Source organism: Microbispora sp. NPDC004025, assembly GCF_053604425.1.
Map to the genome: position 1 here is coordinate 166,695 of NZ_JBSGHN010000004.1, position 110,708 is coordinate 277,402.

General features: G+C 71.4%; 118 protein-coding genes, 2 pseudogenes and 1 riboswitch (2 of these 121 cut by a window edge). Of the genes and pseudogenes, 51 read left to right on the top strand and 69 right to left on the bottom strand.

Features of this window, described 5'->3' with window-relative positions:
• Both ACWEQG_RS12640 and ACWEQG_RS12645 read right to left on the bottom strand, forming a co-directional pair.
• A protein-coding gene (locus ACWEQG_RS12640; protein ID WP_428833953.1) for an NADH-quinone oxidoreductase subunit B crosses the window boundary here: on the bottom strand, positions 1–136 show its 5' portion. It extends 383 nt beyond the left edge of the window; only the first 136 of its 519 coding nucleotides appear in the window; it begins with the start codon at positions 134–136; its stop codon lies beyond the left edge, outside the window.
• 46 nt (positions 137–182) lie between these two features.
• Positions 183–554: an NADH-quinone oxidoreductase subunit A gene (locus ACWEQG_RS12645; RefSeq protein ID WP_169981257.1), complete on the bottom strand. Its 372-nt coding sequence runs from the start codon at positions 552–554 to the stop codon at positions 183–185.
• Between the two features lie 367 nt (positions 555–921).
• Here ACWEQG_RS12645 and ACWEQG_RS12650 point away from each other — a divergent pair, with 367 nt between their 5' ends.
• The 5 genes from ACWEQG_RS12650 (at position 922) to ACWEQG_RS12670 (ending at position 6,587) form a co-directional block, all read left to right on the top strand.
• Positions 922–2,769, top strand: coding sequence for a 2-oxoacid:acceptor oxidoreductase subunit alpha (locus ACWEQG_RS12650; protein WP_452284215.1), 1,848 nt, complete (start codon positions 922–924; stop codon positions 2,767–2,769).
• The gene (locus tag ACWEQG_RS12655; RefSeq protein WP_363464118.1) at positions 2,762–3,832 is read left to right on the top strand and encodes a 2-oxoacid:ferredoxin oxidoreductase subunit beta; all 1,071 of its coding nucleotides are present in this window, start codon (positions 2,762–2,764) and stop codon (positions 3,830–3,832) included. The genes ACWEQG_RS12650 and ACWEQG_RS12655 overlap by 8 nt, the downstream gene beginning before the upstream one ends.
• A gap of 146 nt (positions 3,833–3,978) precedes the next feature.
• Positions 3,979–4,947: an NAD-dependent epimerase/dehydratase family protein gene (locus tag ACWEQG_RS12660; RefSeq protein ID WP_452284217.1), complete on the top strand. Its 969-nt coding sequence runs from the start codon at positions 3,979–3,981 to the stop codon at positions 4,945–4,947.
• 31 nt (positions 4,948–4,978) lie between these two features.
• Positions 4,979–5,860: a phytanoyl-CoA dioxygenase family protein gene (locus ACWEQG_RS12665; RefSeq protein WP_452284219.1), complete on the top strand. Its 882-nt coding sequence runs from the start codon at positions 4,979–4,981 to the stop codon at positions 5,858–5,860.
• Between the two features lie 67 nt (positions 5,861–5,927).
• Positions 5,928–6,587, top strand: coding sequence for a hypothetical protein (locus ACWEQG_RS12670; RefSeq protein WP_452284221.1), 660 nt, complete (start codon positions 5,928–5,930; stop codon positions 6,585–6,587).
• A gap of 49 nt (positions 6,588–6,636) precedes the next feature.
• On the opposite strand, the gene ACWEQG_RS12675 is transcribed toward ACWEQG_RS12670, so the two are convergent.
• The 3 genes from ACWEQG_RS12675 to ACWEQG_RS12685 form a co-directional block, all read right to left on the bottom strand.
• Positions 6,637–7,305 carry a hypothetical protein gene (locus ACWEQG_RS12675; protein ID WP_452284223.1) on the bottom strand — a complete coding sequence of 223 codons (669 nt, stop codon included), beginning with the start codon at positions 7,303–7,305 and terminating at the stop codon, positions 6,637–6,639.
• 97 nt (positions 7,306–7,402) lie between these two features.
• The gene (locus ACWEQG_RS12680) at positions 7,403–7,960 is read right to left on the bottom strand and encodes a hypothetical protein (protein WP_452284225.1); all 558 of its coding nucleotides are present in this window, start codon (positions 7,958–7,960) and stop codon (positions 7,403–7,405) included.
• 481 nt (positions 7,961–8,441) lie between these two features.
• A complete protein-coding gene (locus ACWEQG_RS12685) occupies positions 8,442–9,098 on the bottom strand; it encodes a hypothetical protein (RefSeq protein WP_452284227.1) in 657 nt (218 codons plus the stop codon).
• Between the two features lie 13 nt (positions 9,099–9,111).
• Between ACWEQG_RS12685 and ACWEQG_RS12690 the strand changes: the two genes are divergently transcribed.
• Positions 9,112–9,423 (top strand): hypothetical protein, encoded by a 312-nt coding sequence (locus ACWEQG_RS12690; protein ID WP_452284229.1) that lies wholly within the window; start codon positions 9,112–9,114, stop codon positions 9,421–9,423.
• A 148-nt stretch (positions 9,424–9,571) separates the two neighbouring features.
• Here the strand turns inward: ACWEQG_RS12690 and ACWEQG_RS12695 are convergent, their stop codons facing one another.
• Positions 9,572–10,381, bottom strand: a complete 810-nt coding sequence (locus ACWEQG_RS12695) for a 2OG-Fe(II) oxygenase (protein WP_363464106.1) — start codon at positions 10,379–10,381, stop codon at positions 9,572–9,574.
• A gap of 188 nt (positions 10,382–10,569) precedes the next feature.
• Here ACWEQG_RS12695 and ACWEQG_RS12700 point away from each other — a divergent pair, with 188 nt between their 5' ends.
• The 4 genes from ACWEQG_RS12700 to ACWEQG_RS12715 all read left to right on the top strand — a co-directional run bounded on the left by ACWEQG_RS12700 (position 10,570) and on the right by ACWEQG_RS12715 (position 13,708).
• Entirely contained in the window at positions 10,570–11,451 is an 882-nt protein-coding gene (locus tag ACWEQG_RS12700) for a metalloregulator ArsR/SmtB family transcription factor (protein WP_452284231.1), read from the top strand.
• Entirely contained in the window at positions 11,448–12,047 is a 600-nt protein-coding gene (locus tag ACWEQG_RS12705; protein ID WP_452284233.1) for a dihydrofolate reductase family protein, read from the top strand. Before ACWEQG_RS12700 ends, ACWEQG_RS12705 begins: the two co-directional genes overlap by 4 nt.
• A gap of 128 nt (positions 12,048–12,175) precedes the next feature.
• Positions 12,176–13,099, top strand: a complete 924-nt coding sequence (locus ACWEQG_RS12710) for a glycosyltransferase family 2 protein (RefSeq protein ID WP_452284235.1) — start codon at positions 12,176–12,178, stop codon at positions 13,097–13,099.
• Between the two features lie 69 nt (positions 13,100–13,168).
• A complete protein-coding gene (locus ACWEQG_RS12715; RefSeq protein WP_452284237.1) occupies positions 13,169–13,708 on the top strand; it encodes a dTDP-4-dehydrorhamnose 3,5-epimerase family protein in 540 nt (179 codons plus the stop codon).
• On the opposite strand, the gene ACWEQG_RS12720 is transcribed toward ACWEQG_RS12715, so the two are convergent.
• The 3 genes from ACWEQG_RS12720 to ACWEQG_RS12730 are packed head-to-tail and all read right to left on the bottom strand — an operon-like array spanning position 13,664 to position 16,728.
• Positions 13,664–15,058 (bottom strand): O-antigen ligase family protein, encoded by a 1,395-nt coding sequence (locus tag ACWEQG_RS12720; RefSeq protein WP_452284239.1) that lies wholly within the window; start codon positions 15,056–15,058, stop codon positions 13,664–13,666. The genes ACWEQG_RS12715 and ACWEQG_RS12720 overlap by 45 nt on opposite strands.
• Before the next feature lie 23 nt (positions 15,059–15,081).
• Complete coding sequence (locus ACWEQG_RS12725; RefSeq protein WP_452284241.1) at positions 15,082–15,825, bottom strand: hypothetical protein; 744 nt, start codon at positions 15,823–15,825, stop codon at positions 15,082–15,084.
• A gap of 3 nt (positions 15,826–15,828) precedes the next feature.
• Entirely contained in the window at positions 15,829–16,728 is a 900-nt protein-coding gene (locus ACWEQG_RS12730; RefSeq protein WP_452284243.1) for a hypothetical protein, read from the bottom strand.
• 186 nt (positions 16,729–16,914) lie between these two features.
• On the opposite strand from ACWEQG_RS12730, the gene ACWEQG_RS12735 reads away from it, so the two are divergent.
• Entirely contained in the window at positions 16,915–18,123 is a 1,209-nt protein-coding gene (locus ACWEQG_RS12735) for an acyltransferase family protein (protein WP_452284244.1), read from the top strand.
• 21 nt (positions 18,124–18,144) lie between these two features.
• Here ACWEQG_RS12735 and ACWEQG_RS12740 read toward each other — a convergent pair whose 3' ends face one another.
• From ACWEQG_RS12740 to ACWEQG_RS12780, 9 genes are all read right to left on the bottom strand, one after another.
• The gene (locus ACWEQG_RS12740; protein WP_452284246.1) at positions 18,145–18,963 is read right to left on the bottom strand and encodes a hypothetical protein; all 819 of its coding nucleotides are present in this window, start codon (positions 18,961–18,963) and stop codon (positions 18,145–18,147) included.
• Between the two features lie 93 nt (positions 18,964–19,056).
• On the bottom strand, positions 19,057–19,944 hold the full coding sequence (locus ACWEQG_RS12745) for a glycosyltransferase family 2 protein (RefSeq protein ID WP_452284248.1): 888 nt from the start codon (positions 19,942–19,944) through the stop codon (positions 19,057–19,059).
• A gap of 1 nt (position 19,945) precedes the next feature.
• A complete protein-coding gene (locus tag ACWEQG_RS12750; RefSeq protein WP_452284250.1) occupies positions 19,946–21,526 on the bottom strand; it encodes an oligosaccharide flippase family protein in 1,581 nt (526 codons plus the stop codon).
• Between the two features lie 16 nt (positions 21,527–21,542).
• Positions 21,543–22,550, bottom strand: a complete 1,008-nt coding sequence (locus ACWEQG_RS12755) for a hypothetical protein (RefSeq protein ID WP_452284252.1) — start codon at positions 22,548–22,550, stop codon at positions 21,543–21,545.
• A gap of 4 nt (positions 22,551–22,554) precedes the next feature.
• Positions 22,555–23,811, bottom strand: a complete 1,257-nt coding sequence (locus ACWEQG_RS12760; RefSeq protein WP_452284254.1) for a DUF4910 domain-containing protein — start codon at positions 23,809–23,811, stop codon at positions 22,555–22,557.
• Positions 23,808–24,827: an NAD-dependent epimerase/dehydratase family protein gene (locus tag ACWEQG_RS12765; RefSeq protein WP_452284256.1), complete on the bottom strand. Its 1,020-nt coding sequence runs from the start codon at positions 24,825–24,827 to the stop codon at positions 23,808–23,810. Before ACWEQG_RS12765 ends, ACWEQG_RS12760 begins: the two co-directional genes overlap by 4 nt.
• The gene (locus tag ACWEQG_RS12770; RefSeq protein ID WP_452284258.1) at positions 24,827–25,474 is read right to left on the bottom strand and encodes a PIG-L deacetylase family protein; all 648 of its coding nucleotides are present in this window, start codon (positions 25,472–25,474) and stop codon (positions 24,827–24,829) included. Before ACWEQG_RS12770 ends, ACWEQG_RS12765 begins: the two co-directional genes overlap by 1 nt.
• A complete protein-coding gene (locus tag ACWEQG_RS12775; protein WP_452284260.1) occupies positions 25,471–26,250 on the bottom strand; it encodes a glucose-1-phosphate cytidylyltransferase in 780 nt (259 codons plus the stop codon). Before ACWEQG_RS12775 ends, ACWEQG_RS12770 begins: the two co-directional genes overlap by 4 nt.
• Positions 26,247–27,461, bottom strand: a complete 1,215-nt coding sequence (locus ACWEQG_RS12780) for a class I SAM-dependent methyltransferase (RefSeq protein ID WP_452284262.1) — start codon at positions 27,459–27,461, stop codon at positions 26,247–26,249. The genes ACWEQG_RS12775 and ACWEQG_RS12780 overlap by 4 nt, the downstream gene beginning before the upstream one ends.
• 177 nt (positions 27,462–27,638) lie before the next feature.
• On the opposite strand from ACWEQG_RS12780, the gene rfbC reads away from it, so the two are divergent.
• The gene (gene rfbC / locus ACWEQG_RS12785; RefSeq protein ID WP_452284264.1) at positions 27,639–28,205 is read left to right on the top strand and encodes a dTDP-4-dehydrorhamnose 3,5-epimerase; all 567 of its coding nucleotides are present in this window, start codon (positions 27,639–27,641) and stop codon (positions 28,203–28,205) included.
• A 25-nt stretch (positions 28,206–28,230) separates the two neighbouring features.
• Complete coding sequence (locus ACWEQG_RS12790) at positions 28,231–29,076, top strand: glycosyltransferase (RefSeq protein WP_363464081.1); 846 nt, start codon at positions 28,231–28,233, stop codon at positions 29,074–29,076.
• An 11-nt stretch (positions 29,077–29,087) separates the two neighbouring features.
• Here the strand turns inward: ACWEQG_RS12790 and ACWEQG_RS12795 are convergent, their stop codons facing one another.
• The 9 genes from ACWEQG_RS12795 to ACWEQG_RS12835 form a co-directional block, all read right to left on the bottom strand.
• Entirely contained in the window at positions 29,088–30,257 is a 1,170-nt protein-coding gene (locus ACWEQG_RS12795) for a hypothetical protein (protein ID WP_452284265.1), read from the bottom strand.
• Between the two features lie 4 nt (positions 30,258–30,261).
• Positions 30,262–31,050 carry a WecB/TagA/CpsF family glycosyltransferase gene (locus tag ACWEQG_RS12800; RefSeq protein WP_452284267.1) on the bottom strand — a complete coding sequence of 263 codons (789 nt, stop codon included), beginning with the start codon at positions 31,048–31,050 and terminating at the stop codon, positions 30,262–30,264.
• A 114-nt stretch (positions 31,051–31,164) separates the two neighbouring features.
• Positions 31,165–32,022 carry a dTDP-4-dehydrorhamnose reductase gene (gene rfbD, locus ACWEQG_RS12805; RefSeq protein ID WP_452284269.1) on the bottom strand — a complete coding sequence of 286 codons (858 nt, stop codon included), beginning with the start codon at positions 32,020–32,022 and terminating at the stop codon, positions 31,165–31,167.
• A 10-nt stretch (positions 32,023–32,032) separates the two neighbouring features.
• Positions 32,033–33,004 (bottom strand): dTDP-glucose 4,6-dehydratase, encoded by a 972-nt coding sequence (rfbB, locus tag ACWEQG_RS12810; protein WP_452284270.1) that lies wholly within the window; start codon positions 33,002–33,004, stop codon positions 32,033–32,035.
• A gap of 70 nt (positions 33,005–33,074) precedes the next feature.
• Complete coding sequence (locus ACWEQG_RS12815; RefSeq protein WP_452284272.1) at positions 33,075–34,139, bottom strand: glucose-1-phosphate thymidylyltransferase; 1,065 nt, start codon at positions 34,137–34,139, stop codon at positions 33,075–33,077.
• A gap of 1 nt (position 34,140) precedes the next feature.
• Complete coding sequence (locus tag ACWEQG_RS12820; protein ID WP_452284274.1) at positions 34,141–35,610, bottom strand: sugar transferase; 1,470 nt, start codon at positions 35,608–35,610, stop codon at positions 34,141–34,143.
• 526 nt (positions 35,611–36,136) lie between these two features.
• Positions 36,137–36,508 (bottom strand): hypothetical protein, encoded by a 372-nt coding sequence (locus ACWEQG_RS12825; RefSeq protein WP_363464070.1) that lies wholly within the window; start codon positions 36,506–36,508, stop codon positions 36,137–36,139.
• Between the two features lie 75 nt (positions 36,509–36,583).
• On the bottom strand, positions 36,584–37,198 hold the full coding sequence (locus ACWEQG_RS12830; protein WP_452284276.1) for a GntR family transcriptional regulator: 615 nt from the start codon (positions 37,196–37,198) through the stop codon (positions 36,584–36,586).
• A 13-nt stretch (positions 37,199–37,211) separates the two neighbouring features.
• Complete coding sequence (locus ACWEQG_RS12835) at positions 37,212–38,147, bottom strand: EamA family transporter (RefSeq protein ID WP_452284278.1); 936 nt, start codon at positions 38,145–38,147, stop codon at positions 37,212–37,214.
• Positions 38,148–38,373: 226 nt separating this feature from the next.
• Between ACWEQG_RS12835 and ACWEQG_RS12840 the strand changes: the two genes are divergently transcribed.
• Together ACWEQG_RS12840 and ACWEQG_RS12845 are read left to right on the top strand one after the other, a co-directional pair.
• On the top strand, positions 38,374–40,422 hold the full coding sequence (locus ACWEQG_RS12840) for a sensor histidine kinase (protein WP_452284280.1): 2,049 nt from the start codon (positions 38,374–38,376) through the stop codon (positions 40,420–40,422).
• Complete coding sequence (locus ACWEQG_RS12845) at positions 40,419–40,772, top strand: DUF742 domain-containing protein (RefSeq protein WP_452284282.1); 354 nt, start codon at positions 40,419–40,421, stop codon at positions 40,770–40,772. Before ACWEQG_RS12840 ends, ACWEQG_RS12845 begins: the two co-directional genes overlap by 4 nt.
• A gap of 34 nt (positions 40,773–40,806) precedes the next feature.
• On the opposite strand, the gene ACWEQG_RS12850 is transcribed toward ACWEQG_RS12845, so the two are convergent.
• The 6 genes and pseudogenes from ACWEQG_RS12850 to ACWEQG_RS12875 form a co-directional block, all read right to left on the bottom strand.
• Positions 40,807–41,211, bottom strand: a complete 405-nt coding sequence (locus ACWEQG_RS12850) for a hypothetical protein (RefSeq protein ID WP_452284284.1) — start codon at positions 41,209–41,211, stop codon at positions 40,807–40,809.
• 80 nt (positions 41,212–41,291) lie between these two features.
• Positions 41,292–41,723: a hypothetical protein gene (locus ACWEQG_RS12855; protein ID WP_363463298.1), complete on the bottom strand. Its 432-nt coding sequence runs from the start codon at positions 41,721–41,723 to the stop codon at positions 41,292–41,294.
• A 279-nt stretch (positions 41,724–42,002) separates the two neighbouring features.
• Positions 42,003–43,541 (bottom strand): hypothetical protein, encoded by a 1,539-nt coding sequence (locus tag ACWEQG_RS12860; RefSeq protein WP_452284286.1) that lies wholly within the window; start codon positions 43,539–43,541, stop codon positions 42,003–42,005.
• A gap of 102 nt (positions 43,542–43,643) precedes the next feature.
• Positions 43,644–44,249, bottom strand: coding sequence for a hypothetical protein (locus tag ACWEQG_RS12865; protein ID WP_452285123.1), 606 nt, complete (start codon positions 44,247–44,249; stop codon positions 43,644–43,646).
• An 87-nt stretch (positions 44,250–44,336) separates the two neighbouring features.
• Positions 44,337–44,459: pseudogene (locus ACWEQG_RS12870) on the bottom strand (hypothetical protein); the annotation flags it as partial.
• A gap of 205 nt (positions 44,460–44,664) precedes the next feature.
• On the bottom strand, positions 44,665–45,219 hold the full coding sequence (locus tag ACWEQG_RS12875; protein ID WP_452284288.1) for a TetR/AcrR family transcriptional regulator: 555 nt from the start codon (positions 45,217–45,219) through the stop codon (positions 44,665–44,667).
• Positions 45,220–45,304: 85 nt separating this feature from the next.
• Between ACWEQG_RS12875 and ACWEQG_RS12880 the strand changes: the two genes are divergently transcribed.
• Positions 45,305–45,748, top strand: coding sequence for a nuclear transport factor 2 family protein (locus ACWEQG_RS12880; protein ID WP_452284290.1), 444 nt, complete (start codon positions 45,305–45,307; stop codon positions 45,746–45,748).
• A gap of 23 nt (positions 45,749–45,771) precedes the next feature.
• Positions 45,772–46,287: a GNAT family N-acetyltransferase gene (locus ACWEQG_RS12885; protein ID WP_452284292.1), complete on the top strand. Its 516-nt coding sequence runs from the start codon at positions 45,772–45,774 to the stop codon at positions 46,285–46,287.
• A 31-nt stretch (positions 46,288–46,318) separates the two neighbouring features.
• On the opposite strand, the gene ACWEQG_RS12890 is transcribed toward ACWEQG_RS12885, so the two are convergent.
• The 5 genes from ACWEQG_RS12890 to ACWEQG_RS12910 form a co-directional block, all read right to left on the bottom strand.
• A complete protein-coding gene (locus ACWEQG_RS12890; RefSeq protein ID WP_452284294.1) occupies positions 46,319–47,506 on the bottom strand; it encodes an acyl-CoA dehydrogenase family protein in 1,188 nt (395 codons plus the stop codon).
• A 29-nt stretch (positions 47,507–47,535) separates the two neighbouring features.
• Complete coding sequence (locus ACWEQG_RS12895) at positions 47,536–48,795, bottom strand: acetyl-CoA hydrolase/transferase family protein (RefSeq protein ID WP_452284296.1); 1,260 nt, start codon at positions 48,793–48,795, stop codon at positions 47,536–47,538.
• Positions 48,796–48,884: 89 nt separating this feature from the next.
• The gene (locus ACWEQG_RS12900; RefSeq protein ID WP_452284298.1) at positions 48,885–49,430 is read right to left on the bottom strand and encodes a MaoC family dehydratase; all 546 of its coding nucleotides are present in this window, start codon (positions 49,428–49,430) and stop codon (positions 48,885–48,887) included.
• Positions 49,431–49,486: 56 nt separating this feature from the next.
• On the bottom strand, positions 49,487–50,368 hold the full coding sequence (locus ACWEQG_RS12905; RefSeq protein ID WP_452284300.1) for a GNAT family N-acetyltransferase: 882 nt from the start codon (positions 50,366–50,368) through the stop codon (positions 49,487–49,489).
• A 27-nt stretch (positions 50,369–50,395) separates the two neighbouring features.
• On the bottom strand, positions 50,396–50,836 hold the full coding sequence (locus ACWEQG_RS12910; RefSeq protein WP_452284302.1) for a MarR family winged helix-turn-helix transcriptional regulator: 441 nt from the start codon (positions 50,834–50,836) through the stop codon (positions 50,396–50,398).
• Positions 50,837–50,910: 74 nt separating this feature from the next.
• On the opposite strand from ACWEQG_RS12910, the gene ACWEQG_RS12915 reads away from it, so the two are divergent.
• Complete coding sequence (locus ACWEQG_RS12915) at positions 50,911–51,510, top strand: TIGR03086 family metal-binding protein (protein ID WP_452284304.1); 600 nt, start codon at positions 50,911–50,913, stop codon at positions 51,508–51,510.
• Here the strand turns inward: ACWEQG_RS12915 and ACWEQG_RS12920 are convergent.
• Positions 51,486–52,910: an alpha/beta hydrolase gene (locus tag ACWEQG_RS12920; protein WP_452284306.1), complete on the bottom strand. Its 1,425-nt coding sequence runs from the start codon at positions 52,908–52,910 to the stop codon at positions 51,486–51,488. The genes ACWEQG_RS12915 and ACWEQG_RS12920 overlap by 25 nt on opposite strands.
• Before the next feature lie 79 nt (positions 52,911–52,989).
• Here ACWEQG_RS12920 and ACWEQG_RS12925 point away from each other — a divergent pair, with 79 nt between their 5' ends.
• From ACWEQG_RS12925 to ACWEQG_RS12945, 5 genes are all read left to right on the top strand, one after another.
• Entirely contained in the window at positions 52,990–53,553 is a 564-nt protein-coding gene (locus ACWEQG_RS12925) for an ArsR/SmtB family transcription factor (protein ID WP_363463312.1), read from the top strand.
• Between the two features lie 142 nt (positions 53,554–53,695).
• Positions 53,696–54,130 (top strand): nuclear transport factor 2 family protein, encoded by a 435-nt coding sequence (locus ACWEQG_RS12930; protein WP_363463314.1) that lies wholly within the window; start codon positions 53,696–53,698, stop codon positions 54,128–54,130.
• Positions 54,131–54,221: 91 nt separating this feature from the next.
• The gene (locus ACWEQG_RS12935; protein WP_452284308.1) at positions 54,222–54,821 is read left to right on the top strand and encodes an RNA polymerase sigma factor; all 600 of its coding nucleotides are present in this window, start codon (positions 54,222–54,224) and stop codon (positions 54,819–54,821) included.
• A complete protein-coding gene (locus tag ACWEQG_RS12940) occupies positions 54,814–55,779 on the top strand; it encodes a CU044_5270 family protein (RefSeq protein ID WP_452284310.1) in 966 nt (321 codons plus the stop codon). Before ACWEQG_RS12935 ends, ACWEQG_RS12940 begins: the two co-directional genes overlap by 8 nt.
• 222 nt (positions 55,780–56,001) lie before the next feature.
• Entirely contained in the window at positions 56,002–58,146 is a 2,145-nt protein-coding gene (locus ACWEQG_RS12945) for a glycoside hydrolase family 6 protein (RefSeq protein ID WP_452284312.1), read from the top strand.
• A 41-nt stretch (positions 58,147–58,187) separates the two neighbouring features.
• Here the strand turns inward: ACWEQG_RS12945 and ACWEQG_RS12950 are convergent, their stop codons facing one another.
• The 5 genes from ACWEQG_RS12950 to ACWEQG_RS12970 all read right to left on the bottom strand — a co-directional run bounded on the left by ACWEQG_RS12950 (position 58,188) and on the right by ACWEQG_RS12970 (position 63,843).
• Positions 58,188–58,292, bottom strand: a complete 105-nt coding sequence (locus ACWEQG_RS12950; protein WP_452284314.1) for an Atu4866 domain-containing protein — start codon at positions 58,290–58,292, stop codon at positions 58,188–58,190.
• 61 nt (positions 58,293–58,353) lie between these two features.
• On the bottom strand, positions 58,354–60,864 hold the full coding sequence (locus ACWEQG_RS12955; protein WP_452284316.1) for a DUF6185 family protein: 2,511 nt from the start codon (positions 60,862–60,864) through the stop codon (positions 58,354–58,356).
• Positions 60,865–61,023: 159 nt separating this feature from the next.
• Positions 61,024–61,980 (bottom strand): lytic murein transglycosylase, encoded by a 957-nt coding sequence (locus ACWEQG_RS12960; protein WP_452284318.1) that lies wholly within the window; start codon positions 61,978–61,980, stop codon positions 61,024–61,026.
• A 112-nt stretch (positions 61,981–62,092) separates the two neighbouring features.
• A complete protein-coding gene (locus tag ACWEQG_RS12965) occupies positions 62,093–62,839 on the bottom strand; it encodes a DUF6069 family protein (RefSeq protein ID WP_452284320.1) in 747 nt (248 codons plus the stop codon).
• A gap of 5 nt (positions 62,840–62,844) precedes the next feature.
• A complete protein-coding gene (locus ACWEQG_RS12970; RefSeq protein ID WP_452284322.1) occupies positions 62,845–63,843 on the bottom strand; it encodes an RNA polymerase subunit sigma-70 in 999 nt (332 codons plus the stop codon).
• Between the two features lie 240 nt (positions 63,844–64,083).
• Here ACWEQG_RS12970 and ACWEQG_RS12975 point away from each other — a divergent pair, with 240 nt between their 5' ends.
• The 4 genes from ACWEQG_RS12975 (at position 64,084) to ACWEQG_RS12990 (ending at position 67,415) form a co-directional block, all read left to right on the top strand.
• Entirely contained in the window at positions 64,084–65,214 is a 1,131-nt protein-coding gene (locus ACWEQG_RS12975; protein ID WP_452284324.1) for a HesA/MoeB/ThiF family protein, read from the top strand.
• Positions 65,215–65,316: 102 nt separating this feature from the next.
• Positions 65,317–65,442 carry a hypothetical protein gene (locus ACWEQG_RS12980; RefSeq protein WP_346224982.1) on the top strand — a complete coding sequence of 42 codons (126 nt, stop codon included), beginning with the start codon at positions 65,317–65,319 and terminating at the stop codon, positions 65,440–65,442.
• 95 nt (positions 65,443–65,537) lie between these two features.
• Positions 65,538–66,209, top strand: coding sequence for a DUF6879 family protein (locus tag ACWEQG_RS12985; RefSeq protein ID WP_452284326.1), 672 nt, complete (start codon positions 65,538–65,540; stop codon positions 66,207–66,209).
• Between the two features lie 21 nt (positions 66,210–66,230).
• Positions 66,231–67,415, top strand: coding sequence for a hypothetical protein (locus ACWEQG_RS12990; RefSeq protein ID WP_452284328.1), 1,185 nt, complete (start codon positions 66,231–66,233; stop codon positions 67,413–67,415).
• On the opposite strand, the gene ACWEQG_RS12995 is transcribed toward ACWEQG_RS12990, so the two are convergent.
• Complete coding sequence (locus ACWEQG_RS12995) at positions 67,416–68,336, bottom strand: NAD-dependent epimerase/dehydratase family protein (RefSeq protein WP_452284330.1); 921 nt, start codon at positions 68,334–68,336, stop codon at positions 67,416–67,418.
• 155 nt (positions 68,337–68,491) lie between these two features.
• On the opposite strand from ACWEQG_RS12995, the gene ACWEQG_RS13000 reads away from it, so the two are divergent.
• The 4 genes from ACWEQG_RS13000 (at position 68,492) to ACWEQG_RS13015 (ending at position 71,120) form a co-directional block, all read left to right on the top strand.
• Positions 68,492–69,343 carry a helix-turn-helix transcriptional regulator gene (locus ACWEQG_RS13000; protein ID WP_452284332.1) on the top strand — a complete coding sequence of 284 codons (852 nt, stop codon included), beginning with the start codon at positions 68,492–68,494 and terminating at the stop codon, positions 69,341–69,343.
• Positions 69,344–69,466: 123 nt separating this feature from the next.
• Positions 69,467–69,895 (top strand): hypothetical protein, encoded by a 429-nt coding sequence (locus tag ACWEQG_RS13005; protein ID WP_452284333.1) that lies wholly within the window; start codon positions 69,467–69,469, stop codon positions 69,893–69,895.
• Entirely contained in the window at positions 69,889–70,122 is a 234-nt protein-coding gene (locus ACWEQG_RS13010) for a helix-turn-helix transcriptional regulator (RefSeq protein WP_030510150.1), read from the top strand. The genes ACWEQG_RS13005 and ACWEQG_RS13010 overlap by 7 nt, the downstream gene beginning before the upstream one ends.
• Complete coding sequence (locus ACWEQG_RS13015; RefSeq protein WP_452284335.1) at positions 70,119–71,120, top strand: NAD(P)-dependent alcohol dehydrogenase; 1,002 nt, start codon at positions 70,119–70,121, stop codon at positions 71,118–71,120. Before ACWEQG_RS13010 ends, ACWEQG_RS13015 begins: the two co-directional genes overlap by 4 nt.
• Positions 71,121–71,154: 34 nt before the next feature.
• On the opposite strand, the gene ACWEQG_RS13020 is transcribed toward ACWEQG_RS13015, so the two are convergent.
• Positions 71,155–72,072 (bottom strand): DUF6891 domain-containing protein, encoded by a 918-nt coding sequence (locus ACWEQG_RS13020; protein WP_452284337.1) that lies wholly within the window; start codon positions 72,070–72,072, stop codon positions 71,155–71,157.
• A 191-nt stretch (positions 72,073–72,263) separates the two neighbouring features.
• Between ACWEQG_RS13020 and ACWEQG_RS13025 the strand changes: the two genes are divergently transcribed.
• Genes ACWEQG_RS13025 through ACWEQG_RS13035 form a run of 3 tightly spaced genes read left to right on the top strand, consistent with a single transcriptional unit; the run spans position 72,264 to position 74,078 of the window.
• Positions 72,264–73,190, top strand: coding sequence for an SPFH domain-containing protein (locus ACWEQG_RS13025; protein WP_452284339.1), 927 nt, complete (start codon positions 72,264–72,266; stop codon positions 73,188–73,190).
• A 3-nt stretch (positions 73,191–73,193) separates the two neighbouring features.
• Positions 73,194–73,436 carry a hypothetical protein gene (locus ACWEQG_RS13030; RefSeq protein WP_363463342.1) on the top strand — a complete coding sequence of 81 codons (243 nt, stop codon included), beginning with the start codon at positions 73,194–73,196 and terminating at the stop codon, positions 73,434–73,436.
• A 15-nt stretch (positions 73,437–73,451) separates the two neighbouring features.
• Positions 73,452–74,078: a GOLPH3/VPS74 family protein gene (locus ACWEQG_RS13035; RefSeq protein ID WP_452284341.1), complete on the top strand. Its 627-nt coding sequence runs from the start codon at positions 73,452–73,454 to the stop codon at positions 74,076–74,078.
• A 26-nt stretch (positions 74,079–74,104) separates the two neighbouring features.
• Here ACWEQG_RS13035 and ACWEQG_RS13040 read toward each other — a convergent pair whose 3' ends face one another.
• The 3 genes from ACWEQG_RS13040 to ACWEQG_RS13050 form a co-directional block, all read right to left on the bottom strand.
• Positions 74,105–74,731: an HNH endonuclease family protein gene (locus ACWEQG_RS13040; protein WP_452284343.1), complete on the bottom strand. Its 627-nt coding sequence runs from the start codon at positions 74,729–74,731 to the stop codon at positions 74,105–74,107.
• Between the two features lie 65 nt (positions 74,732–74,796).
• Complete coding sequence (locus ACWEQG_RS13045) at positions 74,797–76,923, bottom strand: sensor histidine kinase (RefSeq protein WP_452284345.1); 2,127 nt, start codon at positions 76,921–76,923, stop codon at positions 74,797–74,799.
• A 162-nt stretch (positions 76,924–77,085) separates the two neighbouring features.
• On the bottom strand, positions 77,086–77,667 hold the full coding sequence (locus ACWEQG_RS13050) for a TetR/AcrR family transcriptional regulator (protein ID WP_452284347.1): 582 nt from the start codon (positions 77,665–77,667) through the stop codon (positions 77,086–77,088).
• Between the two features lie 84 nt (positions 77,668–77,751).
• Here ACWEQG_RS13050 and ACWEQG_RS13055 point away from each other — a divergent pair, with 84 nt between their 5' ends.
• The 4 genes from ACWEQG_RS13055 to ACWEQG_RS13070 all read left to right on the top strand — a co-directional run bounded on the left by ACWEQG_RS13055 (position 77,752) and on the right by ACWEQG_RS13070 (position 82,190).
• The gene (locus tag ACWEQG_RS13055) at positions 77,752–78,963 is read left to right on the top strand and encodes an FAD-dependent monooxygenase (protein ID WP_452284349.1); all 1,212 of its coding nucleotides are present in this window, start codon (positions 77,752–77,754) and stop codon (positions 78,961–78,963) included.
• A 51-nt stretch (positions 78,964–79,014) separates the two neighbouring features.
• Positions 79,015–79,932, top strand: coding sequence for a hypothetical protein (locus ACWEQG_RS13060; RefSeq protein WP_452284351.1), 918 nt, complete (start codon positions 79,015–79,017; stop codon positions 79,930–79,932).
• A 57-nt stretch (positions 79,933–79,989) separates the two neighbouring features.
• On the top strand, positions 79,990–81,078 hold the full coding sequence (locus tag ACWEQG_RS13065; RefSeq protein ID WP_452284353.1) for a hypothetical protein: 1,089 nt from the start codon (positions 79,990–79,992) through the stop codon (positions 81,076–81,078).
• A gap of 280 nt (positions 81,079–81,358) precedes the next feature.
• A riboswitch (cyclic di-AMP (ydaO/yuaA leader) is annotated at positions 81,359–81,518 on the top strand.
• 336 nt (positions 81,519–81,854) lie between these two features.
• On the top strand, positions 81,855–82,190 hold the full coding sequence (locus ACWEQG_RS13070; RefSeq protein WP_363463352.1) for a C40 family peptidase: 336 nt from the start codon (positions 81,855–81,857) through the stop codon (positions 82,188–82,190).
• A gap of 133 nt (positions 82,191–82,323) precedes the next feature.
• Here the strand turns inward: ACWEQG_RS13070 and ACWEQG_RS13075 are convergent, their stop codons facing one another.
• The 3 genes from ACWEQG_RS13075 to ACWEQG_RS13085 all read right to left on the bottom strand — a co-directional run bounded on the left by ACWEQG_RS13075 (position 82,324) and on the right by ACWEQG_RS13085 (position 86,411).
• Positions 82,324–83,802, bottom strand: coding sequence for a non-reducing end alpha-L-arabinofuranosidase family hydrolase (locus ACWEQG_RS13075; RefSeq protein ID WP_452284355.1), 1,479 nt, complete (start codon positions 83,800–83,802; stop codon positions 82,324–82,326).
• Between the two features lie 619 nt (positions 83,803–84,421).
• Positions 84,422–85,036, bottom strand: coding sequence for a histidine phosphatase family protein (locus ACWEQG_RS13080; RefSeq protein ID WP_452284357.1), 615 nt, complete (start codon positions 85,034–85,036; stop codon positions 84,422–84,424).
• A gap of 106 nt (positions 85,037–85,142) precedes the next feature.
• The gene (locus ACWEQG_RS13085) at positions 85,143–86,411 is read right to left on the bottom strand and encodes a PEP/pyruvate-binding domain-containing protein (RefSeq protein ID WP_452284359.1); all 1,269 of its coding nucleotides are present in this window, start codon (positions 86,409–86,411) and stop codon (positions 85,143–85,145) included.
• Between the two features lie 58 nt (positions 86,412–86,469).
• Here ACWEQG_RS13085 and ACWEQG_RS13090 point away from each other — a divergent pair, with 58 nt between their 5' ends.
• The 3 genes from ACWEQG_RS13090 to ACWEQG_RS13100 all read left to right on the top strand — a co-directional run bounded on the left by ACWEQG_RS13090 (position 86,470) and on the right by ACWEQG_RS13100 (position 89,422).
• The gene (locus tag ACWEQG_RS13090) at positions 86,470–86,865 is read left to right on the top strand and encodes a DNA-binding protein (protein ID WP_452284361.1); all 396 of its coding nucleotides are present in this window, start codon (positions 86,470–86,472) and stop codon (positions 86,863–86,865) included.
• Positions 86,862–87,497 carry a transcriptional regulator gene (locus tag ACWEQG_RS13095; RefSeq protein ID WP_452284363.1) on the top strand — a complete coding sequence of 212 codons (636 nt, stop codon included), beginning with the start codon at positions 86,862–86,864 and terminating at the stop codon, positions 87,495–87,497. Before ACWEQG_RS13090 ends, ACWEQG_RS13095 begins: the two co-directional genes overlap by 4 nt.
• Before the next feature lie 659 nt (positions 87,498–88,156).
• Complete coding sequence (locus ACWEQG_RS13100) at positions 88,157–89,422, top strand: cellulose binding domain-containing protein (RefSeq protein ID WP_452284365.1); 1,266 nt, start codon at positions 88,157–88,159, stop codon at positions 89,420–89,422.
• A gap of 118 nt (positions 89,423–89,540) precedes the next feature.
• Here ACWEQG_RS13100 and ACWEQG_RS13105 read toward each other — a convergent pair whose 3' ends face one another.
• The 6 genes from ACWEQG_RS13105 to ACWEQG_RS13130 form a co-directional block, all read right to left on the bottom strand.
• Complete coding sequence (locus tag ACWEQG_RS13105; protein ID WP_452284367.1) at positions 89,541–90,569, bottom strand: alpha/beta hydrolase; 1,029 nt, start codon at positions 90,567–90,569, stop codon at positions 89,541–89,543.
• Positions 90,566–91,723 (bottom strand): glycoside hydrolase family 68 protein, encoded by a 1,158-nt coding sequence (locus tag ACWEQG_RS13110; RefSeq protein WP_452284369.1) that lies wholly within the window; start codon positions 91,721–91,723, stop codon positions 90,566–90,568. Before ACWEQG_RS13110 ends, ACWEQG_RS13105 begins: the two co-directional genes overlap by 4 nt.
• A gap of 176 nt (positions 91,724–91,899) precedes the next feature.
• Positions 91,900–92,799: an ROK family protein gene (locus ACWEQG_RS13115; RefSeq protein ID WP_452284370.1), complete on the bottom strand. Its 900-nt coding sequence runs from the start codon at positions 92,797–92,799 to the stop codon at positions 91,900–91,902.
• Positions 92,800–92,804: 5 nt separating this feature from the next.
• A complete protein-coding gene (locus ACWEQG_RS13120) occupies positions 92,805–93,629 on the bottom strand; it encodes a carbohydrate ABC transporter permease (protein ID WP_452284372.1) in 825 nt (274 codons plus the stop codon).
• Positions 93,626–94,594, bottom strand: a complete 969-nt coding sequence (locus ACWEQG_RS13125; protein ID WP_452284373.1) for a carbohydrate ABC transporter permease — start codon at positions 94,592–94,594, stop codon at positions 93,626–93,628. The genes ACWEQG_RS13120 and ACWEQG_RS13125 overlap by 4 nt, the downstream gene beginning before the upstream one ends.
• Before the next feature lie 6 nt (positions 94,595–94,600).
• The gene (locus ACWEQG_RS13130) at positions 94,601–95,956 is read right to left on the bottom strand and encodes an ABC transporter substrate-binding protein (RefSeq protein ID WP_452284375.1); all 1,356 of its coding nucleotides are present in this window, start codon (positions 95,954–95,956) and stop codon (positions 94,601–94,603) included.
• 142 nt (positions 95,957–96,098) lie between these two features.
• On the opposite strand from ACWEQG_RS13130, the gene ACWEQG_RS13135 reads away from it, so the two are divergent.
• The gene (locus ACWEQG_RS13135; protein WP_452284377.1) at positions 96,099–97,160 is read left to right on the top strand and encodes a LacI family DNA-binding transcriptional regulator; all 1,062 of its coding nucleotides are present in this window, start codon (positions 96,099–96,101) and stop codon (positions 97,158–97,160) included.
• Positions 97,161–97,243: 83 nt separating this feature from the next.
• On the opposite strand, the gene ACWEQG_RS13140 is transcribed toward ACWEQG_RS13135, so the two are convergent.
• From ACWEQG_RS13140 to ACWEQG_RS13155, 4 genes and pseudogenes are all read right to left on the bottom strand, one after another.
• On the bottom strand, positions 97,244–97,600 hold the full coding sequence (locus ACWEQG_RS13140) for a hypothetical protein (protein ID WP_452285125.1): 357 nt from the start codon (positions 97,598–97,600) through the stop codon (positions 97,244–97,246).
• Between the two features lie 25 nt (positions 97,601–97,625).
• Positions 97,626–97,880: pseudogene (locus tag ACWEQG_RS13145) on the bottom strand (sigma factor); the annotation flags it as partial.
• Between the two features lie 54 nt (positions 97,881–97,934).
• The gene (locus tag ACWEQG_RS13150; protein ID WP_452284379.1) at positions 97,935–98,792 is read right to left on the bottom strand and encodes a GNAT family N-acetyltransferase; all 858 of its coding nucleotides are present in this window, start codon (positions 98,790–98,792) and stop codon (positions 97,935–97,937) included.
• 75 nt (positions 98,793–98,867) lie between these two features.
• Positions 98,868–99,431 carry a TetR/AcrR family transcriptional regulator gene (locus ACWEQG_RS13155; RefSeq protein ID WP_452284381.1) on the bottom strand — a complete coding sequence of 188 codons (564 nt, stop codon included), beginning with the start codon at positions 99,429–99,431 and terminating at the stop codon, positions 98,868–98,870.
• Positions 99,432–99,511: 80 nt separating this feature from the next.
• On the opposite strand from ACWEQG_RS13155, the gene ACWEQG_RS13160 reads away from it, so the two are divergent.
• A complete protein-coding gene (locus tag ACWEQG_RS13160; RefSeq protein ID WP_452284383.1) occupies positions 99,512–100,405 on the top strand; it encodes an NAD(P)H-binding protein in 894 nt (297 codons plus the stop codon).
• 163 nt (positions 100,406–100,568) lie between these two features.
• Here the strand turns inward: ACWEQG_RS13160 and ACWEQG_RS13165 are convergent, their stop codons facing one another.
• Entirely contained in the window at positions 100,569–101,297 is a 729-nt protein-coding gene (locus tag ACWEQG_RS13165; protein WP_452284385.1) for a LysR family substrate-binding domain-containing protein, read from the bottom strand.
• 56 nt (positions 101,298–101,353) lie between these two features.
• Between ACWEQG_RS13165 and ACWEQG_RS13170 the strand changes: the two genes are divergently transcribed.
• On the top strand, positions 101,354–101,725 hold the full coding sequence (locus ACWEQG_RS13170) for a DUF5997 family protein (RefSeq protein WP_363464608.1): 372 nt from the start codon (positions 101,354–101,356) through the stop codon (positions 101,723–101,725).
• A gap of 36 nt (positions 101,726–101,761) precedes the next feature.
• Here the strand turns inward: ACWEQG_RS13170 and ACWEQG_RS13175 are convergent, their stop codons facing one another.
• Both ACWEQG_RS13175 and ACWEQG_RS13180 read right to left on the bottom strand, forming a co-directional pair.
• Positions 101,762–101,920: a hypothetical protein gene (locus ACWEQG_RS13175; RefSeq protein WP_452284387.1), complete on the bottom strand. Its 159-nt coding sequence runs from the start codon at positions 101,918–101,920 to the stop codon at positions 101,762–101,764.
• A 144-nt stretch (positions 101,921–102,064) separates the two neighbouring features.
• Positions 102,065–102,490: a MerR family transcriptional regulator gene (locus ACWEQG_RS13180; RefSeq protein ID WP_452284389.1), complete on the bottom strand. Its 426-nt coding sequence runs from the start codon at positions 102,488–102,490 to the stop codon at positions 102,065–102,067.
• Positions 102,491–102,518: 28 nt separating this feature from the next.
• On the opposite strand from ACWEQG_RS13180, the gene ACWEQG_RS13185 reads away from it, so the two are divergent.
• Both ACWEQG_RS13185 and ACWEQG_RS13190 read left to right on the top strand, forming a co-directional pair.
• Complete coding sequence (locus ACWEQG_RS13185; RefSeq protein WP_452284391.1) at positions 102,519–102,872, top strand: hypothetical protein; 354 nt, start codon at positions 102,519–102,521, stop codon at positions 102,870–102,872.
• On the top strand, positions 102,869–103,555 hold the full coding sequence (locus ACWEQG_RS13190) for a siderophore-interacting protein (protein ID WP_452284393.1): 687 nt from the start codon (positions 102,869–102,871) through the stop codon (positions 103,553–103,555). The genes ACWEQG_RS13185 and ACWEQG_RS13190 overlap by 4 nt, the downstream gene beginning before the upstream one ends.
• Positions 103,556–103,640: 85 nt before the next feature.
• Here the strand turns inward: ACWEQG_RS13190 and ACWEQG_RS13195 are convergent, their stop codons facing one another.
• Positions 103,641–104,303, bottom strand: a complete 663-nt coding sequence (locus ACWEQG_RS13195) for a hypothetical protein (RefSeq protein ID WP_452284395.1) — start codon at positions 104,301–104,303, stop codon at positions 103,641–103,643.
• Between the two features lie 62 nt (positions 104,304–104,365).
• Here ACWEQG_RS13195 and ACWEQG_RS13200 point away from each other — a divergent pair, with 62 nt between their 5' ends.
• Positions 104,366–105,091, top strand: a complete 726-nt coding sequence (locus ACWEQG_RS13200) for a MerR family transcriptional regulator (protein ID WP_452284397.1) — start codon at positions 104,366–104,368, stop codon at positions 105,089–105,091.
• Positions 105,092–105,228: 137 nt separating this feature from the next.
• Here ACWEQG_RS13200 and ACWEQG_RS13205 read toward each other — a convergent pair whose 3' ends face one another.
• A complete protein-coding gene (locus tag ACWEQG_RS13205) occupies positions 105,229–106,242 on the bottom strand; it encodes a helix-turn-helix transcriptional regulator (RefSeq protein ID WP_452284399.1) in 1,014 nt (337 codons plus the stop codon).
• 92 nt (positions 106,243–106,334) lie between these two features.
• Between ACWEQG_RS13205 and ACWEQG_RS13210 the strand changes: the two genes are divergently transcribed.
• Positions 106,335–106,802, top strand: coding sequence for a VOC family protein (locus tag ACWEQG_RS13210; RefSeq protein ID WP_452284401.1), 468 nt, complete (start codon positions 106,335–106,337; stop codon positions 106,800–106,802).
• Between the two features lie 134 nt (positions 106,803–106,936).
• Here ACWEQG_RS13210 and ACWEQG_RS13215 read toward each other — a convergent pair whose 3' ends face one another.
• Complete coding sequence (locus ACWEQG_RS13215) at positions 106,937–107,323, bottom strand: winged helix-turn-helix transcriptional regulator (protein WP_452284403.1); 387 nt, start codon at positions 107,321–107,323, stop codon at positions 106,937–106,939.
• Between the two features lie 102 nt (positions 107,324–107,425).
• On the opposite strand from ACWEQG_RS13215, the gene ACWEQG_RS13220 reads away from it, so the two are divergent.
• Positions 107,426–108,049 (top strand): NAD(P)-dependent oxidoreductase, encoded by a 624-nt coding sequence (locus ACWEQG_RS13220; RefSeq protein WP_452284405.1) that lies wholly within the window; start codon positions 107,426–107,428, stop codon positions 108,047–108,049.
• Positions 108,050–108,534: 485 nt separating this feature from the next.
• A complete protein-coding gene (locus ACWEQG_RS13225; RefSeq protein ID WP_452284407.1) occupies positions 108,535–108,840 on the top strand; it encodes a hypothetical protein in 306 nt (101 codons plus the stop codon).
• Positions 108,841–109,274: 434 nt separating this feature from the next.
• On the opposite strand, the gene ACWEQG_RS13230 is transcribed toward ACWEQG_RS13225, so the two are convergent.
• Positions 109,275–109,994, bottom strand: a complete 720-nt coding sequence (locus ACWEQG_RS13230; RefSeq protein WP_452284409.1) for a DUF2306 domain-containing protein — start codon at positions 109,992–109,994, stop codon at positions 109,275–109,277.
• 101 nt (positions 109,995–110,095) lie between these two features.
• Between ACWEQG_RS13230 and ACWEQG_RS13235 the strand changes: the two genes are divergently transcribed.
• Positions 110,096–110,708, top strand: the 5' portion of a protein-coding gene (locus ACWEQG_RS13235; protein WP_452284411.1) for a TetR/AcrR family transcriptional regulator. The gene runs 128 nt beyond the window's last position; 613 of the gene's 741 nt are visible here — the first part of the coding sequence; the start codon lies at positions 110,096–110,098; its stop codon lies off the right edge, out of view.

Genomic DNA, 110,708 nt, shown 5'->3' on the forward strand with positions numbered 1-110,708 from the left:
TGGCACAACAGGCCAGCCCGAAGTTGAAAACCCACAGGGAGTAGCGACGGCCCCAGTTCAGCACGAACTTCATCGGTTTGGGCGCCAGCCGGGACACCGGCCCCACCGTGGGCATCGGGAGATCGTTCACGGGCATGCGGTCACCGCCATGCCGTCCATTGTCCTCCCCGTGGCCGGTCGGGTCACGTCCAGCCCAGCACCCTCTTGCGCCAGGCGTACAGAATGCCGAGCGCGATGAACGCGAGGAAGACGAACATCTCCACCAGCGTCGTCATGCCGTACCCGGGCGCGGCGAAGACGGTGGCCCAGGGGAAGAGGAACACGGCGTCGACGGCGAAGACCACGTAGAGATAGGTGAAGACGTAGTAGCGGATCTGCGACTGCGCCCAGCCCTCGCCGACGGGGTCGACACCGCACTCGTACGTCGTGAGCTTCTCGGGGGTCGGCCGGCTGGGTCGTAACATGCGGTTCACGAACAGACCGCCGGCGAAGATCGCCACGCCGACGAGGAAGAGGGCGACGACCACGGCATATGAGCCGAAATAACCACTCATACCGCCTCCAGACTTCGAGGATAACCCCGGCACGATCTCAAGGGCTGAACACTTGGCGGTCACATGTGAGTCCCGCGCATATAGTTGAGGATCGTGACCCGAATCAAGCTCGTCGCCCGCTTGCACCTGGACCTGTGCCGGCTCGCGTCGGGCCTGTGTCGCCCGGAAGGTTCGCGAGGCTGACGGTGCGCCGCCTCCGGCGGCCAGGCACCAAACGGGAACGCGCCACAGGCGTGGAAAGTCCCGGTAGACCGCACCTCAAGTGCGCATCTACGAAAAACCAGCGTGACCCCGATGGATCTAGCATGGATATGACAACGTGCCACAAGCAGGCTGGCCTGGGCGCGTCAAGGAGGACTGAGGAGCTGTGACCAAGCAGGTTCAGCAACTCGACCGCGTGATCATCCGGTTCGCGGGTGACTCGGGCGACGGAATGCAGCTCACCGGTGATCGGTTCACGGCGGAGACGGCCCAGTTCGGCAACGACCTGTCGACGCTCCCCAACTTCCCGGCCGAGATCCGCGCCCCCGCGGGCACCCTGCCCGGGGTGTCGAGTTTCCAGTTGCACTTCGCCGACCACGACATCCTGACCCCCGGCGACGCCCCCAACGTGCTGGTGGCGATGAACCCCGCCGCGTTGAAGGCGAACCTCGGCGACCTGCCCAAGGGTGCCGACATCATCGCCAACACCGACGAGTTCACCAAGCGCAACCTGTCCAAGGTGGGCTACGACGGCAATCCGCTCGAAGACGACTCCCTGGCCGAGTGGCGGCTGCACGCGGTGCCGCTGACCTCGCTGACGGTCAAGGCGCTCGAAGGCTACGACATCTCCAAGAAGGACGCCGAGCGGGCCAAGAACATGTTCGCGCTCGGGTTGCTGTCGTGGCTTTACCACCGGCCGACCGAGGGCACGGTCGCGTTCCTGGAGGCCAAGTTCGCCCGCAAGCCCGAGATTGCCAAGGCGAACATCGCGGCGTTCCAGGCCGGCTGGAACTACGGCGAGACGACCGAGTCGTTCTCGGTCTCCTACGAGATCAAGCCGGCCACCCTGCGCCCGGGGACCTACCGCAACATCTCCGGCAACCAGGCGCTGGCCTACGGGCTGATCGCGGCGTCGGTGCAGGCCAAGCTGCCGCTGTTCCTCGGTTCCTATCCGATCACGCCGGCCTCCGACATCCTGCACGAGCTGTCCAAGCACAAGCACTTCGGCATCCGCACCTTCCAGGCCGAAGACGAGATCGCCGGTGTCGGCGCCGCCCTCGGAGCCTCCTTCGGCGGGTCGCTGGGCGTGACCACCACCTCCGGTCCCGGTGTCGCGCTGAAGGCCGAGACCGTCGGCCTGGCGGTGACCACGGAACTTCCGCTGATCATCGTCGACGTGCAGCGGGCGGGCCCGTCCACCGGAATGCCGACCAAGACCGAGCAGACCGACCTGCTGATGGCGATGTTCGGCCGCAACGGCGAGTCGCCGGTGCCGGTGCTGGCCCCGGCCACCCCCTCGGACTGCTTCACCATGGCGGTCGAGGCCGCCCGGATCGCGCTCGCGTACCGCACGCCGGTCATGCTGCTGTCGGACGGCTACCTGGCCAACGGGTCCGAGCCGTGGCGCATCCCCGAGATCGACGAGCTGCCCGACATCTCGGTGCAGTTCACCACCGCTCCCAACGGTGAGGACGGCACGACCTACCTTCCGTTCAAGCGGGACCCCGAGACGCTGGCCCGGCCGTGGGCGGTGCCCGGCACCGCCGGGCTGGAGCACCGGATCGGCGGCATCGAGAAGGCCGACGGCACCGGCAACATCTCCTACGACCCCGACAACCACGACCGGATGGTCCGGCTGCGCCAGGCCAAGATCGACGGCATCGACGTGCCCGACCTGACCGTGGACGACCCCGACGGGGACGCCCGGGTGCTGGTGCTCGGCTGGGGCTCGACCTACGGGCCGATCGCGGCCGCGGCCCGCCGGGTCCGCGCGGCCGGGCACAAGGTGGCCCAGGCGCACCTGCGGCACCTGAACCCGCTGCCGGCCAACACGGGCGAGGTCCTGCGCTCCTACGACAAGGTGCTGCTGCCCGAGATCAACCTCGGCCAGCTGGCCATGCTGCTTCGGGCCCGTTTCCTGGTCGACGTGATCAGCTACAACCGGGTGCGCGGGCTCCCGTTCAAGGCCGCCGAGCTCGCCGCCGTCATTGAGGACGTGATCGAAAGTGACTGACACCCTCAACGGGAGCCTCAACGGCAAGGGCCTGGCCCTGATCCCCCGCACCGACGCCAAGCAGACCATGAAGGACTTCAAGTCCGACCAGGAGGTGCGCTGGTGCCCCGGCTGCGGTGACTACGCGATCCTGGCCGCGGTGCAGTCCTTCCTGCCCGACCTGGGCCTGCGCCGGGAGAACATCGTGTTCGTCTCCGGCATCGGCTGCTCCTCGCGCTTCCCGTACTACCTCGACACCTACGGCTTCCACTCCATCCACGGGCGGGCCCCGGCCATCGCGACCGGGCTGGCCGCCTCCCGGCCGGATCTGTCGGTGTGGGTCATCACCGGCGACGGCGACGCGCTGTCGATCGGCGGCAACCACCTGATCCACGCGCTGCGCCGCAACGTCAACCTGAACATCCTGCTGTTCAACAACAGGATCTACGGCCTGACCAAGGGGCAGTACTCCCCGACCAGTGAGATCGGGAAGATCACCAAGTCGACGCCGATGGGGTCGCTGGACAAGCCGTTCAACCCGATCTCCCTGGCGATCGGCGCCGAGGCCGGGTTCGTCGCCCGCACCATCGACTCCGACCGCAAGCACCTGCAGAGCGTGCTGCGCCAGGCCGCCGAGCACCGCGGCGCCTCGCTGGTGGAGATCTACCAGAACTGCAACATCTTCAACGACGGCGCCTTCGACACGCTGAAGGACCCGGCCACCCGCGACGAGATCACCGTCAAGCTGGAGCACGGCCAGCCGATCGTCTTCGGCACCGGCGACAACGAGCAGGCCGTACGGCTGTCGCGTACGGGCGGCGTCGAGGTCGTCCGGCGCTCGGAGGTGGCCGACAGCGAGATCCTCGTGCACGACGCCCACAACCCCGACCCGTCGCTGGCGTTCGCGCTGTCCAGGTTGGACGAGCCGGCCTTCCAGCACGTGCCGATCGGCGTCTTCCGCTCGGTCGACCGGCCGTCCTACGACCACCTGCTGAACGAGCAGGTGCAGGCGGCCACGACCGACAAGGGCACCGGCAGCCTCGCCGACCTCCTCCACGGTGGCGACACCTGGACCATCGGCTGAGCGAACCATCAGAGAAGGGACCCGTCTTCGGACGGGTCCCTTTTCGCATTAGCGGCCCCGAACATTGTTCTCGCCGTCAACCCGGCTCTCGACCGGACCGTCTCCCTTGCCGAGACACAGCATGATCGAGCAGCAAGGGAGAGTGCATGGCCCGGCCCCCTTCCTCCGGCCCGCCGTCGCCCGTACGGCCGGAAGAACCACCGTGGGTGGGGAGGAAGGTCCTGGTCACGGGAGCGTCGGGATTCATCGGGAGCCGTCTCGCCCTCCGGCTCGCCGGCAGGGGTGCCGAGGTCCACGCCGTCAGCCGAAGTCCGGCACAGCGCCAGGACTCAGGCCTGGGTGAACGAGCGATCTGGCACGCGGCCGACCTCCGCGACCGGGAGACGACCGGGGCGCTGCTCCACGAGATCCGCCCGGACGTCGTCTTCCACCTGGCCGGCGAGGTCGACGGAGCGAGGGACGTGGGCCTCGTGCAGCCCACGCTGGAGAGCAATCTCCTGGCCACGGTGAACCTGCTGAGTCACGCCGCGGCCCTCCCCGGGCTCCGGGTGATCCTCTGTGGTTCCAGCGAGGAGCCCCGGCCCGCGAACGAGCAGTCGCCGCCCCCGTCGCCGTACGCGATGGCCAAATGGGCGGCCACCGGCTACGCACAGCTGTTCCACCGGTTGTGGGGCGTCCCGGTCACCGTGCTGCGGCCGACCATGGTCTACGGTCCCGGCCAGCGGGACGCCCGGAAGCTGGTGCCATACCTGGCGCTGTCTCTGCTGCGCGATGAGGAGCCGCGTCTCACCAGCGGAAGCAAGCGGGCCGACTGGGTGTACGTGGACGACGTGGTCGACGCGTTCGTCCTGGCCGGGGAGAGCGACCGGGCCGCCGGACAGGCGCTCGACGTCGGCACGGGGGTTCTCACCTCCGTCAGGCAGACCGTGGAGATGCTCTTCCGGATCTCCGGCACCCCACTCCGGCCGCGGTTCGGCGCGGTCGCCGACCGCCCCCTCGACGTGGCCCAGACCGCCGACACCGGGCCGGCCGCCGAGATCCTCGGCTGGAAGGCGGTCGTCGGCCTGGAAGAAGGGCTGCGACGGACGCTGGCCTGGTACGCCGAGCACAGGTAACAGAAGACTCCAGAAAGGCGATAGCCGTACCGTGACCGTTATCTTCTCAGGTCCCCATCTGACGGACGAAGAGCGCCGCACACGCCTCTACGAGGGGCAGGTCTTCCTGTATCCGGCCCGTCCCGAGTCCCTGGCGCTGATCGAGTTCGCGCGGGAGTTGATCGGCGACGCGTTCGGCGCGTTGGACCCGGAAACGGCCCAGTACGAACTGCCCGTGGAGAAGTTCGCCGCGATCCTCGCCGAGCTCAAGCCGACGTTCATCCACCACCCGCGCGCGAAGGAACTGCTGCGGGCGCTGCTGCTCTCCTTCGGCTGCGACGCCGACCGGACGTACTTCGACGTGCCGAGGATGCGGTCGTCCACCTCCGACGACTACCTCACCACAGGGATCGCCTACGCGTTCCACCCCCACCGGGACACCTGGTATTCGGCGCCTCTGAGCCAGGTCAACTGGTGGATCCCGATCTACGAGGTCGTGCCCGAGAACGTGATGACGTTCCACCCGCGTTACTGGAGCACCCCGGTGAAGAACGGGTCCGCCCGCTATGACTATGACGAGTGGAACCGGACCAGCCGGTTCAACGCCGCGCAGCACATCGGCACCGACACCCGGGAGCAGCCCAAGCCGGAGGAGCCGATCGAGCTGGAACCCCGGGTGACGCTCGTGCCCGAGCCGGGCGGCGTCATGATCTTCTCCGGCAACCAGCTGCACTCGTCGGTGCCGAACACGTCGGGCAGGACCCGCTTCAGCATCGACTTCCGTACGGTCAACGTGGACGACGTCATCGCGCGGCGCGAGGCGCCCAACGTCGACTGCGCGTGCACCGGCACCACACTCCGCGACTTCCTGCGCGTCTCCGATCTGGAGCGGCTGCCGGAGGACGTCGCGCTCGCCTACGAGGGCAAGGGCTGATGATCGGTCCGGCATCGGACAGTCTCCGCACGCCCCGAGGAGCCCCCGCATCAGAGAGGCCCCGCCCATGAGCCGTCTGAACGCCCTGCGCAACCGCTTCGTCGACGCTCCCGGCTCGCTGGGCGCGAAGGCCCGGGCGCGGCGGTGGAGCTGGTTCGCCGAGTGCTTTCCGGACCTCGACCGGATGAACGTGATCGACCTCGGCGGGACGGCCGGAGCCTGGCTGCGCGCCCCGGTCAGACCGGCCCACGTGCACATCGTCAACCTGGAGAAGCCGCCGGCGGACCTGCCGTCCTGGCTGCGCGCCGACGTCGCGGACGCCTGCGACCTGCCGGCCGCGATCCGGGGCGGCAGCTACGATCTGGTCTTCTCCAACGCGGTGATCGAGCACGTGGGTGGTCACCAGCGCCGGCAGATCTTCGCCGACACCGTGCACGCCCTGGCCGACCGGCACTGGGTGCAGACCCCCTACCGCTACTTCCCGGTCGAGCCGCACTTCCTGTTCCCCGGCTTCCAGTTCCTCCCGCTGACGGCCCGGACGGAGATCCTCCGCCGCTGGCCGCTCATCCACACGCCGACCTCCGATCGGGAGGCCGCGCGGCGCATCGTGATGGACGTCGAGCTGCTCAGCGTGACGGAGATGCGGCACTACTTCCCCGGCTCGCGGATCCGGTTCGAACGGCTGGCCGGCCTGGTGAAGTCCGTGATCGCCTACAGGCGCGCCTGACGCCGGACGAGCGGCCGGGCCCCGTCGAGGGCCCGGCCGCTCGTCGCCGTCACGACTTGCCGGGGTTCACGGCCCCGCCGTCCTCCCAGGTGTTGCCCTGCCAGACGTTGCCGGAGCCCTCGTGGTCCCAGTAGGCCACCGGGCCGGCGTGCCCGCCCTTGGGCCACACCTGGCGGCTGAAGACGTTGCCGATGACCTTGACGTTCGACGAGGTGCCCTTGGTGCCCGCCCCGGCGTACAACGCCCAGCCGCCGCCCGCCAGCAGGTTGCCCTCCACCGTCACGTCGCGGATCACCCCGAAGTCCTGGAACAACGCGATGGCGCCGGTCTGGTCGAGCGTGTTGATGACCGTGTTGCGCCGGATGATCAGCTGCGTGCCCTTGGCCGGCGCGCTGGTGCTCATGATCATGTCCGTGTGGTCGCCCGCGTAGTACTTGGGGTCGTGGAGGTAGGAGTCCTCCACCACGCCCTGCTCGGTGCAGATGCCGTTCGAGATCGTGTGGATGTCCACGCGCCGGATCGTGATCATTCTGCCCTGGTTGAGGATGCCGAACTGGGTGCGCACCTTGCCGTTGCCGAAGACCTCGACGTCCTCGACCGTCAGCCCGGAGTGGCCCTCACGCTGGAGGATCCCCCAGTAGTCCCGCTGCCCGCGGACCCGCGTGTTGCGGATGGTCACGTTGTCCGCGTCCACCGTGATGTCGCCGTAGACGTCCAAGCCGTCGATGACGGTGCCGTCCTTCGTGATGACGAGCGAGTCGGACCTCTTGAGCGTGACGCCCGCGGGGACGCCTGTGTTGCCCGGGCCCGGCCAGTCACCCGTACGCGGCGGCGTCGGCCCGTTCGAGGGAGTCGGGGAAGGACGGGCGGACGCGGACCTCGACGGCGTCGGCGAGGGCCGGTCCGGGGAGGGGGTGCGCGACGGGCTCTGCGCCGGACTCTGCGCGGGGCTGTGCGCCGGGCTGTGCGCCGGACTGTGCGCCGGACTGTGCGCCGGGCTGTGCGTCGCGCTGTGCGTGGGCGTCACGTCGGGCGAGGGACTCGCGCTGCGCGAGGGGGTGGCACTCCGCGAAGGGGTCGCGCTGCGCGAAGGGACGGCGCTGGGAGAGGAACTGCGCGTGGGACGCACCGTCGGCCGGATGGTCGGCCAGGAGGTCGGGCGAGTCGTCGGGCGTCTCGTCGGCCAGAAGGTCGGGCGAGTCGTCGGGCGAGTCGTCGGGCGAGTCGTCGGAAGGAGGGTCGGCGACGCGTCCGGCGGGGGGCCGGCCGGGATGCCCGGACGTGGGGAGGCCGACGGTCTCGCCGTCCAGGACACCCTCGGAGTGGGCCGCACAGTGGGCCGGTGTCCCCTCCGGGGCGGCAGGGTGGTCCACCAGGTGACCGCCGGATACGGGTTCCGCCGGCTTGTGGGAGCCGGCGTCGCCCCCTTGCGGCCGCGGCGGGAGGAGGGCGAGGCCCTGACCGCCTCGGCGCCGGCCGCCCGCGCTTCCGCCCCTGCGTCCTGCTCAGTGCCGTCCCGCGTGCCGTCCCGCGTGCCGGCGCCCGTCAGCGCGACCGTCCCGTCGGACGCGTCCTGGCCGCTGACGCCGCATCCGCCGCCGGCGAGGACGGCGAGGGCGGACAGACCCGCCACGACCAGCAGCCCGCTTTTCCGGGCGTCCTTATATATCCGCACAGTCGACTCCTTCCGGTCCACGGTTATGCCGACTGTCCGCCTCTATAGGGGGAGGCTCCTTCGGGAGGGTAGCCACACCTGACACGCAATGTGGGCTGTTTTCGCAAAAGGAACCATTTTCAGCGCAATCTACATGCGTCCCAATCCGCGTATAAATCGCATTCCGGCGACAATGGGTGTTATTCGGGCGTTACCTTCCCGCCGCTCTCCCAGACGTTGTCCCGCCAGACGTTCCCGCGGCCGTGGGCGTCCCAGTACGCCACCGGACCGGCGAATCCCCCCTTGGGCCACACCCTGCGGCTGAAGACGTTGCCGATGACCTTGACGTTCGACGAGGTGCCCTTGACGCCCGCCCCCGCGTACAACGCCCAGCCGCCGCCGGCCAGCAGGTTGCCCTCCACCGTCACGTTCCGGATCACGCCGAAATCCTGGAACAACGCGATGGCACTGGTCTGGTCGAGCGTATTGACCGCCGTATTGTGGCGAATGATCAATTCGGTTCCCCGGGCGGGCGGCCCGGACGACATGATCATATCAACGTGATCGTCTTTGTAGAGCTTCGGATCATGGACGTAGTTGTCCTCGATGAGGCCCTGCTCGGTGCTGATGCCGTTGGAAATCGTGTGGATATTCGCCCGCCGCACGGTGATCATCACACCCTGGTTGAGAACGCCGAACTGCGTGCGCTCCCTGCCGTTGCCGAAGATCTCGACGTCCTCGACCGTCAGCCCGGAGTGCCCCTGCCGCTGGAGGATTCCCCACCACCCCGGCGTACCGCGGACCCTGGTGTTGCGGATGATCACGTCGTCGGCCTCGACCGTGATCGCGCCGTGCACCTCCAGGCCGTCGATGACCGTGCCGTCCCTGGTCACGGTGATCGATCCGGACGGGCGCAGCTTCGTCCCCTTCGGCACCCCGGTGTTGTCCGGTCCCGGCCAGGCCGCCGGCCGCGACGGTGAGGGCGCGGGGCTCGGCGTGGTGGGCGCGGACGGCGTCGCCGGAGGGGTGGGGCGGCCCGGGCCGCCGTCCGTGGTCGCCTGGCACGCGGTCTGCGAGGTCACCAGTACGGCTCCCGCGAGCAGGACCGCCGTACGCCTCGTCACCGCCCGGCGCACGCCGGGCCGATTCCACGGGCGATTCGGACGCACCGGCATGACGTGATGCGACTCACCGCGCTCTCCCCCCTGCGCCCATCGTGCGGGCATGTCCGCGCCGCGCATCCGGGCGGATCTCCGGCCGCCATCACCGTACCGGGCGAGTCCGTCCCACGCCGGGAATACCGGCGGCGAGCCTGCCGCGCCCCGCCCGGCTACGCCTTGCCGTCGCGGTTGAGCAGGTCCACCAGCGCCGGGGGCGTCCAGCGCTTGACCGTCTGACGCAGGTTGCTCTTCCACTGCTCGCCGGGCCGCTGCTTGAAGAGGGTCGTGTGGTCCGCGCCCGTCTCCTCCTCCGGCCGGCCGTTCGTGTAGTAGTACAGCGCCATCGAACGGCGGGCACGGTCGTCCGGGCACGTCAGCGGGTCGGGATGCCCGTGGTTCGCGTCGTCGGTCGTGGCGAAGACGACGAAGCGGTTGAAGACCGGCAGGATCTTGTGCTCGCACCGGGTCATGTCCTTGTCCCAGAGCTGCAGGTGGCCGCCGTAGTCCTCTTTCCAGTCCTTGTTGAGGTAGAGCAGCCCGTTGAGCCGGCGATCGAGGTTGAGCCTGCGGTGCCGGTTGAAGTCGGCGTGCACCTTCAGGAACCCGCCGGGCTTGATCTGGTGCAGGCCGCCGCCCTCCAGGTGCGGATCGGAGACGAGCTGCGTGATCCCCGTCAGCCGTTCGAGGAACTCGACGAACACCTGACCGTTGAACTCGGCGAGCAGGTGGCGGGTGGCGGGTCCCATCCGCTCGGTGTCCGACAGCGCGAGCTTGATCTCGCGCGAGCTGTCGAACTGCTGCCAGCTCGCGTCCCGCGGCTCCGGGAACTCCTCCAGGATCGGCTCCAGCACGCCGGGCGGCAGGAAGTCGTCGATCACCACGTGCCGGAACGGCGCGGCGTCGAGGAAGTCCTGGCGCCGGCGGTCGGCCAGCGGGAACAGGTCCTCCCGACGGAAGGTGAACGCCTGGGTCTCCTGCATCGATCTCTCCCTCGCCGCCGGCTGAAAGGTGTCCGTCTCGATCCGTCGCCCCCGCGCTCGCCACCGCACACGGAACGGCGAGGCCCCGACTTGGATATCGTGCGGCGAATCCGCCCGTGTTACAGCGCCACGTCCGGCCACAGCTTATTCCTTGACACGAATATTCTCTGAGGGGAATACTCATCCTCATGGAGGCACTCCTCACCGCACTGGCCGACCCGGCCCGCTGGCGGCTCGTGAGCCTGCTGGCCGAGCGGCCCCGCCCGGTCGGCGTCCTGGCCCAGCTCTCCGGGGCGCGCCAGCCGCAGACCACCAAGCACCTGCAGACTCTCGAACGTGCCGGCGTCGTCACCTCGCAGCGCACCGGCCAGCGCCGCATCTACGCGCTGCGGCCCGAACCCCTGCGGGAGCTGGCGGCCGCGCTCGGCCGGCTCGCCGACACCGCCGACCAGGCCGGCGGCGGGCGCGAGACCTACGACCGCTACGGGCTCAGCCTCCACGCGGAGCGACTCGCCGCGGAGGAGCCGGGATGGGCCGACGGCCGCACGTTCAGGTTCCACCGGTCGCTGAAGGGGCATCCGGAGCTGGTCTGGCGCCACCTGACCGACGCCGCCCTGCTCGCCCGCTGGTGGACGCCCGACGACCTACGCGTCTCCGAGCTCGTATTCGAGGCACGGCCGGGTGGGCGGATCGTCCAGCAGTATCGTGACGCGGACGACGCCGACGGCTCCGACCTGGTCGCCGGGCACGCGGAGGGGACCGTCGAGGAGGTGCGCCTCCACGAACACCTCGCGTACCGGCTCTCCCCGCTGCTTCCCGGCGGCGGCCTCGCCTTAACCGCCCACGTCGACCTCGGCCTCCGGCCCACCGGCACCGGCACCGACCTCGACGTCCTCTTCCGCGTCGGCGACAGCACCGTCGAATCCGCGGACTTCATCGCGGGCATCGAGATCGGCTTCGGCCAGAGCCTCGACAGACTCGCGGCGATTCTCGCCGCCGACGCACACGAAACCGAGCACGACACCGAGCACGACACCGAGCACGACACGGACACGAGGAGCACGAGATGACCCACTCGACCGGCCGCAGGGTGACCGCGAACCTGAGCCTCACCCTCGACGGGCGTTACCACGGTCCCGGCGGGCCCGGCGATTTCGCCGCGTTCGTTCCCTACGTGACCACCGAGGTCGCGCGGGACCACATGAACCGCATCTGGGCGGACGCGACGACGGCGCTGCTCGGCCGGATCAACGCCGAGGGGTTCATGGGCTACTGGCCGCCGGTCGCCGAGGACGACAACGCCGACCCGCGTGATCGCGGATACGCCAAGTGGCTGGTCGGCACGGAGAAGGTGGTCCTCTCGACCACCTTGACCGAAGCGCCGTGGGAACGCACCCGCGTGGTGAACGCTCCCGCCGCCGAGGTCGTCGCCGGCCTCAAAGCCACCGGCGATGGCGACATCCTCGTCAACAGCAGCGCCAGTGTCATCAAGCCGCTCCTGTCGGCGGACCTGCTCGACCGGCTGTACCTCATGATCCTCCCCGAGATCGCCGGAGGCGGGCGGCGGCTGTTCGACGACGGCCTGCCGTCGACGAAGTGGACGCTCGCACATCAGCGGACCGGCGAGCTGGGCGAGATCGCCATGGTCTACGACCGCGTCCGCTGAGCGGCGACGCCCGCCCGGCCACGTCCCGGCGGGCACCACCAGGGTGAAGATCGAGGAATGCGTTGCCTCCCGGGTGCGCCGCCTCTAGCATGCGCCTGGCGGGCAGTTCCCGACCCCCGGAGGGCCGCATGTCCGAGACCCCGCGGATCGCGGTCGTCGTCGTGACCTACAACAGCGCGCGCGTGCTGGCAGACTGCCTGGAGTCGCTCGCCGCGGGCGCGCGAGGCGCCGACCTCGTGCGGGTGGTCGTCGCCGACAACGCGTCACGGGACGAGTCCGTGCCGCTGGCCGAGCGGGCCGGGGCGACGGTGGTGCCGCTGGGCCGCAACGCCGGCTACGCGGCGGCCATCAACGCGGGCATCGCCGCCCTCGACCGCGAGGGACACCTCGACCGCGTCGACGCGGTCGCCATCCTCAACCCGGACTGCCGCACCCGCGAAGGGGCGCTCACCCGTCTCGCGGCCGCGCTGCGCGCCCCCGGTCACGGCATCGCCGTACCCCGGCTGGTCAGCCCGGACGGCCACACGCATCCCTCCCTGCGCCGCGCCCCCACCGTACGCGGCGCGCTGGCCGAGGCGGTGATCGGCGGACGGCTCGCTGGCCGCGTCGGGCGGCTCGGCGAGGTGATCACCGATCCCCGTCGCTACCGGACGCCCGGCGCCGCCGAGTGGGCCACCGGGGCCGCCCTGCTCGTCTCCGTGGCGGCCGTACGCGACCTCGGGCCGTGGGACGAGTCCTTCCTGCTCTACAGCGAGGAGACCGAGTTCGCGCTGCGGGCGGCCGACCGGGGCTGGACGCTCTGGTACGAACCCGAGGCCGTCGTCGAGCACATCGGCGGCGAGGCGAACGTCAACCCCGTGCTGGCCGCGCTGCTCACGACGAACCGGGTGCGGCTGTTCCGGCGGCGGCGCGGGCCCGTCTCCTCCCTCGCCTTCTATCTCGCCGTGGTTCTCGGCGAGGCGCTGCGCGCGCTCGCCGGCCGGCGTACGGCACGGGCCTCGCTGGTGGCCCTGCTGCGGCCCTCCAGGCGCATGCGGGTGCTGCCGCAGTGAGCGGGCGGGGCGGCCCGGCGGAGGCGGCGTAACGGCCGGCCCGTCCGCCGCGACTACAGACATGTGAAAGTGACGCGACTCGCCCTGGAGGGCGTGCTGCTGTTCGTCCCCACGCCCCACCACGACGAGCGCGGCTTCTTCACCCGGACCTTCGACGCGGCCGTCGCCGCCGAGCACGGGCTCGACCCCGCCGCCTTCATCCAGGACAGCCAGTCTCGCTCCCGTAAGGGCACCGTCCGCGGCATGCACGGCCGTTCGGGGCGTGGCGAGGCCAAGCTCGTCCGGTGCGCCCGAGGCGCCGTCCTGGACGTGCTGGTGGACGCCAGGCCCGGCTCGCCGACCTTCGGCCGCCACCTGACGGTGCTGCTCGACGACGAGACGTTCGCCCATCTGTACGTGCCCCCGGGCCTCCTGCACGGCTACCAGGCGCTGACCGAGGCCGACGTGTGCTACCGCATCGACCGGGAGCACGACCCGTCGGAGGATCTCGCCGTGCGGTACGACGATCCGGATCTCGCGCTTCCGTGGCCGCTGCCGGTCGGCGCGATCAGCGGCCGGGACCTGTCAGCCGGGTCCTGGGCCGAGCTGCGCGACCGCCTCGGGGCGTAGCCCGGCACGCGCCGCCTCCGCCGCGGGCGGGGCGGGGGCCGCGGCGGCGTTCTCGGCCCTCAGCGCGCGCAGCAGCGCGCCGGCGGCCCCGATCAGCAGGAACATCAGGCTGGTGACGCCGGGATAGGACAGCAGGTCGAAGGTGGCCGCGCCGACGAGCGGGACCAGCAGGCAGGCGGCGATGGTCAGGGCCAGGTTGCGGACGTTGGGATCATGGCTGAGCCGCCGCGCGCGCAGCGCGACGACCACCCCGCAGACGATGACGCCGACGAAGGCCACCACGCCGACCACGCCGGTCTCCACCAGCGAGAGCAGGTACTGGTTGTCGAACACCTGGTGCTTGTAGGGATACCAGGTCCCGATGCCCCGGCCGAAGAGCGGATGCTTGGTGACCTCGGTGAGCGCGAACGGGTAGTCGTGCGTGCGGTAGAGGATGCTGTCGTCGGAGCCGGCGTTCGCGAACAGGTTGTAGAAGGTGCCGAGCAGCCCGGGGGCCGCCACCTTCATCACGCCCAGGAACACGGCGAGCGCCCCCAGGCTCACCAGGCAGCGCCTGAGCGGCCAGCCGGTGAACAGCACCGCGCCGACCACGACCATCCCGAGCACGGCCGACCTGGAGACCGAGAACATCAGCCCGGCCGCGATCAGGGCCGCGCACAGCCACCAGCGACGCCACGGCTCGCCCCGGTCCCGCGCCTGCAGGGCGAAGTGCGCCGCGAACGGCAGGACCATCGAGCAGAAGACGCCGAACTCGATCGGGTGGCCCAGCGTCGCGGCCACCCGGCGCAGGTCCGCCCGCGACATCACGGTCTCGGTGCCCTCGACGGAGGTGTGCCGGAATCCGGGAAGGGACATGTAGGTCGTGGGGTCGAACTCCAGCAGGTACTGGCACGTGGCGACGACCGACACGATCGCCCCGGCCACCACGACCGTCTTGAGCACGAAGTCGAGCCGGTCCCGTCCCCTGACGCCGTCGCACATCACGAGCACGAGCCCGATGTACCCGGCGAACAGCACCAGGGAGTGGTCCGCCAGGTTGAGCTCGTCCGAGGGCAGGTATCCGAGGCTGGCGAAGCCGTAGCAGGTCAGGAACGCCATCCCGTACGCGAAGATCGCGGTGCGGACGGGGTTGGCGCCCTTGGCGGCGCCGAGGGTGGTCGTGAACTGCGCCAGGAGCCACACGAGGAGGAGCAGGAGGGCGACGACGTCGGCGAGCGTCAGCGACATCGGCAGCCCGCGCAGGACCAGCCGGGCCGGGATGAGCAGCAGGGAGAGCACGAACAGGCAGACGAGCGTCGCGCCGTCGGCGCGCCGGCGCGATCCGGGCGGCAGCGGGCTGTCGATCCTCACGGGACTCCCGATGGTCACGGCTGTCAGTGCCGGAGCAGCGGCGCCGACTTCGTCCGCGCGCCGGCCGGATAGGCGGATCCGTTGAGGGACGCCTGCGGCTTCGAGGCGCCGGAGCGGCGGGCGCGGCGCGACCGCGCCCAGCTCTCGACCGCGAAGGCGGCGGCCATGCTCAGGAACAGGCCCATCGCCAGCGCGACGCACGCCGCCCGCAGCCTGCTCCCCGTCTTCTCCTCGGGAGTGGTCGGCGGCACGACCTCGAACGCCTTGAGATAGGTGGCCCGCGGCGCGCCCAGCGCCCGCTGCTGCTCGACCAGCTTGTCCTGCGCGATCCGGCCGAGCCGCGCCACCACGTCATGGGCCTCCTGCGCCGTCGGGGCCTCCGCGGAGATGACGACGAACGGCAGCGTGATCATCAGCTCCGGGTTGGTCGTGCCGTTGCTGACCTTGAACGTGGTCCGTCCGCCGGGCGTCACCCCCACCCGCTGCGCGACCTCGGCCGAGCTGAGGCCCTGGATGAGGATCGAGGCGGAAAGGCCCAGCCCGCTGTCGACGTTGACCAGCGGATTCGTCACCGGGTTGGGGAACTTGGGGTCCGCCGGCAGGCTTCCCCCGTCGCGGGGCACGGTCAGCACGAAGCTCGAGGAGCACACGAAGGTCTTCGGGAACTTGACGTAGACGCCGGCCGCCCCCGCGAGCACGAGCACGAAGACGGGGAAGGTGACGTACCACCGCCGGAACAGGACGAGGACCGTCGCCCAGAAGTCCATGCGTCAGTCCTTGTCGTCGTCCGTGCGCGCGTCTCTGGCCACGCTCGCGAAGCGACGGTCGTCGTCGGCGCGCAGCGCCTCGGCCGCGTCCTGCCCCTTCACCGGCTCCGTCACGACGACGATCTCCTGGGTGTCCCACAGGACCACGTCCACGTCGTCGTCCTCGTACGCGGAGACGACGGGAGCGACGGGAACCGCCTGGAGCGCGGCGGCCTGCGGCACGGGGGCACGCGGGGGCGGCGGGGCCTTGCGGAGCAGCGGGCGCTCGCCCCTGCGCGTCAGGGCGTAGACCAGGCCGAGACCCGCGCAGGCGACCAGGAGGCCGGCGCCGGCCGCCACCTGCCACCGCGTGGACAGCATGGCCTCCGGCTTGGAGGGCGGCACGATGTTGGCGACCGTGAGGTAGGTCGAGGGCGGGGCGCCGAGCGTCCGCTGCCACCCGGTCAGCTCGTCGCGGACACGCCGCTGCGCCTTCGTCAGCACGTCGGAGGCGATGGCCGGGGACGGCGCCACGACGCGGATGTAGATGTACGGCCCGCTGATGTCCAGAACCCGGGGGTTGCTGCGCCCGTCGTCGATCGTGATCGTCGTGGGCCCGTCCTTGGGCGCGCCGAGCTGCGTCCACACGTCCTGCGTGTTCATGGACTGGATGACGATGCTCGCGGCCGTCTTCAGCGCGTCGTTGAACTGCAGGAGCGGGTTGCCCCGGGGCAGCGGGCGGTTCGGGTCCCTGGAGTAGACGCCGCCGTTGACGGGCGTGGCCAGCACCAGCGAGGTGTCCGCCTCGTAACGGGTCGGGGCGACGAAGAAGGTGACCGTGCCGGCCAGGATCGAGATCGCCAGCAGGGGGAGTCCGACCGACCATTTCCGTAGGAGACCGGCGATCGTCGTCCAGAACTCCACGTATCCCCCCGGCCTGTCCAGTGCCGTCGGCCTGCCAGCAGGCGTCCGGACCCTGCTTGGATACATCGTCACGCGCGGCTGTCACGTTACAACGATCCGATGTCCCGCGCCGGGTGGTTACGTTCGGCGAACTTCCTCCGATATACGTTGCGGCGACCGGTCCGGGCGACGACGGGAGTGCGGCGGATGGAGTCCTCTGCGGACCAGGCGACGGCCCCGTCCACCTCCGCGGCCACCTCCGCGTCCACCCGGGCGGCACGCGCGCCCGCGCGTCTGCCGGGCCTCGACGGGATCCGCGGGGTCGCGGCCCTGTTCGTGGTCCTGCACCACTGCTGGCTGCTGTCCTTCCCGGGGTTCCCCGCCGACACGGGCCCCGCGTGGGCCGGCTGGCTCGTCTACGGGCACCTCGCGGTGGTGATGTTCATCGTCCTGTCGGGGTTCTCGCTGGCGGTCTCGCCCGCCAGGTCGGGCTGGCGGCTGAACGGCCTCCGCCGGTTCGCCTACCGGCGGGCCTGGCGCATCCTCCCGCCCTACTGGGCGGCCCTGCTGTTCAGCCTCGTGGTCGCGTGGACGCTGATCCCGCAGCCCGGCCAGGCCAGCCCGACCGTGAAGTCCGTCGTCGTCTACGGCCTGCTGGTCCAGGACCTGTTCGGCTCGCCGAGCCCCAACGGCGCCTTCTGGTCCATCGCGGTGGAGGCGCAGCTCTACGTCGTGTTCCCGCTGATGCTCCTCGTGCTGCGGCGGGCCGGCGCGGCCGTCCTGCTCGCCGTCCTGACCGTCGTCGTGGCCCTCATCGGGCTGCTCGCGCCGAGCGTCCCCGCGGTGGACCTGTTCATGCGGCTGACCCCGCAGTTCGCGGTGCTCTTCGCGATCGGCGCGGTCGCCGCGGGAGTGGCGGCGGGCATGAGGGCGGGCATGACGGCGCACGGGGAGGCGCACGAGGGCGCGTCGCCGTGGCCGTCGCGTCTTCCCTGGCTGACCCTGGCCGCCGCGGCACCCGTCGTCCTGCTGATCGTCGTGCGTGGTCCCGAGTGGACGGTCGACCACTACTTCTGGGTCGACCTGGCCGTCGGGCCGGCGGCCGGGCTGCTGCTCGCCTCCGTGGCGGCCGGCCGGCCCCGGCCCCTCGTGCGCCTGCTGGACACGCGGGCGCTGCGCCGGCTCGGCTCGTTCTCCTACAGCCTCTACCTCATCCACGCGCCGATCGTGGTGGTGGTGAACCGCATGGTCCTGGCCCCCCGTCTCGCCCCGGGCGTGACGATGTTCCTGGCCACCCTCGTGCTGACCGTGCCGCTCACGCTGCTCGCGGCGTGGCTGTTCGCGTCGGTCTTCGAGCTGCCGTTCCAGCGTCACCGCGGCTGGGGCGCGCTGCGGGCGGCGGTCCTGCGGCGATAGCCGCCGCCCGATCACTTCCGTCTAGAGCGGCAGCTCCGTCTGGCTGTCGGGGCGGCCGACGTACCGGCCGTAGTCGGGGTGGTCGAAGCGGTGCAGCGCGACGATGTTGTCGTTCCACGGCGCGGGCACGGCGCGCTTGTGGCGCAGGCCGTTGATCGGGGCGATCTTCAGGGTCTCGTGCGCCTCGTTGAACTCGCCGATGGCCCGCAGCTCGCCGACGTAGTCGTTGTGCAGGATCTGGTCGTCGTCGCCGACGGTGTCGTCCAGGTAGCAGAAGACGCGGGGCAGGAAGTACTTGTGGTCGCCCGCGAAGATCCGCAGCGCGGCGGCCGTGGAGGAGTAGAAGTCCACGTCGACGGAGACGAAGCCGATCGGCGCGGGCCGCCTGTCGTCCAGGAACTCCGCCACGGTGTCGGTGATGTTCCCCAGGACCAGGTGGGCCTCGGGCAGGCGCGCGCGCAGGGCCGCGACGTCCATGCTGAAGTCGCCCTCGCGCCAGATGTAGGGCAGGTCGCGGTAGTCGGTCGGCTTCGGCAGGCCCTCCCCCGTGTCGAAGCCGTACACGTCGATGCGCACGCCGGTGGCGGCGGTGGCCAGCCGTGCCTGGCGGCACATCTCGACCAGGCCCGCGCCGCCCGCGACGCCGAACTCGACCACGCTGATGCGGTCGACGCCGAGCCGCCTGGCCAGTTCGGCCGCCTGCTGGACGCCGTAGGCGTAGTGCGGCCGGGGGAACAGGTCGAGAGCGCAGCGCAGCTCGTACGAGCCGAAGGGCAGGCGGCGCATGACGGCGAGAACCGACCGTCCGGGCTGCATCAGCACCCGGACGAGGCGTATCACGTTCCGGTCGAACCCTCTTCGCGGCGAGGACGTCATGGTGGGTCGGCCTTTCTTCTGGTCGCGTGGGTGGATTGCGGCCGCCGTGCCCGCGGGTCAGCCTCCCAGGAGGCGAACGGCGAGACCGGTGAGCTTGCGGCCGCGGTGGGCCAGCACCTGGCGCTGGCGGCGCCCGTATGTGCGGGCCAGCACGGCCCGGCCCCGGCGGCGCTGCTCGGGGGTGAGGTCCACGGCGCGCAGCGCCCGGTACATCGCGCGGAACTGGAGCGTGTTGGCGAAGTGCGCGGTCCACACCGGCACGCCGAGGGCCCGGGCGATGTTCGGCAGCCGTTTCCAGCGCAGGTCGCGCTGGGCCAGCACCTCGGGGACGTGGCCCCACGGCCCGGTCAGGGCGAGCATGGTGGCGTACACCTCGTCCTCGCGGATCATCACGGGTCTGCGGATGCCCGCCACCGCCGCGCGCCGCATCACGCCGTACAGCGGGTCGAGGCGCATGTGCTCGGTGGTGACCGCGTCCCACAGCTCCGCCAGCCGGTCGACGGGGTCGTCGGAGAGCATCCCCGTGCCCTGGTAGGACGGCCGGTGCACCGAGCCGTCCGGGCTGGTGTACGCCGTGTCCGAGGTCACCAGGATGAGCCGCTCGTCGGTCAGCATCGGCTCGATCGAACGGGACACGCAGTGGGGCTCGAGATGGTCGTCGTCGCCCATCCAGCGGAAGAACTCGCCCCGCGCCAGGCGCAGCACCTCGGTGAAGTTGCCGACGATGCCGATGTTGCGGGGCTGGCGGTGGTAGACGACCCGGGAGTCCTCCCGGGCGAGCCGCCGGCACAGCTCCTCCGTTCCGTCCGTGGACGCGTTGTCCGAGATGACGACCTCGAGCCGTTCGTGGTCCTGGGCGAGGACGGACCGCACGGCCTCCTCCAGCCGGTCCGCGCCGTTGCGGACCGGTATGCCGATGGAGACGAGTCTCCGTGAATCCGCCAACTCAGTGCTCCTTCGCCGTCGCCTCGACCGGCACCGGATGCCGGTGGCCGGCGGGCAGCCGCTCCATCACGTGGCCGCCCACCGTTCTCATCTGGTGCAGCGGCACCACGATCAGCACGTAGACCAGCAGTCCTCCGGCGCCTCCCACGACGAGCTGGAGGAACTGGCTGCCCGCGGTCAGCGCGGCCAGGCCCACGGTGACCGCGAACGACACCGCGGCCCCGGCGAACGGCCGTACCAGCTGGGGCAGGATCGGCCGCAGCCGCACCCCCGTGCGCTGCACGGCGAGCATCGCGAGCGGGAGGGCCACCAGCAGCGCGGCCGCCGCCTGGCCGACCGCCGCGCCCCGGATGCCGTCGAGGTGCGTGCCCACGATCACCGCGGGGATCAGGGCCACGCCGTACCCCAGGTTCATCCAGACGGTCGAGCGGGTGGCCCCCTGCCCGTTGAGGATGTCCAGGGCGAAGGAGGTGAGCATGCGCACCACCATCAGCACCGCGAGGAACCGCAGGACGCCGGCCGCCTGGCCCCACTTGTCGCCGTACAGGAAGTGGATGAGCGGGTGGGCGAGCACCGCCATGGCCACGGCCAGCGGCAGGATCGCGGTGACCAGGATCGGCACCGACTTCTGCACGCCGAGCGACAGCGACTCCTCGTCACGCTCGGCGAGGCGCGAGAAGCCGGCGATGGACACCGAACGGATCGCGGTGCCGATCAGTCCGGGCACCCAGCTCGACACGTTGAAGGCCATCAGGTAGAAGCCGAGCCAGTCGGGCCCCATGATGGCGCCGACGATGATGTAGCCGACGTTGAGCAGCACGATTTCCAGGGCGATGCCCGCCGCGGAGGGGATGCCGAACCCCAGCAGCCTCTTCGCGACGCCCCGGTCGAATCCCAGCCGCCAGGGCAGCCGGGCGTAGGCGAGCATGAACACGCCGGTGACGACGGCGCCGGCCACCTGTCCCCAGGCGAAGCTGTACGGCCCGGCGCCCCCGGCGGCGAGCGCGATCGCCACCGGGGCGTTCACCAGGAAGCCCGCCAGGATCGCCTTGGAGCTCTTGCCCACGTGGAACCTGCGCAGCAGTGTCGCGCTGCGCACCGCGGTCACGGCCTCGATGAGGATGACCGCGGTGAGGAGCCGGACGACCGGGGTGGCCTCCTCGCTGCCCGCGAGGCTGGAGAAGTACGGCGCGCCCACGTAGAACGCGCCGTACAGGGTGACGGCGGAGATCATCGAGAGGGTGGTGGCGGTCGGCGCGACGTCCTCTAATCTGCCCCGCCACTGCACCACCGCGGCCATGACGCCGATGTCCTTGACGACCATGACGAACTGGGTCGCGGCCAGCGCGACCGCGTAGATGCCGAAGTCCTCCGGGCTCAGCAGACGGGCCAGGACGAGGCCCATGAGGAACGACCCGGCCCGGGTCGCCAGGGTGCCCAGCAAACTCCAGCCGAGCCCGCGTCCGGCCTTGCGGCCGATATCCCGGAGGTGGCCGGCCTCGCCGTCCGGCGGCTCGGCCGGCTCCGGCGGTTGCGCTGACTCCGCTGACTCCGCCGGCTCCGCGTCCTGGCTCTCTCGCATCGGCACTCCCCGATCCCTAGCTCTCCTCGGTGACCCGCTCCAGCCAAATCTCCCGCCAGAACGGCACGAACGCCCGTGGGCAGTTGGCCTTGTACACACCCGCGCAGACGACGCCGTCGAGGATGATGCAGGGGTTCTTCATCTGCAGCATGCGCCCGGTCTTCTCGTCGATGCACCGTTCCACGCGCGCGGCGACCCGGGCCTCGCGCCCGCAGTACCGCGCCATCTCCTCCTCGAACCCCATCCCGCGGTTGAGCCGCTTCGTGTCGAGCGTGGCGACGATCGCCTCCCGCGACTTGACCCGCACGAGCTCGCCCGGTTGCAGGTCGCTCAGCTCGGTCGGGGTCGTGGTGTTCGGGCCGGCCGGTACGAAGCCCCACGCCATGCCGTCCCTGAACCGCAGCCGGCGGGGCAGCCTGCGGCTCGCCCGCTGTAATCGGTTGAACAGCCCGAAGAAGACCGTGCGGAGGGTGGCCAGGACGCCGGCGTTGCCCACCCGGACGTCCGTGACGTACTGGCCGAGGTCCCTGAAGGGCAGGGGCTCGGGAGCGGCGCGCAGCAACTCGGTCGCCTGGCAGCGGTACCGCACCTCGCCGTCCGCCGCCGGCTCCCCGCGGGAGTTGATCTCAAGCAGGGGAAGGCTGCGTACGGGCTCGGGTGCGGCATCGGGCACGGGCGCACCCGGGTCCACCCGTTTGAGCCAGGCCTCCTTCCAGTACAGCGAGCACGAGGTCTGGCAGCCGCCGTGGGCCGAGCCGTCGCAGCGCGCCCCGGTCAGGTGCACGGCGTCCCGCATCCGCCGCATGCCCGTGCCGGTCAGTGTGTCGCACAGCTTGTGGGCCACCTTGTGCACCGTCATCCGCCGCCCGCAGAACGACAGCATCTCCGGCATGAAGGGCAGGCCGTCGAGCTCGCCCTTCTCGTCGAGTGTGGTCATGATCTCCTCGACGCTGCGGACCTCCACCACCTCGCCGACCGTGAGGCCGAGGGCCTCCGGTCGTGCGGAGGTCTCGAACTGCGTCATCCGGCTACTCCTTCACGAGTCCCGCGCCCAGCAGAGCCTGGGCCGCGTCCGCCACCACGTCGAACGGCAGTCCAGAACGTTCCGAGATGTCGAGCAGGCTGTGCGGGCCGTCGGACTGGTTCAGCACCCACAACATCGCCATCTGCGCCTGTTTCGTGTCGCTGCGCCCGCCGAGCGACTCGTACAGGCCGCGCCTGCCGAGCTGGGGCTCGCCGTAGGGGCTGAGGTTTACGTAGGCGCGGTTGCGCTCCAGCACCCGCACGGCCCGCAGGCAGGCGTCCAGCGTGTCCTCCATCGCCTCCTCGGTGACGAAGTCCGGGTCGTCCGCGGAGGTGTGGTACTCCGGATAGCCGGCGTACGGGGTCCTGGTCAGGCAGCCGACCGGCAGGTCGAACCCGGGCGAGCAGTACTGCCGCTCGTCGTAGCCGTAGGGGGAGAAGTCCACCAGCGTGTGCGGGCGGTCCCGCAGGACGTGGGCGAAGACCCGGTCGATCTCGGCGTCCCCCCGCCGGCTGCGCTTGTAGGTGATCGGCCCCCGGTCGCCCGCGCAGGCGAGCACGATCCCGTGCCTGATCCGGCCGGCCCGGTCCCGGTTGCGCGCCAGCCAGGCGATCGAGCCGATGGTGCCGGGCGCGAACAGGAAGCGGTAGGTGTAGCGCCGCTCCTCCCGCGCCAGCAGCCGTGCCAGCCGGGTCGCCACCGCGACGCCCGCCAAATTGTCGTTGGCCAGCGATGGGTGGCAGACATGGCACGAGATCAGGACCTCCTCCGCGCTGCGGCCCGGGATCACGTGCTCGCCGTACGTCAGGTGCCCGTCGGCGAGCGTCGAGTCGATCCGCACCTCGTACGGCCCCGGTCCCATCCCCGCCAGCGTGTCCTCACTGAGGCAGAACCCCCACGTCTCGGCGTAGTAGCTGGTGCGGTACGGCACCAGGCCGGGCCGGCCGGGAAGCGTGTGCAGGTGGGGGCGCAGCTCCTCCAGGGTCATGGTCGCCGACACCGGCACGCTGTAGCCGACCACGTGCAGGTTGGACGCCGCGAAGTCGACGATCCGGGTCCCGGCGGAGTCCTTGATGTAGGCGTCGCGGATGTTCCATTCCTTGGGAATGGTCCAGTCGAGGACCTGGGTGCCCGTGGGCACCTCGCTGATCTCCAGCGGGATCGACTCGCCGATGATCTCCAGGGTGCGCCGCAGGCCGGATCCGGTGATGCTGCGGCACAGCGGGTAGAGCCGCCTGACCAGCGCGTGCATCTCGCTCATGGGCGCAGCGAGGAGTCGACGGCGCCGGCCTCCCGCCGGTCGGACAGGCGGGCGAGCCGGGTGAAGCGGCGCTCGAAGTCCTCCCTGGTCAGCCCGTACTCGCGGTAGGCGTCGACCAGTTCCACCGCGCCGTCCTTGACCGACCAGCGGGCCTCGTACCCGGGGAGGGCGGCCCTGATCCGGGAGAAGTCGACCCGGTAGGAGCGCGGGTCGGCGCCCGCCTCGCCGGTGATCACGAGCGTGGCGCCGGGCACGGCCTCGACGACCTCGGCCGCGATCTCCGCCACGGTCAGGTTGTTGAGCTCGGTGCCCACGTTGAACGCCTTGGCGTGCACCGCCTCCCTGGGCGCGGTCAGCGCGGCGGCGAACGCCTCCGCGATGTCGCGGGCGTGGACCAGCGGGCGCCAGGGCGTGCCGTCCGACAGCACGCGCACCTCCCCCGACAGGCACGCGTGGCCCGTCAGGTTGTTGAGCACGATGTCGGCCCGCAGCCGCGGCGAGAAGCCGAAGGCCGTCGCGTTGCGCATGAAGACGGGGGTGAAGTCGTCGTCCGCCAGCGCGGCCAGGTCGTCCTCCACCCGGACCTTCGACTCCGCGTAGGGGGTCACCGGCCGGAGCGGCGCGTCCTCGTCCAGCAGGTCGTCGCCGCCCGACGCGCCGTACACCGAGCAGGTCGACGCGTACAGGAACCGGCGCACGCCGGCATCCCTGGCGAGCCGGGCCAGCCGCGAGGAGGCGTGGTGGTTGATGTCGTAGGTCAGCTCGGGGGCCAGCGAGCCGAGCGGGTCGTTGGACAGCGCGGCGAGGTGCACGACGGCGTCGAACCCCGCCAGGTGCTCGGGCCGGACGTCCCGCAGGTCCACCGCGTACGTCTCGGGGTCGGCGGGCGGGGGGCCGAGCACGCAGTCGGCGAACAACCCCGAGTCGAGGCCGACCACCTCGTGGCCGGCCTCGGCGAGCACCGGGGCCATGACCGTGCCGAGATAGCCCTGGTGTCCGGTGAGCAGTAGCCGCATCAGTTCTCCAGGTCGAGGGTGAGCTTGTCCACGTGGAACGCCTCGGCGTACCGCGCGTGGCACTCGATGCCGCGGATGCGGGCGAGGCCGAGGAAGGCTTCCGGGTCGTACCAGGGGCGGTGCCGCTGTGAGGGGTAGTGGCTCTGCAGCAGGGCGACCTTCTCCTTCGCCACATCCGGGGGGAGCGGCTGGTAGACCGACGGCCGGCCGAGGTCGCCGTCCCACTTGACGATCTCGTAGCCCAGGACCAGGTGGTCGCGGAACGCGGTCGGCACCAGCTCGGCGAGGCCCCGGTGATCCTGGTGCAGGTCGCCCCGGTGGGGGGCGACGACCAGGTCGGGGTCGCCCGCCGCGCGCAGCTCCTCGACGGCGTTCTTGGCCTCGTCCCAGTGGGCGGGCAGCCGCCCGTCGGGCAGTTTCAGCACGGTCAGCCGCAGGTCGGCGCCGGGGCAGAAGGCGGCGAGCGCGGCCCGTTCCTCGTCCTCCCGCTCGGTGCCGCCGCCGGACAGCACCAGGGCGTCCACTCGGACGCCGGGGTTGGCCGCGCAGACGGTCAGCAGCGTGCCGCCCGCCCCGATCGCGATGTCGTCGCAGTGCGCCGCGAGTGCCGCGATCCCGCGCACGCGGCCGGGCCGAAGGCCGATCACACGTGCTCCCACAGCGCCCACGGCCGGTCGCCGCGCGCCCACGCGTGATCCAGCTCCAGCCGCTGGTTGACGGTGTCGCTCGGCCGCCAGTAGCCGCGGTGGGGGTAGGCGAGCAGCCGGCCGCGCTTGGCCAGCTCGGCGCAGCCGTCGGCCACGAGGTCGCCGTTCACGGGGATGTGGTCGAAGACCTCCTGGCGGAGCACGAAGAAGCCGCCGTTGACCCACAGCGGCATCTCGCTGACCGGCGTGATCGAGCCGACCCTGCCGTCCTCGCCCACGTCGACGCAGTGGAAGGTGTTGGACGGCGGGACCACCATCATCGACGCCCCGGCGTCCGCGGCACGGAACCGCTCGACGATGTCGGACAGCGGCGCGTCGGTGAGCACGTCCGCGTAGTTCGCCAGAAAGATCTCATCGCCCTCAAGATAGGGGCGCACCCGGCGAAGCCGCTCCCCGATGGGCGAATCCACCCCGGTGTCCACCAGGGAGATCGACCAGTCGGAGATGTCGGTGGACAGCAGGTCCACCCGGCCGTTGCGCAGGACGAAATCGTTGGACGCCGTTTCCTGATAGTTCAGGAAAAAGCTTTTGATGTGTTGCGCGCCGTATCCGAGACAGAGGACGAAATCCCGATGTCCGAAATGCGCGTAATACCGCATCACATGCCAGAGCAGCGGACGGGGGCCGACGAGCTGCATCGGCTTGGGAATGTCCCCGCCGGGAAGGTCGCTGCGCATCCTGGTGCCCCGGCCCCCGCAGAAGAGGACGACTTTCACACGATCTCCAGTCTGGGGATCGGGAAGACCAGCCGGCCTCCCCACTCGCGTACGTACGAGAGCTGGGCGGTCAACTCCTCCCTCAGGTTCCAGGGGAGCACCAGCACGTAGTCGGGGCGGTCGGCGGCGATCTGCTCCGGCGGGAGGACGGGGATCCGGGCGCCGGGGGTGAACCGCCCGTGCTTGTAGGGGTTCCGGTCGACCGTGTAACGGAGCAGGTCGGGGCGGATGCCGCAGTGGTTGAGCAGGGTGTTGCCCTTGCCGGGGGCGCCGTAGCCCACGACCGTCCTGCCCTGCGCGGCGGCGTCGAGGAGGAAGGTCAGCAGCTCCCGCCGGACCCGCGCCACCCGCTCGGCGAACTGCGCGTAGCCGGACAGCTCGTGCAGTCCGGCGGCCTTCTCCGCCGCCAGCACCTCGGCCACGCGCGGGCTCGGCTCGGCGCCGAGTTCCTGCGGGCGGGCCCACAGCCGGATCGATCCGCCGTGGGTCGGCAGCAGCTCGACGTCCACCAGGGCGAGCCCGCCGCTCGCCAGCGCCCGTTCGGCCGAGGCGACCGTGTAGTACTGGAAGTGCTCGTGGTAGATCGTGTCGTACTGGTTGAGCTCCATGAGGGTGAGCAGGTGCTGCACCTCGATGGAGACCCAGCCCCGGTCGTCCAGGAGCGCGCGCAGCCCCCGGGTGAAGCCGATGACGTCGGGGATGTGCGCGTAGACGTTGTTGGCCACGACGAGGTCGGCGGGCCCGTGCTCGGCCCGTACGGCGGCGGCCGTCTCCGGCCCGAGGAACGCGGTGAGCGTCGGGACCCCGTTGTCCCTGGCCGCCTGGCCGACGTTGACCGACGGTTCGATGCCGAGGCAGCGGATGTCGCGTTCCACGACGTGCCGCAGCAGGTAGCCGTCGTTGCTCGCCACCTCCACCACGAACCGGGGGCGCAGCCGCTCGGCCGCGTCCGCCACGAACCGCCGCGCGTGCTCCACCCACGAGGTGGAGTACGACGAGTAGTAGGCGTACTCGGTGAAGGTGTCCTGCGGCGTGATGAGCGCGGGGATCTGGGCGAGCCAGCAGTCCGTGCACACCCGCAGGTGCAGCGGGTAGGTCGTCTCCGGCTCGTCGAGCTGCTCCGCGCCGAGGAACCGCTCGCACGGCGGCGTCGCGCCGAGGTCGACCACGCCGACGAGGCTCGCGGACCCGCACAGCCGGCACGTCGTCATCAGGACCTCCTCCGGCCGCGCGGACAACTTCGCGCAGGCCGTTTTCCGGATGAATTCCGGGCAGGCGTAACCGACAGAAACTGAGCTGGCATTTCCCCCCCAGCACCGGAGTCCGACAGTCATAAGTCGGGCGATGGACTGCGAGCGTTACAAGACGCCTGTGTCATGCTTCCGCCCATGGAGCGGATGAGTATCGAGGGAGCGTGGAGCTTCACCCCGCGAATCCACAGCGACATCCGGGGCGACTTCCTCGAATGTTTCAGGGCGCAGGAGTTACACGAGGCGATCGGGCACGGCATGGAGCTGGCCCAGGCCAACTGCTCGATTTCCCGGCGCGGCGTGCTGCGCGGCGTCCACTTCGCGGACGTACCGCCCGGCCAGGCCAAATACGTGACCTGCGTCTCCGGGGCCGTGCTCGACGTCGTGGTGGACCTGCGGGTGGGCTCGCCCACCTTCGGCAAGTGGGAGGGGCTCGTCCTCGACGACGTGTCGCGGCGCGCGGTCTACGTGTCGGAGGGCCTCGGCCACGCGTTCGCCGTCCTCAGCGAGCAGGCCACGGTGCTCTACCTGTGCTCCCAGCCGTACGCGCCGGGGCGCGAGCACGGCGTGCACCCGCTCGACCCGGAGATCGGCGTCGACTGGCGGCTCGACGGCGAGCCGGTCCTGTCGGACAAGGACGCCGCGGCGCCCACGCTGAGCGAGGCGCTGGATTCCGGGATCCTCCCGAGATATCGGGCCTCCTGACGTGGAGGAGACCCATACTGCTCGTGTGACGAGCGTCGTGATCCCCGCGCACAACGAGGCTCCGGTCCTCGGCCGTCTGCTCTCCGGGCTGCTGGGCGACGCCCGGCCGGGCGAGTTCGACGTCGTGGTCGTCGCGAACGGGTGTACCGACGAGACCGACTCGGTCGCACGGGCGCACGGCGTGCGCGTGCTGAGCACGCCGGTGGCGTCCAAACGCGAGGCGCTGCGTCTCGGCGACCGGGCGGCCCGCGGCTTTCCCCGGCTCTACGTGGACGCCGACGTCACCGTGAGCACCGCGGGCGTACGCGCGCTCGTGGCCCGTCTCGGCGGGCCGGGCACGCCGCTCGCGGCGGCGCCCGAGCGCGATCTGGCGCTCGCCGGCCGGCCCTGGACCGTCCGCGCGTACTACGCGATCTGGACCCGGCTTCCGCACGTGCGCACGGGGCTGTTCGGCCGCGGGGTCATCGCGGTCACCGAGGCGGGCAACGACCGGATCCGCGCGCTCCCGCCGGTCATGGCCGACGACCTGGCCGCCTCCCTGGCGTTCGGCGAGGACGAGCGGGTGGTCGTGGCGGAGGCACGGGCCGGGATCCAGACCCCCCGCACGTTCGCCGACCTGCTGCGCCGGCGCGTCCGCGCGGCGACCAGCGTGAGCGAGCTGGAACGCGAGACCGGTCCGGGCGGGCCGTCCGCGCGCACGAGCCTGGGCGACCTGGTCCGGATCGCCGCACGGGAGCCGTGGCTGCTCCCGGCGGCGGCCGTCTTCGCCTGCGTCACCGTGCTGGCGCGGCGCAGGGCGCGCCGCGCCGTACGGGCGGGCGACTACACGACCTGGCTGCGCGACGAGAGCAGCCGGGCGCCGGGGTCCTGACTGACGCGAGGTCATGACGGACGCGGGAGCTCGAACAGCCAGGCGTACAGGAGCCAGCCCAGCTCGTAGGGCCGGCATTCGCGGTCGACGGCGACCGGCGGGTAGAACCGGTCGAGGGTGGCGAGGCGGGCCGCCGGACGGGTGCGGGTGGCCACCGCGCGCAGGCCGCGCACCAGCTTCTTCGGGTCCGCCCTGGCCGCCTTCCGCCAGGTCAGGTTCAGCCGCTCGTCGATGAGGGACTCGTCGGACTCGGGCCGCTCGCTCATCCAGCGCACGCCCTCGCCGATCTCGTCGAAGTAGGCCGTGCCCCCGGCGTCGGCGAGGTCGAGCAGGGCCATCGGGGCCATCGCGAGCTGGTGGACGCTGTAGACGGGGTATCCCTCGACCACGGCGCCGGTGCGGGCGTCGTAGTGCCACCACCACTGGCCCTCGGCGCCCTGGGCCGCGCAGATCCCCGCGGCCACCTGTTCCGCGGCGGCCAGCGCGTCGGCGTCTCCGACCGCGGCGTGCAGCCGCGCCAGCGCCTGCAGCGGGTACACCTGGTCGGCGAAGCAGCCGACGTGCGCCCGGTACCAGGGCACGAGCGGCCCGGACGACGGGCCGAGCACGTGCCGGTAGAGCCGGTCGGACGCCAGCCCGCCGAGCAGCCGGGCCCGGGCGGCTTCCAGCCTGCCGTCCAGCTCGGAGCTCGCTCCCAGCGTCGTCCTGGCGGCGACGAGCGCGGCGAGCTCCCAGGCGGCCTCGACCGTGTACACCTGGCCCGAGGACGCGAGCCGGTCGATCCCGGCCAGGTGCCGCAGCGCCTCGCCGAGCCGCGGATGCCCCGTCTCCGCCGCCGCCCAGCAGATCAGGGCCGCGTCGCCGAGCCCGCGCACGCCGGGCAGCCGCTCGACGAGGCGCCCGGCCAGGTCGGCGGCGGTGTCGCCGGCGAGCGCGGCGCGCTGCCGCTCCTGCGGGAGCGTGGCCACGCCGAGCGCGACGATCGCCGAATACCGCACGCTGCGGCCCTCCGCGACGGCGTCCCACGTGCCGTCGGGCCGCCGCACGCCCCTGCGGGTGAACACGAACTCCCCGTCCACGTAGCCCGGCGGCAGTCCGCGCACCGCCAGGTCCACCATGGCCGGCAGCAGGACGGCCGGCGCGCCCGGGCCCAGCAGGGCGATTCTGCGGTGCTGCGTCACGTTGTCACTCCAGGGAATCGGCGGAACTCGCGAGACGGCCGCGGTCACGAATCAGTCCCGCGGCCACGAGGAGGAGGAACCTCCCGTTGGTCTTCAGATATCGGGGGCCGAGGCGCGCCGGCTCCTGCAGCAGGCGGTACAACCACTCGAACCCGAGGCGCTGCCAGGCCCGGGGCGCCCGGCGGGTGCGTCCGGACAGCACGTCGAAGGCGCCGCCCACCCCGTGCACGACCTTCGCCCCGGTGGCCTCGCCCCAGTCGCGGACGAAGATCTCCTTCTTCGGTGAGGTCATGCCGAGGAACAGCAGGTCGGCTCCCGACAGCGCGATCTCCTCCGCCACCCGCGCGGACTCCTCGGCCGGGAAGTAGCCGTCGCGGTACCCGGCGATCCGCAGGCCCGGGAAGTCGCGCCGCACCCGCTCGATCAGCAGGGCGAGCACCTCCGGCGTCGCGCCCAGGAAGTACGGCCGGTATCCGCGCCGCTCCCCCTCGGCCAGCAGCTCCGTGAACAGGTCGATCCCGGCCACGCGTTCCGGCAGCCGGTGGCCCAGCAGGCGCGCGGCCCACACGACGGACTGCCCGTCGGCGAGGACGAGGTCGCAGTCGAGCACCGACCGCCGCAGCTCGGGGTCCCTGCGCATGGTGACGATCTTCGCGGCGTTCACCACGCCGATGTCGAGGCGTCCGCCGCCGTCCACCGCCTCCACGCAGGCGGCCACGACCTGCCGCATGGTCAGCGCGTCCAGCGTCGTGCCCAGCACCGATCGCCTGTGTGCCCGTCCCGGCGCCGTCATCGGGGGACAGTCCTGTCCACGGCGTGCGCCACCGATCCGTCCACGAATCCCCACCGTCCATGAATGCCGCCACGGGATGCCGTCCATGGGTTATCGCGCGGACGCCCGCGAACGTCACAACCCGCCGGAGCCGGCGAGCCGGGGCCAGGCGTCGCGCAGTGCCTCGCGCCAGTCCCGCATCGGGGCCAGCCCCGCCCTCCCCCACGCCTCGTGCCCGAGGACGCCGTACGCGGGGCGCCGGGCCGGGCGGGGGTAGTCCCGGCTGCTCGTGGGCGTGACGAGGTCCGGGTCGGCGCCGAGCAGGCGGAAGATCTCCCGGGCGTAGCCGTACCACGTCGTCTGGCCCGCGTTCGTTCCGTGGTAGACGCCGGGGGGCGGGCTCGCGCGCACCAGCCGCACGATCTGGGCCGCCAGGTCGGCCGCCCAGGTGGGCTGGCCGTGCTGGTCGTCCACCACGCGCACCGGGTCGCCCCCGGCGGCGAGCCTGATCATCGTCCTGGCGAAGTTCGGCCCGTGCGCGCCGTACAACCAGGCGGTGCGGACGACGTAGCCGCCGTGCCGCAGGGCGGCCCGCTCCCCCGCCGCCTTGGTCCGCCCGTACGCGCTGACCGGGTTGACCGGCTCGTCCTCGGCGTACGGCGTCCGCGCCGTGCCGTCGAACACGTAGTCGGTCGACAGGTGGACGAGCGTCACACCGTGACCGGCGCACGCGGCGGCGAGCGGGCGCACGGCGTGGCCGTTGACCGCCAGCGCCTCCCGCTCGCGGGTCTCCGCCTCGTCCACCGCCGTCCAGGCCGCGCAGTTCACCACGACGTCCGGTTTCTCCGTACGGACCGCCGCCCGGACGGCGTCCGGGTCGCACAGGTCGAGGTCGCGCCGGGACAGCGCGGCGACGTCCTCGCCCTCGCCTGCCAGCAGCGCGGTGAGATCGGCGCCGAGCATGCCCGCGGCGCCCGTGACCAGCCACCTCATGGCGACGCCGTCACCGGGCCTCCGCCCGCAGCGGTTTCCACCACGACGGGTTGTCGGCATACCACCGCACAGTCGCCTCCAGGCCGTCGTCGAAGGACACCTGGGGCGCGTAGCCGAGGGCGCGCAGCTTCCGGTCGTCGAGGGAGTAGCGGCGGTCGTGCCCCTTGCGGTCCTCCACCCGTCTGACGAGGTCGGGTGAGGCGCCGAGCAGGTCGAGCAGGCGCCGCGTGAGCTCCAGGTTGGTCAGCTCGGCCGTGCCGGCCACGTGGTAGATCTCCCCCGGCCCGCCCACCTCGGCGACGAGCTGGATGGCCCGGCAGTGGTCGGCCACGTGGATCCAGTCGCGGACGTTGCCGCCGTCGCCGTACAGGGGGACGGGCCTGCCCTCGATCAGGTTGGTGATGAACAGCGGGACGACCTTCTCCGGGTACTGGTACGGCCCGTAGTTGTTCCCGCACCGCGTGACGGAGACCGGCAGCCCGTGGGTCACCGCGTACGCCCGGGCGATCATGTCGCCGCCCGCCTTCGAGGCGGCGTAGGGCGAGCGCGGCGCGAGCGGCGCGCTCTCGTCCCACGACCCCGTCTCGATCGACCCGTACACCTCGTCGGTGGAGACATGGACGACGCGCCTCACCCCGGCGGCCAGGCACGCGTCCATGACCGTCTGCGTGCCCAGCACGTTGGTCCGCACGAAGTCGGCCGCGCCGTCGATCGACCGGTCGACGTGGGACTCGGCCGCGAAGTGGATCACCACGTCGTGGCCCGGCACCACCTTTCCGAGCAGGTCCGCGTCGCACACGTCGCCATGGACGAAGTCGTACCGCCCCTCCACCGGGACGAGGTTGGCGAGGCTGCCCGCGTACGTGAGCCGGTCGAGCACCGTGACGGACGCCCCGGCGAAGGCCGGGTATCCGCCCGTGAGAACCGTACGGACGTAGTGGGAGCCGATGAACCCGGCACCGCCGGTGACCAGTAACTTCACAGAAGAACCACACCTGTCTTCGAGCTCGAAACGGGAAAGGGATTGTGCCGGACGGGCCGGGAGGCGGCGGTCAGGAACTGATCTGGACCCTGCTGTGGTCCCCCAGCACCAGCCGGTGCGCCTTCGGCGTGTCCGGCGCCGGCGTGATCTCCACGTCGTGGCCGATCAGCGACGCCTCGATCCGCCGGACCCCCTCGATGGACGAACGGGCGAGCACGATCGAGTACTCGATCTCGCTGCCGCTCACGACGCAGTCGGCGCCGATCGACGTGAACGGGCCGACGTACGAACGGTCGACGACGGTCCCCGCGCCGACGACCACCGGGCCGACGACGCGGGAGCGGCGCACCGAGGCGCCGGCCTCCACCACGACGCGCCCGATGAGCTCGCAGTCCTCGACGTCGCCGTCGACGCGGCGCTCCAGGGATTCCAGCACCAGCCGGTTCACCTCGAGCATGTCGGCGACGTTCCCGGTGTCCTTCCAGTATCCCGAGATGACCGCGGGCTCGACCTCGTGGCCGGCGTCGATGAGCCACTGGATGGCGTCGGTGATCTCCAGCTCCCCCCGCCAGGACGGTTTGAGCTCCGCCACGGCGTCGTGGATCGCCGGGGTGAACAGATAGACGCCGACCAGGGCGAGGTCGCTCTTCGGCTCGCGCGGCTTCTCCTCGAGGCCGACGACCCGGCCGTCGCCGGCCAGCTCCGCGACGCCGAACTGGCGGGGATCGGACACCCGGGTCAGCATGATCTGCGCGCTCGGCCGCCGCTCCCGGAAGCGCCCGACCAGGCTCTCGATGCCGCCCACGATGAAGTTGTCGCCCAGATACATGACGAAGTCGTCGTCGCCGAGGTAGTCGCGGGCGATCAGGACGGCGTGCGCCAGCCCCAGCGGCGCCTCCTGCCTGAGGTAGCTCGCCTGCAGGCCGAACCGGGACCCGTCGCCCACCGCCGCCTCGATCTCGTCCTGGGTGTCGCCCACGACGATGCCGACCTCGTCGATGCCGGCCGCCGCGATGGACTCGAGGCCGTAGAACAGGACGGGCTTGTTGGCCACCGGGACCAGTTGCTTCGCGCGGGTGTGGGTGATGGGCCGCAGCCGGGTCCCGGACCCGCCCGCGAGCACGAGGGCCTTCATGTCAGTAGGCCCCCCTGCCGCCGGTGACCGCGGACCACGTCTTCCACAGGATCTGCAGGTCCAGCAGGAGCGACCAGTTCTCCACGTACCGCAGGTCCAGCCGGACCGACTCCTCCCAGGACAGGTCCGACCTGCCGCTGACCTGCCACAACCCGGTCATGCCCGGCCGTACGACCAGGCGCCGGTGCACGTCCGTGCCGTACCGCTCGACCTCGGCGGGCAGCGGCGGGCGCGGCCCGACGAGCGACATCTCACCGCGCAGCACGTTGAGGAGCTGAGGCAACTCGTCCAGCGAGTAGCGGCGCAGCAGCAGGCCCACGCGGGTGATCCGTGGATCGTTCCGAATTTTGAACAACAGGCCGTCCGATTCGTTGGATGCGGCCAGGACCGGCTTGAGCCGCTCGGCGTCCACGACCATGGTCCGGAACTTCAGCATGTGGAACTCGCGGCCGTACCGGCCGATCCTCGTCTGCCGGAACAGGGCGGGACCGGGGCTGGTGGCGCGCACGACCGCCGCGATGGCCAGCATCGGGAAGAGCAGGGCGAGCAGGAACGCGGCCGCCACGATCCGGTCGAAGCCGTTCTTGACGAGCCGCCGGGAGCCCTGGAGGTCGGGGTGCTCGACGTGCAGCAGCGGCATCCCCGCGACCGGGCGGACGCTGATGCGCGGCCCCGCGACGTCCATCAGCGCGGGGGCGACGAACAGGTCGGTCCCCCGCGACTCGATCCCCCAGGCGAGGCGGCGCAGCGCGGCGCCGTGGAGTTCGGGACACGCGAGGACCGCGACCGCCTCGGCGTCGACCTTGTCGACCACGGCGGGCACGTCCCTGAAGTCGCCGAGCACGGGCACGCCGTCGACGTCGGAGCGCTGCCTGCGGTACTGCCCGCTCGGCAGGCACGCGGCCACCACCCGCATGCCGTGGTACGGCTGCCGCCGCAGCTGCAGCACCAGTTCGTGGATGGACTGCCGGTGCCCCACCGCCACGACCGGCCGCATGTACCGGCCCTTCATGCGCAGCCGGTGCAGCCGCTTGCGCATGCGGTGCCGGATCAGCAGCGTCAGCACCGTGGCGAGCGGCAGCATCGCCATGACGTAGCTGCGGGCGACGTTCGTCTGGGTGAGGTACGCCCCGATCGCGACGGCCGCGATGAGGCCCAGGCCCGCCTGGGCGACCGAGCGGAACTCCTCCGTCCCCTCGCCGTGGGTGCGGCCGCGGTAGCCGCCGGCGACGCCCACGACCAGCGGCCAGGAGAGCGTCAGGGTCGCCCCGAACGCGAAGTCGTACACCGGGATGAAGGCGCCGAACCAGAGCCGCGTGAGCTCGACGCCCGCGAGGGCGACGACAGCGCAGAGCAGGTCTCCCGCCAGGAGAATCTTCGAATAGGAACCCGACGACACGCTCACCGGCAGCCGCACATGGACTTCGCGGGGAAACACCCCCGATTCCGCCAACTCCGTTTGCGATTCCATCTCACCGCGCCTAGGTAGCCGGACCGTCCAGGTGATTGACGCCCCTCGCGTCGCAAAGGTTGACTCACGACTCACCCAATTGAGGGGGTGCCCGCACGAGGATGATGTTAGACAGCGACGGCCCTAGAGGGAACGCAAGCCCCCTGTCCACAATTGGTCGCAATGACCCCAGCTGGAGGACTTGACGGGAACGGTCCACGATGGCACCACCGGTCCCGACCACGGCATATACCGCCAATATCTGCCGGTACATAACACGCCCATACGGTCGCCCCATACGCCCGCGAAGAGGAGCCACAGACTCGCGAATCCAGCGAAGACGTGCCCCTTGCACCTCGAAAATACTATTTGGCCGAATCAACTCCATAATCGAACTCGGCCTTACCCGCCGATTCAAATTCGCCGTAATGCGCCGCCGAATGGACGGCCGATGCCGGCCCGGAACTCTCCGAACCGCATTCGGAGCAGCGCGGGAGGCCGCCGCGCCGGCGTGAAACGCTCACGGCCGGCGTGGAGCGGCCCGCCTTCAGTCGTATTCGAGGTCGGGCAACGGGGACGGCGGCTCCGGACTGCGCCACACGACGACGTAGTCCGCACGCGCGCTCGCGACCGCGGTGCTCAGCCGGTCGAGGTCGAAGTCCGGCAGGTAGCGCAGCCGGGCCAGGAAGCTCGCGTCGGTCGCCGAGTGGGGGACCACGCAGCCCTCGCCCTCACGGTCCAGCAGGACGATGAAGACCTCCTCCGGCTGGCCGGGCGGCTCCCGGTGGCCGTGGCCGCCGACGCGGACCTCTACCACGTCCTCCCATGCGAGGGCCTCGACGCTGCCGTCGGCGTAGTGACGCGTCACGCCTTCTTCGGTGACGTACACATAGGTGTCCGGCACAGGGTTGCCGTGCATGGGCGCGATTGTGACGACTTGAAGCGGCGCCGTGCAAGGGAATCCGGATCACCGGCCTCGCGGAGCCCGCACAGCTCAGGGATGCCGCCACCGCAGGTGCTCGCGCACCGCGCGGACCGCCGCGTCCGCAGGCCCCTCGGCGATGACGCGCAGCAGCCCGGCGTGCTCGGCCGCGAGCTCGTGGGGGTCCTCGTACGCGTGCCTGAGCCGGACCAGCCCGAGCCGCGTCTCGGCGGCGAGCGTGGCGTACAGCCGCTCCAGGCGGGGGCTGCCAGCGGCGGCGACGAGCGCCTCGTGCAGGGCCATGTGCTCGGCCACGACGGCCGCCCAGGGCGCGCCGGGCTCCAGCCCGGACAGGCGGTCCAGCGCCTCCTCCGCCGCCGTCACCCGGCGCCCCGCGACGGCCTGCGCCATCAGTTCCTCCAGCGGCCCGCGCACGTACATGAGGTCGTCCAGGTCCGCGGGGGTGATCACCGGGACGTACGCGCTGCGGTTGCGCTCGCGCCGCAGCAGTCCCTCGTGGACGAGCAGCGCCAGCGCCTCCCGCACCGTGGGGCGGGCCACGCCGTAGCGTGCGGACAGCTCCTGCTCGGGCAGCGCGGCGCCCGGCTCGATGTCCCCGGACAACACCCGCTCGCGCAGCGCGGCGGCGAGCGCCTCGACGGTGGAGACGGGTCTGAGGGTGGTCACGTGGCCGAGCCTACTAACGGGTCGCGGCCGCCGCCGTGGGCGTGTCCGCCGCGGGGGCGGCCGGCGCGCTCGCCCTGGCGGGCAGCGCCACCACGACCAGTCCCAGGGCGAGCAGCACCAGACCGGCCCACGAGACGAGGGACAAGTGCTCGCGCAGCGCCACGACGCCCAGCAGGGCCGCGACGGCCGGCTCGGCCAGCGCGAGCGTGGCCGCCGTGGCGACGGGGGTCGTGCGCAGCCCACGGCCGTACAGGAGATAGGCCAGCCCGGTCGTCGCGCAGCCGAGATAGAGCGCGGTCAGCAGACCGGCCGGCCGCGTGAGCCAGGCCGGTCCGGTCAGCACGAGGACCGGCAGCATGAGCACGGCCGCGCCGCCGAACAGGACGCCCATCACCGTCCCCGACTCCATGCCCCCGCCGATGGCCCGGGCCGCCACGACCGCGTAGAAGGCGTACAGGAGCCCGCCGAGGAGGGCGAGCGCGATGCCCGCGGCGTCCGCGCCGCCGGCCGCTCCGCCGGTGACGAGCACCGCGCATCCGGCGACGGCGGCGGCCGTGGCGAGCGCCCAGCGCCCGCTCGGCCGTTCCCGCCCGGCCAGCCAGGACAGGAGCCCGGTGAAGACCGGGCCGCTGCCGATGGCCACCACCGTGCCGATCGCCACGCCCGTCCTGCCGACCGCCGCGAAGTAGCACAACTGGTAGGCCGCGACGGCGACGGCTCCCAGGACCAGCGCCCAGCGCATCGCGTTCCCCGGAACGTTCCCGTGCGCCGTGCGCCGCGCCCGGCGGGACGCGATCAGCGCCAAGGCGCCCAGCAGGGCCCCGCCGAGCACGAGACGGGCCGCCGCGAGCGAGACGGAGCCGGCGGAGGCGAGGGTTCCCGCGGTGCCCGCGGTTCCCCACAGGACGGCCGCCGCGACCACCGCGAGCGGACCCGATCTGGAGTTCATGAGGAGGATTGTCTGACAACTAGACATCTGGAAGCAAGAGCTTTCCCCCGGAACGTCGAGACTGTCCCGATATGGGGTGTGGCCCAAGTCGTTAGGAACGATCCCTGGTGGCCCAGCTCACGGATTGCTATGGTTTCGCCACTGTTAACACATGTGTAACCGACGGGCAGGTCTGATGGCTGGTCGGAAACGATCCATCCGATTCAAGATTTTCGCGATCCTGCTGGTGCCTTTGACCGCCCTGGTGGTGATCTGGGGGTTCGCCGCCAAGCTGACCATCGAGCAGGGGCAGCAGCTCCTGCGTATCCAGAAGGTCTACGACAACATCGTCTATCCCGTCAGCGAGGCCATCAACCAGCTGCAGAGCGAGCGGTTCGTGTCGGTGAGCTACCTCGCCTGGCGCACCTCCTCGCTGCGCACCGACCTCCAGGTGCAGCGCCGCAAGACCGACGCCACCGCGGTCCTGCTGACCCGCCTGTCCGCCGAGGCCGAGGACGAGACGCCCCCCGCGATGTGGGACCGGGTCCAGGACCTGCTCCGGCAGATGGACCGGCTCGACGTCCTGCGCGGCCAGATCGACGACCAGCGGCTCACCCGCCTCGACGCGATCGAGGAGTACAGCGCCACCGTCGAGGCCGCCCACCAGGTCTACGACCGGTTGATGATCTCCCCGGACATCGACATCATCGAGCAGACCAAGGCGCTCATCCTCATCACCCGCAGCCGTGAGCTGGTGAGCCAGCAGTCCGCGCTCGTGCTGGGCGCGCAGGCGTCCGGGCGGATGACGCAGGACGAGCGGGACGCCTTCTCCGGCATGGTCGGCAAGCGCCGCCTGCTCTACCAGCTCGGCACGAGCCAGCTCGACGCCGGTCTGATCAAGCAGTACGGCACGCTGAACTCCACCCCCCTTTACACGTCGTTCATCTCCCTGGAGAACGACGTCATCGCCAGGGTGCGGCCGGGCCAGCCGCTCCCGCCCGAGGCGATCGCCTGGCCGACGACGGCCCAGGCCCTGACCCGCCAGCTCACCGAGACCACCGACGCGGCCGCCGACGCCACCGCCGCCCGCGCCGTGCCGCTGGCCGAGGACGTGCTCTGGGACATCGGCGTCGTCGGCGCGCTCGGCCTCGCGGCCGTGCTCGCGACCGCGTTCATCTCCTTCCGGTTCGCCCGTACGGTGACCGGCGAGCTGAGCACCCTGCACCGGGCCGCGGCCGACCTGGCCGGCCGGCGACTGCCCGACCTCGTGCGACGGCTGCGGCGCGGCGAGGACGTCGACGTGGCGGCCGAGACCTCGCCGATGACCCAGGCCAGCGGCACCGTCGAGATCGAGAACCTCGGCCGCGCGTTCACCTCGGTGCAGCACACCGCGATCGAGGCGGCCGTCGGCCAGGCCGAGCTGCGCAAGGGCGTCAACAAGGTCTTCCTGAACCTCGCCCGGCGCAGCCAGTCGCTGCTGCAGCGCCAGCTCGGCATGCTGGACGGCCTGGAGAAGGAGATCAGCGACCCCGACCTGCTCGAACGGCTCTTCGGCGTCGACCACCTCACCACCCGCATGCGCCGCCACGCGGAGGGCCTGATCATCCTGTCCGGCGCCGTGCCCGGCCGCGGCTGGCGCAACCCGGTCCAGCTGTACGACGTGGCCCGCGCCGCCACCGAGGAGGTGGAGGACTACCTGCGGGTGGACGTGAACGTGCCCCACGGGTTCTCCCTCGTGGGCACCAGCGTCACCGACGTCATCCACCTGCTCGCCGAGCTGATCGAGAACGCCACGGTCTTCTCCCCGCCGCACACCCGCGTACAGGTCCGAGGGGAGATGGTGGCCCGCGGCTTCGCCATCGAGGTCGAGGATCGCGGTCTGGGCGTCCCCCCGGACGAGCTGGCGCATCTCAACGCCCGGCTCGCCGACCCGCCGGAGTTCGACCTGGCCGACAGCGACCGGCTCGGGCTGTTCGTGGTCGGGCTGCTGGCCAGGCGGCACAACATCCGCGTCTCCCTGCGCACCTCGCCGTACGGCGGGACGAGCGCCGTGCTCCTGCTCCCGAAGGAGATCGTGGTGGAGAACGAGATCAGGGAACCGGTGGTCGAGCGCCTCGCACAGCCGGAGGCCGCGCCCCCGGCCCTGGCCCTCACACCGCCGATCGGCGGCGGCGCCGAGGACTCCCTGCCCCGCCGGGTGCGGCAGGCCAACCTCGCGCCGCAGCTCAAAGAGGAACGGGGCGACCTGTTCTCCTCCTTCCAGGCAGGCTGGCAACGCGCTCAGGAGGACTCGTGACCGAGCACGAGGACGGGCCGCTGCTGCGCCCCTACACGATCACCCGTGGCCGTACCCGCCCGACCGGGCCGGACTTCGACCTCATGACCATCATCAGGACGGCTCCCTCGGCGTACAGCGGGGTGACCGGGCTGGCCCCCGAGCACTGGCGGATCCTGCAACTGTGCCGGGTTCCCTCGTCCGTGGCCGATCTGGCCTCGGAGCTCGGCCTGTCGCTCAACGTCGTCCGCATTCTGCTGGGCGACCTGCGCGACCAGGGGCTGATCACGGCGCGGCCGCAGGCCACGGTCGCCCAGCTGCCCGAGGAGCGCATCCTCCGCGAGGTGATCCAGGGACTCCAGGCGCTCTGAGCGTCAGGAGTCCGCTTCGCAGGACGCCCTCTCGCTAGGAGTCCGCTTCGCAGGACTCCAGGAGCCGCTGCACGTGCCAGCGGGCCGGGGTCAGCAGTTCGTCGGCGTACCGGTCCAGCAGGTCCGCGCACGCCACCGGATCGGCGGTCTCGACGGACGGCAGGACCAGGATCTCCTCCTCGCCGTCGAGCACGAGATCGCCGCGCACGCCGAAGGTCCCGTCGCCGACCCGGACCGCGGCCTCGAACACGAGGTCGTGCCCCGGCAGCGCCAGCGCGGCGCCGAGCCGTACGGCGGGCCCGGCCAGGTCGGTGACGGGCTCGGCGCGGACGTGGGGGAAGAAGTCACGGGAGACGGAGCGCCCCATCTCGCTGAACCGCGCCGCCGTACGCATCAGCGCCTTCAGGAGTTCGGCGGCACCCTGACTGTTGGCGTCCACCCCCGCAGGGTAGATCACGGAAAGATGCGGTTTGGCCAAATAATTGGGTTCGGCCGGAAATTCCGCCGAAAAGGGCGGCCTCAGCGGAAGGCGTAGCACTCCACCTCGGCCCGTCGGCGGGTCAGCCCGCCGTTCACGGACTCCTCGACGCAGGAGCGCTGCGCGGCGGTGAGTTCGAGCGCGCCGCAGACGCTGACCCCGGAGTACGTGCGGCAGTCGAGGTTCGGGTTGAAGGCGCCGACCTTGTACCGTTCGCGCACCTCCGCACGGCAGGCCTTCCGCGCCTCGGACGTCTTCCGGTAGCGGCACTGGCCGACGAGGACGTCGTACTGGTCCCGGCTCACCTCCTGCCGCTCCACGCCCCCTCTGGGAGCGGGCGCCTGCGGCGCGATCCCCGCCCTCGGACCGGTCCTCGGGTGGCCGCCGGCCCCGGCGTCCACCGAGGCGACCGCGGCGACCGTCCCGAGCATGGTCATCGCAGCGAGCACGGCGACAGCGACGATCTTTCTCATGGCGATCCTCCCGAGCAGGAACGTACCCACGAGGGAACCACCGCCCCCGGCGCCCCGCCACGCCCGCATGGACGGCCGTGACCTCGCGTCATGGCGACGCCGATGCTTCCGCCGCATGGAGTAAGCGCGACATTGCCAAGTGTGCCCGCGGGCCGTCGAGGGTAGATGCGGCCCCGGAAACGGCGGGGACGGCGTTCGTGCGCGTCGCCCTCGGCCCCCAAGCCGGATTCCGGTCATTCCCGCGACGACGGAGCTTTTACGAGGTCTTTGGCCGCGTCCTCATGAGGTGACCGTCGGCCCTTCCCTCCGGCCGCGGCGCGTCCGCGCCCGTACGGCGGCGCGTACGGCGACGACCAGGACCACCGAGCAGAGCAGGACCGCGAGCAGCACCGCGACGCCGTAGTCGTCGGGCAGGCCCGCGCTCCAGCCCAGGAACGGCAGGAAGACGGCGGCGAACGCGGCGGGCGCCGCGAGCAGGAGACGGGTCCCCCTCGGCGGCCACCGCAGCCAGACCGTGAGCACACCGGTCACGCCGGCGACGAACATGGGCGCGGCGAGCAGCAGGGACAGGTAGTCCTCCATGCCGTCCACCGTCATGATCAGCAGGACGCTCGTCCACAGGGCCGCGGCGCAGACTCCGAACCAGATTGGCCACCTGCGTGCGCCCGCCGTCGTGCCGAGGGCCGCCAGCAGCGCCGCGAGAGCCACGAGGACGGCGGCTCCCAGCTCGGGTCCGATCCGCTGCCCGGGGGAGGTGAGGGGAGCCGGGGCGCTCTCCGGCAGCAGGGCCCCTTCGCGGTCGTGCTCCGGGAAGCCCAGCCGCCGCCACCGTCCGGACACCTCACGCAGGGCGACCCCGTCGGTCCCGTTCGCCACGGCGACGACGTGGCCGCCCGGCACCTCCTGGACGACGACGGCCAGGGAGACGGCCGGGCCGCTGGGCACGCCCAGGGAATCGGGATTCTCGTAGACCCGGTCGAGCCAGCCCTGCCTGCCTCTGGAGATCTCCCAGGCGACCGTCCAGGTCGCTCCCCCGTCCGTGGTCTGCTCGACCCTGAGCCGGCCCGGCGTGACCCGGTAACACCGCCCCGGGTCGGCGGGCACGCACGCCCGGGTCGCCGGCGACCAGGACGGAGCCGGGGACGCGGAAGGAGACGGTGAGCCCTTCCACTGGTGCCATGACCTCCCGCCGTCCCCGCTGGCGATCGCGAACCAGTCCGGCACCACGACCACGATCTCCCCGTCACGCACCTCGACGGCCCGGGCGGACGGCGCGGGGGGCGCCGCGCTGGTCGCCGTGACGGCGAAGACCGCGGCGGGCAGCACCACCAGCAGGCGGGCCCGGGCGGCATCCCCGCGCCCGGCACGGGCCGCGCGCCGCCACACCAGCCAGGCGACCGCGAGGACGGGAAGGGCGAGCAGGTCCGTGGGGTCGGCCACCACCCGCGAGGACGGCACGAGCATCGCCCACGCCCGGGTCGCCGCCTCCGCGCCCGTCCCGGTCGTCTTCATCCAGGCGAACAACACCCCGGTCAGCGCGATCGCCCCCGCCGCCGTACGGCCGCCCGGCGGGACACGGCGCACGGCCCGGGCCGCGTACGCCACGAGCAGGGCGAGCAGCGGGGGCGCGACGAGCATGCCGGCGAGGTCGCTGAGCTTGCCGGTGACCACACCCGGCCACAGGAGTTTCAGCATCCGGTCGTTGACGATCAGCACACCGATCGCCGTGACGGTCACCGGATGGCCGAGCCAGGCCGCCTGCGCCCCGGATCGGGCCCCGCTCGGACGATTGCGGTCGTACCGAAGACGATCACGCATCCGCCGATCGTAAACGTGCGCCGACCGGTGCGACAGTGACTTCCCGGCACGGCCGCGCCGCCGTACGGGGAAGGGATCGACCGCCGGACAGCCCTCCGCGCACTACGGGGTGCTGACGGGCGACGGCTCCTTGCTGAGGATGACGGGAGAGGCGCCGCCCAGCGCCAGGTGGGCGGGCAACCCCGCCGTGCGGCTGTGACGTTCCGCACGCGCCAGCCCGCTCACGGTCAGCGTCCCGTCGCACGGCCATTCGTCCGCCCGCTCGTCCGGCCGGTCCCACACGGCCAGCGGACCGTCCACACGCGCGGTGAGCAGATACTGCAGCGGGGTGCGCGGCAGGAACAGGTCGGCGTCGGGCGTCGCGCGCCGTACGGCCCGGGGGAGCACGGGCTCGCGCAGCCGCACCAGCCTGGCGGGCTCGGTCCGCTCGACCAGCGCGCGGATGTCGGGCGTGGACAGGTTCGCCACCTCCCTGGCCATCGAGACGTTCCGGACCAGCACGCGGACCCGCCCGGACGCGCCGTCCATGCGCGCCAGCGCCTGCTCCGACCTGGCGTCGCAGACGACCTGGTCGGCGAACAGGTCGTGCAGGCCGGCCACTCCCCCTGCCCCGATCGACGCGACGGCCGCCGCCAGGGCGTCCTGGCCCGTGATGCCCTCCCATCGGAGGCCTGGGCCGCAGACCCCGCAGCCCGTCGCGGCGGACACGGACCTACGGGCGTGCGGGGCGCGGCACTCCCGTCCGCAGTCCCCGCACAGGACGGCGGAGGGCGCCGCTCCGGCCCGCGGCCGGCAGTCGTCGCAGCAGACGAGCGGGTACATGTACCGGCGGCCGGCCCGGTCGAACAGCTCACGGACGCAGGCGGAACAGAGCCCGTGCTCGCTTCGCCGAGCGCCGGGGGAAGCCGAGATGACCATGGAAGCCGCACTGCCCGCCGCCGATCGCTCTAATCACACCCGTCACAGGGATATCTCGGTGATCAAAATCACTCGACGCCGAGATGGACGCGGTGATGCCGCCGCTCCGCCTCGTCCGGCACGGCGACCGCGAGATCGGGCTCGGCCGCCCCTCCCGGTGGGCGTACGCGGCCGGGTCGCGCGAGGCGTGGCCGTACGGGCCCGCTCAGCCGTCGGCGAGTGCGCGCAGGGACGGGCGCAGGGCCTCGGCGATCCGTTCGGGTGACGCGCCGCGCAGAGCGGTGAGATCGAGCAGCTGGTGGGCGATCGTCACGCCCAGCATCGTGCTGACCATCAGGGCGGCCCGCAGTTCCGCGTCGCCGGCCCCGATCGCGCCCGCGAGATGCGCCACCTGGCTGTCGAGCTTGCCGCGCACCTCCTCGGCGGCGTCGGGATGGGTGAGCATGGAGCGCATCATCGCCAGCGTCGCCTCGGGCAGCGGCCCCATCTTCATGCCGATCCTGCCCAGCAGTTCCTCGACCGGCTCCAGCCCGCCGTCCAGGGGCGGGATCGACGGGATCCGCACAGCCTGGTCGAACAGGTCCTGCTTCGACCCGAAGTACTGCATGACCAGGGCGGGGTCGACCTCCGCCGCCGCCGCCACGGCCCGGATCGTCGTGCGCTGGAAGCCGCGCTCGGCGAAGATCGCCCGCGCGGCGGCCAGGATGCGCTCCTCCGTGCGGCGCCGGCGCTCGGCCCGGCTCGTCGGCGTCCCCTCCACACGAGGACTCTACCGGCGTTGACCACACGGGCCCATTCGCTCTACAGTCGTTGAGTCAACAGCTGTTGAGCGAATGGAGAGACCGATGCCGCTCACCCCACGTGAGGTGCTGGACCGCTATCACCGGGCGATGGTCGACAGGTCGGCCGACGACCTCGCCGGCCTCTACGCCGCCGACGCCGTCCACGTGTTCCCGTTCCGCGTGCCGCGGTTCCCCGCACGTCTGGAGGGGCGGGAGGAGATCCGCGCCCTCTACCGGGGGACATGGGGGGCGAGCCCCGTACGGCTCGCCGAGATCCGCGACGTCGTCGTCCACGAGGCGGCCGATCCCGAGGTCGTCACCGGGGAGTGGGAGGGCATCGGCAGTGTCGAACCGGACGGCCGGCCCTTCCGCGCCACCGGCCTGCTGACCCTGCGCGTGCGGAACGGCGAGATCGTGGAGACGCGCGACTACATGGACGTGTTCGGCACCTATCACGCGATGGGCCGGCTGCGGGACGTCGTGACCGCCGCGGAGAGCGACGGCTGAGCCCTCGGGTCACAATGGGCACCATGACGATCTCCGGGAGGATGGTCCGCCGGGCGGGAGCGGCGGACGCCGCGGCCCTCGTCCGCCTGCGCGCCGTGATGCTGGAGGACATGGGCGCGGACACCGGGGACGAGAGCGCGCCCTGGCGGGCGGCGGCCGTGGAGTGGTTCGGGCGGCGGCTGCGCGATCCGGGGGACTTCGCCGCGTTCGTGGTGGACGACCCGGAGCTCGGGGTCGTCAGCTGCGCGGCGGGCACCTGCGACCCCCACGCGCCGGGGCCCACGAACCCGAGCGGCCTGCACGGCCACGTCTTCAACATCTGCACGGACCCGCGCCGCCGCCGGCTCGGCCTCGCGCGGGCCTGCCTCGACGCGCTGCTCGGCTGGTACCGCACCGAGACCGAGGTCCGGACGATCGACCTCAACGCCACGGCGTACGGCATCGAGCTGTACCAGTCCCTCGGCTTCGACGCGCCCCGCTACCCGGCTCTCCAGCTGCGGCTGGGCCCGCCGCTCGGGCGCGGCTTCACGAGTCGCTAGCCAGTGCCCCCTTTGTGACGATCATGATCGTTCAGTAGGAGCGGGGCAGTCCGAGGACATGCTGTCCGATGAAGGCCAAGACCAGGTTGTTGTTGACAGGGGCGACCTGGTAGAGGCGGGTCTCGCGGAACTTCCGCTCGACGTCCCAGGTGTCCACGAACCCGTTGCCGCCGTGGATGTCCAGGCAGACGTTGGCCGCCTGCCAGCTGGCCTCACTCGCCAGGAACTTGGCCGTGTTCGCCTCAGCTCCGCTGTGCTGCCCGCTGTCGAACAGGGCGGCTGCGCGGGTGCGCATCTGGTCCGCAGCGGCGACCTGGGTGTAGGCGCGGGCCAACGGGAACTGCACGCCCTGGTCGGCCCCGATGGGGTGACCGAAGACGTCACGCTCCCTGGCGTACGCGACCGCCCGGTCGAGGAACCAGTACCCGTCGCCGATGGCCTCGGAGGCCAGCAGGATGCGTTCGGCGTTCCAGCCGTCGATGACATAGCGGAATCCATGCCCCTCCTCGCCGATCAGGCTGTCGGCGGGGATCCGCATACCCTTGTACCAGACCTGGTTGGTGGCGTAGTTGAACATGGTGCGGACCGGTTCGACGACCAGCGTGGCGGGCTGCTTCTCACGGACCCGACGCAGGTCGACGAGAAAGAGACCGATGCCCTCGGTCCGTTCAGCGGGGTCCTCCGCCAGCGGACGAGTGCGGGCCAGCAGCATCAGAAGGTCCGACTGGGCGATCCGGCTTGTCCAGTTCTTGTGGCCGGTCACCACGTAGTCCTCGCCGTCGCGCACCGCCATGGTCTGGATCCGGGTGGTGTTGGATCCGGCCTCGGGCTCGGTGATGGAGAATGCCTGCAGCCGCAGCCCCCCGGCCGCGATCTCGGGCAGATAGCGCCGTCTCTGCTCCTCGCTGCCGTGCCGTAGCAACGGTGCCATGGTGTACATCTGGGCGTGGCAGGCGGCAGAGTGCCCGCCGGAACGGTTGATTTCCTGCAGGATGATGCTTCCCTCAGTGACCCCCATCCCCAGCCCGCCGTACTCCTTCGGGATGAGGACCGACAGGTACCCGGCCTCGGTGAGGGCGCGTACGAACTCCTCCGGATAGGCCCGCTCGCGGTCGCGGGCGCGCCAGTACTCGTCGCCGAAACGCCCGCAGAGTTCGCGCACCTCCGCGGACAGCCGCTGGTGGGCGGCGTCGCTGTCGTGAATGGCGATGTCGTTCATGCCCGGTCCACTCCTCACTGTGGACGCGTTCAATGCAACAACCCGGCGTGGCGGGCCTCATAGGTGAGCCGGTCGCGGTGATCGGGGTGCGCTATGGCGATCAGCGCGGCCGCACGCTGGGAGATGCTGCGGCCCCTCAGCTCCGCGATGCCGTACTCGGTGACGACGTGGTCGATGGTGTTCTTCAACGTGGTGACCGGGGTGGCGCGGCCGAGCTGGACCTTGATTCTGCTGGTGCCGTCGCTGGTGGCCGCATGGGTGACAAGGAACGCCTGCCCGCCGTCGGAGTACATGGCGCCGCGGGCGAAGTCGGCCTGCCCTCCCGAGCCCGACCAGTAACGACCCGCGATGGTCTCGCTGGCCGCCTGGCCCATGAGGTCGATCTCACTGGTGGCGTTGATCGACATCATGGCGGGTTCGCGGGCCACCACTCGTGGGTCGTTGACCCAGTTGACCGGCAGCATGGCCACCGACGCGTTGCCGTCGAGCCAGTCGAAGAAACTCCGGGTGCCGATGCAGAAGGTGGCGACATTCTTGTCGCGTTGGTGCTTCTTGCGCGCGCCGGTGACGACGCCTTGTTCCGCCAGGTGCATGACGCCGTCGGACATCGCCTCGGTGTGCACGCCCAGATCGCGGTGCCCCGCCAGCTCGGCCAGCAGGGCGTTGGGGATGCGGCCGACGCCGATCTGCAGGCATGCCCCGTTCGGCACGCGCTCGGCGACCAGTTCCGCGATGCGCGTGTCCCGATCGTCGGGTACGGCCGGCATCGTCTCCCGCAGGGGGTAGTCGGCGACGCACCAGCCGGCGACCTGGCTGACGTGGATCTGGTTCTGTCCGAAAGTGCGCGGCATTCGCGGGTTGGCCTCCAGGAAGAACGGCACCTCACCGATGAACGCGGCCACGTAGTCGGCATTGGTGCCCAGGCTGAAGTAGCCGTGCTCGTCGGGCATGGTCGACGCGGCCAGGACCAGGGAGTGCCGGGTGTACTCGCGGAGCAGCAGGGGCACCTCGCTGAAGTGCGCCGGGACGAGCTCACACGTGCCGTTCCAGTACGCCTGCCGGCATCCCGGCCCCAGGTAGTAGCTGACATGGGTCAGCTGCCCCGGGTATTTGCCGTTGATATAGGAGCGTTCGCGGGCGGGATCCATCTGATGGATCCGAACACCGGTCAACCGGTCGGCGTGGGCCTCAAGAGCATCGATGACAGTGTGCGGTTCGCCGTTGTGGGTCGGCACGATCAGGTCCGCGCCGTCTCGTACCAGGTCCAGCACGTCGGTCGGTGCGTTCATGACACCTCCTGGTGGACCGCGGCCGCTGTCTCGCCGCGTGCCGAACCGATCGGGGCGGTCACCAGGCGTGAAGAGCCACGATCCGGCTCTCATGGCCCGCGCACCGCCCGCTGTGCTCGCTCGTCCCACACCGGCCGCACGGCGGTCACCTCGGGCCCGTACCCCCGTCGGTAGATCATCATGGTGCGCTCGAAGATGATGACGATCTCACCACGCTGGTTGAAGCCGATGGTGCGGACCGTCACGATGCCCACGTTGTGGCGCGAGCGCGACTCCCGGACGGACAGCACCTCCGACTGCGAGTAGATCGTGTCGCCCTCGAACACCGGGTTCGGCAGCCGCACCTTGTCCCAACCGAGGTTCGCCATCACGTGTTGTGAGACGTCCGTGACGCTCTGACCGGTGACCAGAGCCAACGTGAACGTCGAGTCCACCAGTCGCCGGCCGAACTCGGTCTGGGCCGCATAGTGCGCATCGAAGTGCACCGGCATGGTGTTCTGTGTCAGGAGGGCCTGCCATACGTTGTCCGTGGCGGTCACCGTTCGCCCCAGCGGATGCCGGTAAACGTCACCCACTGAGAAGTCCTCAAAGTAACGGCCCGGCCACGAGACCCGTTCTGCCGATTCGGTGGTCATCTCGACCTCCTCTTCGGTCGGCTTCCTTCCCAGTCTGCCACCCAGGTCAGAACGACCTAGAGGTCGAACCGGTAGTGGACGGTCCGGTGCGTCGGCACGTAGCCGAGCGCGTCGTTGATGCCCCGCATGTACGTGTTGCCGTCGGCGGTGTCGGCGAGCAGCCCGCCGAGGTCCGGGTGGCGTTCCCGGACCAGCCGGATCGTCTCGGCCTTCATCCAGCGGCCGAGGCCGCGCCCACGGTGCTCGGGAAGGACTCCGGTGCCGTAGTGCTGCCCGTCGCCCGTCCCGTCGCCGGGAACCACCAGCTCGGTGAAGCCCACGATCGTCCCGGCGCCCTCGTCGACGGCCGCGACGGTGTGCAGGAGGTCGCCGCGCCGCGCGACCGCCTCCGCGGCGGCCCGGACCCGGGCGACGTCCCAGGGCGCCGGCCGGTAGTCGAGGCCGTCCATCGGCATGTCGTCCATCGCGCGGCGGGACGCGGCGAAGGTCTCGGCCAGGTCGTCCGGGACGACGCCCTCCCAGGAGACCAGCCGATATCCGGGGTGCGGCTCCGCGAGGGCCGCGGCGAGGACGGCGTGGTCGGCACCGGCCAGTGCCAGGCGGGCGAACGTCAGGCCCAGCGCCGCGCGGAACCCCCGCGCGGCCAGGAACGCCTCCCCGGGAGCGCCGGCATCCACCTCCGCGGTGACACACTGCCGGCCCTCCTCACGCGCCGCCGCCAGGGCCGCGGCGAGCAGGCGCGACCCCACCCCGGCACGGCGCTCGGCCGGGTGGACGTGCAGGTCGAGCTCGGCGAGATGCCCGCGCCCCGCCGCGGTGGACAGGCGCAGGTACGCCGATCCGGCGGGTACGCCGTCGGACCGGGAGGCCAGCCAGGCCAGCCGCTGACTCGACGCGCCGGGATGAGGATCGACCAGATGGGTCAGATGAACAGACACGGGCGCATACCGTAACCATCGGCCCGCTCACGGATCAATGGGATTTACCTGTGGGGCCTGGGCCGACAGGACCCGCAGCGCTCGCAGGAACCCCTCCCTGTCCTCGTCCGGCAGCCGGGCGAGCAGCGCTTCCTCCATCCGGCGGATGCCCGCCTGAGCGCCGTCCCGCACGCGACGGCCCTCGGGCGTGATGGACAGGAGCCGGACACGGCGGTCGGCCGGATCCGGGCTGCGCTCGATCAACCCCCTGCGCTGGAGGTCGTCCAGGACGCGGATGATGCGCGTCTTGTCCGCGCCGATGGACTCCGCCAGCGCGGCCTGCGTGCGCACCGGCCGATCGTCCAGGCCCAGGAGCACGGCGTACGCCCACATGGACAGGCCGTGCTCGCGCAGGATCGGCGTCTCGGCGGCGATCAGCGCCCTGGTGAGCGGGACTGTCATCGCGGCGAGATCGGGACGGTCGGGCATGCCCCACAGCTTAGGGATCGACAGCCCATAAGCATGTGCATATTATCTGCGGTAGCTTACCGACTGGAGAAGAGATGGACATCCGGCCACTGGACCGCCGCGCCGTGCGGGCGAGCGTCGAGATGGTCGCCGAGGTGCGTCCGGGCGACCTGGGACGCCCGACACCCTGCGCGGACTGGAACCTGGCCGACCTGCTCGCGCACATGACCGCCCAGCACCACGGCTTCGCCGCCGCGGCGGAGGGCCGCGGAGCCGATCCCGACGCCTGGCGGGCGCCGCCCGCCCCCGACCCCGTCTGGGCCTACGCCGCGGCGGCCGAGCGCGTCACGGCCGCGTTCGCGGCCCAAGGGGTGCTGGACCGCGGGTTCGTCCTGCCGGAACTGGGAGTGGACGCGCCGTTTCCGGCCGTGCAGGCGATCGGCTTCCACTTCATCGATTACCTGGTCCACGGGTGGGACGTCGCCCGCGCGCTCGGGATCGCCTACGACCCCGACCCGGACCTGGCCGAGGCCGCATGGCCGATCGCCCTGATGGTGCCGGACGGCGACTACCGCCTTCGGCCCGGCGCCGCGTTCGCGCCGGGACTGCCCGCCGCGCCGGGGACCTCCCGCTTCGGCCAGGTCCTCGCCCGCCTCGGCCGCGACCCTGCTCACGGGAGCAGCAGGCCCCAGTAGAGGGACCACGGGAGGAACACGGCACCGCCGGCGAGCAGGAGCCCGAGACGGGCCCGCTCGCCCCTCGTCCCGGCCCGCCGCCATGCCGGGACCGTCCGTACGGATGCGGCCACCGCTGTGAGCGCCAGGGCCTGCAGAGCCAGCCAGATGACGGGGCGGCCGAGCAGCACCGGACCCGGCGCGGCCAGCTTGCCTCCGGTCATGAGCAGGTAGAAGAGGAAGGTGAACGACCCGAGCACCGCCACCAGCCCGGCGGCGCTGAGCACGCGCGGCGCCGTGGGCAGGACCGTACGGGACCGCCCGCGCAGCCGGCGGACGAGGGCGGTCACGGGGTAGGCGGCGAACGCGACGATCAGCAGCAGCAGCATGGCCCCCTGCACCGGGGCCGACTCCCACGGCGCCGGCCGCTCCACCGGCACGGTCGGCGTCGCCTGCTCGGGAGCGGGGCCCGAGGTGCTCGTCAGCGGCGGCCGTCCCGAGACGACCTCGCGGACCCAGGAGCCGACCAGGTCGGCGTACCCGGGAGCGAGGGCGGGCAGCCGGGTGACGCCGCCGTCGGGCGTGAGGTGGGCGGCGTGGTCCGCCCCCGCGTAGAACCGGAACGTGTAGTGCCGGTTGCCGCCCTCCTGCAGCGCCCGCGCGAAGATCGGCGGTGTCTCCTGCGGCGGCGTCAGCAGGTCGTGCACACCCCAGACGGCAAGCACCGGCTGACGCACCGCGGCGAGGGTCGGCAGGGGGTCGTACCAGGGCTCGGGGAACATGCCGCCGTCCGCGATCACCCGGTAGAGGTTCGGCTCGGCCCGGTCCACCAGCGATCCCGCCACCCCCGCCTTGCGCAGGCCCGCGGCTGTGGCCCAGGTCTGCTGCCGCAGCGGAGGGAGGGCGTTGGCGCCGACGACCACGACGAAGGCGACGTCACGCGAGCGAGCGGCCGCGAGGGGCGCGACCCAGCCGCCCTCACTCAGGCCCCAGACGCCCACCTTCGCCGGATCCACGCCCGGCTGCGACCGCAGCGCGGCCACCGCCCCGAGCGCGTCGCCGGCCAGTTGCGCGTACGACCGGTGGAAGAGCGAGTAGCCCTCCGATCTCTTGTCGTAGACGAGCACGGACATGCCTCTGCGGGCGAACTCCACGGCTTCGCCCATGAGCTTGGCGCGCGGCGTGCCGGTGCCCGCCCCGTGGACGAGCACCATGCCAGGGCGCCCGGGTGCCGCCTTCGCCGGCGACAACACGGTGCCGTGCAGGGTGAGGCCGCCGTTCCCGGGGAAACTCACCTCCCTTCCGGTCAAGCCGGCGGGAACGGCGACCTCTCCTGCGGCGGGGGGCGGTGGGGCGGCGGCCGCTGCGGGGGCCGCCACCAAGGCGAGGGCGAGGCCGATGGCCAGGGCGATTCGACGCATACTGCCGAAGTTAGTCTGCAGAGAGTTGTCGGCAAAGACATCTCTGCAGATATCGTTCTGGAGGACTAGGCTCATCCGCATGAAGGATGAGGAGCCGTTCCTGCTCGACGACCCGGCCCGCCTCAAGGCGCTGTCCCACCCCATGCGGCGGCTCATCCTGCGCCACCTCAACATCCACGGGCCCGCGACCTCCACGACGATCGGCGAGTTGCTCGGCGCGAAGACCGGCACGACCAGCTATCACCTGCGCCAGCTCGAGAAATACGGCTTCATCGAGGAGATCCCCGAGCGCTCGGGCGGCCGGGAACGCTGGTGGCGCAGGACCGAGAGTCCCCGCGACATGCGCGCGCCGCTCCCCGCGCAGCTCGCACCCGAGGACCGCCCGGTGCTGGAGGAGTTCCACCGCATCGGTTTCGAGGAGGACCGGGCGCTTCTGGAGCGCTTCCCCGAGGCCTACCGGCGCGATCCCGACTGGGCCAAGGGCTCCCGCGGTCTCGGCCGGATGACGAAGGAGGAGCTCGCCGAGTTTCACGACGCCTACATCGCGCTGTTGCTCAAGTACAGCCACCGGGCTCAGGACGCGCCGCCGGGCGCGCGGCCCCTGTACATCCGCATGTTCGCCCTTCCCGCCGACGAGTCCTGAGTTCCGACCGGCTCACACGACCCGCTGAGAGCTGTTTGAGCTGGGTTATCGTGAAAGTGCCGCCCATGTCCGGGACGCTGCCATGCCGGTCACGGTGCGGACGCACCATACGGCCGCTCTCGTCGGGGGAAGGGAACGTCCGATGTCCGAAGTGCTCCGTGCCGTGGACAAGCTCAGACAGGCCATCAACCGCCATGACCTCGACGCCCTGGCGCAGTGCTTCGACGAGCGGGCCGTTCTGGTGTCCCCGGACGGCGTCGCCGAGAACAGGGAGGAGATCACCTCCTACTACGGCCAATGGATGGAGGCGTACCCCAACATGGTGATCACGCCGCAGTCGGTGACCATGTTCGGAGACACCGTGGCGGCGGAGTTCACGATCAGCGGCACCCACAAGGGGCCGCTCCTCATGCCGGGCGGGGACGTTCTCGAGGCGACCGGGCGGTCCATCCTCCTGCGCTCGTGCAGCTTCTCCACGGTGGAGAACGGACTGATCCTCAGTCATCGGCTCTTCTACGACCAGTTGGAAGTGGCGGCCCAGATCGGCGGCTGCCTCTGTTTCAGCGACCACCCGTAACCGGCCTTCGCGCGGGAAAGGCGCCGACCGTCCGCGAACCCTTTTCCCTTCGTCGGGTGAAAGCGGGTAGCCGGATGGATGGAGCCCCCACGTGATCCCCGAAGCACCGCCCGATCGCGCCGACGACGCCGAGCTGATCCAGCGGTCCCGGCGCGACCCCGAGGCCTTCGCGGACCTGTTCGACCGGCACGCCTCCGCTCTGCACCGGTACGTCGCCCGCCGTTTGGGCGCGTCCCTCGCCGACGACGTCGTCTCCGACACGTTCCTGGCCGCCTTCCGCAAGCGCGAGCACTACGACCCGGCCCAGCCGGACGCGCGCCCATGGCTGTACGGCATCGCCGCGAACCTCATCGGGCGGCACCGCCGTACCGAGGTCCGGTTCTACCGGGCGCTGGCGAGGACCGGGGTGGACGAGGTCGCCGAGCCGTACGCCGACCGCGTGGAGCAGCGGGTGTCCGCGCAGAGCGCGCAGCGCGGCCTGGCGAAGGCGCTGGCCGGGCTGTCGGCGGGCGACCGCGACGTGCTGCTGCTGGTCGCATGGGCCGACCTCACCTACGAGGAGGTCGCCACGGCCCTGGACATACCGGTGGGGACCGTGCGATCGCGATTACACCGGGCGCGGGCGAAGACCCGCGCGGCGCTCGGCGGCGACGACCCCAGCGCGACGAGTGAGGAGCCTTCCCATGGATGACCTGCGACTGCTCCGTGAGATGCGCGCCGAGGTGCCGGACCCGGGCCCGGAGTGGCTGGTCCCGGCCAGGGCGCGGCTGCTGCGCCGTGTCCGCGCCCGGCATCTCCCCCGGTTCGGCCGCAGGCTGCTGCTCGCCGGGGCCCTCGGCGGTGCGGCCTCCGTGGTGATCGGGACCCGGCCGCACGAGCCCGGCGGCGTCGCGCCGCCGGCGACCGTACGACTCGACTCCGCGACCGTGCTGCGGCAGGCGGCCGAGGTCGCCGAGTCGCGGCCGCGGCCGGCCGTCCCGCGACCGGACCAGTGGCACTACACCAGGACGCTGGACAAGCAGGCCAACGACGATTCCGGCACGACGCGCGAAGGCTGGTTCCGCTACGACGGGAAGCAGACCGCCGGCTACGGAGAGGACGGCCGGATGCACGTCAGAGACGTGCCGCCGGACCCCGGCGACGACGACCTGTCCCCCCAGCAGTACGACGCGAAGCTGCGCCGGCTCCCCACGGACCCGGACCACCTGCTGGCCCACGTCAGCGGCGACCGGCACTGGATCGACCTGCCGGTCGAGGAGGGCGTGAAGAAGAACGTCGAGCCCCCGGACGCGCGGGCCTTTCGCGTGATCTTCCTGTACCTCGAACGGCACGTGGTCATGCCGCCGAAGCTGGAGGGCGCGATGTTCCGGGCGCTGATGCAGATCCCCCGTGTCGTGGTCGACAAGGACGTCGCGGACGCGGCCGGACGGCGCGGCCTCGGAATTCGCTTCGACTGGGGCGGCGACCCGGGCACCCTGAGCTACCACATCCTCGATCCCCGCACCTACCGCTACCTCGGCAGCCGCATGGTGTGGCTGCGCGATCAGTACATAGGGGGAAATCCCGAGCCCGCGTTCCGGGCGGGATCGGTATGGGCGACCGCCCTGCTCGCCTCCGGCATCGTGGACCGGCCCGGCCTGCGGCTCTGAATATTTCACCGCGTTCGGGCGCCGCCCGCGGATCCCGTACGACGTTTCGCGAGGTGCCTTACGGTTCCCGCTGCTCTGTCACGGAAAGGGACATTTCCACTTCGGCGATTCATGTACACGAGCCGGGCGATTGCCGAGTCTGGGAGCATCGGCGCCCATGCGTGAACCGGAACGGGCGCCGGATGCCGGAACCTGTCACCACGCCCCTGGAGACGATCGCCTATGCCCTTCGGCCACCATCGTTCCGTCCGCAGGATCCTGACGGCCGCCGCGGCGGTCGTCCCCGCCGCGGCGCTGGCCGTGGCGGGACCGGTCCTGGGCACGACGTCCGCCGACGCCGCGGTCACGTGCCAGGTGACCTACACGAGCACCCAGTGGGGAACGGGTTCGGGCGGCTTCACGGCCGCCGTCTCCGTGAAGAACAGCGGCGACCCGCTCACGGACTGGACGCTGACCTTCACCTTCCCTGGCTCCCAGCGGGTCTCTCAGGGCTGGTCGGCCCAGTGGAGCCAGTCCGGCGCCCGGGTCACGGCCAAGAGCGAGCCGTGGAACCGGGCCGTCGCCTCGGGCGGCTCCTTCCTGATCGGCTTCAACGGCACCTGGACCGGGAGCAACCCCACGCCCACGGACTTCGCCGTCAACGGCGTGCCCTGCCAGGTGGCGGGCACCTCGCCGAGCCCGTCGCCGAGCCCCTCCGCCAGCGCGAGCCCGTCGCCCGGCCCGCTGCGGATCGTCATCGAGCCCAAGACGGTCACCGTGCCCGAGGGGGGCACGGCGAGCGTCCAGGTGCGGCTCAGCCGCAGGCCCGAGGGAACGGTGCGCATCGGCACCGCCAACGTGTCCGGTGACAAGGACCTGACGGTCGTCAACAGCCCGTCCTTCACCCCGGACGACTGGAACGTCCCGCAGCCTCTCACCGTGGCCGCCGCCGAGGACGACGACGCGGTGGACGGCAGCGCCACCTTCGACACGCGCAGCAGTCAGGCCACCGCCCCCAGCGCCGTCCTGTGGACCGCGACCGAGCAGGACAACGACACCGCCGGACCGTCGCCGAGCCCGAGCGTCAGTCCCAGCGTCGATCCGAGCCCGGACGTGCCGGTGGACAACCCGTTCATCGGCGTCAAGGGGTACGTCGACCCGGGCTGGGCGGCCGACGTCGAGTCCTCCGCCGTGAAGGTGGACGACGCGACCGCGCAGAAGATCCGCGGCCTGAAGACGACGCCCACCGCGGTCTGGCTGGACCGGATCGCGGACGTCACCGGCGGCTCCGGGGTCACCCGTACGTTGAAGGACCACCTCGACACCGCCGTCGAGCAGGGCGCCGGGTACGTCACGCTCGTGCTCCACAACCTGCCCGACCGCGACTGCCGGTCGCGGGTCTCCGACGCCGAGCTGCACGAGCAGGACAACGGCCTCAACCGCTACAAGGCCGAGTACGTCGACGCCATCGCCGCCCTGCTGGCTAAGCCCGAGTACCGGAACCTGCGCGTCGCCGCCGTCGTCGAACCGCGGGCCCTGATCGACCTCATCGTGGGTGGCGCGAGCAGCTACTCGTGCAACCAGGCGGCGGGGTCGGGCGTGTACACGATGGGCATCCGGTACGCCCTCGACAAGCTGGCGCCCCTGCCCAACGTCTACACGTACCTGGACGCGGGCAGCGCGGGATGGGCCGGCTGGGAGACGAACTTCACGGCGCTCACGGCCCTCATCACCGAGACCGTGCGCAGCACGGCACGGGGCCTCAGCAGCCTCGACGGCATCGCCACGAACGTCGGGGACTACATCCCTCTCGAGGAGCCGTTCCTCACCGACCCGTACAAGACCGTGAGCGGCCAACCGATCATCCAGAGCAGGTTCATCGACTGGAACCCCTATCTGGACGAACGGGACTACGCCGTCGCGATGCGCGCCGCACTGCTCGCCAAGGGCTTCCCCGGCTCGCTCGGCGTGGTCGTCGACACCTCCCGCAACGGCTGGGGCGGGCCCGCCCGGCCGACGGCCGTGAGCACCTCCAGTGACGTCAACACGTACGTGGACCAGAGCCGCGTCGACCGGCGTCCGTCGCGGGGCGCCGAGTGCAACCAGAAGGGCGCGGGGCTGGGGACCCGGCCGGTCGCGGCGCCCGCTCCCGGCGTCGACGCCTACCTGTGGATCAAGCGGCCGGGCGAGTCGGACGGCGTCGGCGGACCGCTCCTGCCCGAGGGCTCGGACCGGCTGATCGATCACCGGTGCGACCCCAACGGCTCCCTCACGCCCTGGACCGACAGCATCCGGCCGACCGGCGCCCTCCCCAACGCGCCGCTGATCGGCGACTGGCACCACGAGCAGTTCGTGATGCTGGTGAACAACGCCTACCCCGCACTGTGAGGTGAGCGTCGCGGCTCCGGCGCCGGGCGCCGGAGCCGCCCTCACTCCGCCGGGTGCCGGTACATGACCATGCCCGCGTGGTAGAGGACGCCGTCGCGGAACTCGCCGTCGGCGGAGAAGCCGCTGTCGTCGCGGTAGTAGATCATGCTGCGTCGAGAGAAGTTGCGGGTTGCTGGGGTCCCTCGCGGCTTCCGTCGACATCGACGGCTAATCGCCCGCTCGTCCCTGGAGCAGCTGCGCGTCGGCGGGGAGCGACGCCTGGGTGGAGGTGTCCACCTGTGAGGTGATGTCGATGCCGTTCCTCAGCTGGCTCCACAGGCCGAGGATGGCCGCCGCCTGCGCGACGATGAGCGCGATCCCGCTGCCCGCCGTACCGAGCCGGTAGACGACGGCCACGGGGGTGAGCCGCGACGCGAGACCACCCGGGCGGGTCTGGAGGGCCCGCGCGTCCATGAGGACGGCGACGACGGTGAGCACCAGGAACAGCAGCAGCACCCGCACGAGCGAGCCGCGCACGGGGGCCTGGCCGATGACGTTGTTCAGCACGGCGTGCGCGCCCGTCGCCGCGGCGTACGCGAGGACCGGCACGGCGCCCTTGAGGTAGCCGCGTCTGCCGGGCAGGCGACGCCACAGCGCGCCCAGCACGAAGCCCGCCACCGGCCAGATCAGCAACCCGCCGATCAGGTCGCCGGCCAGGCCGTAGAACCCGTTCGGATCGCCGAGCCGGTCGAGCCAGCCATCGCGCCCCCGGCTGTCTGTGCTCCAGGTGGCCCAGATGAGGAACACGGCGGCGGGCGCGCCCACGTAGGACGCGTACCGCGCGGCGAGCCGCGCGTTGGCCCACCACGACACGCCCGGGCCGCGCGACAGCGCCAGGTCGAGCGGGCTGATCCCGTCCTCCCTGTCGGGATCGAGGCCGATCTCCATCCGGAGCCCGCGGATGCGGTCGGCGACCGGCCCGTTCTCCCTGTGGAAGGCGTCGTCGTCCATGTCGCCGGCCGCCCAGCGCCGCCGCAGGCCCTTCTCCCGTGCCTCCAGGTCCCGGTACTCCTCGACGATCATTGCCAGCCGTCGCCGCGACACGCCCGGGTCCGCGGCCTCGGCCCGTCGCGTCAGCCGCAGCAGCAGGGGCAACACGGCCAGGCCGGCGAGCGCGGCGAGCGGGACGGGCATCCCCGCGTACGTGCCGGGCCACCTGATCGTGCCCACGACGAACAGGAAGACGACGAGCCATGTGGTGAGCGGCCCGACGGTCTCCGTACGCCGTCCGTGCAGACGCAGCAGCAGGAGAAGCAGGAGCACCACCAGCGGCCACATCAGGTACGCGACGCTTCGCAGCAGGAGGAAGGGTGATTCGATCACCTCCGGCAGGCTTCCCTCGCGTACGACGACCGCGTGGGCCTCGAACGCCAGAGTCAGCAGCGCCAGTCCCGGGACGCTCCAGCGCAGCAGCACGCGGACGGCCCGGGGCGTCCGTCCGCCCGGGATCCGGGCGGCCCGGACCGCGACCGCCCACGCCGCCGCGGTGAGCAGCAGCGCCGTCGCGACGCCCGACGCGACCACCGCGGGCTCCGCCGGGTTGGGGAAGTACCGCATGGACAGGGGCGCGTAGCCGCAGACGGCGACGAGCACCGCTCCCGCGAGCACCACCGCGCCGAACGCGGTGAGCTCCGAACGGGTGGGCGCGGAACGGGTGGGCGCGGAACGGGTGGGCGCCGGGCCGGCGCGCCTGATCCGCGTGCGCGCCCAGCGCCACGCGGCCGCGCAGAGCGGCGCCGCCAGGATCGCGATCGCCGCCCCGTCCGTCAGGCCGATCATGTGGGCCGCGAAGCCCGCCTCGGTGAGCACGAGGACGACCGTGATGGCCTCCGCCGCGGTGATCGCCGCCAGGGCGCCGAGGACGAGGCGGACGAGGGCGCGCTCGCCCCGGTCACCCGAGCCCCGGTCACCCGCACGCCGGTCGCCCGCACGCCTGTGGAGCAGCACGAGCAGCCAGGCCAGCAGCAGGTACGGCAGCGCGAAGGCCAGGTAGGTCGCGACCGTGAGCGCGTTCTGCCCCCGCAGGTCCACCCAGCGCTGGAACGCCGCCCGCGCGGACAACGGCACGGCGACCTCGACGCGCGGCGGGGTGGCGCCGTCCCGCCAGACGTAGGTGCCGCCGGGGAGCACCTGCGACGGCAGAGGCGTCACCGTGCGCACCCGGGACTCCGGCATCTTGACGACCACGGTCCGCCAGCGCGCCCCGGCCAGCCCGGGCGGCAGCTCCACGGTCGGCGGCGCGCCCGCGGTCGAGGGCAACAGCGCGACGAACCAGGTCCCGCCGGACTCGCGGCTCGCCCACAGCCCGGCGGAGTCCCCGCCCCAACGGGGGCCGTAGTGCTCCAGGCGGGTCTCCTGCGTGCTCTGGACCACCACCTCGGCGCCGTCGTCCGACGTCGTGACGCTCGGCGTGCCGCCGTCCGGCAGCAGGCAGCCGACCGTGCTCACGCCGCCGCTCCCGTCGCCGAGCAGAGCGGCGGACCCCGCCCAGTCACGGGGGACGCCGACCCGCGTCGTGCTCGTCAGCACGGGAGTGTCGTGGCCGCGTTCCGTGATGGTCACGGACGTCTCCACCCACGCCGAGCGGGGAGGCCCGAACCCGCAGGCCGCCCCGTCCGCGAGCGCCGGACCCGCGCCCGGGATCAGCAGACCGAGCGCCGCCACGACGAGCGGCGCCACAGCGAGGATCCCGACCGGCTTCGTCCCCGCACCACTCGTGAGCCACCGCACAACCGGCCTCCCGTACGCGATCGATCCCCCAAGGATGAGTCGCGCGGAAAGCGGCATTGGTTACGGACGATCCCTCAAGGACCGTCCCGCCCCCGGCGTCACCTGCCGTCAGGGGCCGGTCAGGCGGCGCTCGCCCTTCGTGGTGATCACGTAGACCTGCCAGGTGTAGTAGGCGTAGTAGTTCCTGATGTCCTGCTTCATCTGGCGGGCGTGCAGCAGGACGGCGTCCACGTACGCCTGGGAGTGGTTGTAGGCGTACAACGCGCGCCGGTAGTCGCCGGGCGCGCCCGAGGCGTGGAGGTAGTTGGCCGCGGCGAGCAGGGCGTCACCGGTGTCGTCGATGTCGCCTCCCATGCCGTACGCCTTCCAGGTGCCCGGCATGAACTGCATCGGCCCCCTGGCGCCCACGTAGCTGGGCGAGCGCACCCGGCCGAACTTGGTCTCGACGAGCATCACCGCCGCCAGCACCTCCCACTCGACGCCGAACCGGCGCTCGGCGCGCTTGAAGGCCGCGAGCAGGGCGTCGGCCGGCTCCGCCGGCTTGACCTTCATCTTGATCGGGCCGCTGACGGGGTGGGCGAGGGAGAGCAGGTCGCGGATGGCCGTCACGTTGTCCTTCGTCCGCGCCGCCACCGCCTTGGGCAGTTTCCCGTAGGCGCGGGAGGCGACCTTGGGATTACGGGCGAGGTAGCGGTACATACGCTGCTCGTACAGGGACAGCAGGACCACGGATTCGGGTGCCTCCCCCTTCGCGGGGTCGCCCGTACGCCTCCAGTCGTCGATCGCGTCGCGCAGTCGCCCGGCCGTACGGGTGAGGGCCTCGGCCAGCCGCGCGGGGTCCTTCGGAACCGCCTCGTCCGGGGCGGGCAGGTCCGGCACGGACGGCTCCGGTGCGGGGCTCGCGGAGGACGCCGGCGCGGGCGGGGACAGGCGCTCGCGCGGGGCGACCGAGGCGGCCTCCCCCGCCGAGCCGCCGCAGCCCGAAAGCGGGACGACCACGGCGGCGAGCACGGCGGCCAGCGCCCGGCGGCGCGGCGGTGAGATCACAGCAGGCTGATCGTTCATCGTCACCAACGTATGCCCAGCGGTGACGATCCCATGAGCCTTTCCCGACCTCCCGCCTCTTGTGCCGCTCCTTGTCCCGTCGCCGAGCCGTCGCGGACCCGTCGCGGGCTCGTCACGCGGTCCTGGCGCGGAGGCTCCGCGCCAGAGTGACGATCATCACCGTCGCGGCGACGAGGTGCAGCCCGAGGAGGGCGATGACGGTGGCGGTGTTCGCCCCGGCGAGGAAGGGCGGGACCAGTGAGATCGCGGTCAGCGACACCGCCGTCCACACGAATCGCTCGGCGGGGCGGGCGCTCCAGCGGAGAAGGGCGACGGCGATGACGATGCCGACGACCGAGAAGAAGCCGGTCACCACGGCGAACCCGGGCAACGGGATCGTCTCGCCACCATCGGGGATCGCGAAGTCGACGCCGACGGCCCGGGCGAGCACGGCGGCGAGGGTGGTGGCCGCCATCGCCGCGAGCGCGGCGACGAGGCCGGTGCCGGCGAGCCCGCGGAGCCGGTGGGCGTGGCGGGTCCGGCCCGATGCCGGGCCCGCGACGAGCCCGGTGTCGTTCATGCTGTTCAAGTCGTCCTCCATCGTTCGGTGGCCGGCGCAGGGGTGTGCCGACCGGCATGTGACGGTCCTGGCCCCGGGGGTGACGATGCGCACTCTCGCCGTGCGGCGGCCGGGGTTGCGCAGGGCGCGGACACCGGTGCCGCGGAGCCAGAACCCGGCGTGGCGTCCGAGGACCGGCCCGGGCGCGCCGTCGCGCAGCTCCAGCTGCACCCGCCCGCGGGTGACGACGCCGAACGCGTCGCACCACTCGGCCGCGACCACCGCGACACGCGCGCCACCTCGCAGCGCGAGCGTCCGCACCGGGGCTACTCCGTGCCGTCCGCCGGCAGGCGCTCCGGCAACCCGAGCCGCGGGAACCGGTCGGCGTGGAAGATGACGATCTCGGTGATCGCCCCGCCGGTGACGCGCAGGACGTCGATCGTCAGCGGCAGGTACGCGCCCTCCCGCTTCCGCCACTGGTAGAAGGCGACGGCGGGCTGCCGGTTCACGGAGGTGGGGACGGCGCGCAGGTGCTTCATGCCCTCGAAGCCGCTCTCGACCCAGTCGTTCACCACCGCGTCGCGACCGACGCACAGGCCCGGCGTGGGCGGCATCGAGCAGCGGACGTCGTCCCGCAGCAGTGCGGCGAGCCCGTCGATGTCCGTGGCCACGCTGGCGTCGGTGAAGCGGCGCACCAGCTCACGCGTCCCGGCGTCCTCCTCTCCGCCGGTCCAGTCCTGCCGCTCGGCGGGCAGGTGCTCCCGCATGCCGGCGCGGGCCCGCTGCAGCGCGCTGTTCACGGAGTTGACGGAGTCCCCGAGGAGCTCCGCGACGTCCTTGGCCGGCCAGCCGAGCACGTCCCGCAGGATCAGCACGGCCCGCGGGCGCGGCGCGAGGTGCTGGACCGCGACCAGGTACGCCAGCTCGATCGTCTCCCGTGCGACGGCGACGGTCTCCGGCTCGTCCGCGTCGCCCGCGGGCAGCTCGTCGAGCAGCCGGTCCGGGTAGGGCTGCAGCCACGGCACCTCGCCGCCGGTCGCGGGCTCCGGGCGGCACTTGGCGAGCAGGTCCAGGCAGGCGTTGGTGGCGATCCGGTACAGCCAGGCCCGGAACGTCGACCGCCCCTCGAAGGTCTCCCTCCGCCGCCAGGCACGCAGGAACGTCTCCTGCACGGTGTCCTCGGCGTCCTCGAACGACCCGAGCATCCGGTAGCAGTGCACGTGCAGCTCCCGCCGGTGCCGCTCCGCCAGCCCCGAGAACGCCGGCTCGTCGACCTCGCCCAGACCGCTCACGCCCAGCTCCTCCAGCCGCGTGTCCGCACTCATCACGTCATCCTTCCGTCCCGTCGTGTCCCGACGTAGGTGTGACGGATGCGGGCGCGACAACTCATCACCGGGGCCGGCCGGCATGGCCGATCCGGTGACGGATCGGGTGAGGGATCCGGTGGCGGAGCACGCGACGACGCGGCGCCCGCGACGCGGGAACGTTTTACGGCCGACCCCTTTTTTCCTCGACGTGAAAATCGGTGTTGACTCACCCAGTTATCGCCCACTAAACGTCGTCACGTGCGACTGCCCCGTGTGAAATTCGAGCACCGGCCTCACCGGTACGACGACGGCACCATTCGCATCGGCGGTGAGATTTACGGGATCGCCGCCGAGATCGCGGACCCGTACGGCTGGGTGTGGACGGCCCTCACGCTGATGGACGGCACCCGCTCCCGCGACGAGATCGCCGAGGGGCTGCGCCTGACCCACCCCGAGGTGCCGGACGCCGCGTCGATCGTCGAGCAACTCGTCGCCACCCGATACGTGGAGGACGCCGCGGCCGGGCCGCCCGCCGGGCTGAGCGAGCGCGAGCTCGACCGCTACAGCAGGAACCACGCGTTCTTCCGCGCGGTCGACGTCGCGCCGCGCGGCCACGGCTGGGAGACCCAGCTGCGGCTGAAGTCCGCGCGGGTCGTGGTGCTCGGCCTGGGCGGCACCGGCAGCCACGCGGCGTGGGCGCTCGCCGCCGTCGGCGTCGGCACGATCCACTGCGTGGACCCCGACGTGGTCGAGCTGTCCAACCTCAACCGCCAGGTCCTCTTCTGCGAAGACGACGTGGGGCGTCCGAAGGCGGAGGCCGCCGTCGCGCGGCTGCGGACCGTCAACACCGACATCCGGGTCACGGGCGAGCGCCGCCACATCGGCAGCAGGCGGCAACTGGACGACCTGATCGCGGGCTACGACGCGCTCGCCCTGTGCGCCGACCGGCCCACCGGGCACGGCATCCGGGTCTGGGCCAACCGCGCCTGCGCCGCCGCGAACATCCCCTGGGCCGGCGGCGGATACAACGGGCCACTCGTCACCGTGGGGTGTTTCGCGCCCGGAGCGGGCGCCTGCTACGAGTGCCTGAGCAGCGGCGAGGAGGCGCGGCGCCGCCCCGGCACGCCGGTGGACCTCGGCGGGCCGGGCGTGATCGCCACCTCGGCGGGCGTGTCCGGCCAGCTCGTCGCCCACGCCCTGCTCGGGCTGCTGACCGGGGTGCCCGTGCCGCCGGCCGGCACCATCCAGGGCGTCAACCTGATCGCCGCCGACCACCACGTGTGGGTCCGGCATCCGCCGCGCCCCGGCTGCCCGGTGTGCGGCACACGGGCTTCTCCGGCGCCGGAGCACAATTCATTCCGGCCGATGACCGAAATCGACGCCGGCTGAATGAATAAAGAAAATCCTTGACTGTCCTCAGTCAAAAGGCGAATCATGAACGAGTTCTCGCGAGAACATCCATGTCCCCTCCCCTCCAGAGAGAGGAACCGGATGAACACGAACGAGCACGAGACCGAACCCGTCGACGAGACCGCCTCGCCGGCGAAGACGAAGATCACCATCCGGCTGCTCGACAAGATCGAGACCACGACCAGCAGTAACAGCGTCGGCAACTGACGGAGCACCGCCCGAGGCGTGCGGGGGTGCCGCGGGGCCGCCCGCACGCCTCGGCCGACGAGAGTCAGCACCAGGGAGTGCCCAGGGAGGGAAGGGTGGCACACGCCGGGACCATCTTCGACGACGTACGGCGGGCCGAGGCGCGGGTCCTGCCCGCGGACGCCTACCAGGCCGAGTTCACCGAGGAGTTCGAGCGGGCCCCCGACGGGGTGTGGAAGCTCGAGCGCGCCCAGGAGTTCTTCGAACCCGACGTGGCGAGCTGGCGGGCGATGATGGCCGGCGACTGGGAAGGGTCGCTCGCGATGCTGGAGGAACTGCGGGAGTTCCTCGTCGGCTACTACCGGACCCGGCCCGAGGCCCGCCGCGTCCGCATCGTGGAGACGCCGCTCACCCCCTATCTCCAGTGGGAGCTGCACGTCCTCGCCGTACGGGCGACGGCGGGCGAGCGTCCCCGGGTGCTGCACGCGGACGCCGTGCGGGAGCTGGAGCACCACGCGCCGCTGCCCGAGATCGTCGTGCTCGGCCCCACGCTGCTCTACGAGGTGCGGTACGACGAGATCGGCGCCCACGTGGGCGCCCGGCGGATCACCGATCCCGGCCTCGTCGGCCCCTGCCTGTCCGCGATCAAGGAGCTCTACGGCCGGGGCGAGGACGTGCGGGCGTACGTCGAGCGGGAGGTCGCCCCGCTGCCGCCGCCCGTGATCTCCGACAGGACCCGCGCCCTCCTGCCCGGCTACTCCCACCACACCGGGACGATCCGCCCCTGACCCCGCGTCTGGAGGCCCGCGTTGGGAGAGGCCACCGTGGTCCGGCTGCGCGAGCTGGCGGTCCGGCAGGACGGCTCGCAGTGGATCGTCGGCCGCCCGGACGGGGACGAGTTCGCCGCCGTGCCGTACGAGGGGATGCGGGCCATCGAGCTGCTGTCGGCGGGCGCCACCATCGAGGAGACGGAACGGCGGCTGCGCGCCGAGACGGGCGCGGATCTCGACGTCGGCGACTTCGTCCGCGCCCTGGGCGCGCTCGGATTCCTGGAGGAGCCCGGCGCCCCGGCCGCCCCCGCCAGGCCGCCGACCTTTCCCTGGTTGCGTCCCCGGCACGTGCGGTGGACACTCCACCCGCTGCTCCACCTGCTGGTCGCCGGCCTGATCGCCGCCGGGGTCGCGACGGCGGTCGTACGGCGGGAGACGCTGCCGGGCTGGCGCGACCTGCTGTGGAGCCAGCGCGGCACGCTCGTGCTCGCGTCGCAGGTCGCGGTCGCCTGGGCGCTCATCTTCCTGCACGAGATGGCCCACCTGTCCACCGCCAGGGCCGCCGGGGTGCCGGGCAGGATCCGGCTCGGCACCCGGCTGCAGTTCCTGGCCGTCCAGACCGAGGTGTCCGGCGTCTGGCTGGCCGGGCGGCGCGTCCGCCTGACGGTCTACCTCGCCGGGATGGCGACCGACGCGGCGGCCTGCTCGGCCGCGCTCCTCCTGACCGCGGTCGTGGGTCGCCAGCCCGTGCTGTCGCTGGTCGCGCTGACCTCGCTCGGCATGCTGGCCACGCAGTTCCTCGTGTTCATGCGCACCGACGTCTACTTCCTGCTGCAGGACCTGAGCGGGTGCCGCAACATGTACGGCGACGCCTCCGCCTACGTCCGCCATCTGGCGCTGCGGCTGCTGCGCCGCCCCTCCCCCGACCCTCTCGCCGGGCTGCCGCGCCCGGAGCGGCGCGCCCTGCGCATGTACGCGGTGCTGCTGGTCGTGGGCACCGCGGCCTGCCTGGGTGTGGCGTTCGCGGTGACGGCGCCGGCGACGCTGACGCTGCTCGGCCGGGCCGTGGGCGCGCTGGCCGCCCCCGCGGACCCGCTCGCCGGGCTGGACGCCGCGGCGGTGCTGCTGTCCGCGGCCGCGTTCCAGGTGATCTGGGCGCGGGCCTGGTGGCGCAGGCACGGCCCGCGCGTACGGCGCGCGCTGCGTCCGCGGCGGGGGCGTTGATCAGGACCGCGTGTAGGAGCCGGTCGTCAGCTCCTCGATGAGTCCGGGCCGCTGCGGGGCCCACCCGAACAGCCGCCGGGCCCGCGAGGCGTCCATCGGCGACGAACGGGTGAGCGCGGCGACGGCCGGCCCCATCGCGGCGACCGCCTGCTCCATCGTCAGCGACACGGCCCGGGCGCCGGTCAGGCCGGCGACCGCCTCCGCGATCCGCCGGATCGGGGTCCGTTCGGCCGATGCGGCGTTGACGACGACCCCGTTGCCGACGACCTCGTTACCGGCGGCCCCGGGCTCACGGCGCTCCAGCGCGGCGACGTACAGCTCCGCGAGGTCGTCGACGTGCACCGACGACCACTCGTTGGCGCCGTCGCCGATGTAGGGCACCATGCCGTTCCGCCTGCCGGCGCCGATGAGCCCCTGGAGCAGGCCCGATCCGCCGCGCCCGTAGACCAGCGCCGCCCGGATCACCGTGCCCGCCACGTGGCCGGCCGTCAGGACCTGCCGCTCGCCGAGGACCTTGTACGGCTGGGGCGACGTCTCCGGGGTGACGGGGTGGTCCTCGTCCACGGTCGCGCCCTGCCGGTCCGGGTAGACCAGTCCCGTGCTGGTGTAGACGAAGGCGCCGCCGTCGTTCAGGCCGCCCAGCAGCGCCCCGAGGGTCTCGCGCTCGATGTCGCCCATGTCCGGATCGGCATAGTCCACGGCGGTGTGGACCACGGCCTCGGCCGCCGCGGCGGCGCCGCGCAGGACGTCGAGGTCCCGCAGACTGCCGGGCACCGCCTTGGCGCCCAGCCCTTCGACCCGCTCACGCGCCTCGTCCGAGCGGGCCAGGGCGGCCACCTCGTGACCGGCCCCGACGAGGTGCTCGGCCACGACCGCGCCGACGTAGCCGCTCGCACCGGTGATGAAGATCCGCATGATCATGTGCCTTCCGTGAGGTCGGGTGACCGCGGCGCGTCCGTGTCCGCCGCCGGTCGGTGCCGACCCCACCGTCGCCCCGGGCCGTCCCGCACAGCCAGGGACCAAGAGTCCGTGGCTGAGGGGTCCGCGCACCCGATGCCGGGCGTACGGTCACAAGCATGGACAAGCAGGGGCTGGCGCGCTTCCTCCGGAGCAAGCGGGAGGGCATCGACCCCGCCGACGTCGGCCTGCCCCCGGGACGTCGCCGCCGCACCCCCGGCCTGCGGCGCGAGGAGGTCGCCCAGCTCGCGTACGTCTCGGTGGACCACTACACGCGGCTGGAACAGGCGCGGGGCCGTCACCCGTCGCGGCGGGTGCTCGACGGCATCGCCCGCGCCCTGCGCCTGTCGGACCAGGAACGCGCCCACCTGTTCCACCTGGCCGGGGAACGGGAGGAGCGCCGGTCCGCGGAGCCCGCGAGCGAGGTGCGCCCGAGCACGCTGAACCTGGTCAACCGGCTGACCGACGCCGCCGCGATCGTCGTGGACGACATGTGCCGCGTGCTGGCCTGGAACCCGCTGGCGGCGGCTTTGTTCGAGGACTTCTCCACCCTGGGCGGCCAGGAGCGCAACGTCATCCGGCACTACTTCCTGCATCCCGACCCCGAGCTGCGGCACTTCGGCATGGGCAGCCCCGAACGGTTCGCCGTCACGGCGGTCAGCTACCTGCGCGTCGCCGTGACCCGCTATCCGGACAGCCGCGAGCTGAAGAGCCTGATCGGTGAACTGCTGGCGGGCAGCGAGGACTTCGCCCGGATGTGGAACTCCCAGCGGTTCCACATCGAGCGCCACCTGCACCAAACCGTGCGGCCCCCGCGCGTCGGGCCGATCGAGCTGGACTTCGACGTGCTCACCGTGCCCGACCAGGAGCAGCAGGTGGTCATCTTCACCGCCGAGCCCGGGTCCCCCGCCTACGAGTCCCTGCGGCTCCTGAAGGTCGTCGGCGCCGGGCAGGTGCCCGCCGGGGCCTGACCCGCGCCCGCGTACGCCTGTCTCCCCGCCCGTCGGCGTCGATGTAAAAAGTTCTGTACATCAGGTCAAAGACGCGTTACCTTGAGGGTGTCAAAGATTTTGTACACCCGAGGGGGATCGATCATGACTCACGAGGAGAAACGCGCCTGGATCCGGCTGGTCGTCGCCGTGGTCGCCTACGCCGCGTACGTCGTCGCCATCCTCAGGCGGGCGGGCGGAGGCCCGTTACCCGACGTGCCGTACACCGCCGCCATGCTGTGGACGATCGGCGGGGCGATCGGCGCGGCGATCCTGGCCGAGATCGGGATGGCGATCGTCAATCCGCGGGCCTCGCGCGTCATCGACGCCCGCGACAAGGAGATCGGGCGGCTCGGCGACTACACCGGTCAGGCGTTCGTGGTCATCGGGGCGATCGCGGCGATGCTCATGGCCATGGCGGAGTGGGACAGGTTCTGGATCGCCAACGTGATCTACCTCTTCTTCGTCCTGTCGGCGATCCTCGGCGACACCACCAAGATCATCCTCTATCGCAGGAGCGTTCCGGAGTGGTGAAGCCCACACGCGTGACGAACCGCATCCGCGCGCTGCGATTCGCCCACGACGAGATGACCCAGGCCGAACTCGCCGAACGCATCGGCGTGACCAGACAGACCGTCATCGCCATCGAGCAGGGCCGGTACTCGCCGTCCCTGGAGATGGCCTTCCGGATCGCCCGGGTGTTCGGCGCCCCGCTCGACGACGTGTTCCAGTATCCCGACCTCCCCGAGGAGACGAAGTGAAGGCCATCGTCCAGGACACGTACGGCCCGGCCGACGTGCTCGAACTGCGCGACATCGACCGTCCCTCGATCGGCGACGAGGAGGTGCTCGTCGAGGTCCGCGCGGCCGCCGTGGACCCCGGCGTGTGGGTCCTGATGACCGGCACGCCGTACCTCGCGCGTGGGGGATTCGGGCTGCGCCGCCCCAAGGTGCCCATCCGGGGCCGCGACGTCGCCGGGGTCGTGACGGCCGTCGGCGCCGGCGTCACCCGCTTCCGGCCCGGTCAGGAGGTGTACGGCACCTGCCCGGACGGCTCGCTCGCGGAGTACGCGAAGGCGCCGCAGGCCCGCCTCGCGCCGAAGCCGGCCAATCTCACGTTCGAACAGGCCGCCGCGGTGCCGGTCTCCGGCATGACGGCGCTGCAGGCCGTACGCGACGTCGCCGGTGTGCGCCCGGGACAGCGGGTGCTGGTGATCGGCGCGTCGGGAGGGGTGGGGTCGTTCGCCGTGCAGATCGCCAAGGCGCTCGGCGCGAGCGTCACCGGCGTGTGCGGGGCGGCGAAGGCGGAATTCGTGCGGTCGCTCGGGGCCGACGACGTCATCGACTACACCCGCGAGGAGATCGACCGCGACGGCGCACGCTACGACGTCGTCGTCGACACCGGCGGCAACCGGCCGCTGTCCCTGCTGCGGCGCGCCCTGACCCCGCGCGGCACACTGGTGATCGTCGGCGGCGGGCACACCGCGTACCGCTTCACCGGTGGCATGGGACGCACCTTCCGGGCGCCGCTGGTGTCACTGTTCACGGGGTCGATCTTCAGGGGACAGCGGCTGCGTGCGATGTTCTCCCGCGAGCGCGCCGAGCACCTGGAGGAACTGACCCGGCTCGTCGAGTCCGGCGCCGTCGTCCCGGCGATCGACCGTGCCTATCCCCTCGCCGCCGCGCCCGACGCGATCCGCCACCTCATGGAAGGCCACCCCGCCGGCAAGGTCGTCGTCACCGTGGCGGAGACGGCCTGAGTCACACGCGGGCCGGCGACTCGTGCGTGCTCCCTCAGCCGATGAGACGTCTGCGCCAGTCGATGGGGACGACGGTGATGCTCTGCGAGGGATCGCCGTCCCACTCCACCGAAAGGCCGGCTTTCCCGAGCGCGGCCACGATCTCCCTGCCGATGGACGCCGTCGTGCCGGACGAACCGTCGAACCCGCCGTACAGGAGTGCGAGTCCGTGCCCGGCCGCGGCGGAGTCCGTGCACTGGCTGTGGAAGTAGACGTAACCGCGCGCATCCGGGGACCCCGCCGACCCGATCTCCGCCTGACCGCAGGAACGACAGCAGGTGAAGTGCTCCCTCGCCGTGATGCCCGAGGCCTCCAGGACGGCGAAGGCCCGGCTGAGTCGTTCCGGGTCCGTCTCCCCCTCCCAGGAGGCCTGCTCCTCGACACGATCCAGCCACAACCTGTCCGCGAGCAGGCGTGCTTGTCCGGGGGAGACCGGCCGACGGTCGCCCGACACGAGATAGTCCTCCGCGATCTCGGCGAGCTGCGCCCTCGTCGCGTAACCGCCGATGATCACCTCACGGAGGCGCGCATCGAGTTGTTCGCGTTCGTCCCGGTCGAGCTCGAGCGGAGGCGGAGGCTCGGGGAGACCGAGGTCCAACGCCGTCCAGTCCAGTCCGGAGTGCCAGCCGTCCTCCCGGCTCGCCCAGCGGGTCATGGCCGCGATCACCGGCCCTGGGCCGTCGAGTATCGCCTGGAAGTGCCGGTCGGGCGCCCCGTCGCGGTGTTCCAGCACATAGTCGCCCTCGTCCTCGTGCCACACCTGAACGAAGACCTCGGGCAGGTCGGGTATCCGCTGGACGACCAGGAACCTGTCGTGCCGGCCGCCCAGACGCCCGACCAGTCCGGCGAGTTCCCCGGCGTCCGGCCGGACGTGCCGGTCGCCGTCCTCCGTCAGTACGGTGATTGCCAACATGCCGGTCACTCTGGCACAGGCCGCGGACAGACGCCGGGCCCCGAGGGCGGCAACGCGCCTGCCCCGTCGAACGACGCCGGCGCTTCCTGTTCACGAGGGCGCCACCGATCCAGCGCGGTTGACGCCTCTCCGGGTCTGGCGAAAAGTGATATCACTTTGCTACTGTCATGCTAGACCCCCGAGGAGAAGACATGACAGACCTGCAGATCGCCGTCGACATGCCGGCCCCCCAGACCCACGAGCGGGCGGCGCGAGCAGCCGCGGGATGGCCCATGCTGATCCTGGCCCTGGTGGGCCTGCTGATCCCGTTCGCGCTGGTCCCGATCGGAGCCGTCCTCGCGGCCGGCGGCAGCGGCGGCACGGGGGCGGCGCTGATCGCCGCCGGGGTGCTGCTCCTCCTGGCGGCCCTCGTCGTCCTCACCGGCCTCACCGCGGTCGCCCCCGGTGAGGCACGCGTGATCCAGCTGCTCGGCCGCTACGTGGGCACGGTCCGCACGCCCGGTCTCCGGCTCGTGGCCCCCTTCACCCAGAAGCGCCGCGTGTCGACCCGGATCCGCAACCACGAGACCGACATCGCCAAGGTCAACGACGCCGACGGCAACCCGATCGAGATGGCCGCCGTGGTCGTGTGGCAGGTCGAGGACACGGCGAAGGCCGTCTTCGAGGTCGACGACTTCGTGGAGTTCGTCGCCTTCCAGACCGAGACCGCGGTCCGGCACATCGCCGGCAGCTACCCGTACGACGGGCACGACGACACGCTGTCCCTGCGCCAGAACGCGGACGAGATCACCGGCCGCCTGTCGGCCGAGATCCAGGCACGGGTGGCCTCGGCCGGGGTCAAGGTCATCGAGTCGCGCATCACCCGCCTGGCGTACGCTCCCGAGATCGCGCAGGCGATGCTGCGCCGTCAGCAGGCCGGAGCGGTCGTCGCGGCCCGCCAGCGGATCGTGGACGGCGCGGTCGGCATGGTCGAGGCCGCCCTGGCCCGCCTCGACGAGCACGACGTGATCGAGCTCGACGAGGAGCGCAAGGCCACCATGGTCAGCAACCTGCTCGTCGTCCTGTGCGGCGACCGCGACGTGCAGCCCGTGGTGAACACCGGCTCCCTGTACCACTAGACCGTGGCGACCGAAAGAAAGAGCATCCTGCTGCGGCTGGACCCCGCGGTGCACGACGCGCTGTCCCGCTGGGCCGGCGACGAACTGCGCAGCACCAACGCCCAGATCGAGTTCCTGCTGCGCCGGGCGCTGTCGGAGGCGGGGCGGCTCCCGGGCGGCGCCGCCCGCATCCCCCGGCGCGGCCGGCCCCCCAAGAAGCAGATGCCGGATCAGGAAGCCCCCGCCGCCGACCCGCCCGACGACTGAGAGGAGGGCAGTCCCATGGACGTCCCCGGTTCCCTGACGGCCCAGCTCTACCTGCTGGCCTACGACCCCCGCAAGGAGCGGGTGGTGACGAACAGCCGTTTTCCCTACCTGCTGCGCGCGGCCGCGCTCACCGATCTGCTGCTCGCCGGCCGGATCGCCGACGACGACGGCAAGGTGCGCGTGGTGTCGGAGGCCCGGCTCGCCGACCCGGTCCTCGACGGCCTGCTCCGCCAGCTCGCCCAGTCGGGCCCCCGGCCGTGGTCACACTGGATCGGCAAGGACAGCCGGGCCACGGTCCGGGCGGTCCGGGACGAGCTGGAGGTGGGCCGCTGGGTCAGGGTCGAGCTGCGCCAGCCCTTCCTGATCTTCAACAGGAGCTGCGTCCGCGTACGCGACACACGTGTGGTGAAACGCCTCACGGCGCGGGTCGCCGGCGCCCTCACCGGGCCGGCGTCCCGGGTCGGTGACCGCGAGGCGGCCCTCGCCGGGCTGGCCGCCGTGGGAGAACTCGGCACGGTCCTTCCGCCGGTGAAACGACGGGCGCACCAGCAGCGCATCGGCCAGCTGACCGAACGCGTCGGCCCGGCGGCGCCGGCCCTCCGCAAGGTCATCCAGCGGGCAGGCATCGAAGGCTCCGGCTGAGCCTGCCGCCGCCCGCTCGGGTTCCCTCATCGCCCGCAGGTGCGGAGCATGTTGAGCAGGGCCACCTTCTCCTGGCGCGTGACGAAGAGCCGGTAGTGATGCTTCACCGTGATCCACGAGGTCGCGTAGCGGCACCAGTAGCGGCGGCGCGGCGGACGCCAGCTCTGCGGTCCCTGGCCTCCCTTGGCCATGTTGACGGAGTGGCTCACCACGACCAGCTCGGGACGGGTGAGGTCGTTGGCGAACGCGCGCCGCTTCGCCTGGCTCCATCGCTTGGCGCCGGAGCGCCAGGCGTACGCCAGAGGCACGACATGGTCGACGTCGGTCTGTTTCACGCTCTTGAGCACCTTGCCGTCGTACGGGCTGTGCCAGACGCCCTTCACGGCCTGGCACGCCGCGTTCCTGCGCACGCCCCGCCCGTCGCGGGCGAGAACCGCCTCCCGCGCGTCGCACTGCCCCTTGTGGTGGGCCCAGCGCGGCTGGAACCGCCGATGGCTGTACCCGCGGATCGACAGCGGCTTGGCGACCTTCAGCTGGGCCAGCATGCGGCGGGCCGGCGCCCCGGCGTCGGCCGCGGCCTGCGGGGCGAGCGCGACAGCGGTGATGGGGAGGACGAGAACGGAAAGCGCGGCGACTCGGAGCGTGCGGTGCATGAAGATCATAGTTACAGCCATACCAAATACTCCCCACCGAGCGTGACGATATGCGGCTATGACGGTCAGCGGTCGGCCGGGGCGGTTCGCACGGGAAGGGAGACCTCGACGAGGGTGCCACCGCCGGCCGGGGAGGAGATCAGGCAGAAGCCGCCCACCTCGGCGGCGCGCTCCCGCATCGAGGCCAGGCCCACCCCGCAGCGCCGCGACTCCGGCAGCCCGACACCGTCGTCACGCACCCGCAGGGCCAGCGTCCCCGCCCCGTTGTGCAGCGTCACCGACACGGTCGCGGCGTTCGCGTGCCGGAGCACGTTGGTCAGCGCCTCCTGGACGATCCGGTAGACCGCCACCTCCGCGGCGGCGGGAAGATCCGTCAGATCCCCGCTCACCGACACCGTGATCCGCGGGGCGTGCCCACCGGCCCGGCCCCTCCCGTCCCCGTCCGCCACGGCGACCGCGGCGGCTCGATCGGTCACCGCGCCGTCGCTCCCGCCGGCCCGGGCCGTTCGCGGGCCGGGCGGGGAGTCCGAGCCCGCGCCGCCGCCCCCCATGGCCTCGGCGGCGAGCGCACGGACGGCTCCCTCCAGGCTCAGCTGGTCGAGCACGGGCGGACGCAGGCCGTAGACGAGTTCGCGGATCTCGCCGGCCACTCCGTCCATGGCCGTACGCAGGTCCAGCAGGATCCGCTCGGCCTCCTGCGGCGACGTCCGCAGCGTCCGGCGGGCCATGGTGATCGTCATCGCCATGGCGGCGAGCGCCTGGCCGAGACCGTCGTGCAGGTCACGGCGGAGCCTGCGGCGCTCCTCCTCCCGGGCGCTCAGGATCCGCTCGCGCGAACGCTGCAGATCCGCGGAGAGCCGTACGGCATGGGCGATGTCGGCGACGTACGGCGTCACCGCGTTGATCAACCGGTCGTTGTGGGCGGCGGGGAAACGGCGCGGGCCGGGTGCGCCGATCAACAGCCGGCCGACGTCCTCGCCGTGCCACACCAGCGGCACCACGCGCGCGGCGTCGACACCGCCGCTCTCGACGTAGCGCGGCCGTCCGTCGTACACCTCGACGGCCACGCCCCGGACCGCCAGGCCCTGGCGTACCGCGGCGGCGACGGAGGCGAGCGCGGTGACCGGATCGGCGGCGTGCACCTCGCGGGTGAGCCGCTGCCTGAGCGCCTCGGGATCCCCGACGGGGCCGTAGAAGACGCGGTCGAGCAGCCGCCGCAGCCGGCGACGCAGCGGCTGGAAGAACGCCCCGGCGAACAGCGCCGCCACCAGCCCCTGGATCTGCCCGTATTCGGAGACGAAACCCCCCCACAACACCCCGACACCGAAGTAGACCGCGGTGACCGACGCCAGCACGCCGGTGGCGACCACGGTCCTGCTGACCAGGGTGTCGATGCCGTACAGCCGGTAGTGCGTGACCGCGACGGCGATCGCGACGGGCACGGCGGCGCTGGTGACGAGCGACAGCGGCGACTGGTGCCACCACACCTCGACGATCAGGTTGGCGGCGGTGGCGTACAGCAGCCAGCCGATCTGCCGCCGCCGCACGGTGTCGACGGTCAGGAACCTGACGACGAGCGACAGCAGGCACACCGCTTCGATCGGATAGAAGAAGTTGAAGGGCAGGTCGCCCAGCCATTCGTCCAGTGGAGCGATCCAGGGCACCGCCAGGGGGTTCGGCCCCCGCGGTGAGTCCGCGGGGACGACGCGGCAGACGAACGCCACGGACTGGATCAGCGTGACGGCGCTCACCGCGACCGCGACGGGACGCCAGCGCCGCGACGGGAGCCGCCCGTCCGGATACAGCAGCGGCAGCAGTTGGTCCACCGCAAGCATCCCGAGGGCGCCGACGACGTTGTTGACCATCAGGGGGTAGTACTGGGCCCGCAGGTCGCCGTGGTAGGCGAGCCACTCGTACGCCGCCTGTGAGGGCCCCAGCACGGCGATCGCCAGACCGCCCAGGACCATCAGCCACCCGACACGGAGCCTGGGCCGCCGCACGACCAGCAACGCGCCGATGACCGGATAGGCGATGCCCACCACGTCGTCGCCCGTCAGCACCGCCGGCCGCACCCGGAACCCGGCGGGTATCGCGTAGCGGCTCGCGGCGGCCGCCACCACCATGACCACGGAAAGGGCGGCCAGTCCCCCGGCGACCAGCCCGGCCGTACGGGCTCCGGTGAGTCGGCGCACCCCGTACTCCTTCTCCGACACGCCCACTCGATCAGCGGCGTCGACGGATCCTAGCGCGGCCGGGACGGCCGCCGACGCGGCAGAAACCGCCGGACATCGTGACCGGATTTCGTGGAGAGCCGCCTGCCGGAACCGCCCGCGCCCTCAATCGGCGTTCACGTGTCACTCCGTCCGATGTCCCGCACTGATCGTGCGCAGCGCTTCGAGAAGATCGTCCGCTGACGGGGCCTGATCCGGATCGACGAGCCACTGGGCCGCCATACCGCCGAGCAGCGCCTGGTAGAAGGAGCCGACGGCCATCGCCTTCCGCTCGTCCGCGCCCGGATCCAGCTGCTCGAAGATCGCCGCCAGTCCCAGCCTCGCCTGCCGGTTGGCGGTCGCGAACGCCTCGCGCAGTTCCGGAAGGCGGTCCATCTGGGCGATGAGCTCGAACTGGATGGCCCAGAGCGGTCTCAGCCTGACGAAGGACTCGGTGATCCGCGTCCAGGTCGTCAGGAACCGCTGAGCCGGAGTGCCGGACAGTGACGCGTCGGCGGCGAGAGTCCGCTCGATCTCCTTTCCCCACTCCTCCATCGCCTCGATGAGCGCCGCGTTGAGCAGGGCCTTCGTCGATTTGAAGTGATAGCCGATGGCGGCGAGGCTGGTGCCGGCGGCCGCCGCGATGTCCCGCGCGGTGGTGCCGGAATAGCCCTTCTCCATGAGGCAGCGCTTGGCTCCCGCGAGCAGATCTTCCCGGTTTCCCATGGCCAGAGCTTAGCCCGCCGTCGAGACAAATGTCTTGTACATTTGTGCTAGACAGATGAGTGAGACGTTTGTACAGTTCCTGGCATGAGGAACATCCTGATCTCCGGCGGGAGCGTCGCCGGGCTGACCCTGGCCTTCTGGCTGCGCGAGCACGGGTTCGCGGTGACCGTCGTGGAGCGCTCGCCCGCGCTGCGGGACGGCGGCTACAAAATCGACATCCGCGGAGCGGCGCTCGACGTCGTCGGCCGCATGGGACTGCTGGACGAGGTGCGACGGCGCGGCACGGACATGCGGATCGCGCGGTTCGTCGACGCGCGCGGCAGGCAGCTGGGCACGATGGACGCCCGGTTGTTCGGCGGCCGCGAGGGTGACGACGTCGAGATCATGCGCGGCGACCTCGCCGGGCTCCTGTACGCGGCGGCCGGAGACGGCGTCGAGTACGTCTTCGACGACTCCATCACCAGCCTGAACGAGACTCCCGAAGGCGTGCGTGTCACCTTCGCGAGCGGCCCTCCGCGTACGTTCGACCTGGTGGTGGGCGCCGACGGCCTGCACTCGAACGTGCGCGCGCTGGCCTTCGGCGAGGAGTCCCGGTTCGTCCACGACCTCGGGCACCACATCTCGATCTTCACGGTGCCGAACCATCTCCACCTGGACCGCACCGAGATGATGCACCCCGCCCCGGGCAGGAGCGCGGGGATGTACAGCACCGGGGACGGCGACGACGCCAAGGCGATGTTCCTCTTCTCCTCGCCGCCGATCGCCTACGACCGGCGAGACGTCGCCCGGCAGAAGAAGCTGCTCGCCGACGCCTTCTCCGGTCAGGGCTGGGAGGTCCCGCGCCTGCTCGACGCGATGGAGGACGCGCCGGACTTCTACCTGGATTCGATCAGCCAGGTGCGCATGGACCGGTGGTCGTCGGGCCGGGTGGCACTCGTGGGCGACGCGGCCTACGCGGCCTCGCCCGCGTCCGGCCAGGGCACCAGCCTGGCCCTGGTCGGCGCCTACGTTCTGGCGGGCTGCCTGGCCGAGGCGGCGGGAGACCACGCCGCCGCGTTCGCCGCCTACGAGCGTGAGATGCGGCACTTCGCCGAGGAGAACCAGAAGCTCGCCGCGAACAACCTCAAGGGCATGGTGCTGAAGTCGGCGGCGCAGATCCGGTTCCAGATGCTGATGTTGCGGCTGATGCCGCACCTGCCGGGGAGGAACCGCATGATCGAGCGGATCACCGAGCCGATCCGCAGGGCCGCGACCGCGATCACGATCAGGGACTATCGGGCGCCGGCCGCGCGATAGACCCACAACAATTCCCGGATCTGCGGCATCTCACCCAGCATGAGATTGCGCATGACCCTCGGGGCACTGCTCCTGACCGCCGTACCGCTGGCCGCGCGGCCCGCGGCGGCCGCCACCCCGGTCACGATCGCGTACGCCCAGCGGACGCAGACCTGGGAACTGGTGCTGACCGACGGAGACGTGGTGCCGGTGCCGGAAGCGCTCGCGGTGGCGCCCAAGGACGCGGTCAACGCCGGCGCGCCGGCCCCCTTCCTGGTAAGCGGGGACGGCCGGCATTACTTCTACTTCCGCAAGTCGGACGGAGTGTTCGTCCGGCGAACCCTGCACGGCAAGGAGAAGTCGATGCGCAGTGTGACGGCGACCGCGATCGGCGAGGAGTGGCCGTCGGTGTCGGACGACGGCAGCTTCGTGGTCACCGGGACCTCGGCGCCGGGACTGGGGGCCCTGGTGGACCTGCGAAAAGGCAAGACGCTGCCACTGCCCGCAGGCAGGGACGACTGGAACCTCGCGGGGTTCAGCCCGGACAGTGAACGGCTGCTGCTGCAGGGGGTGGTAGGGGGCCGCGTGACGGTGTTCGACCGGGCGCTGCGTGCCCGGTTGCGGCCGAAGACGCGAAGGTGGGCGGTGGCCCTGGCGAACGACTACGTGACGGCGGCGGTGCCCGTCGGCTCGTGGCCGGAGTCCCGCAAGCTGCGCCTGCTCAACCTGCGCACCGGCCACGAGAGCGGCACCGTGACCGTGCGGCTGCCCCGCGGGCAGCAGATCGACGACCTCGACTTCGACACGGCGGGGCGCGTGGTCGTCCGCTCGCGGACCAAGACGGGCGTGGCGGTCTACCGGGTCTCGAAGACGACCGGCAAGGCGACGCTGCTGCGGACGCTCACCCGGCCCGACACACGGATCTGGGTGCTCCCGGGCGACAGCACGTACGAGCCGTGGACGGAGAAGGCGAGCAAATCGTCCCGGTGACGAAGTGAACTGATCCTCTCCTCCGAACGTCATCCTCATGACGGAAGGGGAGGCGTTGTGCGTACCGCGATCGTCTCGGGGATGACGGCGCTCGGGCTGGCGTGCGCGCCCGCCGTGGCGGCCTCCGGCGTGACCCACGAGGGCGGCCGGGCCGGGGAGACCGCCGCGTGGCGGCTGGCCAGGGTGAACACCCTGCCCGGTGACGACGTCCTCGACGACGTGACGGTCCTGGCCGACGGCTCGGTGTGGGCGGCCGGTCACCGGGTCGCGAACGGGAAGCAGCGGGGCCTGGTCCAGAGGTACGACGGCCGGGCGTGGCAGGTGGTCCCCGGCGCCCCGGCGTACGAGCTGAAGGCCGTGGCGGCCACCTCGAACAGCAACGCTTGGGTCTTCGGCCAGGGGAAGGCCGCCCGGTGGAACGGCCGCGCGTGGACCACCTTCTCGCTGGGCGGCGCGTTCTCGGCGACGGACGCCGACGCGACAGGCGCGAAGGACGTCTGGGCGGTGGCCGGGTCCTCGGCCTCGGCCAGGCACTGGAACGGATCCTCGTGGAAGAGCGTCCGGCTGCCGGCCCACGCCGCCGCCGTCGACGCGTACAGGGCCCGCGATGTCTGGGCGGCGGGCAGCAAGGGCGACCGTCCCGCGATCATGCGGTGGAACGGAGGGTCCTGGGCGCTGGTGCCCACGCCCGCGGTCAAGCTGCCCGCCCCCGACGCCGTCGCGTTCCTCGCCGACATCGCCGTCGTGAGCCCGGGGAACGTGTGGGCCGTCGGCGGCGTCACCTGGGAGGGCGCGGACGACGAGGGTGACGACGTCACCTACAACCGCACCCTGGTGATGCGCTGGAACGGCACGTCCTGGTCCGCCTCGGTCGGCGCCGCCAACGCGCAGCCGTACACGGAGGTGGAGCCCGACGGCAAGGGCGGCATGTGGGTCGTGCAGGGCAACTGGAACCCCACTCTGTGGCACGTGACGGGCTCGGCGTGGAGGAGCGTCCCCCTCCCCCGGAAGGCGGGCACCGACGCCGTCCTGTCCTCGATCGCGCGCAGGCCGGGCACGGCGGCGCTGTGGGGCGCGGGTTTCACCGTGCCGCAGGGCGACCCCGACGACCCCTCGGCCAACGGCACGTTCTGGCGTACGCGCTGATCTTCACGATGCCGGGAGCTTCTCTCCGGCTCTCGTGCGGGTGTGACGAGCGTCACGTTTCCCCGATAACGCTGCTCTGACCTGCGGCTATGCGGACATGATCCCTTTTATGGGCTTCTTACCCTTTATGTGTCCTTTGCCCGAATATGGGGGAGCTTGGTAGTTTCCTTGCCCTGTGACGGCGGCGTACCCCATGACGCCGCCGTCGCGGAACCGGCACCGCCGTGCTTGAAAACGAAAATCCACTGTCACCGTCGTCATGTCCTCTCCGCCCCCCAGGGCGCCGGTGACGCCGAATCCGTGCGGCAAGGAAGCACGGAGCCGGGGAACCAGTCGACCTTCGCACGAAGGTCCGGGGTGAATCGGCGCGCCGAGCGCCGTAGGGCGACTTCCCTGCCCGAATCCGTCAGCTAACCCGGTAGGCGCAAGCGGAAGACTCTAGGAGAGACCCCCTGTCTACCAACCCCGCCACCCTGTCCCGCATCGCCCGCGTCACGATCGGTGGCGTCGCGCTCACCGCCTCTGTAGCGGCGTTCGGCGCGCTGCCCGCGGCCGCCGCACCGGGGACGGTCACGGCACCACAGCCCGCCTCGACGCTCATCCCGCCCCAGCCCCCCGCGACGGGAGCCACCCCGGCGCCCACGACCCCGACCCCGATCCCGACCACGGCGGCGACCCCGGCGGCGGCCGCCGCCGGGGCCACCCCGGACGCCGCCGCGGCCAAGAAGCTCAGCAAGTCCGCTCTCCAGCAGGAGAAGGCCGAGCGCGCCATCAAGGTGGCGAAGAAGCAGCTCGGCGACCCCTACGTGTGGGGCGCCACAGGCCCGCGGGCGTTCGACTGCTCCGGGCTGGTCCAGTTCGCCTGGCGCAAGGCCGGGATCAAGCTCCCGCGCACGACGTGGTCCATGCTCAACGCCGCCAAGAAGAAGGTCCGCCTGGCCCACCTCAAGCCCGGCGACCTCGTCTTCACCAGCGGCGGCGGCCACGTGGGCATGTACATCGGGCACAAGAAGGTGATCAACGCCCCCCACAGCGGCGCGGTGGTCCGCATCGACAGCCTCAAGGGCTACTGGAGGAGCAGCTTCCTCACCGCCGTACGTCCGGGGGTCTGACACCGGGGCGCGCGGGGTTCCCGGCCTGCGTCGGCGCGGGCCGGGAACCCCGCGCGCGCCCGCGCCCTCGGAACCAGGAAACCTCCGGTCGGGCGACACCGACCGGAGGTCTCATGAATCCTGCGTCACATCATCAGCGCTGCAGCGTCAGCACGCCCGGCCGGTAGGGCAGGAGGCCGTAGTCGCCGCCGGAGCTGGGGCTACGACCCTGGTAGAGCAGCTGCAGGTTGCAGGCGTCGACGGTCTTGGTCTGGTCGGGGTTGTTGCGGACCAGGTCACCGTGGCTGATGTCGTTGGTCCAGGTGGCGCCGCTGTTGGCCTTGCCCGCGAAGGGGTTGCTCTCGCTGGTGGCCTGCGGGGTCCACGAACCACCCAGGCTGGTCGCCGTGTACGAGCGGAAGTAACGGCCCTGCGAGCCGATCGACTCGACCAGCATCAGGTACTTGTTCAGGCCCTGGAGCTTGTAGACCTCGACGCCCTCGAACAGGTTGTTCGTCGTGTCGCTCATGATCGTGGTGTAGTTGGAGCCGAAGCTGCTCGGGAAGTTCCCGATGGGCATGCTCTGCCGGTAGATCTTGCCGTTGTCGCCGGCGAAGAACAGGTACATGTTCTGGCCGTCACCGATGAGGGTCTGGTCGATGGGGCCGGTGCCGGAGCCGGTGATGCTCGCCGTGGACAGCGTCTGCTGCGCGGACCAGCTGTTCACGTTGCTGGGGTCGCTGGAGGTCCGGTAGGAGAAGGCGGTTCCGCCCCACTGGTAGGCCAGCACCCAGATGTTCTTCGGAGCGAAGTAGAACAGCGTGGGCGCGACGGCCGAGAAGGGCATCGTGTTCTGGCTGGCCGAGGCCATGTCGGACCAGTTGGTGAACAGGCCGAAGTTCATCGAACCCCAGCTCGTGCCCGTGTTGTGCGTCGTCGCGTAGACCAGGTGCTTGCCGTTGTAGACGACGTTGGTGAAGTCCTTGAGCGAAACCCACCCGGACTTCGGGTTCGCCAGCGAGCCCGTGGAGCTCCAGCGGTACGTCGACGGGAGGTCGCACGTGCCGCCGGTCGGCGTCACCGTCGGGGACGGTGACGAGCTCGGGCCGCCGCCTCCGCGGATGCTCCACTTCTGGTTGTCGCCGCCCCAGCAGCTGTAGAGCTGGACCTGGCTGCCGTTGGCGGTGCCGGCGCCGACGACGTCCAGGCACAGCCCGGACGCGACGCCCACGATGGTGCCGTCGGAGTTCTGGCGCCACTTCTGGTTGTTCTGGCCGTTGCAGGACCAGATCACGACCTTGGTGCCGTTCGTCGTGCCCATGTTGTAGGCGTCCACGCACCGGGTGCCGTTGAAGGTCCGCAGCTCACCGGCGGAGGTGAACTCGAAGCCCTGGTTCGCCTGCCCGTTGCAGTCGTAGATCTGCAGAGCGGTGCCCAGCGCGTCGGTGTTGCCCGCCACGTCCAGGCAACGCCCCGACGCAGCGCTCACCAGGGGTGCGGGCGCCGCCGACGCCGGCACCGCCCACGTCGCGGTGGCCGCCACCAACGCGGCCAGCACCGCCACGAGGCGTACGCCGACACCGACCGGCGAACGACGCCGGCCGCTCGTCATACGAATGGGGGGTGAATCCATTGTTTCGTTCTCCTCCTTCGGGGGGTGAAAGCGTGGCGAAGCAGGCCACGCCAGGAAAAACCGCAGCGATTGCACGGTGGCGGACAGGTACCGTCCGCGATGGAAGGGCCAAGGGCGACCACGGATCTGTTAGCGCTAACATCTTGCGCAATCCCGGGTTCCTCTCCCTCGGCTACTCGTCGGTGATGGTGCAGCGGCGCGGATACGACCGGGCGAGGCACCGCGTCAAGGACGCGACTCTGCCCCCCGCCGGCCACGTCCGGATGCCGCCGGGGTGGCGCGCGGCCGCGGACCGCCTCCGATCATGGAGACCCTCCTTTCCGTGGCCGGCGCGTGTTAGCGCTCACAATTCACGACGCGGAGAGCCGCGTCCATAGGTCTCGTTGCCGGTGATAATGGCGGAGCAAACTAGGACCCGCCGGGGTCCGTCAAGAGCCGACCGGGAGCTTCGGCGGCGCCTCGCGCTCCTGGAACGCACTCAGCTGGCATTACGGGCCCGGCCCGCACCGCATGCGATCCGGCACGTGATGAAACTTTCAACCGAGTACGCGCCGACGTGGGCGGCGGCCTGCCGCATCACCGATTGCCGCGCTCCCCGGCGAGCGGCCGGGAGCCCGGTTCACGGCCTGACGCCTTCGGGGAACCCGGTCCAGCGCAGGCCGGGCGGGAGGTGGCTCATGTCATTGAACATCACGAGCGTGGGCGGCAGGCCGTCGCGGTAGTCGATGACCGTCAGTGCGGTGTTGGCGCTGTTCAACCCGAGCCACCGGGACGGCGGCGCGTCCAGCGCGTGCCGCACCAGCCACGCGATCTGGTAGGCGTGCGTCACCAGCACCTCGCGTGTGTCGTGCCGGGTTCCCTCCGCGGTGGTGCCGGGGACCTTCGCGAACCGGGCGACCAGGGCCTCGGCGAGTCTGCGGCCCGAGGCCGCCTCGGTGTCGTCGTAGCCGTCGAAGAAGCCGGCCCAGGACGGAGGCGTTTCGGCCGCGCCCGGGACGTAGGGCACGTGGTCGACGAGTTCGGCGGCCTCGGCCACCGGCACCTCCGGCAGGTGACGGGCGAGTTCCCGCGCGCTCTCGACGGCGCGTGGCAGCGGCGAGTGCCACACGGCGTCGACCGGCACGCCGGCGAGCCGTTCGCCCAGCAGGGCCGCCTGCCGGCGTCCGATGTCGGTGAGGTTCCCGAACGCGTCGGCCGCACCGTGACGGGCCAGGTAGAGGCGTCGAGTCGCCATGCGTAGCCGGGGCGGGAGTCCCTGCGGACCCTTCCCCATCTCCTTTCGACGTGGGGTGGAACGGCGGGATGCCGAGCCGGAGCTCCGCACCGCCCGGGCCAGGAGGTCAGTCGCCCATTGCCGTGACCGTGCCGGTGGTGCCGTCGATGGTGACGACGGTGCCGTCCCGGAGGTCGCTCGTCGCGTTCGGGAGACCGAGGACGGCGGGAATGGCGTGCTCTCGAGCGACGATCGCGGCGTGGGAGAGCACGCCTCCGGTCTCGGTGACGACGCCGGCGGCGATGCGCAGCAGTGGGGTCCACGCAGGGTCGGTGAAGGGGCAGACGAGGATGTCGCCCGGGCGCACGCGCGCGAAGTCGACGGGACCACGGACGATCCTCGCGGTGCCGGTCACGGTCCCGTGGCTGCCCGGCGTTCCGTAGAACGTAGCGGCCGGAGTGTCCGGAGCGCCGGAAGGCGATGCCGGTGGTGGGAGCGCGGCGGTGACCGGCCGCGCTTGCAGAACCCACGTGCGGCCGCCGGCGATCGCCCATTCGACATCCTGCGGTCCACCGAGGACGGCGGCGGCCCGTTCGCCCAACTCGGCCAGCCGTACGGCGGTCGCGTCGTCGATCGCCGGCTGGTTCCGGATGGCTGTGGGCACGTCGTGGATGACGAGCCGCGCGCCGCGCCGGTCGAGGCGGCTCTGTTTGTCCGCTACGGTGCGGGTGACCGACCCGTCCCCGGCGACACGGTAGGTGTCCGGGGTGACCCTGCCCTCGACGATGCTGGGGCCGAGGCCCCAGGACGCCTCGATCCGGGTCGCGTCGCTCCGGTCCGCGGGTGTGAACATGACGCCGGACGCCTCGGCGTCCACATGGCGTTGGACGATGACGGCCATCAGAAGATCGCCGGATCGCCGGTCGTGGCGGCCGGAGGCGGCACGGTAGGCGGTGGCACGCGAGGAGAACAGCGACGCCCAGCAGGCGCGTACGGCGGCGGCGACCTCGCCGACTCCGCGCACGGCGAGGAAGCTCTCGTGCTGACCGGCGGCCGATGCCTGACCGGTGTCCTCCCCCGCCGCCGATGATCGAACCGCCACGGGCGGATCTCCGAGCTCGCCGAGCGCCCGTCCCAGCGCGTCGGCGACGGCCGCGTGGATCGGGCGGGCCCCGATCGCCTGCCGCACAGCGTCGACCGCGTCGGCGTCGGCGTCGTCGTCGTCCGCCTCGCCGTCGAGCCGCCCGAGGTCCAGGTCGCGGACGGCGGCGAGGTAGGCGGCGAACGGGACGACGAAACCGTCGGGAACCGGCAGACCCGCGCGGTGCAACGCGCCGAGTGCGCCGGCCTTGCCCCCGCAGGTATCGGCGACAGCCTCCGTGAGGGGAACGATCACCGCTCAGCCCTTCAACATTAAATTGACAACAATTCGTTGATTGTGCAGTCTGAGACGCATGGAACGCAAGGACGACGTCGGTCGCGGCACGCACGCGGACCACGTCCGGGCCCAGCGCGAGCAGGAGGCGCGTGACCGTCTTCTGGACCTGGGCGCGGATGCGCTAGACGCCCGTCCGTGGCGGCCTGCGCCCGTCCCGCCGTCGGCGGTCGATCTCGTGCAGTTCGCCGTCTGGCGCAACGCCGATCTGGACCCGGCCGACATCCTGAGCGCGCTCGCCCTCCTGCCCGCCGCACGGGCCGAGGTCGAAGGGCTCGAATCCGCCCTGCTGTTCATCGCCCGCAGCGCGGGCCTGACCTGGGCGCAGATGGCGCACGCGATGGGGTTCAACTCCCCGCAGGCGTGCCAGCAGCACTACACCCGGCTTACCTCACGACAGGACGCCGACTCGTGACGTGTGACTCTCCGCCCGGCCTCCTGGTCCTGCACGCCGTGCGCGTCACCGGGTTCGCGGACACCCCGGTGATCGCCCGTCGGTACGGGCTCGACACGGCCGAGACGAAAGAACTGCTGCTCGACGCCGAGGCCCTCGGCTGGGTCGAGCACACCGCCTTCGCCGGCACCGGAGGCTGGTCGCTGACCGAATCGGGCCGGACCGAGAACGAGCGCCTGCTCGCGGCCGAGCTCGCACGCACCGGCGCCGCCGACGAGGTCCGAGACGTCTACCGCGAGTTCCTCCCGCTGAACGCCCTCCTGCTCCAGGCCTGCACCGACTGGCAACTCCGGCCCACCGCCGGCGATCGGCTCGCCGTCAACGACCACTCCGATCCCGCCTGGGACGCCGGGGTCCTCCACGAGCTCGCCTGTGTCGACCGGGCGCTCACGCCACTCGCCGACCGGCTCGGTCGCGTCCTCACGCGGTTCCGCGGATATGACACGCGATTCACCACAGCCCTGGCGCGCGCCCGGGCCGGCGAGGTCGCCTGGGTCGACCGCACCGACGTGGACTCCTGCCATCGTGTCTGGTTCGAGCTGCACGAAGACCTCATCGCCACGCTCGGCCTCGACCGGCACGCGCACCCCTGACCCGCCATCCCGGCCCCCGCGCTATCAGGCCGCCCGGCAGCCGGGCCTTCGGGGCCGCAGACGCCGACGATGAAAATTTCACCCCGGCGCCGACGGCGGCGGCGGTTCCTCCCTGGTCAAAACCGAAGGAATGGACGGTCGTCTCGGGGGACAGGCGACGTCCTTGACACAATTCCTGACTTTCATATTTGCTCCGCACCACCACCACCTCCAGTCGGCCGGCAGAGAGGAGCACATCCCGCCCCCGTCATTGTTAGCGATAACATTCTGCCGTCTCCACGGCAGCGAAGTCCTGCATCAGGACCGCCGAGGAGAGAACACGGCAGGCGCCATGCTGACGCTAACGGGCATCTGACCTCGTCCTGCTCTTCTGCGGCAGGAAAGGGGCGAACACGCGCAGGCCGACGGCGATCGGTCGCCGCGCCGCTCCGGATCGACTGACGGTGGGCTCACTCAGCGTTCGAATCCGCTCGGGGAAGCCACGCGGCCGGCGCGCGAATACCGGCTGCGGACGCTCCACCGGGTGAAGGAAAAACGATGACTTCCCTACCGACGCATGTCGGTTTTCGAACGGCAAAGGGAGTTGTGTGAAGTTGAGACAGAGATCCATTTTTGCCTCTGTCGCGGCCGCCGCGCTTCTCGTCCTGGCTACGGGACGCATGGCACTGAGCGACAGCCTCGGCGCGACCGCGCCGTCCTCGGCCGCCGCCGCCGCGGCGGCGACCGCCGGCTGCGGCAAGACTCCGACGCTGAGGAGCGGCTCGCAGACGATCACGACCAGCGGCAAGAACCGCAGCTGGATCCTGCGGATTCCCGACAACTACGACAACAACCGCCCCTACCGGTTGATCTTCGCGTACCACTGGTTGAACGGCACGGCCCAGATCGTCGACTCGGGCGGATCGGACGGATCCGTCTGGGCCTACTACGGGCTCAAGCAACTGTCCAACAACAGCACGATCTTCATCGCCCCCCAGGGCATCAACAACGGCTGGGGCAACTCCAACGGTGAGGACCTGACCTTCACCGACGACGTGCTGAGGCTGGTCGAGAACAATCTGTGCGTCGACACGACGCAGCGCTTCGCCATGGGGTGGAGCTACGGCGGCGCGATGAGCTTCGCGGTCGCGTGTGCCCGGCCGACGATCTTCCGTGCGGTCGCGGTCTACTCCGGCGCGCAACTCAGCGGGTGCAACGGCGGCACTCAGCCGGTCGCGTACATGGGCATCCACGGCACCCATGACTCGGTGCTCAACATCTCCCAGGGACGGTCGCTGCGTGACAGGTTCGTCGCGAACAACGGCTGCACCCCCACGAACCCCCGGGAGCCCGCGCAGGGCAGCCTGACGCACATCATCACCGCCTATTCGGGGTGCCGGGCCGGCTACCCGGTCGTGTGGGCGGCGTTCGACGGAGACCACACCCCCTCTCCGAACGACGGGTCGACCTCCACCAGCGGCGCCAGGACCTGGACGTCGGCTGAGGTGTGGAAGTTCTTCACCCAGTTCCAGTCCAGTTCGTCCCCCTCCCCGTCCCCGTCGGCGTCCCCGTCGGCGTCCCCGTCGGTGTCGCCTTCCCCGTCGCCGTCGCCGTCGCCCGGCGGATCGGGCGCCTGCCGCGTCAGCGCCACCGTCAACGCCTGGAACAACGGCCTGACCGAGCAGATCGCCATCACCAACACCGGGTCCTCCGCCGTCAACGGCTGGTCTCTGACCTTCACCCTCCCTGGCGGGCAGACCATCACCGGTGGATGGAACGCCACCTACTCGCCCACCAGCGGACAGGTCACGGCGAAGAACGTCAGCTACAACGGCTCACTGGCGCCCGGAAGCACCACCGAGATCGGCTTCCAGGCCACCCACACCGGCAACACCGGCAAGCCCACCGGGTTCGCCCTGAACGGCAGCCCCTGCACCGTCGCCTGACCGGCACGGATCACCGGGGGTGGCGCCCCATCGGACGCCGCCCCCGGGCCCTCCCCGCATACGGGGTTCGCTCCTTGTGAAGCCGCGGATCAATCGGCTCGTGGGGAGCTGCCGCTCGTCATCCCACGGCGGCGGCCAGAGCGTCGAGCATGCTCTGGCGGAACGCGCGCATGGACGGCACGTCCGCGTGGTCGAAGTCGGCGCCGTGGTACATGCCGGGCTCGACGACCAGGTCGACCGGCACGCCGGCCGCCCCGAGCCGTCCGGCGTAGCGCAGGTTCTCCGAATAAAACAGGTCGAGGTCGCCGACGCCGATCCACGCGGGGGGCAGGCCACGCGGATCCTCCCTGCGGCCCGCAGCGGCGTAGGGGCGGGGTTCGGCGACGCGCGGCCCGCGGCCGAGATAGCAGCTCCAGGCGTACGTGTTGGAGCGTGCCGTCCAGCCGATCCTGCCGCGTCCCCGATGGTCGCGCACCAGGGCCGTACGGTCGTCCAGCATGGGATAGAGGAGCAGCTGGAACGCCACCGGAAGCCCCTGATCGTGCGCCTTCTGCACGACCGAGGCCGCCAGCCCCCCGCCGGCGCTCGCACCGCCCACGGCGACGCGCGCGCCGTCCGCGCCGAGCGCGGGGGCGGCGTCGTGCAGCCAGCGCAGCGCGGCGAAGCAGTCGTCGAACCCGGCGGGGAACGGGTGCTCCGGAGCGAGCCGGTAGCGTGCGCTCACCACCAGGATCCCCAGGTCGCGGGCGATGCGGCTGCACAGTTCGTGGTCGCTTTCCGGGTGGCCGAGGATCGTGCCGCCCCCGTGGATCCACAGCAACGCCCCGCCGGGGCGCGGGCGGCCCGGCGACTCGTACACGAAGGCGTCCTGTCCGCCGGGGACGGCGTGCCGGGTGACCGCCACCCCCTCGGCCGGGCGCGTCGTACCGCCCGAGAGCCGGCGGGCGAGGGCCAGGCTCAGCTTGCCGGTGATCGGGCGCGGGAGCCACAGCGCCGGTGTCCTCAGAGCGGATGTCCTCAGCTCCGGCGCGACGGCCGAGAGCGTGTGGTGCCGGCGGGCCACCAAGGCCATCACCGGGGCCACCACCGAGGCCGCGACGGCGGCCGCTCCGAGCACTCCCGCCGCCGCGCCGCGCGACGTGCTCAACGACGTTCCCCCGCCGACGCGGGAACGACCACGGTGGTGGCGGCTCCGTCCAGGGTGAGTTCGAGGACCGGCGCGATCGTCCCGCCGAAGGCGTCCCTCGCCTCGGCGGGCCCGGCCTGCCACGGCTCCTGCCCTTCGATGGAGCGGTAGTTGAGGAAGCTCACGACCTTCAAATCGGGCAGGACCAGCCACGCGTACGCCTGGTCGGGTTCCTCGGCGGGGTTGCGCAGCACGAGCCCCGAGCCGTTGAGCGGCGTGTACGGCCCGGTGAGGCCGGGGGCGACGAAGCCGTAGAGCCCGGTGGGCGCGCTTCCCGGCGGGTGGAACGAGTGACGATGCGTGCAGAAGAAGAGGTAGTACGACGACCGGTGCACCACGATGTGCGGCCGTTCGATCTCGTGGTTGACGCCGTCGGCCACGAGGAGGGGCGGCCGCAGCGACCAGCCGCCCGGCTCCGCGGCGGCGAGGGCCACCGCGCCCATGAAGGCGTGGTCCGCGTCGGCGGACGCCGCGACGGACGCGGCGACGAGCAGGTACTCACGCCCGTCGGCGGGGTCGCGGAACCAGCCGGGATCGCGGAAGGCCCTGATCCGCCCGGGTCCTCCCTCGATGTCGTCGGCCGGCAGATACGTCACGCCGTCCGAGCGGAGGACCTCCCGGTGCTCGGCGGCCTGGTCCAGCAGGATCCGGCCGTCATCGGTCACCAGCCGCGCGCGGGCCTCGACGACGGTCTGGGCGAACGTCGGGCGGGCCTCCCCTCGCCGGCCCGCGGCCGTGTAGAACACCGACACCGTGCCGTCCGGCCTGCGGACCGCCGATCCCGACCATTCGCGGCTGCCCGGCGAGGCTCCGTCGGCGAAGGCGTGGCCGAGGTCGGTCCAGCCGTCGCCGTCCAGGGCGAGCAACCGGAGGCGGGCGCGGTCGTGACGCTCCTCGGGGTGGCCGGCAGCGGGCGCGGAAAGCGCCATCCACAACTCGCGGCCCCCCACCACGGACGTCGAGCCGTCCTCCTCCTGGACCGGCCACAGATCCCAGATGTCGTCGTGCGGCAGCACGCGCGGCGCCGGAAGGCCGACGACCGGTGCCGTCGTCGCCGCATCGCCGATCGGCCCGGCGAGGTGCCGCCGCGTCCAGCGCGCGGGCTCGCCGTTCACGCGGTCCCCCCGTCGCGCCGCCGTCCACCGGCGAGGGCCTCGTACGCGCCGGACCGGGTCTCCGGTCCGGGCGTGCCGCCTCGCCGCCCCCATGGAGCCATTTCAAGAACCTCCAACTCAGTCGCGCGGGCGTTTCCCGGCGCGTCACAGAAAGCGTCAGCGGAAACGGGCTGGGTTCAGGCCGGCCCTGCCGCGCGTGCGAGTTCCACGGCTCCCGCCACTCCCGAACGGTCGCCGAGGAAGGGGCCGACGACGTACTCGTCCGTGGCCGCGGGCCCGGCGGGCGCCGGCGCCCCCGGGTAGCCGGCGGCGAGGGTGAGCAGCCGCGCCCGGACGGCCGGAAGCAGTGCGGGGTGCTTGGCGACGCCGCCGCCCACCACGATCCGCTCGGGCGACAGCGCGTAGGTCAGGTTCAGGACGGCGAGGGCGACGTACTCGGCCTCGAGTTCCCAGGCCGAGTGGTCGTCCAGGTGCTCCGCGGGGCGTCCCCATCGCCGGCGCATCGCCTCGCCCGACGCGAGCCCTTCGAGGCAGTCGCCGTGGAAGGGACAGCTCCCCGCGAACGGGTCCCTGACCGGGTCGTGGGGGATGCGGATGTGGCCGAACTCGGGATGCAGGGCTCCGTGCAGGAGGCGGTCGTTCACCACCGCCCCCATGCCGATGCCGGTGCCCAGGGTCATGTACGCGAACGTGCCGAGCCCCGCGCCCGCTCCCCGCCGCCATTCCCCCAGCGCCGCGGCGTTGACGTCCGTGTCCAGGCGGACGGGTACACCCAGCGCGGCGCGCAGAGGGGAGACGACGTCGACGTTCGCCCAGCCCGGCTTGGGCGTGGCCAGGATGCGGCCGTACGTCGGCGAGCCCGGCCGCACGTCCACCGGGCCGAAGGTGCCGACGCCGAGCGCGGCGAGCGGCCGGTGGTCACCGAAGAACCGCACTGCCGCGCCGATCGTCGTCTCCGGCGTGGTCGTGGGGATCACTTCGGTCGCGAGAAGGTCTCCCCCGGCGTCGGCGACCGCGCACACCCACTTCGTCCCGCCCGCTTCGATTCCCCCGTACACCCGGGTGGCTCCGTCCATGCGCGTCACCCCTTCAGGGAGCCCTGGAGCAGAGCCGTGACGAAGCGGCGCTGGAAGATCAGGAAGATCACGAGCGTGGGCGCCAGGATCAGCAGCGACCCCGCGCAGAGCAGCGGCATGTCGGTCCCCCACTGCCCCTGGAAGGCGCCCAGGGCCCCGGACATCGTCCGTTTCAGCGGGTCGTCGACGAGGACGATCGCCAGGAGGAACTGGTTCCAGGTCCACAGGAACAGCAGGATGGCCAGGGACGACAGCGCCGGCATGGCCAGCGGGACGTGGATGCGCCAGAAGAGCTGCCACACGTTCGCGCCGTCCATCCGCGCGCTCTCCGACAGCTCGTCGGGCATGTTGACGAAGTGCGCCCGCATCCAGAAGACCGCGAACGGCATGTACAACCCGATGAGCGGCAGGATGATGGCCCACCTGGTGTTCAGCAGTCCCATGTCGCGCACCTGGTAGTACAGCGGCGTGATGATGCCCTCGAACGGCAGCGTCAGCCCGAGCACGAACAGCAGGAACACCAGATTCCGTCCCGCCATCCGCAGGTGGCCGATGGCGAAGCCGGCCAGCGTCCCGAGGAGCAGCGCGAGGGGAACCACGCCGAGCACGATGAGCGTGCTCGATTTCACCAGCTCGATCATCCGCGCGGCCTCGAACGCCTTGACGAAGTTGCCCCACTGCGGATCGCGCGGCCACTCCAGCCCCGAGGGGTAGCTGCCGGACGGGTGCAGGGCGGTGACGAACAGGCTGACGAACGGCATGAGCGTGACCGCCATCAGCAGGACGAGCAGCAGCCTTCCGGTCCACGTCTCCCGGCGTCCGACGATCATGAGGACCTGTCCTTGGTGAGCCACTGGATGGGGAGGGCGACGAGGATGACGAGCACCATGAGCACGACGGCCAGTGCGGACGCCATGCCCACCTGCCGCTCGGAGAAGGCCAGGTAGTAGATCTCCAGCCCGGGCACCATCGTCGCGTTGCCCGGTCCGCCCTGGGTGGACACGTAGACGATGTCGAAGCTGGCCAGCGCCGCGATCACGGTCACCGTGACGCAGACGCCGATCTCCTGCCGCAGGCTGGGCACGGTGATCGAGACGAACTCGCGCAGCGGCCCTGCTCCGTCCATGCGCGCGGCCTCGTACAGCGCCGGATCGATCTTGCTCATGCCGGACAGGAGAAGGATCGTGCACAGGCCGAGCAGCACCCACGCCCCGATAACGCCGACGGCCGGCAGGGCCGTGGAGAAGTCGCCCAGCCAGGCGCGGGTCACGCCGTCGAGGCCGACGTACGCGAGCAGCTGGTTGACCAGGCCGGTCGACGACATCAGCCAGCTCCAGGCGATGCCGGCGGCGACGAGCGGGATGACCTGCGGCAGGAACAGGACCGTCCGCGCCACCAGCGCGAGCCGGCTCGCGGCGATCCGGCGGATCGTCGAAGCGATCGCGAGACCCAGCACGACCGGGATCACGCTGAAGAAGACGATCAGCTTGATCGCGTTGAGGATGGAGGCGAACAGGTCGGGGTCGGTGAACACCCTGACGTAGTTGCCCAGGCCGGCCCAGGTGGACGGGCCGATGCCGTCCCAGCGGTACATCGAGTACTGGACGGTGAGCGCGATCGGGCGCAGCACGAAGACCGCGTAGACGACGAGCGCCGGAGCCACGAACAGCCAGGCGACCCAACCCGGCGTGCGGAGCCCCGCCGCGCGGGCGGGGCTCCCCTTCCTCGTCACGGCTGCCGGCCCGGGGCGGGTCGCGGGGGGAGCGACCTCGCTGTCGGGAGTCGGCCGTGTCATCGGTGCTCAGCTCCCCTTGACCTGGCTGGTGTAGTCGCTCTGCACCGACTTCAGCAGCGCCTCGGGGGTCTGCTGACCGGCGACCAGCTTCTGCAGCTGGGGCGTCCAGCTCTTGGCGTAGATCGCGCCGGTGGCGTTGGCGATGAAGTCCATCGCGCCGTTGTCCTCGGCGATCTTCGCCCCTGCCGCCAGGGTGCTCGCGGTGACCGTGCCCTCACCGACCTCCGGCATGGGGGCGTCCGCCGGCCCCATCGGGTGCGACCCGCCGACCTTCACGCCGATCTCACGCGCCTTCGGGTCGGTCGCCACCCAGTTGAGGAAGTACGCCGCGCAGTCGGCGTTCTTCGCCCTGGAGCTGATCCCGTAGGTGAGGGGCGCCGACATCGCGGCCTGCTTGCCACCCTGCTGCGCCGGCGGCATCAGGAAGAAGCCCACGTCGCCCGGCATCTGCTTGTCGAGGTTCCCCGACTCCCAGTCGCCGTTGAACATGAACAGGCCCTCGCCCTTGATGAAGCGGCTCATCATCGTCGCGTAGTCGACGGCGTTGACGTCCTTCCAGAAGTATCCGGCCTTGATCCACTTCTCCAGGTGCCGCGTCGCCTGCAGGTTGGAGGGGGTGTCGATCGTGGCGCCCGGCTTCTGGTAGATCCACTCGTTGACCGGCCCCGAGGGACCGTACGCGGCCATGAGGTCCTGCAGCGGGAAGGCGAGACCGCCGGTGGCCCCGCCGTTGAACTGCGCGATCGGGGTGATGCCCGCGCTCTTGGCCTTCGCGAGCGCGTCGTCCAGTTCGGCCAGGGTGGCCGGCGGGGCCGACATGCCGATCTTGTCGGCGAGCTTCTTGTTGTAGAACACCCCGGTCATGCTGAAGTTCAGCCCCATGGCGTACAGCGACCCCTCACCGCGGGTCTTGCCGCCGGGGGCCAGGCGCATCTGCTCCAGCTGAGAGGCGGGCCAGGAGTCCCAGCCGAACGCCTTCGCGTAGCCGTCGAGGTTCATCAGCAGGTTGTTCTTCACCAGCTCCGACACCTGCGGGAGCCGCATCAGGTCCGGCGGGTCGTCGGCGAGGACGCGCGGCGCGTTCTGCGTGATCACCGCGAACTGGTCCTCGCGGATGTTCCACTTCACGTTCGGATGCTGCTTGGAGAACTCGGTGCTGAGCTCCTTCGGCAGGGGGAAGCCGGTCTCGATATAGGCGTTGAGCGTGACCGGCGCCGTGCCGCAGGCCGGCGCGGCCGCCAGGGACGCGCTGGTGGCCTCCGGCTGGGGGGCGTCGCCGCCGGGCGCCCCGCAACCCGCCGCCAGCGTCCCTCCCATCACGACCGCGAGCGCGGCCCCGTTCCAGCGAGTTCGACGCGACATCTGCGTCTCCTTGATTGCTCGGGGACCCGCCGGCACACACCGGACGCCCCAGGACTCAGGTTTGCTAAATCGGATTAGCAGTGCGATAGTCTCATCACACGTGTCGCGGGGTGTCAACCCCCACATCGCAGGAGGTCGCCCGGTGAGCCCACGACGGGTCACGCTGGCGGACGTCGCCAAGACCGCCGGCGTCTCGCCGACCACCGCGTCGCTCGTGCTGTCGGGACGCGGCCGGGAGCTGCGCATCTCTCAGGATGTCGAGCAGCGTGTCCACAAGGCCGCGGCCGAGTTGCAGTACCGGCCGAACATCGTATCCGTAGGGCTGCGAACTGGGACAACTCGGACTATAGGCTTTATTTCGGACACGGTCGCCACGTCGCGGCTCGCCGGCGACATGATCAAAGGAGCACTCGAGGCCGCGCGGGAGCGCGGCTTCATGTTGTTCATCGGTGAGACGGAGGGCGACGCCGAGCTGGAGCGCCTCCTGCTGCAGGCCATGCACGACCGCCAGGTGGACGGCATCATCCTGGCCGCGATGTACACGAGAACGATCAAGGTGCCGAAGGGCATGGCGGCCGTCCCCGCCGTCCTGCTCAACGCGCTCCCCAAACAGCCGTCACCGCTGCCGTCGGTGATCCCCGACGAGATCGAGGCCGGACGCGTCGCCGCGAGAACTCTGCTCGACGCCGGCCATCGCGAGGGCATTCACCTGATCGGCGCCGGCCCCGGACGGCGCAACGTCCCTCCGGGTGGAAGCGTCGCGGCCGTCGAACGGCTCATCGGCATTCGCGAGGTGCTCGCCGAGGCGGGGGTCAAGCCGGCCGGCGGCCACGTCTGCCCTGACTGGCAACCGGAGTACGGCCTCGCCGCGACCCGGGAGCTGCTGAAGAAGGAGCGCCCGCGGGCGTTGATCTGCTTCAACGACCGGGTCGCCCTCGGCGCCTACCAGGCACTCGACGACTTCGGGCTCAAGGTGCCCGCCGACGTCTCCGTCGTGTCCTTCGACGACCACCCCATCGCCTCGTGGATGCGCCCCCGGCTGACGACGGTGGCCCTCCCCCACTACGAACTCGGCCGCAAGGCCGTCGACGTGCTGTTCACGGAGATCGGCCGTGACCGTGAGGACGACGGCGGGGAGGGTGAAGTGCATCGCGTGCCGATGCCCATCCGCCTGCGGGAGTCGGTCACGTCGCAGGGCGCGTGACCGGCACACCGGCCGCTGCCATGCCGGTCGGCGCGTCTCTGCGCCGCGTCTCTGCGCCGCGGCCGGGCCACAGGTGCACCGGCCTAACGGTCCGGGTCGTGGATGACGGCCCACTTGTCGCCGCGCTTGAAGTAGAGCGTCTCCGCATCGGTGTAGAGGGTGGGGGACGCCTTACGGTCGTCGCGGATCCACAGCCTGCCGGCCCGTGCCGTGGCGAGATCGAAGATCACTTCGGCCTTCCGTCCCTGCTCGTCGACCTGGGTCAGGGTGACGAAGCGGCCGGCCACGAGTGACCAGGGGCTGTCGCCCGGCAGGTCCAGAACTCGGCTGCCGTCGCGGCGGACCGCCTGGGTGCCGGTCAGGCACCAGGTCACATCGCATCGCGCCTGCGCTGGATCTTCGAGCCGCTCCCCGGTCGTCAGGTTGAGCAGATTCGTCATGGCCGCCGTGCAGCCGGGTGATCGTGGTTCTCACATAGCTCTCCGGGTTGTGCTTGTGCCGCACGCGCGGCCATGAGCCGCGCAGCCGCACCATCGCCTCCTGCACGAGGTCGGCGGCGTCGTGCGGGTTGCCGGTGAGCATGTAGGCGTAGCGGAACAGCGCGTCGATCCGATCGGCGGCGAAGTCCGCGAAATCCGGCGCGTCATCCACCGGCGGGAGTCCTCTCGTCCATCCCGGCTGAGACGCGCCGGCACCCCGAAATGTTGCATCACCAGACATCGACTGAGGCGACGCCCAGCGGGGAGTCGCGCCCGGACGCCGTTCGGGCACCGGCTAAGGCAGCGTGGGGACGACCACCGTGGTTGCTTCGGAGGCGCCGCCTGCGATGGCGTACTCGGTGAACCGGCCACAGGCGTCGAATCCGAGGCGGCGGTAGACGGGCTCACCGTCCGCGGATGCCTGCAGGACCGCGGTGCGGTAGCCCTCGTCGTACGCGGTGTGCAAGGTGGCCAGGGTGATGGCGCCGCCGTAGCCGCGCCGGCGGTCCGTCGCGAGGGTCGCGATGTTGTAGATCCCGGCGACTCCACCGTGGAGGAAGACCTCGGCCGAGCAGACCGGGCGGCCGCCCACGTAGCCGACCAGGTACCGGGCGGGGCAGCCGGGGGCGAGGGCCCACTCGGCGGCGTCGGCGAAGAACCGGCGCACCGTGGCGGCCGGCGGGTCCCAGTTCGCGGCCAGGACCATCGCGTAGTCCGCGAGCTGCTCCGGAGTCGTCACCAGGCGGATGTCCAGGCCATCGGCGTGCGGCTTGGGCAGCGCCGCGTGCAGGTCCATGCGCATGCCCGTCTCGGTTTCGGCCGCCTCCAGACCGGCGTCCTTCAGGAGCGAGGCGAGGTTCGACGGCGTGGAGGCGGGGCCGACCCACCAGGAGAAGGGGCGGCCGGTCGCGGCCAGCGCGCGGACGGTCTCCTCCACCCGGGCGGGGGCGGTGTCCGCGGTGAATCGCGCCGCCGCGACGATGTTGAAAGTGTCGTCGTCGAGCCCGCTGTCGGCGATCAGGAGGTCGTCCGTCTCCACGACGGTTGAGCGCTCCATGCGGCGGTGCACGTGGCAGGCATGCTCGGCGAGGTTCTGCTCCATCGCGACCAGCAGGTCAAAATCGCCGGGAACCTGGTGTTTCGTCTCATTCACGTGGATCATCACATCATGCCCTTTTGTGGCACGGAGCTCGCTCATCTCGTCCTCGTCTCCGGAACGGAGCAGTGATCAGCGTCCTGGGCCGCGGACGCCCTCGAGCACAAGCGTGAGGTGCCTGCGCCAGCCACCGGCGCCGGTCATGTTGGCCATGGCGCCACGGGTGATGAGGACGAAGTCATCGGCGCGGAAGTCCTCACGGAGGCGGCCGGCGTCGACGGCGCGCCGCACGATGCGTTCGGTGATCGCCGAGAAATCGGTCTTCTCCGCGGTGATGTCGTTCCAGCTCGGCTCTTTCGGGCCGAGGAGCGCGAAGCGGAACGCGGCGTCGGACTCCGCGGACTCCAGATAGCCGTAGAGCAGCGTCTCGAACGCCACCCAGGGGTCCTCGGCCTCCGCGGCGGCGCGGGCGAGGGCGGTCATCGCCTCGAACCGGCGGCCGATGATCGCTGCGAGTAGCGCTCGCTTGTCGGCGAAGTGCCGGTAGAGGGTGCCGACACCCAAGCCGGCACGCTCGGCGATCTCGTCCATCTGCACGGCGTCGCCCCGCTGGGCGAACAGCTCGCCGGCGGCGTCGAGGACGGCCTCACGGTTGCGCCGGGCGTCGGCGCGCAACGAGCGTTCGGGAGCGGTCATGGTCGCTCCACTCTAATTGACGACGCGCGGAAGCCGTGCCATATTCGGAACCGGAATTCATGTTCAGGTTAGGAGATCCGATGATCGTCGTCACCACACCCACAGGACAGATCGGCAGCCGGCTGGTCCGTCGGTTGCTCGACCAGGACAAGGAGGTCCGGGTCGTCGTCCGTGACGCCTCGCGCCTGGACGACACGGTTCGCCGGCGGGTCGAGATCGTGGAGGGCTCCCACGATGATCCGGCCGTGCTCGACAAGGCACTACCCGGGGCCGAAGCGCTGTTCTGGCTCGTCCCGCCGAATCCGCGGGCGCCGAGCGCCGAGGAGCACTATCTCGGTTTCGCCCGGGCCGGCGCCGCCGCCGTCGCCCGCCACGACGTCGGTCACGTCGTCGGCGTGTCCAGCGCCGGGCACGGCTGGCCGGCCCCCGCCGGCGTCCTCTCGGCGGCCTTCGCGATGGACGCCGAACTCGGCAGGTCCGGTGCGGCCTATCGGGCGTTGTCCATGCCCTTCTACATGGAGAACCTCCTCGGGCAGCTCGATGCGATCCGCGGGCAAGGCGCGTTCCACCTGACCTGTGCGGGTCACCTGCCGCTGGCGTTGATCGCGACGCGGGACATCGCCGGCACCGCCGCCGATTTGCTCAGCGATCTGTCCTGGACGGGACAGGAGAATCTCCCCGTGTTCGGCCCCGACCGGCTGACCCCTGACGGCATGGCCGAGGTCATCAGCCAGGAGCTCGGGCGTCCGGTCGCCTACCGTCGCATGAGCATGGACGACTACGCGTCGCTGCTCCGTTCCCGGGGCGCCGGCGACCAGGCGATCAAGGACGTGACCGAGGCGTTCGCCGCACAGGACCACGGCATCTACGACGCGGACTGGGCGGCCGCCACGCCCACGTCGACAGACTTCCGCACCTGGTGCCGGGAAGTGCTCAAGCCCGCCGCGGCCGCCCTGGCATCCGGGCAGGGGTGAGACTCATGGGTCGGGGATCGCACTCAGGCGACCACATGAGAGTGCGATCGGGCCCGGGAAAGACGACGGACCGTTCGCCGCGCCGAAGAAGCCGAAGAAGTCGTCGGCCCGGCCGGGCTCCAAGCCGCAGGGTCGCCTGCGCCGGCAGGTCAGGGGCCGCAGGTCACCGGGACCGGTAGCCCTTCCTCTTGCGGCCGGCCGGTACGGCCCGGCGACCGGACCCGTTCTGCGCTGGTTTCTGTGCCTGCCGCCGCGCGGGTTTCTCGGCGGGAGAGGCGGGGGTGCGGCCCCGCGAGCTGTTCACTGTCCGGCCCCGGACGATGCCGATGAAATCCTCCACCAGGTCGGTGGTCGCGTCCGTGGGCCAGGTCAGCGCGACCTGGGACTGCGGCGCGTCGAGCACCGGCCGGTAGGTGAGATCCCTGCGGTGGTAGAGGCGTGCCAGCGACTGCGGAACCAGGAGAATCCCGGTGCCGGCCGCCACCAGCTCGACCGCGTCCGCCGTCGTGGCCGGGCGGGTGAACGCGCTCCGCCCGGGCCGGACCGTCCACTCGATGGTGTCGTCCAGGGCGTGGAACACCTCGTCGTCGTCAAGGTCGGCGACCGTCACCTCGTCGGCGGCGGCCACCGCGTGATCCTTGGGCACCACGACCACCGTGGTCTCCACGTAGAGAGGAATCACGCTGAGCCCGTCCCGGTCGAAGGGCAGCCTGGCGAATCCGGCGTCGGCGCCGCCGTCTCGCAGGAGGCCCACCACCTCGGCGGCGGGAACCGCGACCAGGGTGACCGGCACATCGGGCATCCTCTCGGTCCAGGTGCTGACCCACTTCGCGGGTGTCACCCCGGGCACGTACGCCAGCCGGAACACCCTGCCGGTCTCTCCATCAGTCACTTCCTCAGGCTACCGATGTCATGGGAACCCGTTCCGACTGACTACTCTTGACGTTTATGAGCTCGTCCAAGCCGAAGACCATCCAGACGATGAAGCCCGCGACCGCGGCCAAGAAGCTGGGTGTCCTCCTCTCGGCCACTCCCGCCGAGTTCCAGGAGGGTGTCGTCTCCAGGGACGAGCTGAACGAGTTGCAGTCGAAGCCGCCCGCCTGGCTCGTCGACCTGCGCCGCAACGGCCCGCACCCCAAGCAGGTCATCGCCGCGAAGCTCAAGATCTCCATCTCCGGCCTGATCAGAGGTGGCATCACCGGGCCGCTCACCACCGCCGAGATCGACGCGCTGAAGGCGGAGAACCCGCCGTGGCTGGAGCACGAGCGGTCCGTCCAGGCCGAGGTCCGCAAAGAGGCACTCCGTCTCAAGCAGCGCTAGACGGCTGGGATTCGGCACGTCTGCGGGCGTCGACCGTCACGGGGTGCCGTAGCCGCCCAAGTCCGTGACGTCGCGACGGCCGTTGTCGGCCAAGGCGACCCCGGTCTCGGGCAGGGTCTCGGGCAGGGTCTCGGGCAGGGTCTCGGGCAGGGTCTCGGGCAGGTCGGCACCTCCGACACGCCCTGAGTCCCACACCCCAGGTTGACGAGAAGCCCGCGGAGCAGGCCTTTTCGCTCGTGCGGAAGGCATCCAGCGGGCTCCGCCGTCGCCGGGCCCCGAGGCCGCGGTCGTTCCCCCGGCAGGAGGGGCCCCTTGCCGGGCGGCAGCTCATCCCGGGCATCAATACGTGCCGGCGGCACGGTCCTTCCGGCCGGGCGGGATACGCGCCGCGATCCGCTCGCGGGCGTGCGGGCAGTCGGCGAACCTGTGCGGACAGGCGAGGGCGTGCTCGATCAGCTCCTTGGCCGCGCGCGCCCGCGCCATGCGCTGTTCCAGTTCGACGACGTGGCGGCGCAACAGGTCCCGGTGGTCCATCGGATCGGGAGCGGACAGCACGGCGCTCAACTCGCGCAGTCCGAAGCCGGCCTCCTTGCCCATCAGAATCAGCGCCACGCGCACCAGCGCGTCCTGTCCGTAGCGGCGCTGACCGCCGGCCCGCCGAGCGGGTTCGATCAGGCCCATGCTCTCCCAGTGCCGCAGCACATGCGTGGCCAGGCCGAACCGGTCCGCCAGCTCTCCGATGGTCAGTTCCTCACTTGACTTCATGTGCACATTAACCGGCACCGTTGGCCGCATGCTCAAGCAAGCGATCGCGGTCACCCGCGTGATCAACTCGGGTGTGCCGCTCGAACTGGGCGGCCACGCCGTACTCACCGACCCGTGGTTCACCGAACGGTGGTTCCCGCGCCGCGGCGAGCCGCGGCCGCTGCTCGGGCAGCCTCTGGTGATGGGGCCCGCCCAGGCTGTGGCCGGGGCGTCCGCACTCGGCGCGAAGGCGCTGGTCCCGGTGCACGACGCCCACGGGCACGATCCGCTCTCGGCGCTGTTCCGCGCCACAGGCACCGCCGCGGACGCGATCGCCCTGGCTGGACCTGATCTGACGGTGGTGGACCTGCCCACGGGCGAGCGCTGGGAGCCGGCACGATGAGTCTGTTCCTGCACGGGACGGTCCAAGAGATCGAGCGGATCGCCACCCGCATGCGCCGCGTCCGGATCACCGGCCCCGATCTGCGCAACCTGACCTGGACGCCAGGCATGCACATCCGTCTGCGGGTAGGCGACCCCCGCTCTCCCCGCTCGTGGCTGCGTGGGTTCCTGCGCACCTACTCGATCTGGGACTACTCCCCCACCGGCCACCTCGACCTGTGCGTACTCGACCATTCGTCCGCCGGGCCCGGAGCGCAGTGGTCGCGGCGGGTACGCGTCGGCGACCCGGCGGCTCTCACCCCGCCGGAAGGCAGGCTCGTCCTCCGCGAGGACGCGGGATACCACCTGTTCGTCGGCGACGAGACCGCGACCGTCGCCTTCGGGGCGATGCTGCGCGCGCTGCCCTCGTCCGCGATCGTGCACGGCGCGATCTCGGTCGAGGGCCCCGGCGACCGTCTCCCACTGGAACACACGGACCGCCTGACGTGGAGCCGCCGGCCGACCGATCTCGCCGACGTGGTCCGCTCTCTGGAACTCCCCCGTACGCCCGGTGTCGCTTACATCGCCGGAGAGGCCCGTAGTTGCCAATCGGTGCGCGGCCACCTCGTCCGGGAACGCGGCTGGTCGCGCAGAGCCGTCGTCGTGAAACCGTTCTGGACTCCCGGACGGCGCGGCATGGACTGACCCCTCTTCCCGGCGCCCGCCCTTCTCAGCGGCGCCTTCGGCGCCTCGTTCGAAGCCGTCCGGGCAGCAGTTTCGCGGGCGCCGGTCACCGGTTACGCAGATACCGCCAGCCCAGCGCCCCGTACCAGATCATGACCGGCAGATGGAGGGCGTACCCGAGCTGTTCCAGCGCCACTGTCGGCCCGTCGGTCCCGGACGTCCACGGAAGCACGACCGCGGCCAGACCTGAGATCGCGGCGACCGCACCGGCGACGCGGAGCCCGTTCGGCATCGGGACGCCTACCGCTGCGGTGGCCGTGGCGGCGACCCACAGCAGCCCGGCCAGGTTGACCGTCCATTTGGCGGTGAGCAGTACCGCCCAGGCCACGGTGGCGGCCGCCGGGGCGGTGGGGTCAGCGGCCATCTGGGTCAGCGCCAGGTTCCCGGCGTCATGAAGCAGGCCTGCCAGCCCGGCGGCGGCCAGCAGTCCGCCGGCCGGCGTCATCAGGTGCGGTGCGGGTGCCTGGGCGGAGCGAGCGGACATCACGAGCCCGGCCGCGGTCAGTGCCAGCCAGCCCAGCACGTCGAAGGCCAGCTCGGTCAGATGCAGCCCGGACTGCTCGCCCACCGCGGCCAGCACGGCACCGGGGTCGGCCGAATTCAGGGTCAACCCCGATGGCACCACGATGGCCGCACCGGCCACCATGGCTGCCAACGAGGTCAACAGCAGGACACCGGTGAGCCGGGTCCGAGGGTTCGAACTGGTCATGGACGGTGACGCTAGGACCTTGCCGCAGGGACAAAGTCAACATGCCGGGGAGAGGAGCCAGGGTGTGGCGAATCGGGCAACTGGCGCGAATGGTCGGCGTATCCGAACGGACCCTGCGCCATTACGACAAGATCGGGCTGCTGCGTCCCGCCGCGGTAGACCCGTCCACCGGTTATCGCCGGTACGGCGTGGCCGAGCTGTCACGGTTGGAGCGCATCCGCGGCCTGCAGCGACTCGGCCTGCCGTTACGCCAGATCGCCGATCTGCTGGACGCTCCCGAGGCACAGTTGCGACAGGCCCTGACCGAGATCGTGACGGGCATCAGGCATGACATCGCCGCCCTTGCCGCCGCCGCGGCTCGCGCCGAGGACCGCCTTGCCGCGCCGATGTCGATCCTTCCGCAGGAGACGACATTGGGATCTCGCCGCCTACGCGTACGCCGGTTGCGCCTCGATCATCCCTCCGAGCTCGCCGCCCTGTGCCCGGCGCCGCCGGCGACCCTGCTGACCTGGCTGCGCGGGCAGCCGACCGGTGGGTTCACGGCAGCGGTGACCACCGATCACGACGGCGAGCGGCTCACCCTGCCCGCTCGCGCCGTCGTCCGGGCGGTCGTTCCGCCTGCCACAGACGTGGTCCGCGCCGGTCAGGACCTGTTCGGCTGGTTGCACCGCCACCACTTGGCAATCACCGGCCCTACCGTGGAAGAACACCTCGTCGACGCCGACGGCGCCCACGCCGTCGTCCTTGAGGTATCCGTACGCCCCCGACGACGCACCCCCTCGGCCTGACCGCTCCTCACACGTTCGCTCCCAGGACGGGACCAAAGCCGGACGGGGTCGTACGTCGCCCGCCTCGTACGTCGCGTCACGGGACGGCCGCGTCATCCAGCGGTAGCCCCGTATGGAGCCGGTGGCGGCCCTTCGCTTCACGCAATCGCGCCCGGGGCGAACGGGTTCCTACGGGCGGAGGCCGCGAGCCGGTCGGCCAGCGCGACGACAAGCCCGCGGAGTTCGTCCGGCCGCTCGATGACGAACGGCCGGTCGAGCGACGCGAGCACTGGAGGCAACCAGTCGAGCCGCTCCGCTCGCATTTCGACGCGGAGCCAGCCCTCGGTTTCGCGATCCGTGCCGTCCACGGGTGTGGGTTCCTCCACAGTCGCGACGCCGGCGGGAAGCCGGGCGCGGATCTGCTCGACTGACCCCTGGACGAGCAGGACCACTTCATGCCGGTACGGAGCCTTGGCGAGTGCCGACAGAACGCGCTGCGCCGGATCAGGCCCGGCGGGCGGCTCGAACGAACCGGGCAGCGTCCTCGCATCCGTGATGCGATCCAACCGGAAGACCCGCTCCTCATCGATCTTGGGATCCGCGCCCGTGACGTACCACCGGCCCGAATGGGCCACGAGCCCGTGAGGATGCAGCGTCCGTTCGCTGCGCCGGCCGTCGGCTGCGGTGTACCTGATCGAGATCGGCCGGTGATGGCGCACCGCGTCGGCGATGGAGAGCAGGACCGCGGTCTCCGGGATGACGGACTCGCCAGGTGGAGCTGTGAAGGCGAGGGATTCGATCACGGTGTCGAGCCTGCGGGCGAGCCTCGCGGGCAGGACCCGCCGGATCTTGGCCGCCGCCGTCTCACTCGCCGTGCCCGTCGTCGTCGTCAACCCGGACCGGCGACCGGCGACCAGGCCGAGCAGCACGGCGAGCGCCTCGTCGTCGCTCAGCATGAGCGGGGGCACGCGGTACCCGGGGGCGAGCCGGTATCCGCCGTAGCGGCCGCGCACCGACTCGACGGGCACGTCGAGGTCGACCAGGTGGTCCACGTACCGCCGTACGGTGCGCTCGTCGACGCCGAGCCGGTCGGCGAGCTCGGCCATCGTCCGGGTGCCGCCCGACTGCAGGAGCTCCAACAGCGTGAGCACGCGGTGAGTAGGTCGAGCCACGCCGTACAAGTTAGTGGAAATAGTGGGCGGTTTCTGTCCGGTATCCGCTCTAGCCTGCGGTCGGAGAACAGCCGCTATGCAGGGAGACCGCCATGGACTTCGTATCGATCCGCATCATCACGGGCGACGTCGCACGCCTCGCCGACTTCTACGAGCGAGCCACGGGAGTACGCGCTACCCGATACAGCGAGGACTTCGCCGAGCTCAGAACCACCTCCGGCACCCTGGCCATCGGCAGCGCCCGGACCGTCTCGCTCATCACGCCTGGCGCTGCCCGGCCGGCCGGCAACCACAGTGTGATCATCGAATTCCTCGTCGACGACGTGGACGGCGTGCATCGGAATCTGTCCGGCTTCGTCGAGGAGTTCGTCAACGAGCCCACCACGATGCCCTGGGGCAACCGCTCGCTCCTGTTGCGTGACCCCGACGGCAACCTCGTCAACTTCTTCACCCCCGTCACGCCGGCCGCCCGCGAGAAGTTCGCGCGCCATCGACCCGGCCAAGCTCAGCAGACCAGCTCCTCCGGCTCAAGCCCGGCCGTGACCGACGGCAATCGATGACGGAGGAACGGCGACCGGTTGACGTACACGCGAGCCAGGGCTTGCCCCTCCTTCGCCGGCCCGCCGCCGCTCCGCGGTAAGTCGACGGCGTACGAGGTGATCAGCGCAGCGGATGCGTGCGGGGCAGCACCGCGTCAGCCGGCGCGGTCGAGGTGGGCGCCGTTGTCGTACGACTCGCGGGCGTCGAGCAGGTCGTCCCAGTGCTCCGCCGCCCAGGCGCAGGCGACCGCCATTGGTTTGAGCATGCTGCGGCCGAGCGGGGTCAGTTCGTACTCGACATGCGGGGTGGCGTCGGCGTAGACGGTGCGCTTGACCAGACCGTCCCGTTCGAGGGACCGCAGCGACTGGGTGAGGACCTTGGGAGTGACACGGTTCAGCGGCACGCGTAGCTCGGAGAACCGGCGTGGCCCCTGCTCGAGGCAGCGGATGATGAGCGGCGCCCACTTGTCGCCGAATCGAATCGGATTGAGCGAGGACGGGCACAGCTCGTCGAACATGTCGGCGGGCAGGGGTTCCCTCATGGCCTCACGATAGCCGGTATCCCGGTGGTAACCGCAGGCCCGGATAGCGTCCTGGAATCGGCCGGACGGATGGGCTCCGGCCCTGATGAGAGGCGGTTCGCCATGAATATCGTGGTCTTCGGCGCGGGTGGCCGGGCTGGACGGCAGGCGGTCGCGGAGGCACGTCGGCGCGGCCACCAGGTCACCGCCGTGGTCCGCGACCCCTCAGGCCATAGCGACTTGAGCGACGTGCGAGTTGCGGCGGGCGACGTCACGGACCCGGTGAGCGTCGAGCATGCGGCCGCCGGGCATGACGCCGCCATCAGCGCCGCCGTGGACCTGTCCGTGTCACCGCACGACTTCTTCACCGCGTCGGCCCGCGCCCTGACCACCGGCCTGGCGAAGGCGGGCGTGCCCCGCCTGGTGGTGGTCGGTCTCGCATCGATCATGCCCGGCCCATCCGGTGCTCCCCTGATGGACGAGCCCGGCTATCCCAACGAGTACCGCGCGTTCTACCTCGGCCACGCCGCAGGCCTTGATGTGCTTTGGATTTGCGACCTGGACTGGGTGTACGTGGCGCCCGCAGGCGACTTCGACCATGACGGCACGCGCACCGGTCGGTACCTGATCGCTGATCACGGCGACCCGGCCAGCCGGATCACGTACGCGGACTTCGCGATCGCGCTGCTCGACGAGGTCGAGGCGCCCCGCCACCACCGTGCCGCGATCAGCGTCCGGGAGGCATGATGCCGAGGTCCACGACAATCCGGACCCCTGGGTCGCCGAGCACATCCGTCGTTTCGAGAAGACCGGCGGCCAACCCCGGCCGGGCATGAACGACCTGCTGCTGACGACCCAGGGCCGGGAAAGCGGCGAGCTGCGCCGCACTGCGCCTGGTCTACGCGAGCGACGGCGACCGTTAGGGCTGGAAGTGTCACGACTTGGGACACAGGTTGCCGTACAGCCGCGCGTACCGCTCCAATTCTGTAATTTTCACACACATGATCATAAGCGGCTGCTCTCATTGTGCGGAACTCTCGTCACAAGATCGATCAGAGTTGGGCGCATTGTGCCAGCTCACCCTGCAAATGGCGGCTGCCGCATTAGCCACGCACTCCGTCGTGAGGACAACGGTCGCCAGACTCTTGTGGCCAACCGGCAATACCGCGCTGTATCGATCCGGGCTAAATCAATATTTATCGATCACCTGCCCGTCCCGCATAAGGAGAAGCATGCAAAAAGTCACTTGGCCCCGCCGGCTCGGCCTCGTCTCAGCGGTGGTGGCGGTCGGCCTGACCACCGCGCCCGTGGCCGCGCACGCCGACGGCTATGACACTCCCCGCAGCGCCACCGCCGACGGAGCAGGCAGCACCCAAGCAGCCGGGATCGCATCCGCCGAACAGCGGGCCCGGCAGGCCGTCCTCGCGGTCGGCCACGACTGCGACGCTGGGAGGTATTACACGCGTTCGATCTATATCTCCCCGGGTGGCGGCACGTGGGCGTACCGGTCCACCCACGAGGCGATGTGCGTCGACTGATCAAGGTTCAGCAGATCGGCCCCCGCCGGGGTTGCCCGCCATCGGGGAGCCCAGCGCCGGCAGGCCCAAAACGTTAAATCCACCCAGATTGAGCCCCAGGCTCAGCGCCCGTTCGGCAAGCACGTCCGCTACAAGATCGCCGACGTGAAAGCGTGAAAGCACGAGCACTACGTGGAGCAGGCGAAATGACGGCAGCGCAGCCGCTATCGTCGTCCACCAGCGCGGGAAAGGCCCGGCACCGATCACAGTGCCGGGCCCTTCTGTTCAGGTTCCATTCCGGTTGACGTTGCTCAGCAATTACAGACAACGACAACCAATCACAAGGTTTTTCCGGCCCAGCTCCCATTTCTGAGAAAATCGCCGCTTCGACGCCCGTTGGTCCAGATGTTTCTTATACGGGTACGCCAACAGGTACGCGTGCCCTTGTAGCGGGATCAGGCCGCGGGGGCGGTGCGGCGGCCGCGGCGGGCCACCTCGCGCTCCAGGTACCACTCCACGGCCAGCAGCGGAATCGTCCAGCCGAGCCAGCCGGACAGGCCGGAGATCGTCCACGCCATCAGGTCGGGATCGCCGTGGAAGACGGTGTCCTGCAGCGGGGGCAGGGTGACGATCAGGATCCCGGTCCACACCCGGTTGGTGATGATGGAGTAGGTCAGCACGGCGCTGCGCAGCATCCAGCGCCGGTGGTCGACGTACCGGCGGCCGCGGGCGGCGCGCCAGCCCGCCACGGTGAAGGCGAGCCACAGCAGGGCGAGGAGCACGTCGCTGACCGCGAGGAACAGCCCGAACGGGGAGCGCGCCCCGATGACCAGGCCGGTCAGACCGGCAGGCAGCACCCCGGCGAACACGTAGACCCGCCCGGCACGCCGGTGCCCCACCGGGTGCCGCCGCCGGAACCACGGCCACACCTGGAAGAACGCGGTGACCATGGCGACCGAGGCGAACAGCACGTGCGCCACGAGCAGCGGATAGTGCAGGCCGAACCCCTGTGGCTGCGGCACCCGGGACAGCGACGGGTCCCCGGTCAGGTACGGCGGCAGCGAGAACGCGAGGAACCCGGCCGTGACCAGGCCGAGCGGTATCGTCCAGCGGCGCCGCCACCACGGACGCCGTCGGGCCGATACCGGCGGAGGACTGTCGATCGTCGTGTGCATGACGGCTCCAGGAGCCAGGTTGGGAGATGCGTATGTCATACGCTTAATGCGTACCATATACGCAACGCGTAGACCATACGCAAACTGGTAAGCTCCCTGGAATGCCGGAGGACATCGGGAACGAGCTGCCGCACGCGCTGAACGTGCTGTGGGGACGGGCCAAGCCGAAGGGGCGGGGACGCACGCCCGCGCTCAGCCTGGAGCGGATCGTGGCGGCGGCCATCGCCATCGCCGACGAGGAGGGCCTGGCCGCGCTGTCCATGGCGCGGCTCGCCGAACGGCTCGGCTGCGCGCCCATGTCGCTGTACCGGCACGTGGCCGGCAAGGACGACCTGCAACTGTTCATGCTGGCCGCCGCACCCGGCCCGCCGCCGGAGTTCGACACGGCGCCGGCCGACTGGCGCGGCTCGCTCACCCGATGGGCCGTCGAACTGTTCGACGTCTACCTGCGGCATCCGTGGATCGCCCAGCTGGCGAACTCCCCGCCGATGGACCCCGGCCAGCTCGCCTGGCTGGACGCCGCGCTGCGCTCCCTCGGCGGCACGCCCCTGGACCCGCGGGCCCGGTTCTCCGTGGTCATGCTGGTGCTGCACTACGTGCGCGGCGCCGCCCAACTCCTGACGTCCATCCCCGCCGAACCAGAGGAAAGGGCCGAGGAGACGTACGCCGCCCTGCTCACTGAGCTCGCCGACCCCGCCCGGTTCCCGGCGCTGG

Coding starts and splice junctions, on each gene's coding strand:
- ACWEQG_RS12800 (WP_452284267.1), bottom strand. CDS start 31,050: ATGACGGCGCCGGGACGGGCACACAGGCGATCGGTGCTGGGCACGACG.
- ACWEQG_RS12910 (WP_452284302.1), bottom strand. CDS start 50,836: ATGCCCGACCGTCCCGATCTCGCCGCGATGACAGTCCCGCTCACCAGG.
- ACWEQG_RS13210 (WP_452284401.1), top strand. CDS start 106,335: ATGGACTTCGTATCGATCCGCATCATCACGGGCGACGTCGCACGCCTC.
- ACWEQG_RS13080 (WP_452284357.1), bottom strand. CDS start 85,036: ATGGCGACTCGACGCCTCTACCTGGCCCGTCACGGTGCGGCCGACGCG.
- ACWEQG_RS12765 (WP_452284256.1), bottom strand. CDS start 24,827: ATGCGGCTACTGCTCACCGGACACCAGGGCTATCTCGGCACGGTCATG.
- ACWEQG_RS12950 (WP_452284314.1), bottom strand. CDS start 58,292: ATGATCTACTACCGCGACGACAGCGGCTTCTCCGCCGACGGCGAGTTC.
- ACWEQG_RS13160 (WP_452284383.1), top strand. CDS start 99,512: ATGATCGTCGTCACCACACCCACAGGACAGATCGGCAGCCGGCTGGTC.
- rfbD (WP_452284269.1), bottom strand. CDS start 32,022: ATGAGGTGGCTGGTCACGGGCGCCGCGGGCATGCTCGGCGCCGATCTC.
- ACWEQG_RS13055 (WP_452284349.1), top strand. CDS start 77,752: ATGAGGAACATCCTGATCTCCGGCGGGAGCGTCGCCGGGCTGACCCTG.
- ACWEQG_RS13040 (WP_452284343.1), bottom strand. CDS start 74,731: ATGCACCGCACGCTCCGAGTCGCCGCGCTTTCCGTTCTCGTCCTCCCC.
- ACWEQG_RS13125 (WP_452284373.1), bottom strand. CDS start 94,594: ATGACACGGCCGACTCCCGACAGCGAGGTCGCTCCCCCCGCGACCCGC.
- ACWEQG_RS12755 (WP_452284252.1), bottom strand. CDS start 22,550: ATGACGCAGTTCGAGACCTCCGCACGACCGGAGGCCCTCGGCCTCACG.
- ACWEQG_RS12980 (WP_346224982.1), top strand. CDS start 65,317: ATGAACACGAACGAGCACGAGACCGAACCCGTCGACGAGACCGCCTCG.
- ACWEQG_RS13195 (WP_452284395.1), bottom strand. CDS start 104,303: ATGACCAGTTCGAACCCTCGGACCCGGCTCACCGGTGTCCTGCTGTTG.
- ACWEQG_RS12780 (WP_452284262.1), bottom strand. CDS start 27,461: ATGACGACGTGCCGGCTGTGCGGGTCCGCGAGCCTCGTCGGCGTGGTC.
- ACWEQG_RS12705 (WP_452284233.1), top strand. CDS start 11,448: ATGACCCACTCGACCGGCCGCAGGGTGACCGCGAACCTGAGCCTCACC.
- ACWEQG_RS12710 (WP_452284235.1), top strand. CDS start 12,176: ATGTCCGAGACCCCGCGGATCGCGGTCGTCGTCGTGACCTACAACAGC.
- ACWEQG_RS12885 (WP_452284292.1), top strand. CDS start 45,772: ATGACGATCTCCGGGAGGATGGTCCGCCGGGCGGGAGCGGCGGACGCC.
- ACWEQG_RS12995 (WP_452284330.1), bottom strand. CDS start 68,336: ATGATCATGCGGATCTTCATCACCGGTGCGAGCGGCTACGTCGGCGCG.
- ACWEQG_RS12820 (WP_452284274.1), bottom strand. CDS start 35,610: ATGGAATCGCAAACGGAGTTGGCGGAATCGGGGGTGTTTCCCCGCGAA.
- ACWEQG_RS13220 (WP_452284405.1), top strand. CDS start 107,426: ATGAATATCGTGGTCTTCGGCGCGGGTGGCCGGGCTGGACGGCAGGCG.
- ACWEQG_RS13185 (WP_452284391.1), top strand. CDS start 102,519: ATGCTCAAGCAAGCGATCGCGGTCACCCGCGTGATCAACTCGGGTGTG.
- ACWEQG_RS12695 (WP_363464106.1), bottom strand. CDS start 10,381: ATGCAGGAGACCCAGGCGTTCACCTTCCGTCGGGAGGACCTGTTCCCG.
- rfbC (WP_452284264.1), top strand. CDS start 27,639: ATGGAGCGGATGAGTATCGAGGGAGCGTGGAGCTTCACCCCGCGAATC.
- ACWEQG_RS12925 (WP_363463312.1), top strand. CDS start 52,990: ATGAAGGATGAGGAGCCGTTCCTGCTCGACGACCCGGCCCGCCTCAAG.
- ACWEQG_RS12725 (WP_452284241.1), bottom strand. CDS start 15,825: ATGGACTTCTGGGCGACGGTCCTCGTCCTGTTCCGGCGGTGGTACGTC.
- ACWEQG_RS13190 (WP_452284393.1), top strand. CDS start 102,869: ATGAGTCTGTTCCTGCACGGGACGGTCCAAGAGATCGAGCGGATCGCC.
- ACWEQG_RS12690 (WP_452284229.1), top strand. CDS start 9,112: ATGACCGTGCCGTCCCTGGTCACGGTGATCGATCCGGACGGGCGCAGC.
- ACWEQG_RS12760 (WP_452284254.1), bottom strand. CDS start 23,811: ATGAGCGAGATGCACGCGCTGGTCAGGCGGCTCTACCCGCTGTGCCGC.
- ACWEQG_RS12835 (WP_452284278.1), bottom strand. CDS start 38,147: ATGAACTCCAGATCGGGTCCGCTCGCGGTGGTCGCGGCGGCCGTCCTG.
- ACWEQG_RS12940 (WP_452284310.1), top strand. CDS start 54,814: ATGGATGACCTGCGACTGCTCCGTGAGATGCGCGCCGAGGTGCCGGAC.
- ACWEQG_RS12750 (WP_452284250.1), bottom strand. CDS start 21,526: ATGCGAGAGAGCCAGGACGCGGAGCCGGCGGAGTCAGCGGAGTCAGCG.
- ACWEQG_RS12815 (WP_452284272.1), bottom strand. CDS start 34,139: ATGAAGGCCCTCGTGCTCGCGGGCGGGTCCGGGACCCGGCTGCGGCCC.
- ACWEQG_RS13215 (WP_452284403.1), bottom strand. CDS start 107,323: ATGAGGGAACCCCTGCCCGCCGACATGTTCGACGAGCTGTGCCCGTCC.
- ACWEQG_RS13075 (WP_452284355.1), bottom strand. CDS start 83,802: ATGGATTCACCCCCCATTCGTATGACGAGCGGCCGGCGTCGTTCGCCG.
- ACWEQG_RS13025 (WP_452284339.1), top strand. CDS start 72,264: ATGACAGACCTGCAGATCGCCGTCGACATGCCGGCCCCCCAGACCCAC.
- ACWEQG_RS13100 (WP_452284365.1), top strand. CDS start 88,157: ATGGCACTGAGCGACAGCCTCGGCGCGACCGCGCCGTCCTCGGCCGCC.
- ACWEQG_RS13225 (WP_452284407.1), top strand. CDS start 108,535: ATGCAAAAAGTCACTTGGCCCCGCCGGCTCGGCCTCGTCTCAGCGGTG.
- ACWEQG_RS13020 (WP_452284337.1), bottom strand. CDS start 72,072: ATGTTGGCAATCACCGTACTGACGGAGGACGGCGACCGGCACGTCCGG.
- ACWEQG_RS12920 (WP_452284306.1), bottom strand. CDS start 52,910: ATGCGTCGAATCGCCCTGGCCATCGGCCTCGCCCTCGCCTTGGTGGCG.
- ACWEQG_RS13035 (WP_452284341.1), top strand. CDS start 73,452: ATGGACGTCCCCGGTTCCCTGACGGCCCAGCTCTACCTGCTGGCCTAC.
- ACWEQG_RS13155 (WP_452284381.1), bottom strand. CDS start 99,431: ATGACCGCTCCCGAACGCTCGTTGCGCGCCGACGCCCGGCGCAACCGT.
- ACWEQG_RS12890 (WP_452284294.1), bottom strand. CDS start 47,506: ATGAACGACATCGCCATTCACGACAGCGACGCCGCCCACCAGCGGCTG.
- ACWEQG_RS13060 (WP_452284351.1), top strand. CDS start 79,015: ATGACCCTCGGGGCACTGCTCCTGACCGCCGTACCGCTGGCCGCGCGG.
- ACWEQG_RS12945 (WP_452284312.1), top strand. CDS start 56,002: ATGCCCTTCGGCCACCATCGTTCCGTCCGCAGGATCCTGACGGCCGCC.
- ACWEQG_RS12670 (WP_452284221.1), top strand. CDS start 5,928: ATGAGCCGTCTGAACGCCCTGCGCAACCGCTTCGTCGACGCTCCCGGC.
- ACWEQG_RS13140 (WP_452285125.1), bottom strand. CDS start 97,600: ATGACGAATCTGCTCAACCTGACGACCGGGGAGCGGCTCGAAGATCCA.
- ACWEQG_RS13005 (WP_452284333.1), top strand. CDS start 69,467: ATGACTCACGAGGAGAAACGCGCCTGGATCCGGCTGGTCGTCGCCGTG.
- ACWEQG_RS13090 (WP_452284361.1), top strand. CDS start 86,470: ATGGAACGCAAGGACGACGTCGGTCGCGGCACGCACGCGGACCACGTC.
- ACWEQG_RS12660 (WP_452284217.1), top strand. CDS start 3,979: ATGGCCCGGCCCCCTTCCTCCGGCCCGCCGTCGCCCGTACGGCCGGAA.
- ACWEQG_RS13130 (WP_452284375.1), bottom strand. CDS start 95,956: ATGTCGCGTCGAACTCGCTGGAACGGGGCCGCGCTCGCGGTCGTGATG.
- ACWEQG_RS12855 (WP_363463298.1), bottom strand. CDS start 41,723: ATGAGAAAGATCGTCGCTGTCGCCGTGCTCGCTGCGATGACCATGCTC.
- ACWEQG_RS12900 (WP_452284298.1), bottom strand. CDS start 49,430: ATGACCACCGAATCGGCAGAACGGGTCTCGTGGCCGGGCCGTTACTTT.
- ACWEQG_RS13120 (WP_452284372.1), bottom strand. CDS start 93,629: ATGATCGTCGGACGCCGGGAGACGTGGACCGGAAGGCTGCTGCTCGTC.
- ACWEQG_RS12825 (WP_363464070.1), bottom strand. CDS start 36,508: ATGCACGGCAACCCTGTGCCGGACACCTATGTGTACGTCACCGAAGAA.
- ACWEQG_RS12930 (WP_363463314.1), top strand. CDS start 53,696: ATGTCCGAAGTGCTCCGTGCCGTGGACAAGCTCAGACAGGCCATCAAC.
- ACWEQG_RS12735 (WP_452284244.1), top strand. CDS start 16,915: ATGGAGTCCTCTGCGGACCAGGCGACGGCCCCGTCCACCTCCGCGGCC.
- ACWEQG_RS12970 (WP_452284322.1), bottom strand. CDS start 63,843: ATGAGTGCGGACACGCGGCTGGAGGAGCTGGGCGTGAGCGGTCTGGGC.
- ACWEQG_RS13050 (WP_452284347.1), bottom strand. CDS start 77,667: ATGGGAAACCGGGAAGATCTGCTCGCGGGAGCCAAGCGCTGCCTCATG.
- ACWEQG_RS12915 (WP_452284304.1), top strand. CDS start 50,911: ATGGACATCCGGCCACTGGACCGCCGCGCCGTGCGGGCGAGCGTCGAG.
- ACWEQG_RS13230 (WP_452284409.1), bottom strand. CDS start 109,994: ATGCACACGACGATCGACAGTCCTCCGCCGGTATCGGCCCGACGGCGT.
- ACWEQG_RS12880 (WP_452284290.1), top strand. CDS start 45,305: ATGCCGCTCACCCCACGTGAGGTGCTGGACCGCTATCACCGGGCGATG.
- ACWEQG_RS13115 (WP_452284370.1), bottom strand. CDS start 92,799: ATGGACGGAGCCACCCGGGTGTACGGGGGAATCGAAGCGGGCGGGACG.
- ACWEQG_RS12895 (WP_452284296.1), bottom strand. CDS start 48,795: ATGAACGCACCGACCGACGTGCTGGACCTGGTACGAGACGGCGCGGAC.
- ACWEQG_RS12645 (WP_169981257.1), bottom strand. CDS start 554: ATGAGTGGTTATTTCGGCTCATATGCCGTGGTCGTCGCCCTCTTCCTC.
- ACWEQG_RS13180 (WP_452284389.1), bottom strand. CDS start 102,490: ATGAAGTCAAGTGAGGAACTGACCATCGGAGAGCTGGCGGACCGGTTC.
- ACWEQG_RS13170 (WP_363464608.1), top strand. CDS start 101,354: ATGAGCTCGTCCAAGCCGAAGACCATCCAGACGATGAAGCCCGCGACC.
- ACWEQG_RS12700 (WP_452284231.1), top strand. CDS start 10,570: ATGGAGGCACTCCTCACCGCACTGGCCGACCCGGCCCGCTGGCGGCTC.
- ACWEQG_RS12960 (WP_452284318.1), bottom strand. CDS start 61,980: ATGAACGATCAGCCTGCTGTGATCTCACCGCCGCGCCGCCGGGCGCTG.
- ACWEQG_RS13000 (WP_452284332.1), top strand. CDS start 68,492: ATGGACAAGCAGGGGCTGGCGCGCTTCCTCCGGAGCAAGCGGGAGGGC.
- ACWEQG_RS12860 (WP_452284286.1), bottom strand. CDS start 43,541: ATGCGTGATCGTCTTCGGTACGACCGCAATCGTCCGAGCGGGGCCCGA.